Origin of the sequence: Streptomyces sp. NPDC006012, from assembly GCF_042871185.1 — a bacterium.
In the GTDB taxonomy this organism is placed as follows: Bacteria; Actinomycetota; Actinomycetes; order Streptomycetales; family Streptomycetaceae; genus Streptomyces.
On the sequence record NZ_JBIAIE010000009.1, the window covers coordinates 78,079 to 193,421 of the forward strand.

96 protein-coding genes, 1 tRNA gene and 3 pseudogenes (2 of these 100 only partly in view) are annotated in these 115,343 nt (G+C 70.9%); 65 read left to right on the plus strand and 35 right to left on the minus strand.

All coding sequences use genetic code 11. The features are described from left to right. From pgeF to ACFYPJ_RS18465, 5 genes are all read left to right on the plus strand, one after another. Nucleotides 1-559: the 3' portion of a peptidoglycan editing factor PgeF gene (pgeF, locus tag ACFYPJ_RS18445; RefSeq protein WP_389017789.1), read on the plus strand. It extends 170 nt beyond the left edge of the window; the window shows 559 of its 729 coding nt (coding positions 171-729); its start codon lies off the left edge, out of view; its stop codon occupies nucleotides 557-559. Nucleotides 560-565: 6 nt separating this feature from the next. Then, nucleotides 566-1,324 carry a YggS family pyridoxal phosphate enzyme gene (locus ACFYPJ_RS18450; protein ID WP_389017792.1) on the plus strand — a complete coding sequence of 253 codons (759 nt, stop codon included), beginning with the start codon at nucleotides 566-568 and terminating at the stop codon, nucleotides 1,322-1,324. Between the two features lie 128 nt (nucleotides 1,325-1,452). Continuing rightward, nucleotides 1,453-2,094 (plus strand): cell division protein SepF, encoded by a 642-nt coding sequence (locus tag ACFYPJ_RS18455; protein ID WP_389017795.1) that lies wholly within the window; start codon nucleotides 1,453-1,455, stop codon nucleotides 2,092-2,094. A 49-nt stretch (nucleotides 2,095-2,143) separates the two neighbouring features. After that, nucleotides 2,144-2,428: a YggT family protein gene (locus ACFYPJ_RS18460; protein ID WP_376537246.1), complete on the plus strand. Its 285-nt coding sequence runs from the start codon at nucleotides 2,144-2,146 to the stop codon at nucleotides 2,426-2,428. 53 nt (nucleotides 2,429-2,481) lie between these two features. Beyond that, nucleotides 2,482-3,651, plus strand: coding sequence for a DivIVA domain-containing protein (locus ACFYPJ_RS18465; protein ID WP_389017799.1), 1,170 nt, complete (start codon nucleotides 2,482-2,484; stop codon nucleotides 3,649-3,651). Between the two features lie 433 nt (nucleotides 3,652-4,084). On the opposite strand, the gene ileS is transcribed toward ACFYPJ_RS18465, so the two are convergent. Next, nucleotides 4,085-7,231 carry an isoleucine--tRNA ligase gene (gene ileS, locus ACFYPJ_RS18470; RefSeq protein WP_389017801.1) on the minus strand — a complete coding sequence of 1,049 codons (3,147 nt, stop codon included), beginning with the start codon at nucleotides 7,229-7,231 and terminating at the stop codon, nucleotides 4,085-4,087. A 615-nt stretch (nucleotides 7,232-7,846) separates the two neighbouring features. Here ileS and ACFYPJ_RS18475 point away from each other — a divergent pair. The 6 genes from ACFYPJ_RS18475 to ACFYPJ_RS18500 all read left to right on the plus strand — a co-directional run bounded on the left by ACFYPJ_RS18475 (nucleotide 7,847) and on the right by ACFYPJ_RS18500 (nucleotide 13,933). Then, the gene (locus tag ACFYPJ_RS18475; RefSeq protein ID WP_389017804.1) at nucleotides 7,847-9,160 is read left to right on the plus strand and encodes a TraR/DksA family transcriptional regulator; all 1,314 of its coding nucleotides are present in this window, start codon (nucleotides 7,847-7,849) and stop codon (nucleotides 9,158-9,160) included. A 66-nt stretch (nucleotides 9,161-9,226) separates the two neighbouring features. Then, nucleotides 9,227-9,817 (plus strand): signal peptidase II, encoded by a 591-nt coding sequence (gene lspA, locus ACFYPJ_RS18480; protein WP_389017807.1) that lies wholly within the window; start codon nucleotides 9,227-9,229, stop codon nucleotides 9,815-9,817. Between the two features lie 94 nt (nucleotides 9,818-9,911). Continuing rightward, the gene (locus ACFYPJ_RS18485; RefSeq protein WP_389017810.1) at nucleotides 9,912-10,856 is read left to right on the plus strand and encodes an RluA family pseudouridine synthase; all 945 of its coding nucleotides are present in this window, start codon (nucleotides 9,912-9,914) and stop codon (nucleotides 10,854-10,856) included. After that, complete coding sequence (locus ACFYPJ_RS18490; RefSeq protein WP_389017813.1) at nucleotides 10,853-11,320, plus strand: GNAT family N-acetyltransferase; 468 nt, start codon at nucleotides 10,853-10,855, stop codon at nucleotides 11,318-11,320. Before ACFYPJ_RS18485 ends, ACFYPJ_RS18490 begins: the two co-directional genes overlap by 4 nt. Before the next feature lie 84 nt (nucleotides 11,321-11,404). Beyond that, the gene (locus ACFYPJ_RS18495) at nucleotides 11,405-12,991 is read left to right on the plus strand and encodes a Na+/H+ antiporter (RefSeq protein ID WP_389017816.1); all 1,587 of its coding nucleotides are present in this window, start codon (nucleotides 11,405-11,407) and stop codon (nucleotides 12,989-12,991) included. A gap of 201 nt (nucleotides 12,992-13,192) precedes the next feature. Next, the gene (locus tag ACFYPJ_RS18500; protein ID WP_389017819.1) at nucleotides 13,193-13,933 is read left to right on the plus strand and encodes an SDR family NAD(P)-dependent oxidoreductase; all 741 of its coding nucleotides are present in this window, start codon (nucleotides 13,193-13,195) and stop codon (nucleotides 13,931-13,933) included. Nucleotides 13,934-13,999: 66 nt separating this feature from the next. Here the strand turns inward: ACFYPJ_RS18500 and ACFYPJ_RS18505 are convergent, their stop codons facing one another. Then, complete coding sequence (locus ACFYPJ_RS18505; protein WP_389017822.1) at nucleotides 14,000-15,070, minus strand: mechanosensitive ion channel family protein; 1,071 nt, start codon at nucleotides 15,068-15,070, stop codon at nucleotides 14,000-14,002. A gap of 103 nt (nucleotides 15,071-15,173) precedes the next feature. Here ACFYPJ_RS18505 and ACFYPJ_RS18510 point away from each other — a divergent pair, with 103 nt between their 5' ends. Beyond that, a complete protein-coding gene (locus ACFYPJ_RS18510; protein WP_389017825.1) occupies nucleotides 15,174-15,743 on the plus strand; it encodes a dienelactone hydrolase family protein in 570 nt (189 codons plus the stop codon). A gap of 7 nt (nucleotides 15,744-15,750) precedes the next feature. Here the strand turns inward: ACFYPJ_RS18510 and ACFYPJ_RS18515 are convergent, their stop codons facing one another. The 4 genes from ACFYPJ_RS18515 to ACFYPJ_RS18530 form a co-directional block, all read right to left on the minus strand. Beyond that, on the minus strand, nucleotides 15,751-17,421 hold the full coding sequence (locus ACFYPJ_RS18515) for an alkaline phosphatase D family protein (RefSeq protein ID WP_389017828.1): 1,671 nt from the start codon (nucleotides 17,419-17,421) through the stop codon (nucleotides 15,751-15,753). 92 nt (nucleotides 17,422-17,513) lie between these two features. Beyond that, nucleotides 17,514-18,356 (minus strand): thioredoxin domain-containing protein, encoded by an 843-nt coding sequence (locus tag ACFYPJ_RS18520; protein WP_389017831.1) that lies wholly within the window; start codon nucleotides 18,354-18,356, stop codon nucleotides 17,514-17,516. Between the two features lie 101 nt (nucleotides 18,357-18,457). Continuing rightward, nucleotides 18,458-19,180: a hypothetical protein gene (locus tag ACFYPJ_RS18525; protein WP_389017834.1), complete on the minus strand. Its 723-nt coding sequence runs from the start codon at nucleotides 19,178-19,180 to the stop codon at nucleotides 18,458-18,460. A gap of 66 nt (nucleotides 19,181-19,246) precedes the next feature. Beyond that, on the minus strand, nucleotides 19,247-20,614 hold the full coding sequence (locus tag ACFYPJ_RS18530; protein WP_389017837.1) for a DUF2252 domain-containing protein: 1,368 nt from the start codon (nucleotides 20,612-20,614) through the stop codon (nucleotides 19,247-19,249). 280 nt (nucleotides 20,615-20,894) lie between these two features. Between ACFYPJ_RS18530 and dnaE the strand changes: the two genes are divergently transcribed. After that, a complete protein-coding gene (gene dnaE / locus ACFYPJ_RS18535; RefSeq protein ID WP_389017840.1) occupies nucleotides 20,895-24,434 on the plus strand; it encodes a DNA polymerase III subunit alpha in 3,540 nt (1,179 codons plus the stop codon). 150 nt (nucleotides 24,435-24,584) lie between these two features. Here the strand turns inward: dnaE and ACFYPJ_RS18540 are convergent, their stop codons facing one another. Continuing rightward, nucleotides 24,585-24,764, minus strand: a complete 180-nt coding sequence (locus ACFYPJ_RS18540; protein ID WP_389017843.1) for a hypothetical protein — start codon at nucleotides 24,762-24,764, stop codon at nucleotides 24,585-24,587. A 225-nt stretch (nucleotides 24,765-24,989) separates the two neighbouring features. Between ACFYPJ_RS18540 and ACFYPJ_RS18545 the strand changes: the two genes are divergently transcribed. The 4 genes from ACFYPJ_RS18545 to ACFYPJ_RS18560 all read left to right on the plus strand — a co-directional run bounded on the left by ACFYPJ_RS18545 (nucleotide 24,990) and on the right by ACFYPJ_RS18560 (nucleotide 29,028). Next, the gene (locus ACFYPJ_RS18545) at nucleotides 24,990-26,258 is read left to right on the plus strand and encodes an NYN domain-containing protein (protein ID WP_389017846.1); all 1,269 of its coding nucleotides are present in this window, start codon (nucleotides 24,990-24,992) and stop codon (nucleotides 26,256-26,258) included. 56 nt (nucleotides 26,259-26,314) lie between these two features. After that, on the plus strand, nucleotides 26,315-27,289 hold the full coding sequence (locus ACFYPJ_RS18550) for an ABC transporter ATP-binding protein (RefSeq protein WP_389018175.1): 975 nt from the start codon (nucleotides 26,315-26,317) through the stop codon (nucleotides 27,287-27,289). 187 nt (nucleotides 27,290-27,476) lie between these two features. Next, nucleotides 27,477-28,298: an ABC transporter permease gene (locus ACFYPJ_RS18555; RefSeq protein WP_389017849.1), complete on the plus strand. Its 822-nt coding sequence runs from the start codon at nucleotides 27,477-27,479 to the stop codon at nucleotides 28,296-28,298. A gap of 34 nt (nucleotides 28,299-28,332) precedes the next feature. Then, nucleotides 28,333-29,028, plus strand: coding sequence for an AAA family ATPase (locus ACFYPJ_RS18560; RefSeq protein WP_389017852.1), 696 nt, complete (start codon nucleotides 28,333-28,335; stop codon nucleotides 29,026-29,028). Between the two features lie 163 nt (nucleotides 29,029-29,191). Here the strand turns inward: ACFYPJ_RS18560 and ybaK are convergent, their stop codons facing one another. From ybaK to ACFYPJ_RS18580, 4 genes are all read right to left on the minus strand, one after another. Continuing rightward, a complete protein-coding gene (gene ybaK, locus ACFYPJ_RS18565) occupies nucleotides 29,192-29,734 on the minus strand; it encodes a Cys-tRNA(Pro) deacylase (RefSeq protein ID WP_389017855.1) in 543 nt (180 codons plus the stop codon). Between the two features lie 13 nt (nucleotides 29,735-29,747). Beyond that, entirely contained in the window at nucleotides 29,748-30,488 is a 741-nt protein-coding gene (locus ACFYPJ_RS18570; RefSeq protein WP_389017858.1) for an LON peptidase substrate-binding domain-containing protein, read from the minus strand. An 11-nt stretch (nucleotides 30,489-30,499) separates the two neighbouring features. Continuing rightward, nucleotides 30,500-31,534 carry a hypothetical protein gene (locus ACFYPJ_RS18575; RefSeq protein ID WP_389017861.1) on the minus strand — a complete coding sequence of 345 codons (1,035 nt, stop codon included), beginning with the start codon at nucleotides 31,532-31,534 and terminating at the stop codon, nucleotides 30,500-30,502. A 424-nt stretch (nucleotides 31,535-31,958) separates the two neighbouring features. Further along, the gene (locus ACFYPJ_RS18580) at nucleotides 31,959-33,536 is read right to left on the minus strand and encodes an oxidoreductase (RefSeq protein ID WP_389017864.1); all 1,578 of its coding nucleotides are present in this window, start codon (nucleotides 33,534-33,536) and stop codon (nucleotides 31,959-31,961) included. Nucleotides 33,537-33,754: 218 nt separating this feature from the next. On the opposite strand from ACFYPJ_RS18580, the gene hisD reads away from it, so the two are divergent. From hisD to ACFYPJ_RS18630, 10 genes are all read left to right on the plus strand, one after another. Continuing rightward, a complete protein-coding gene (gene hisD / locus ACFYPJ_RS18585; protein ID WP_389017867.1) occupies nucleotides 33,755-35,080 on the plus strand; it encodes a histidinol dehydrogenase in 1,326 nt (441 codons plus the stop codon). After that, the gene (locus ACFYPJ_RS18590) at nucleotides 35,077-36,186 is read left to right on the plus strand and encodes a histidinol-phosphate transaminase (protein WP_389017870.1); all 1,110 of its coding nucleotides are present in this window, start codon (nucleotides 35,077-35,079) and stop codon (nucleotides 36,184-36,186) included. The genes hisD and ACFYPJ_RS18590 overlap by 4 nt, the downstream gene beginning before the upstream one ends. After that, nucleotides 36,183-36,785 carry an imidazoleglycerol-phosphate dehydratase HisB gene (gene hisB, locus ACFYPJ_RS18595; protein WP_389017872.1) on the plus strand — a complete coding sequence of 201 codons (603 nt, stop codon included), beginning with the start codon at nucleotides 36,183-36,185 and terminating at the stop codon, nucleotides 36,783-36,785. The genes ACFYPJ_RS18590 and hisB overlap by 4 nt, the downstream gene beginning before the upstream one ends. Before the next feature lie 3 nt (nucleotides 36,786-36,788). Next, nucleotides 36,789-36,953 carry a hypothetical protein gene (locus tag ACFYPJ_RS18600; RefSeq protein WP_389017875.1) on the plus strand — a complete coding sequence of 55 codons (165 nt, stop codon included), beginning with the start codon at nucleotides 36,789-36,791 and terminating at the stop codon, nucleotides 36,951-36,953. Next, nucleotides 36,944-37,591 carry an imidazole glycerol phosphate synthase subunit HisH gene (hisH, locus tag ACFYPJ_RS18605; protein ID WP_389017877.1) on the plus strand — a complete coding sequence of 216 codons (648 nt, stop codon included), beginning with the start codon at nucleotides 36,944-36,946 and terminating at the stop codon, nucleotides 37,589-37,591. The genes ACFYPJ_RS18600 and hisH overlap by 10 nt, the downstream gene beginning before the upstream one ends. After that, nucleotides 37,588-38,313 carry a bifunctional 1-(5-phosphoribosyl)-5-((5-phosphoribosylamino)methylideneamino)imidazole-4-carboxamide isomerase/phosphoribosylanthranilate isomerase PriA gene (priA, locus tag ACFYPJ_RS18610; RefSeq protein ID WP_389017881.1) on the plus strand — a complete coding sequence of 242 codons (726 nt, stop codon included), beginning with the start codon at nucleotides 37,588-37,590 and terminating at the stop codon, nucleotides 38,311-38,313. The genes hisH and priA overlap by 4 nt, the downstream gene beginning before the upstream one ends. Further along, a complete protein-coding gene (locus ACFYPJ_RS18615) occupies nucleotides 38,310-38,702 on the plus strand; it encodes a RidA family protein (RefSeq protein ID WP_389017883.1) in 393 nt (130 codons plus the stop codon). The genes priA and ACFYPJ_RS18615 overlap by 4 nt, the downstream gene beginning before the upstream one ends. A gap of 79 nt (nucleotides 38,703-38,781) precedes the next feature. Then, on the plus strand, nucleotides 38,782-39,537 hold the full coding sequence (hisF, locus tag ACFYPJ_RS18620) for an imidazole glycerol phosphate synthase subunit HisF (RefSeq protein WP_389017886.1): 756 nt from the start codon (nucleotides 38,782-38,784) through the stop codon (nucleotides 39,535-39,537). A gap of 105 nt (nucleotides 39,538-39,642) precedes the next feature. Further along, nucleotides 39,643-40,230, plus strand: coding sequence for an ArsR/SmtB family transcription factor (locus ACFYPJ_RS18625; RefSeq protein ID WP_389017889.1), 588 nt, complete (start codon nucleotides 39,643-39,645; stop codon nucleotides 40,228-40,230). Nucleotides 40,231-40,498: 268 nt separating this feature from the next. Continuing rightward, nucleotides 40,499-41,998 (plus strand): MFS transporter, encoded by a 1,500-nt coding sequence (locus tag ACFYPJ_RS18630; RefSeq protein ID WP_389017892.1) that lies wholly within the window; start codon nucleotides 40,499-40,501, stop codon nucleotides 41,996-41,998. A 16-nt stretch (nucleotides 41,999-42,014) separates the two neighbouring features. Here the strand turns inward: ACFYPJ_RS18630 and ACFYPJ_RS18635 are convergent, their stop codons facing one another. Continuing rightward, a complete protein-coding gene (locus tag ACFYPJ_RS18635) occupies nucleotides 42,015-42,650 on the minus strand; it encodes a TIGR03085 family metal-binding protein (protein ID WP_389017895.1) in 636 nt (211 codons plus the stop codon). A gap of 110 nt (nucleotides 42,651-42,760) precedes the next feature. On the opposite strand from ACFYPJ_RS18635, the gene hisI reads away from it, so the two are divergent. The 11 genes from hisI (at nucleotide 42,761) to lgt (ending at nucleotide 51,955) form a co-directional block, all read left to right on the plus strand. After that, nucleotides 42,761-43,162 (plus strand): phosphoribosyl-AMP cyclohydrolase, encoded by a 402-nt coding sequence (gene hisI / locus ACFYPJ_RS18640; RefSeq protein WP_389017898.1) that lies wholly within the window; start codon nucleotides 42,761-42,763, stop codon nucleotides 43,160-43,162. 11 nt (nucleotides 43,163-43,173) lie between these two features. Further along, entirely contained in the window at nucleotides 43,174-44,706 is a 1,533-nt protein-coding gene (locus tag ACFYPJ_RS18645; protein WP_389017901.1) for an anthranilate synthase component I, read from the plus strand. 25 nt (nucleotides 44,707-44,731) lie between these two features. Further along, the gene (locus ACFYPJ_RS18650; protein ID WP_389017904.1) at nucleotides 44,732-45,370 is read left to right on the plus strand and encodes a TIGR02234 family membrane protein; all 639 of its coding nucleotides are present in this window, start codon (nucleotides 44,732-44,734) and stop codon (nucleotides 45,368-45,370) included. A gap of 167 nt (nucleotides 45,371-45,537) precedes the next feature. Further along, a complete protein-coding gene (locus ACFYPJ_RS18655; RefSeq protein WP_389017906.1) occupies nucleotides 45,538-45,801 on the plus strand; it encodes an HGxxPAAW family protein in 264 nt (87 codons plus the stop codon). Nucleotides 45,802-45,969: 168 nt separating this feature from the next. Then, a complete protein-coding gene (locus tag ACFYPJ_RS18660; RefSeq protein ID WP_389018178.1) occupies nucleotides 45,970-46,419 on the plus strand; it encodes a DUF2752 domain-containing protein in 450 nt (149 codons plus the stop codon). Between the two features lie 139 nt (nucleotides 46,420-46,558). Further along, nucleotides 46,559-47,368, plus strand: coding sequence for an indole-3-glycerol phosphate synthase TrpC (gene trpC, locus ACFYPJ_RS18665; RefSeq protein WP_389017909.1), 810 nt, complete (start codon nucleotides 46,559-46,561; stop codon nucleotides 47,366-47,368). A gap of 21 nt (nucleotides 47,369-47,389) precedes the next feature. Beyond that, nucleotides 47,390-47,650 (plus strand): tryptophan biosynthesis modulator TrpM, encoded by a 261-nt coding sequence (gene trpM, locus ACFYPJ_RS18670; protein WP_389017912.1) that lies wholly within the window; start codon nucleotides 47,390-47,392, stop codon nucleotides 47,648-47,650. Between the two features lie 58 nt (nucleotides 47,651-47,708). Beyond that, nucleotides 47,709-49,010, plus strand: coding sequence for a tryptophan synthase subunit beta (trpB, locus tag ACFYPJ_RS18675; protein ID WP_389017915.1), 1,302 nt, complete (start codon nucleotides 47,709-47,711; stop codon nucleotides 49,008-49,010). Continuing rightward, the gene (trpA, locus tag ACFYPJ_RS18680; protein ID WP_389017918.1) at nucleotides 49,007-49,825 is read left to right on the plus strand and encodes a tryptophan synthase subunit alpha; all 819 of its coding nucleotides are present in this window, start codon (nucleotides 49,007-49,009) and stop codon (nucleotides 49,823-49,825) included. Before trpB ends, trpA begins: the two co-directional genes overlap by 4 nt. Before the next feature lie 158 nt (nucleotides 49,826-49,983). Next, nucleotides 49,984-50,760 carry a DsbA family protein gene (locus ACFYPJ_RS18685; protein ID WP_389017921.1) on the plus strand — a complete coding sequence of 259 codons (777 nt, stop codon included), beginning with the start codon at nucleotides 49,984-49,986 and terminating at the stop codon, nucleotides 50,758-50,760. 82 nt (nucleotides 50,761-50,842) lie between these two features. Continuing rightward, nucleotides 50,843-51,955, plus strand: coding sequence for a prolipoprotein diacylglyceryl transferase (gene lgt, locus ACFYPJ_RS18690; protein ID WP_389017924.1), 1,113 nt, complete (start codon nucleotides 50,843-50,845; stop codon nucleotides 51,953-51,955). Between the two features lie 184 nt (nucleotides 51,956-52,139). Here the strand turns inward: lgt and ACFYPJ_RS18695 are convergent, their stop codons facing one another. The 6 genes and pseudogenes from ACFYPJ_RS18695 to ACFYPJ_RS18720 all read right to left on the minus strand — a co-directional run. Continuing rightward, nucleotides 52,140-52,958, minus strand: a complete 819-nt coding sequence (locus ACFYPJ_RS18695) for an HpcH/HpaI aldolase/citrate lyase family protein (protein WP_389017927.1) — start codon at nucleotides 52,956-52,958, stop codon at nucleotides 52,140-52,142. Next, nucleotides 52,955-54,148: a CaiB/BaiF CoA transferase family protein gene (locus ACFYPJ_RS18700; protein ID WP_389017929.1), complete on the minus strand. Its 1,194-nt coding sequence runs from the start codon at nucleotides 54,146-54,148 to the stop codon at nucleotides 52,955-52,957. Before ACFYPJ_RS18700 ends, ACFYPJ_RS18695 begins: the two co-directional genes overlap by 4 nt. A 61-nt stretch (nucleotides 54,149-54,209) precedes the next feature. Then, nucleotides 54,210-55,856, minus strand: coding sequence for an ADP-ribosylglycohydrolase family protein (locus tag ACFYPJ_RS18705; RefSeq protein WP_389017931.1), 1,647 nt, complete (start codon nucleotides 55,854-55,856; stop codon nucleotides 54,210-54,212). Beyond that, nucleotides 55,844-57,019 carry an ADP-ribosylglycohydrolase family protein gene (locus ACFYPJ_RS18710; protein ID WP_389017934.1) on the minus strand — a complete coding sequence of 392 codons (1,176 nt, stop codon included), beginning with the start codon at nucleotides 57,017-57,019 and terminating at the stop codon, nucleotides 55,844-55,846. Before ACFYPJ_RS18710 ends, ACFYPJ_RS18705 begins: the two co-directional genes overlap by 13 nt. A gap of 13 nt (nucleotides 57,020-57,032) precedes the next feature. Beyond that, nucleotides 57,033-58,142: an ADP-ribosylglycohydrolase family protein gene (locus tag ACFYPJ_RS18715; RefSeq protein ID WP_389017937.1), complete on the minus strand. Its 1,110-nt coding sequence runs from the start codon at nucleotides 58,140-58,142 to the stop codon at nucleotides 57,033-57,035. Nucleotides 58,143-58,507: 365 nt separating this feature from the next. Then, nucleotides 58,508-59,524, minus strand: a pseudogene (locus ACFYPJ_RS18720) (ADP-ribosylglycohydrolase family protein); the annotation flags it as partial. Nucleotides 59,525-59,765: 241 nt separating this feature from the next. Here ACFYPJ_RS18720 and ACFYPJ_RS18725 point away from each other — a divergent pair. From ACFYPJ_RS18725 to ACFYPJ_RS18735, 3 genes are all read left to right on the plus strand, one after another. Then, nucleotides 59,766-60,497 carry a VIT1/CCC1 transporter family protein gene (locus ACFYPJ_RS18725; RefSeq protein WP_389017940.1) on the plus strand — a complete coding sequence of 244 codons (732 nt, stop codon included), beginning with the start codon at nucleotides 59,766-59,768 and terminating at the stop codon, nucleotides 60,495-60,497. A 373-nt stretch (nucleotides 60,498-60,870) separates the two neighbouring features. Continuing rightward, the gene (gene gltB, locus ACFYPJ_RS18730; RefSeq protein ID WP_389017942.1) at nucleotides 60,871-65,490 is read left to right on the plus strand and encodes a glutamate synthase large subunit; all 4,620 of its coding nucleotides are present in this window, start codon (nucleotides 60,871-60,873) and stop codon (nucleotides 65,488-65,490) included. Next, complete coding sequence (locus ACFYPJ_RS18735) at nucleotides 65,483-66,943, plus strand: glutamate synthase subunit beta (RefSeq protein ID WP_389017945.1); 1,461 nt, start codon at nucleotides 65,483-65,485, stop codon at nucleotides 66,941-66,943. The genes gltB and ACFYPJ_RS18735 overlap by 8 nt, the downstream gene beginning before the upstream one ends. Before the next feature lie 97 nt (nucleotides 66,944-67,040). Here ACFYPJ_RS18735 and ACFYPJ_RS18740 read toward each other — a convergent pair whose 3' ends face one another. Next, nucleotides 67,041-67,922, minus strand: coding sequence for a hypothetical protein (locus ACFYPJ_RS18740; RefSeq protein WP_389017947.1), 882 nt, complete (start codon nucleotides 67,920-67,922; stop codon nucleotides 67,041-67,043). Between the two features lie 155 nt (nucleotides 67,923-68,077). Between ACFYPJ_RS18740 and ACFYPJ_RS18745 the strand changes: the two genes are divergently transcribed. From ACFYPJ_RS18745 to pyk, 6 genes are all read left to right on the plus strand, one after another. Continuing rightward, entirely contained in the window at nucleotides 68,078-68,428 is a 351-nt protein-coding gene (locus tag ACFYPJ_RS18745; protein WP_389017950.1) for a chorismate mutase, read from the plus strand. Nucleotides 68,429-68,681: 253 nt separating this feature from the next. Beyond that, nucleotides 68,682-71,186, plus strand: a complete 2,505-nt coding sequence (gene pepN / locus ACFYPJ_RS18750) for an aminopeptidase N (protein ID WP_389017952.1) — start codon at nucleotides 68,682-68,684, stop codon at nucleotides 71,184-71,186. 793 nt (nucleotides 71,187-71,979) lie between these two features. Further along, nucleotides 71,980-73,338: a pyridoxal phosphate-dependent decarboxylase family protein gene (locus ACFYPJ_RS18755; protein WP_389017955.1), complete on the plus strand. Its 1,359-nt coding sequence runs from the start codon at nucleotides 71,980-71,982 to the stop codon at nucleotides 73,336-73,338. Next, nucleotides 73,335-74,960 (plus strand): lysine N(6)-hydroxylase/L-ornithine N(5)-oxygenase family protein, encoded by a 1,626-nt coding sequence (locus tag ACFYPJ_RS18760; RefSeq protein WP_389017958.1) that lies wholly within the window; start codon nucleotides 73,335-73,337, stop codon nucleotides 74,958-74,960. Before ACFYPJ_RS18755 ends, ACFYPJ_RS18760 begins: the two co-directional genes overlap by 4 nt. After that, a complete protein-coding gene (locus ACFYPJ_RS18765) occupies nucleotides 74,957-75,640 on the plus strand; it encodes an SIMPL domain-containing protein (protein ID WP_389017961.1) in 684 nt (227 codons plus the stop codon). Before ACFYPJ_RS18760 ends, ACFYPJ_RS18765 begins: the two co-directional genes overlap by 4 nt. A 230-nt stretch (nucleotides 75,641-75,870) precedes the next feature. After that, nucleotides 75,871-77,307 carry a pyruvate kinase gene (gene pyk / locus ACFYPJ_RS18770; RefSeq protein ID WP_389017964.1) on the plus strand — a complete coding sequence of 479 codons (1,437 nt, stop codon included), beginning with the start codon at nucleotides 75,871-75,873 and terminating at the stop codon, nucleotides 77,305-77,307. Between the two features lie 15 nt (nucleotides 77,308-77,322). Here the strand turns inward: pyk and ACFYPJ_RS18775 are convergent, their stop codons facing one another. Continuing rightward, nucleotides 77,323-78,102 (minus strand): helix-turn-helix domain-containing protein, encoded by a 780-nt coding sequence (locus ACFYPJ_RS18775; protein ID WP_389017967.1) that lies wholly within the window; start codon nucleotides 78,100-78,102, stop codon nucleotides 77,323-77,325. Nucleotides 78,103-78,205: 103 nt separating this feature from the next. Continuing rightward, nucleotides 78,206-78,278 (minus strand) — tRNA-Leu (locus ACFYPJ_RS18780). A 101-nt stretch (nucleotides 78,279-78,379) separates the two neighbouring features. Between ACFYPJ_RS18780 and ACFYPJ_RS18785 the strand changes: the two genes are divergently transcribed. Beyond that, the gene (locus ACFYPJ_RS18785) at nucleotides 78,380-79,042 is read left to right on the plus strand and encodes an ANTAR domain-containing response regulator (protein WP_389017970.1); all 663 of its coding nucleotides are present in this window, start codon (nucleotides 78,380-78,382) and stop codon (nucleotides 79,040-79,042) included. Between the two features lie 76 nt (nucleotides 79,043-79,118). On the opposite strand, the gene ACFYPJ_RS18790 is transcribed toward ACFYPJ_RS18785, so the two are convergent. The 7 genes from ACFYPJ_RS18790 to ACFYPJ_RS18820 form a co-directional block, all read right to left on the minus strand. Further along, a complete protein-coding gene (locus tag ACFYPJ_RS18790; protein ID WP_389017973.1) occupies nucleotides 79,119-79,835 on the minus strand; it encodes an ABC transporter ATP-binding protein in 717 nt (238 codons plus the stop codon). Further along, complete coding sequence (locus ACFYPJ_RS18795; protein ID WP_389018181.1) at nucleotides 79,832-80,680, minus strand: ABC transporter ATP-binding protein; 849 nt, start codon at nucleotides 80,678-80,680, stop codon at nucleotides 79,832-79,834. Before ACFYPJ_RS18795 ends, ACFYPJ_RS18790 begins: the two co-directional genes overlap by 4 nt. Nucleotides 80,681-80,688: 8 nt before the next feature. Then, the gene (locus ACFYPJ_RS18800) at nucleotides 80,689-82,452 is read right to left on the minus strand and encodes a branched-chain amino acid ABC transporter permease (protein ID WP_389017976.1); all 1,764 of its coding nucleotides are present in this window, start codon (nucleotides 82,450-82,452) and stop codon (nucleotides 80,689-80,691) included. Nucleotides 82,453-82,457: 5 nt separating this feature from the next. Beyond that, nucleotides 82,458-83,387 (minus strand): branched-chain amino acid ABC transporter permease, encoded by a 930-nt coding sequence (locus tag ACFYPJ_RS18805; RefSeq protein WP_389017978.1) that lies wholly within the window; start codon nucleotides 83,385-83,387, stop codon nucleotides 82,458-82,460. Nucleotides 83,388-83,492: 105 nt separating this feature from the next. Further along, nucleotides 83,493-84,731, minus strand: a complete 1,239-nt coding sequence (locus ACFYPJ_RS18810) for a branched-chain amino acid ABC transporter substrate-binding protein (RefSeq protein ID WP_389018184.1) — start codon at nucleotides 84,729-84,731, stop codon at nucleotides 83,493-83,495. A 1,200-nt stretch (nucleotides 84,732-85,931) separates the two neighbouring features. Next, entirely contained in the window at nucleotides 85,932-86,423 is a 492-nt protein-coding gene (locus tag ACFYPJ_RS18815) for a PaaI family thioesterase (protein WP_389017981.1), read from the minus strand. Between the two features lie 55 nt (nucleotides 86,424-86,478). After that, nucleotides 86,479-88,758, minus strand: coding sequence for an FdhF/YdeP family oxidoreductase (locus tag ACFYPJ_RS18820; RefSeq protein WP_389017984.1), 2,280 nt, complete (start codon nucleotides 88,756-88,758; stop codon nucleotides 86,479-86,481). A gap of 203 nt (nucleotides 88,759-88,961) precedes the next feature. Here ACFYPJ_RS18820 and polA point away from each other — a divergent pair, with 203 nt between their 5' ends. Together polA and ACFYPJ_RS18830 are read left to right on the plus strand one after the other, a co-directional pair. Continuing rightward, nucleotides 88,962-91,688: a DNA polymerase I gene (gene polA, locus ACFYPJ_RS18825; protein WP_389017987.1), complete on the plus strand. Its 2,727-nt coding sequence runs from the start codon at nucleotides 88,962-88,964 to the stop codon at nucleotides 91,686-91,688. A gap of 380 nt (nucleotides 91,689-92,068) precedes the next feature. Further along, nucleotides 92,069-92,482, plus strand: coding sequence for a hypothetical protein (locus ACFYPJ_RS18830; protein ID WP_389017990.1), 414 nt, complete (start codon nucleotides 92,069-92,071; stop codon nucleotides 92,480-92,482). Here ACFYPJ_RS18830 and ACFYPJ_RS18835 read toward each other — a convergent pair. Continuing rightward, nucleotides 92,403-93,257, minus strand: coding sequence for a DUF4184 family protein (locus ACFYPJ_RS18835; protein WP_389017992.1), 855 nt, complete (start codon nucleotides 93,255-93,257; stop codon nucleotides 92,403-92,405). The two genes, ACFYPJ_RS18830 and ACFYPJ_RS18835, sit on opposite strands and share 80 nt — an antisense overlap. Nucleotides 93,258-93,565: 308 nt before the next feature. Between ACFYPJ_RS18835 and ACFYPJ_RS18840 the strand changes: the two genes are divergently transcribed. The 3 genes from ACFYPJ_RS18840 (at nucleotide 93,566) to ACFYPJ_RS18850 (ending at nucleotide 96,655) form a co-directional block, all read left to right on the plus strand. Further along, nucleotides 93,566-95,305, plus strand: a complete 1,740-nt coding sequence (locus ACFYPJ_RS18840) for a lytic murein transglycosylase (protein WP_389017995.1) — start codon at nucleotides 93,566-93,568, stop codon at nucleotides 95,303-95,305. A 197-nt stretch (nucleotides 95,306-95,502) separates the two neighbouring features. Beyond that, entirely contained in the window at nucleotides 95,503-95,637 is a 135-nt protein-coding gene (locus tag ACFYPJ_RS18845) for an SPW_0924 family protein (RefSeq protein ID WP_376532484.1), read from the plus strand. A 25-nt stretch (nucleotides 95,638-95,662) separates the two neighbouring features. After that, complete coding sequence (locus ACFYPJ_RS18850; protein ID WP_389017998.1) at nucleotides 95,663-96,655, plus strand: DUF3068 domain-containing protein; 993 nt, start codon at nucleotides 95,663-95,665, stop codon at nucleotides 96,653-96,655. A gap of 34 nt (nucleotides 96,656-96,689) precedes the next feature. Here ACFYPJ_RS18850 and hrpB read toward each other — a convergent pair whose 3' ends face one another. Continuing rightward, nucleotides 96,690-99,248, minus strand: coding sequence for an ATP-dependent helicase HrpB (hrpB, locus tag ACFYPJ_RS18855; RefSeq protein ID WP_389018000.1), 2,559 nt, complete (start codon nucleotides 99,246-99,248; stop codon nucleotides 96,690-96,692). Nucleotides 99,249-99,339: 91 nt separating this feature from the next. Then, nucleotides 99,340-100,152: a class I SAM-dependent methyltransferase gene (locus ACFYPJ_RS18860; protein ID WP_389018187.1), complete on the minus strand. Its 813-nt coding sequence runs from the start codon at nucleotides 100,150-100,152 to the stop codon at nucleotides 99,340-99,342. A gap of 393 nt (nucleotides 100,153-100,545) precedes the next feature. On the opposite strand from ACFYPJ_RS18860, the gene rpsA reads away from it, so the two are divergent. The 4 genes from rpsA to ACFYPJ_RS18880 all read left to right on the plus strand — a co-directional run bounded on the left by rpsA (nucleotide 100,546) and on the right by ACFYPJ_RS18880 (nucleotide 104,927). Beyond that, nucleotides 100,546-102,039, plus strand: a complete 1,494-nt coding sequence (gene rpsA, locus ACFYPJ_RS18865) for a 30S ribosomal protein S1 (RefSeq protein ID WP_376532476.1) — start codon at nucleotides 100,546-100,548, stop codon at nucleotides 102,037-102,039. Nucleotides 102,040-102,695: 656 nt separating this feature from the next. After that, nucleotides 102,696-103,631: a PAC2 family protein gene (locus tag ACFYPJ_RS18870; protein WP_389018003.1), complete on the plus strand. Its 936-nt coding sequence runs from the start codon at nucleotides 102,696-102,698 to the stop codon at nucleotides 103,629-103,631. Between the two features lie 232 nt (nucleotides 103,632-103,863). Beyond that, nucleotides 103,864-104,496: a dephospho-CoA kinase gene (gene coaE, locus ACFYPJ_RS18875; protein ID WP_389018006.1), complete on the plus strand. Its 633-nt coding sequence runs from the start codon at nucleotides 103,864-103,866 to the stop codon at nucleotides 104,494-104,496. Nucleotides 104,497-104,546: 50 nt separating this feature from the next. After that, nucleotides 104,547-104,927 (plus strand): tetratricopeptide repeat protein, encoded by a 381-nt coding sequence (locus ACFYPJ_RS18880; RefSeq protein ID WP_389018009.1) that lies wholly within the window; start codon nucleotides 104,547-104,549, stop codon nucleotides 104,925-104,927. A 38-nt stretch (nucleotides 104,928-104,965) separates the two neighbouring features. Here the strand turns inward: ACFYPJ_RS18880 and ACFYPJ_RS18885 are convergent, their stop codons facing one another. Beyond that, nucleotides 104,966-105,292, minus strand: coding sequence for a DUF6343 family protein (locus ACFYPJ_RS18885; protein WP_389018013.1), 327 nt, complete (start codon nucleotides 105,290-105,292; stop codon nucleotides 104,966-104,968). Between the two features lie 217 nt (nucleotides 105,293-105,509). On the opposite strand from ACFYPJ_RS18885, the gene ACFYPJ_RS18890 reads away from it, so the two are divergent. Both ACFYPJ_RS18890 and ACFYPJ_RS18895 read left to right on the plus strand, forming a co-directional pair. Then, nucleotides 105,510-106,433 carry an acyltransferase domain-containing protein gene (locus ACFYPJ_RS18890; protein WP_389018189.1) on the plus strand — a complete coding sequence of 308 codons (924 nt, stop codon included), beginning with the start codon at nucleotides 105,510-105,512 and terminating at the stop codon, nucleotides 106,431-106,433. A gap of 116 nt (nucleotides 106,434-106,549) precedes the next feature. Further along, the gene (locus ACFYPJ_RS18895) at nucleotides 106,550-107,233 is read left to right on the plus strand and encodes a class I SAM-dependent methyltransferase (protein WP_389018016.1); all 684 of its coding nucleotides are present in this window, start codon (nucleotides 106,550-106,552) and stop codon (nucleotides 107,231-107,233) included. Between the two features lie 322 nt (nucleotides 107,234-107,555). On the opposite strand, the gene ACFYPJ_RS18900 is transcribed toward ACFYPJ_RS18895, so the two are convergent. Further along, nucleotides 107,556-108,008, minus strand: a complete 453-nt coding sequence (locus ACFYPJ_RS18900) for an RNA-binding S4 domain-containing protein (RefSeq protein WP_389018191.1) — start codon at nucleotides 108,006-108,008, stop codon at nucleotides 107,556-107,558. Nucleotides 108,009-108,428: 420 nt separating this feature from the next. On the opposite strand from ACFYPJ_RS18900, the gene ACFYPJ_RS18905 reads away from it, so the two are divergent. Beyond that, nucleotides 108,429-109,184, plus strand: coding sequence for a uracil-DNA glycosylase (locus tag ACFYPJ_RS18905; protein ID WP_389018019.1), 756 nt, complete (start codon nucleotides 108,429-108,431; stop codon nucleotides 109,182-109,184). A 37-nt stretch (nucleotides 109,185-109,221) separates the two neighbouring features. Further along, nucleotides 109,222-110,184 carry a prolyl aminopeptidase gene (pip, locus tag ACFYPJ_RS18910; RefSeq protein WP_389018022.1) on the plus strand — a complete coding sequence of 321 codons (963 nt, stop codon included), beginning with the start codon at nucleotides 109,222-109,224 and terminating at the stop codon, nucleotides 110,182-110,184. A 199-nt stretch (nucleotides 110,185-110,383) separates the two neighbouring features. Here pip and ACFYPJ_RS18915 read toward each other — a convergent pair whose 3' ends face one another. Continuing rightward, entirely contained in the window at nucleotides 110,384-110,857 is a 474-nt protein-coding gene (locus tag ACFYPJ_RS18915; RefSeq protein WP_389018024.1) for a GNAT family N-acetyltransferase, read from the minus strand. A 528-nt stretch (nucleotides 110,858-111,385) separates the two neighbouring features. Between ACFYPJ_RS18915 and ACFYPJ_RS18920 the strand changes: the two are divergent. The 4 genes and pseudogenes from ACFYPJ_RS18920 to ACFYPJ_RS18935 form a co-directional block, all read left to right on the plus strand. Beyond that, nucleotides 111,386-111,742 (plus strand): annotated as a pseudogene (locus ACFYPJ_RS18920) (nucleotidyltransferase domain-containing protein); the annotation flags it as partial. After that, a pseudogene (locus tag ACFYPJ_RS18925) lies at nucleotides 111,741-112,115 on the plus strand (amidohydrolase family protein); the annotation flags it as partial. The pseudogenes ACFYPJ_RS18920 and ACFYPJ_RS18925, both read left to right, overlap by 2 nt. 158 nt (nucleotides 112,116-112,273) lie before the next feature. Next, on the plus strand, nucleotides 112,274-113,440 hold the full coding sequence (locus ACFYPJ_RS18930; RefSeq protein WP_389018027.1) for a cytochrome P450: 1,167 nt from the start codon (nucleotides 112,274-112,276) through the stop codon (nucleotides 113,438-113,440). A 111-nt stretch (nucleotides 113,441-113,551) separates the two neighbouring features. Beyond that, nucleotides 113,552-114,196 (plus strand): DUF899 domain-containing protein, encoded by a 645-nt coding sequence (locus tag ACFYPJ_RS18935; protein WP_389018029.1) that lies wholly within the window; start codon nucleotides 113,552-113,554, stop codon nucleotides 114,194-114,196. A gap of 107 nt (nucleotides 114,197-114,303) precedes the next feature. On the opposite strand, the gene ACFYPJ_RS18940 is transcribed toward ACFYPJ_RS18935, so the two are convergent. Next, on the minus strand, nucleotides 114,304-115,343 hold the 3' portion of the coding sequence (locus ACFYPJ_RS18940; RefSeq protein ID WP_389018194.1) for an ABC transporter ATP-binding protein. Its footprint extends 829 nt past the window's final position; only the last 1,040 of its 1,869 coding nucleotides appear in the window; the start codon falls outside the window, past its right edge; its stop codon occupies nucleotides 114,304-114,306.

Genomic DNA, 115,343 nt, shown 5'->3' on the forward strand with positions numbered 1-115,343 from the left:
CCCGACGCAGGTGGTCTGGATGAACCAGGTGCACGGCGCCGCGGTCGCGGTGGTCGACGGTCCCTGGGCGGACAAGCCGGTGCCGGAGGTCGACGCGATCGTCACGGCACGGCCCGGGCTCCCGCTCGCCGTGCTCACCGCGGACTGCACACCGGTCCTGCTCGCCGACCCCGTCGCCCGCGTCGCCGCCGTGGCCCATGCGGGCCGGCCCGGCCTGGTCGCCGGAGTGGTGCCCGCCGCGGTCCGGGCGATGACCGAGCTGGGCGCGGATCCGGCCCGGATCGTCGCCCGCACCGGACCCGCGGTCTGCGGCCGGTGCTACGAGGTACCGGATGCGATGCGCGCCGACGTCTGTGCCACCGAACCGGCGGCGCACTCCGAGACGAGCTGGGGCACGCCGGCGGTCGACGTGAGCGCCGGCGTGCACGCACAGCTCGAACGGCTCGGGGTACGCGACCGGGCGCAGTCGCCGGTGTGCACGCTGGAGTCGGACGATCACTTCTCGTACCGCCGCGACCGCACCACCGGGCGGCTCGCGAGCTATGTGTGGCTGGACTGATAGGGCATGACGGACCGTAAGGCTGAACTCGCCGCAAATCTGGCGAAGGTGGAGGAACGGATCTCCGCGGCATGCGCGGCGGCCGGGCGCGAGCGGGACGAGGTGACCCTGATCGTGGTCACCAAGACCTACCCGGCGAGCGATGTGCGGATCCTCTCGCAGCTCGGTGTGCGGCACGTGGCCGAGAACCGCGACCAGGACGCCGCGCCCAAGGCCGCCGTCTGTTCGGATCTGCCTCTCGCCTGGCACTTCGTCGGTCAGCTGCAGACCAACAAGGTGCGTTCCGTGGTCGGTTACGCGGATGTCGTGCAGTCCGTCGACCGTTCCCGGCTCGTCGCGGCGCTCTCGAAGGAGGCCGTGCGCACCGGCCGCGAGGTGGGCTGCCTCATCCAGGTCGCGCTGGACGCGGCGGACCCGTCGGTACCGGCGACATCGACGTCGACCGCCGGGGGAACGTCCGTCGGTGAGCGGGGCGGTGTGGCACCGGGCGGAATCGAAGAGTTGGCCGATCTCGTCGCCGGTGCTCCGGGGCTGCGGCTCGACGGGCTGATGACCGTCGCTCCGCTCGCCGGGGAGTACGCGGGGCGTCAACGAGCGGCGTTCGATCGGTTGATGGATTTGTCGACCGACCTGCGCCGAGCCCATCCGGCTGCGAACATGGTGTCAGCGGGGATGAGCGCGGACCTCGAACAGGCCGTGGCAGCCGGGGCGACACATGTGCGCGTCGGCACCGCGGTACTCGGAGTCCGCCCCAGGCTCGGGTAACGTCGCCAAGAAGTCGGACCACAGCAGAAAATATGGTCAATGTCGCTGAAAGGCGGCGCAACGACCTCGTGGATCGCAGGCACTTGGCAGTCGTCAGTCGATCCACCACAGAGCGGAGGACTCAGAGCATGGCCGGCGCGATGCGCAAGATGGCGGTCTACCTCGGCCTCGTGGAGGACGATGGGTACGACGGCCGGGGATTCGACCCCGACGACGACTTCGAGCCCGAACTGGACCCGGAGCCGGAGCGGGACCACAGACGGCACGAACCGTCCCACCAGTCGCACGGGGCACATCAGTCCCAAAGGGACGAATCGGCACGCGTGCTGCAGCCACCGGCACCACGCGAACCGGTGTCCCATTCCGCTTCGCTGTCCGCGGAATCCGGGCGTCCTGCGCGCATCGCGCCCGTGGCGTCCATCACACAAGAACGTCAGTCCCTGGAGAAGAACGCACCGGTGATCATGCCCAAGGTCGTGTCGGAACGAGAGCCTTACCGGATCACCACGCTGCACCCCCGGACCTACAACGAGGCCCGTACCATCGGGGAACACTTCCGTGAGGGCACTCCGGTGATCATGAATCTGACCGAGATGGACGACACGGACGCGAAGCGACTTGTCGACTTTGCCGCGGGATTGGTGTTTGGTCTTCACGGCAGCATCGAGCGGGTGACGCAGAAGGTGTTCCTGTTGTCGCCTGCTAACGTCGATGTCACGGCGGAGGACAAGGCCCGAATCGCAGAGGGCGGGTTCTTCAACCAGAGCTGAGACACAACACCGGACAGCGCGCGGAACAGGGGAGAGGGAAGCACGGATCATGAGTGTGTTCCTGGACGTGATCTACATCGCGTTGATGTGCTTCCTCATCGTGCTCATCTTCCGGTTGGTCATGGACTACGTCTTCCAGTTCGCCCGCTCGTGGCAACCCGGCAAGGCGATGGTGGTCATTCTGGAGGCCACCTACACTGTCACCGATCCACCGCTCAAGCTTCTGCGGCGGTTCATCCCGCCGCTGCGTCTCGGGGGCGTGGCGCTCGACCTGTCCTTCTTCGTACTGATGATCATCGTCTACATCCTGATCGCGATCGTGAGTCGGCTGTGAGCGATGTGAACTACCGTCTTGCCGAATGCCGACGACTACGTTGAGGTGAAGAGATGCCGTTGACCCCCGAGGACGTGCGGAACAAGCAGTTCACGACCGTCCGCCTCCGAGAAGGCTATGACGAGGACGAGGTCGATGCCTTCCTCGACGAGGTCGAAGCCGAGTTGACCCGTCTGCTCCGTGAGAACGAGGACCTGCGCGCCAAGCTGGCGGCCGCCACGCGTGCCGCCGCCCAGAACCAGCAGAACATGCGCAAGCCTCCGGAACCGGACCAGCAGCAGGGAATGCGAGGTCCCGGCGCTCCGGTGCCCGCCGGCATATCGGGCCCGCCGCAGCAGCAGATGGGCGGCCCCATGGGCGGCCCGCCCCAGCTGCCGAGCGGTGCTCCGCAACTGCCCGCCGGCCCAGGCGGTCAGGGTCCTGGTCCGCAGGGACCGGGTCCGCAGGGTCCCGGCCCGATGGGTCAGGGTCCGATGGGTCAGGGTCCGATGGGTCAGGGCCCGATGGGTGGTCAGCCCCCCATGCAGCAGCAGATGGGTGGCCCGATGGGCGGGCCCATGGGCGGTCCGATGGGTGGCCCCGGTCAGGGTGGCGGCCCCATGGGCGGCCCGGGTCAGGGCCCCGGCGGCGACAGCGCCGCCCGTGTCCTCTCGCTGGCCCAGCAGACCGCCGACCAGGCGATCGCCGAGGCCCGCTCCGAGGCGAACAAGATCGTCGGCGAGGCCCGCAGCCGTGCCGAGGGTCTGGAGCGCGACGCCCGTGCCAAGGCCGACGCCCTGGAGCGGGATGCGCAGGAGAAGCACCGCGTCGCCATGGGCTCCCTGGAGTCCGCCCGCGCCACGCTGGAGCGCAAGGTCGAGGATCTGCGCGGCTTCGAGCGGGAGTACCGGACGCGCCTGAAGTCGTACCTGGAGTCGCAGCTGCGTCAGCTGGAGACCCAGGCCGACGACTCGCTGGCACCGCCGCGCACCCCGGCCGCCGCGTCGCTGCCGCCGTCTCCGGCGCCGTCCATGGCTCCGGCCGGTGCCGGTGCCCCGTCCTACGGCGGCAACCAGACGATGGGCGGCCCGCCCGCGCCGCCCGCACCGTCCTACGGCGGTCAGCAGCAGATGTCCCCGGCGATGACTCAGCCGATGGCCCCCGTCCGTCCGCAGGGTCCCGGTCCGATGGGCCAGGCTCCCTCGCCGATGCGCGGGTTCCTCATCGACGAGGACGACAACTGAAGGCCGCCGCACGGTAGGTAATACGCCGTAGACGTCGGAAGCGTTCACAAGGGCGGGGCTCCGGATACTGATCCGGAGCCCCGCCCTTGTGCGCTGTGCGTGCCTGGTTCTGGGCGTGTGTGTTCGGGGGTGGGGCACCTGCCCGGCGGACGCAACGCCGAAGCAACGGCCCGGAGGGGGCCTTGTTCAGGGGGACATCGGTTCGATCCGGCCCGCTCCGCGGGTTCGCGGCCCGGTCCCGGACGGTGCAGGCCCGCCCGGACGGCGCAGGCCGTCCGGGAAGATGCAGGCCCGGCTTCCGTCGGGCCGTCGGGGAACCGGGCCTGCGCCATGTCCGGACGTCCCGGAACCGAACCCGGTGACCGGGAGCGGGACGACCGGGACGCGGGACCGGGACGCGGGACCGGGACGCGGGACCGATACGTCCTACGCCCTACGCCTTGCGCAGCCGGAACGCCAGCGACAGCCCTTCGTCGGTGAACGGCTCACCGTAGGAGTCGTCCGCTTCGCCCTGACCGAAGTCCGTGGCCAGGACCTCGTCGGCGATCAGGCCGGTGTGCTCGGACAGGGCCGCGATGACGGCGGGGTCGGTCGAGGTCCAGCGCAGCGCGATCCGGTCGGCCACGTCGAGGCCGCTGTTCTTGCGGGCCTCCTGGATCAGCCGGATCGCGTCCCGGGCGAGACCCGCCTGACGCAGCTCCTCCGTGATCTCCAGGTCGAGCGCCACGGTCGCGCCCGAGTCCGAGGCCACCGACCAGCCTTCGCGCGGGGTCTCCGTGATGATCACCTCGTCCGGGGCGAGGGCGACGGTCTCGCCGTCGACCTCCACGGACGCCGTACCCTCGCGCAGGGCCAGGGACAGCGCCGCCGCGTCGGCGTTCGCGATGGCCTTGGCCACGTCCTGGACGCGCTTGCCGAACCGCTTGCCGAGCGCCCGGAAGTTCGCCTTGGCCGTCGTGTCGACGAGGGAGCCGCCGACCTCCGAGAGCGAGGCAAGGGAGCTGACGTTCAGCTCGTCGGTGATCTGTGCGTGCAGCTCGGGGTCGAGCGAGTCAAAACCCGCGACCGCGACCAGCGCCCGGGACAACGGCTGCCGGGTCTTGACGCCCGACTCCGCGCGCGTGGCGCGGCCCAGCTCCACCAGCCGGCGGACCAGGACCATCTGCTTCGACAGCTCCGGGTCGATCGCGGACAGCTCCGCCTCGGGCCAGGACGCCAGGTGCACCGACTCGGGTGCGTCCGGGGTGACCGGCACGATCAGGTCCTGCCAGACCCGCTCGGTGATGAACGGGGTCAGCGGGGCCATCAGCTTCGTCACCGTCTCGACGACCTCGTGCAGGGTGCGCAGCGCGGCCTTGTCGCCCTGCCAGAAGCGGCGGCGCGAGCGGCGGACGTACCAGTTCGAGAGGTCGTCGACGAACGCGGACAGCAGCTTGCCGGCCCGCTGGGTGTCGTACGCCTCCAGGGACTGCGTCACCTGGTCGGTGAGCGCGTGCAGTTCGGAGAGCAGCCAGCGGTCCAGCACCGGACGGTCGGCCGGGGCGGGGTCGGCGGCGGACGGCGCCCAGTCGGACGTGCGCGCGTACAGGGCCTGGAAGGCGACCGTGTTCCAGTAGGTGAGGAGCGTCTTGCGGACGACCTCCTGGATGGTGCCGTGGCCCACCCGGCGGGCCGCCCACGGCGAACCGCCGGCCGCCATGAACCAGCGCACCGCGTCGGCGCCGTGCCGGTCCATGAGCGGGATCGGCTGCAGGATGTTGCCCAGGTGCTTGGACATCTTGCGGCCGTCCTCGGCGAGGATGTGGCCGAGACAGACCACGTTCTCGTACGACGACTTGTCGAAGACCAGCGTGCCGATCGCCATCAGCGTGTAGAACCAGCCACGGGTCTGGTCGATCGCCTCGGAGATGAACTGCGCCGGGTACCGGCTCCCGAACAGCTCCTTGTTCTTGTACGGGTAGCCCCACTGCGCGAACGGCATCGAGCCCGAGTCGTACCAGGCGTCGATGACCTCGGGCACGCGCGTGGCCCGCTCGCCGCACTCGGGGCAGGCGAAGGTGACCTCGTCGATGAACGGGCGGTGCGGGTCGAGTCCCGACAGGTCGGTGCCGGTCAGCTCGGTGAGTTCGGCCCGGGAGCCGACGCAGGTGAGGTGGTCGTCCGCGCAGCGCCAGATGGGCAGCGGGGTGCCCCAGTAGCGGTTGCGGGACAGCGCCCAGTCGATGTTGTTGTTCAGCCAGTCGCCGTACCGGCCGTGCTTGACCGTGTCCGGGAACCAGTTGGTCTTCTCGTTCTCCTCCAGGAGCCGGTCCTTGACCGCCGTGGTGCGGATGTACCAGGACGGCTGCGCGTAGTAGAGCAACGCGGTGTGGCAGCGCCAGCAGTGCGGATAGCTGTGCTCGTAGGGCAGGTGGCGGAAGAGGAGACCACGCGCGCGCAGGTCCTCGGTGAGCGTTTCGTCGGCCTTCTTGAAGAAGACGCCGCCGACCAGCGGGATGTCCTCCTCGAAGGTGCCGTCCGGGCGGACCGGGTTCACCACCGGCAGGCCGTAGGCACGGCTCACCCTCAGGTCGTCCTCACCGAAGGCGGGGGCCTGGTGCACCAGGCCCGTACCGTCGTCGGTCGTCACGTACTCGGCGTTCACGACGTAGTGGGCGGGCTGCGGGAACCCGGAGAACTCCACCAGCTCGAACGGGCGGCGGTACGTCCAGCGCTCCATTTCGGCGCCGGTGAAGGTCCGGCCCGTGGCCTGCCAGCCCTCGCCGAGGGCCTGGGCGAGCAGCGGCTCGGCGACGACCAGCTGCTCCTCGCCGTCGGTCGCGACGACGTAGGTGACCTCGGGGTGCGCGGCGACCGCCGTGTTGGACACCAGGGTCCAGGGGGTGGTCGTCCACACCAGGAGTGCGGCCTCGCCCGCGAGCGGGCCGGAGGTGAGGGGGAATCGGACGTAGACGGACGGGTCGACGACCGTCTCGTAGCCCTGCGCCAGCTCGTGGTCCGACAGGCCCGTGCCGCACCGCGGGCACCAGGGGGCGACGCGGTGGTCCTGGACCAGCAGCCCCTTGCTGAAGATCTCCTTCAGCGACCACCAGACCGATTCGATGTACTCGGGGTCCATCGTGACGTAGGCGTCGTCCAGGTCGACCCAGTAGCCCATGCGGGTCGTCAGCTCGGAGAAAGCGTCGGTGTGCCGCAGCACGGACTCGCGGCACCTGGCGTTGAACTCGGCGATGCCGTACGCCTCGATGTCCTGCTTGCCGGAGAAGCCCAGCTCCTTCTCGACCGCCAGCTCCACCGGGAGGCCGTGGCAGTCCCAGCCCGCCTTGCGGCCCACGTGGTAGCCGCGCATGGTGCGGAAGCGGGGGAAGACGTCCTTGAAGACGCGGGCCTCGATGTGGTGCGCGCCGGGCATGCCGTTGGCGGTGGGTGGGCCTTCGTAGAACACCCACTCGGGGCGGCCCTCGGACTGCTCCAGGGTCTTGGCGAAGATCTTCTGCTCACGCCAGAAGTCGAGCACCCCGTGTTCCAGCACGGGCAGGTCGACCTGGGCGGGTACCTGGCGGTAGGTCGGCGCTGTCATCTGCGAGCTTCCTCCAACGGAACTTGCTGCCTTCCGTCGGAGGGACGAGAGCCTTCTGGCCTGTCGACGCCGTGTGCGGCGCGCTCCCGCGGTACCACCCTCCTTGGCCCCCGGTGCGACGGACACGCCGGTGAGCCCCCTCATTGGGTCGCGATGCCGGTTCTACTCCCCGCGGCGGGTCCTCCGCGGCGTTCTTCCGACGGCTCCGGGGTGATCTTCACGTCGCGCTCGCCCCCGGGCTTCCACCGTCCCCGGGTCGCTCTGGGCTGCGTACGCCGCTACTCGTCCCCATCCATGCTTTTCGCTCCGCCCAGTGTACGGCGCTCCGGGGACAGCGGCCGACCGATTTCCGGCCCGGCCCCCGCCACCGGTGGCGGAGGGCCCCGGCTAGTGGTGAGATGACCCGAATGGAGAGGTACGGGTGTTCGTATCCTGGGATGCCCGGCTCGGCGGATTACCCGGCGGAGAGCTGGGCACAACGCATGAAGGCTCGCTGCGCAGGGGTCGCGGGGCGGGCGGATCGGGCGGCGTGCCCCGTTGCCGCGGGACTCAAGTCGATTTATCGTCCCAGCACGATTCGCGAGCAAGGTCACAATATGTGAAGGGGCCGCGGCCATGGTGGCGAAAAAGAGCGCCGTACGGCAGTCGACATCGGGCAGGGCCCGGGCCGCCGCCGGGGCTGCGTCCGGCGGCCCGGCGAAGGGCACGCGGAGCAAGAAGGGCGCACAGGGGCGGGCCGCGAAGAAGACGTCGGCGCCTGGTCGGGCGTCCGTGAAGAAGAAGCCGGCCGACGTGCTGGCCGTGACGGGTCCGGCCGAGGAGACCGTGGAGGCTACGGCACCTTCGCGGAAGGCCCCCGCGCGGCAGCGGCCGGCCGGGAAGGCCCTCTCCAAGAAGACGACAGCCCCGAAGACGACAGCCCCGAAGACGGCCGCTCCGAAGACCGCCGCCAAGAAGGCTGCTGCCGCGCACCCGGCCGCCGCGCACGCGCAGGCCCCCACCGAGAACGCCACCGCCGAGAAGGCCGTCCTTGGGGAGGCGGCCGGGAAGAAGGCCGCCGTGAAGGAGACGGCCGCCAAGAAGGCGGCCGGCAAGAGAGCGGCGGCCGGCCGGAAGGCGGTCGCCGAGGAGCCGTCGGCTGCCGGGTCGGCGGCCGCCCCCGAGGAGGAATCCGTGAAGGACACGGCCCCCGGGAAGACTGCCAGGAAGACCGCGGTCGGCAAGAAAGCGGCATCGAAGAGAACGCCCCAGAAGGACGCGGTCACCCAGAAGGACGCGGTCGCTCAGAAGGAGGCCGGCCGGAAGGCGGCGGCCAAGGGCGCGGCCGCCGGGCGGACGGCGGCCGGGGAGGGCGGCACCGCGAAGGCCACCGCCAAGGGCACGGGCAAGAAGAGCATGGCCAAGAAAGCGGGCGCGGCGCAGGCCGCGAAGCAGACGGGAGCCACGACGGTGGTTGCGAAGAAGACTCCTGGCACGGCCACGGCGGCCAAGACCGCCGTCCCCAAGGCGCGGGTGGCCGCGGTGGCGGAACCCGGCGAGCTCGCGGTCCGCCCGGGCGAGGCCCCCTGGACGCCCGAGGAGGTCGAGGCGGCCCGCGCGGAACTGCTGTCCGAGGACGAGCGGCTGCGCAACGAGATCAGCTCCTCGGAGGCATCTCTCGTGGGCCTGATGCGCGACTCCGGGGACGGCGCGGGCGACGACCAGGCGGACACCGGGACCAAGAACATCACGCGCGAGCACGAGATGGCGCTGGCCGCCAACGCGCGCGAGATGCTCATCCAGACCGAACGCGCCCTGCAACGGCTCGACGCGGGCACCTACGGACTGTGCGAGAACTGCGGCGATCCCATCGGAAAGGCCCGGATGCAGGCCTTCCCGCGGGCCACTCTGTGCGTCGAGTGCAAACAGAAACAAGAACGCCGCTACTGAGAGCACGGCGCGTCGGCGGTGTGCCGTAGTCTCGTCCCCGTCAGGTACCTAGGCTGAGGGACTCACGTGGCAGAGGCGGAGCGCATCATCGGTATGCCGGACACCCCGGACGACAGCGGCGAGCTGAAGGCCGGAGCGGACGAACAGGAGATCCCCGCCGAGCCGCCCCGCAGCCGCCGCAGGCTCGCCGTGCTTTTCGCGGTGGCCGTCCTCGCGTATGCCCTCGACCTGGTCAGCAAGATGATCGTGGTCGCGAAGCTGGAGCACCACCCGCCGATCGAGGTCATCGGGGACTGGCTGGAGTTCAACGCGATCCGCAACGCCGGCGCCGCCTTCGGCATCGGGCAGGCATTCACGATCATCTTCACCGTGATCGCGGCGAGCGTCGTCGTGGTGATCGTCCGCCTGGCCCGCAAGCTCTACAGCCTGCCGTGGGCGATCGCGCTCGGCCTGCTGCTCGGCGGCGCGTTCGGCAACCTCACCGACCGGATCTTCCGCTCTCCGGGGGTCTTCAAGGGCGAGGTCGTCGACTTCATCGCGCCCAAGGGCTTCGCGGTGTTCAACCTGGCGGACTCGGCGATCGTCTGCGGCGGCATCCTGATCGTGCTGCTGTCCTTCCGCGGCCTCGACCCCGACGGCACCGTCCACCGGGACTGACCGCACCGGCCCGGGCGGCGGACTCCGGGTCCCCGGCCGCACGGGTCCGCGGATCTCGTACGAGGCTGTCGGACCCGTCCGGCATACTCGACGCGTGAGCACGATTCCCGAGATCCGTACCCTGCCCGTGCCCGACGGCCTGGAGGGCGAGCGCGTCGACGCCGCCATCTCCCGCATGTTCGGCTTCTCCCGCACCAAGGCGGCCGAGCTGGCCGCGGCGGGCAAGGTACAGGTCGACGGCGCGGTGGTCGGCAAGTCCGAGCGGGTGCGCGGCGGGGCCTGGCTGGAGGTCGAGATGCCGCAGGCGCCCGCCCCGGTGCAGGTGGCCGCCGAGCCGGTCGAGGGCATGGAGATCGTGCACGACGACGAGGACGTCGTCGTGATCGTCAAGCCCGTCGGTGTCGCCGCCCACCCGTCGCCGGGCTGGAGCGGGCCGACGGTCATCGGCGGTCTCGCCGCCGCCGGCTACCGGATCTCCACCTCGGGCGCGGCCGAGCGCCAGGGCATCGTGCACCGCCTCGACGTCGGCACCTCGGGCCTGATGGTGGTCGCCAAGTCCGAGTACGCGTACACGTCGCTCAAGCGCCAGTTCAAGGAGCGCACGGTCGACAAGCGGTACCACACACTGGTCCAGGGCCACCCGGACCCGACGAGCGGCACCATCGACGCCCCCATCGGCCGCCACCCCAGCCACGACTACAAGTGGGCGGTCACCGCCGAGGGAAAGCCCTCCGTCACGCACTACGACCTCATCGAGGCGTTCCGCGCGGCCTCCCTGCTCGACGTGAAGCTGGAGACCGGCCGCACCCACCAGATCCGCGTCCACATGGCGGCCCATCGCCATCCCTGCGTCGGTGACCTGACCTACGGCGCCGACCCCACGCTCGCCAAGCGGCTGGGCCTCGGCCGCCAGTGGCTGCACGCCGTGCGTCTCGGCTTCGAGCACCCCGGGGACGGCAACTGGGCCGAGTTCGCCAGCGACTACCCCGACGACCTGCAACAAGCGCTGGACCGGGTCCGCGAGGATACGTACGCGTGAGTGCGGACCACGAGGTGCGCACGGCCGAGGACGCCGCGGACCTGGAAGCCTGTTTCGCGGTGCGCAAGGAGGTCTTCGTCGCCGAACAGGGCGTCCCGCAGGACATCGAGTACGACGCGTACGACGCCGTCGCCGTGCACGTGCTGGCGGTCCGCGCGGACGGGGTGCCGCTCGGTACCGGCCGGCTGCTTTACGGCGCTCAGGCAGCCGGGAAGACCGGCGGGGACCTCTCCCTCGGTTCGCTGGGGCGGCTCGCCGTCCGGCGGGAGGCGCGCGGGCTCGGCATCGGCGTCGCCCTGCTGCGGGCCATCGAGGAAGCCGCACGCGCGCGTGGCCTGGCGGCGGTGGACCTGCACGCCCAGACGCACGCCCTGGGTTTCTACGAGCGGCTGGGCTATGTGCCGTACGGGCCGGAGTACCAGGAGGCGGGCATCGCGCACCAGGGGATGCGGCGCGTCCTGTAGCCGGGGCGTCCAGCGGACGGGTGCGAGGGGGGACGTGGCAGGCTGAGCACCGTCGTGTGATCGTCGACTCCCGGAGCGCCGGCCTTGGATCAGTTGGCCCTGTTGTTCGTTCTGCTGCTCGGGGCTCTGGTCAGTGTCCCCCTCGGGGACCGGCTCGGGTTGCCCGCGCCGATCCTGGTGACCCTGCTCGGGGTCGTCCTCGCGCTGCTCGACTTCGTCCCGAACGTGAGCATCCCGCCCGAGCTGATCCTGCCCGCCCTGCTGCCACCGCTGCTGTACGCGGCGGTGCGGCGGACGTCCTGGCGGCAGTTCGCGGCCAACAAGCGGCCGATCTTCCTGCTGGCCGTGGCCCTGGTGTTCGTCACCACCGTCTCCGTGGCGTTCGTCGCCAACGCGATCGTGCCCGGCCTGCCGATCGCCGCCGCGGTGGCGCTGGGCGCGCTGGTCGCCCCGCCCGACCCGGTCGCCGCCACCGCCGTCGCCGGACAACTGGGGCTGCCGCGCCGACTGGTGTCGATCCTGGAGGGCGAGGGGCTGTTCAACGACGTCACCGCCATCGTCCTGTACCACGTGGCGATCGCCGCAGTGGTCAGCGGCACCTTCTCGCCCTGGCGGGCCGGGCTCGACCTCGTGCTGTCGGCCGTCGTCGCCGTCGTCGTGGGTCTCGCCCTGGGCTGGGGCGCGAACAAGCTGATGGACGTCCTCGGGGACGCGACCCTGCAGATCGGACTGACCCTGCTCGTGCCGTACGTGTCGTACGTACTCGCGGAGAAGCTGCACGGCTCCGGCGTGCTGGCCGTGCTCACCACCGCGCTGTTCATCTCCGAGTACGCCGCCGATGCCGACGACGTGATGACCCGGCTCACCGGGCACGCCTTCTGGGACATCGTCGACACGCTCGTCACCGGGGTGGCGTTCGGACTGATCGGGCTCGAACTGCACAACGCGATCCGTACCGCGTCCGGTCGCTGGCCCGAACTGCTCGGCTGGGCCGCCGCCGTGGTCGGCGTCGTGGTGGTCGTGCGGCTGTTGTGGCTGGTGCCCGCCACCTGGCTCACCCAGCGGATGCATGCGAAACGGAACTACGATGAGGAGATCCCGACCTCTCTGCGGGAGACCGTCGTCATGTGGTGGTCGGGGATGCGCGGGGTGGCCTCGGTGGCGCTGGCCCTGGCCATTCCGCTGACCACAGCGGACGGCTCGCCGTTCCCCGACCGGAACGAGATCGTGTTCGTCGCGTTCGGGGTGATCCTGGCGACGCTGGTGCTCCAGGGGCTGACCCTGCCGTGGCTGGTGAAGCGGCTCGGGGTGCGGTCCGACACCCAGGGGGAGAAGGAGTTCGAGAAGCGCCTGGCGGTGCGGGCGGCCCGGGCAGCGAAGCGGAGGCTGCAGGAGATCGAAGAGGTCGAGGAACTGCCGGACGAGCAGGCCGAGCAGTTGCTGCGGCGGGCCTTCGAGATCGGTGTGCGGATCAGTCCGGACATCGGCGAGGGAGAGCGCCGGGAGGCGCACGAGAAGCGGGTGCGGCGGGTGCGGCGGCTGCGGCGGATCTACGCGGAGATGCTCAGCGCGGCACGGCACGAGGTGCTGGCGGCGCGGAGCGAGCCGGGGGCGGATCCGGAGATCGTGGACCGGGTGCTCCGCAACCTGGACGTGCGCAGCCTGCGCTGACGGGGGCCGGGCGGTGCTCTGACGAGGGCCGGGCGGTGCTCTGATGGGGTCGCGCCCGCCTTGAGCCACCCGGTAGAACCATGGCGGCCTGGTCAGCTTGCGTCGACCGGGTCGAGTGCCCAGGGCGGTCCGGTCATATGAACACACGGTGGCTGTGGATGTCCGGAGGCCCGGGCGGCGTCCCGCTCGTACGCTCGGATCATGACTCGCAACATTGTGATCAGTGGCGGTGGTACGGGGATCGGGCTCGCGGCGGCCCGGGTCTTCGCGGCGGACGGTGACCGGGTGCTGCTGCTCGGGCGACGCGCCGGGGTGCTGGAGGAGGCGGGCGTACCGGGGGCGCTGACGTACGCCGTCGACCTCGCCGACCCGGCGGGCGTACGCAGTGTGGCGCGGTTCGTCGCCGAGGAGTTCGGCACCGTGGACGTGCTCGTGCACAGTGCGGGCGGCAACGGCCTGCGCGAACCGGAGGAACCGGCCGGCGATCCCCTTCACGCCGTCGCACACCTCTGGTCCGTCAACTTCCGGATCAACACCCTGAGCGCCGTGCTCCTCACCGAGGCGCTCGCAGAACGGCTCGCCGAACCGGGCGGGCGGGTGCTGTTCCTCAGCTCCATAGCCGCCTACCGCGGGTCGGGCACGGGGGCGTACGCCGCGGCCAAGGCCGCCCTGCACCCCTACGCCCACGACCTGGCCCGGCGGTTGGGCCCGCGCGGCATCACCGTGAACGTGGTCGCGCCCGGCTATGTGGAGGACACCGAGTTCTTCGGGGACGCGATCGGGGAGGAACGGCGGGAACAGCTGATCGCCGAGACGTCCACCGGCCGCTCCGGCACACCGGGGGACATCGCCGCCACCCTGCACTGGCTGGCCTCGCCCGGTGCCGGGCACATCACGTCGCAGATCATCCAGGTCAACGGAGGTGCGGAACGCGGCCACTGAACGAGCGGGGGCGGCCACCGGCCGGCGCCGTCACCCGCGGCCGGTCCTCGGGGGTTCGTGCGCGCGTCATGCGGCCGGGCCGTCCTGGGCGGGGATGCCGCCCGGCGGCGGCACGGCGTCCGCCGTGTTCACCCGGGGCAGCGCGTACGGGTGTTCCGCGCACAGCCACCGGATCATCTGCTCGCGCACGGTGACCCGGACCGTCCAGATGTCATCCGCGTCCTTGGCGGTCACCAGGGCACGGACCTCGATGGTGTTCGGCGTCGCGTCGGTGACCGCGATGCCGCCGGAGCGGCCGTCCCAGGCCGGGCACTCGCTCAGGATGTCGCGCAGCTTCTCCCGCATCGCCTCCAGGGGCGCCGAGGGGTCGAGGTGCCAGAAGACGGTGCCGCTCATCTGCGGAGTGCCGCGCGACCAGTTCTCGAACGGTTTGGAGGTGAAGTACGACACGGGCATGGTGATCCGGCGTTCGTCCCAGGTCCGTACGGTGAGGAAAGTCAGCGTGATCTCCTCGACGGTGCCCCACTCGCCGTCCACGACCACCACGTCGCCCAGCCGCACCATGTCCCCGAAGGCGATCTGCAGCCCCGCGAACAGATTGGCCAGCGTGGACTGGGCGGCGACACCGGCGACGATGCCGAGGATGCCGGCCGAGGCCAGCAGCGAGGCGCCGGCCGCGCGCATCGCCGGGAACGTCAGCAGCATCGCCGCCACGGCCATCACGCCGACCACGGCCGCCACCACCCGCATGATCAGCGACACCTGCGTACGGACCCGGCGGACCCGGGCCGGATCGCGGTGGACGCGGGCGTAACGGGAGTAGGAGGTCTCGACGATCGCCGCCGCGATCCGCACCACCAGCCAGGCCGCCGATCCGATCAGCACCAGGGTCAGCGTGCGGCCGACCGCGACCCGGTACTCCGGCAGCAGCCGCGCCTGCTCGTAGGAGCCTCTGAGCAGGGCGGCGCACAGCACCAGTTGGTACGGGATCCGGCCGCGCCGCAGCAGGCCCCACAGCGGCGTGTCGCTGTGCTGCTCGTCGGCCTTGCGCAGCAGGAGATCAGTGACCCAGCCGATGAGCAGGGTCAGAACGACACATCCACCGACCACGATCAGGGGACGGAGCACGTTTTCCATGTCTGAGAAGGTAACCGGCACCGGCCGCCGTGAACCCGCGGGATCGACGCCGGAACGGATCCGGTCGCACGGCACTGCCGTATCCGGCTGGCACGATGGCGCCATGAACATCATGCTCTTTCACTCGGCCTACGGCCTCAGACCCGCGGTGCGCGCCGCGGCCGACCGGTTGCGGGACGCCGGGCACGAGGTGTGGACACCGGACCTGTTCGGCGGGAGCACCTTCGAGACGGTCGAGGAGGGCATGGCCCGCAAGGAGGAGATCGGCAAGGACGAGCTGCTGAAACGGGCCGTGCTGGCGGCGGCGCCCTACTCGGAGCGCGGGCTGGTGTACGCCGGGTTCTCGCTCGGGGCCTCCGTCGCGCAGACCCTGGCGCTCGGCGACGAGAAGGCGCGCGGGCTGCTGCTCCTGCACGGCACGTCGGACATCGCGCCGGGCGTCTCGGTGGACGGCCTGCCGGTCCAGTTGCACGTCGCCGAACCGGACCCGTTCGAGACGGACGACTGGCTGAGCGCCTGGTACCTGCAGATGGGCAGAGCGGGAGCGGACATCGAGGTGTACCGGTATGCCGGGGCCGGCCATCTCTACACCGACCCCGGTCTGCCGGACTACGACGAGGAGGCCGCCGAGGCCACCTGGCGGGTGGCGCTCGGCTTCCTCGACACCCTGTAGTGCGCGGCTACACCGGGTCGTAGGTGCGTTCGACCTTCTGGGTGCCGCTGCGGGTGCGATAGGAACGCGCCCAGGACGTGGTCGCGTCCGGGCTGGTGCGGTCGGACAGCACGTAGTAGTCCATCTGCGCGCGGTCGGCGGTGATGTCCAGCACGCCGTAGCCGTGGGAGTCGGTGTCGACCCAGTGGACGTGCCGGTTGGCTGCGCGGATGACCGGCGAGGCGAGTGCGGAGACGGTGCCCTCGGGGACCTTCACGAAGTCGTCGAGGTTGTCGGAGGTGACCGAGGTGACCACGAACTCGGTGGCGGCCGACGGCGACAGCGGGTAGGTGCCGGCGTCCACCGGCACGTCGTTGGCCCACGCCATGTGGATGTCGCCGGTGAGGAAGACCGTGTTGCGGATCGCGTGCGAGCGCAGATGGGTGAGGAGTTCGCGGCGGTCGTCGGTGTAGCCGTCCCACTGGTCGGTGTTGAGGGCGAGCCCCTCCTGGGGCAGCCCGAGCAGCTTGGCCAGCGGCTTCAGCAGGTCGGCGGTGAGGGAGCCGATGGCGAACGGCGAGATCATCACCGAGTTGCCGATCAGCCGCCAGGTGGTGTCGGAGGCCGCCAGCCCGGTCTTCAGCCAGTCGAGCTGGGCTCGGCCGGTGATGGTCCGGTCCGGATCGTCCACGGAACCGCTGCCCGTGGACACCTGCTGCGAACGGAAGGAGCGCAGATCCAGCAGGGACAGGTCGGCGAGCCGGCCGAAGCGCAGCCGCCGGTAGGTGGTGCCGGAGACGGCCGTACGCACCGGCATCCACTCGAAGTACGCCTGCCGCGCGGCCGCCTGGCGGGCGCTCCAGGTGCCCTCGGCGCCCTCGGTGTGGTTCTCGGCGCCGCCCGACCAGGTGTCGTTGGCGAACTCGTGGTCGTCCCAGATCGCGATGACCGGCGCGCTTTGGTGCAGGGCCCGCAGATCGGGGTCGGTCTTGTAGGCGCCGTGCCGGGCGCGGTAGTCGGCGAGGGTGAGGATCTCGTGCGTGGGCGTGTGCGGGCGGACGATGCTGTCGCGGGTCCCGTACGCGCCCGACCCGTACTCGTAGATGTAGTCGCCGAGGTGCAGCCAGGCGTCCAGGTCGCCGCGGGCGGCCAGGTGCCGGTACGCGGCGAAGTGACCGGCCTCCCAGTTGGCGCAGGAGACCACGCCGAAGCGCAGGCCTGGCACGGCCGCGTCCGCCGCGGGGGCGGTGCGGGCGCGGCCCACCGGGGAGTCGGTGCCGCCGGCCGAGAAGCGGAACCAGTAGTCGGTGGCCGGCCGCAGGCCGCGGATGTCGGCCTTGACGGTGTGGTCGGAGGCGGTGGACGCGGTGGTCGTGCCCGTGGCGACCACGTCCGTCAGCGCCTTGTCCCGGGCGACGACCCAGCGGACCTCGGCGTCCGGGCCAGTGCCCGAGCCGGGAGTGGCGGCGGCGGTCGGGGTCACCCGGGTCCACAGCAGGATGCCGTCGGGCAGCGGGTCGCCGGAGGCGACGCCGTGCAGGAAGGCGGGGAGTTGCTCGGCGGCGCGGGCGGGCAGCGCGGCGGCGAGCGGAGCGGCGGCCATGGCGGCACCTGCGGTGACCGCGGCAGCCTTGACGACCGTACGGCGGCGTGGTGAGGGGGAGTTGGGATCCTCGCTTGCTCTGTGGGGTGTGGTCACGACCCATCAGGTTACTAATGGGTACGGGTGAGGGCGGGCGAACGTGGAAATTTCGCCCGCCCTTCATCCGGGGGCCGGCTCCGTCCGGTTCGTCAGCCCTTGAGGGCCTCGTCCACCACACGGTTGAAGTCGGCCACCGTCATCGGCGGGTTGCCCTGGCCGTCGGAGGTGAGCATCTTGCCGTCCATGACGAAGCTCGGGGTGCCGGTCACGCCGTCCTTGTTGGTGTCGAAGCCCTTCGACATCGCCACCGCCCAGGCGTCGTAGGTGCCGTTCTTCACCGCGTTCTGGAACTTGGCGTTGCCCTTCAGGGCGGGGACGGTGTCGGCGACCTCGATCAGATAGCTGTCCTTCTTGAACTTGTCGTCCGTCTCCTGCGGGTGCCACTTCTTCGAGTACAGGGCGGTCTTGTAGTCGCTGAACGCCTCCGGGCTGACGTTCAGCGCGGCGCCCAGGGCGCTCAGTGCCTTCTTGGAGCCCTCGCCGTTGCTGCCGATCTTGCCCTTGCCCAGCGAGTCGCCGTCGATGAAGGTGCCACCGATGTACTGGATCTTGTACTTGCCTTCGTCGACGTCCTTCTTCACGGTCGAGCCGACGGTCTGCTCGAACTGCGCGCAGACCGGGCAGCGCGGGTCCTCGTAGACCTTGAGGGTCTTCGTCGCGTTGCTCTTGCCGATGGTCACGGTGGTGCCGTCGGGGCCGGAGGCGTTGGCCGGCGTGACGACCTTGGCGTCCTTCTCGGACTCCCAGTAGCTGGGCTTGCCTGCCTGGACGACGGCGTAGCCTATGCCGCCGGCGGCGGCCAGCACGGCCACCACCGAGCAGGCCACGATGACCTGCCGCCTGACCTTGGCGCGCTTGGCCTGCCGCTCGCGCTCCTCGCGCAGCCGCTCCCGGGCCGCCGTCTTCGCCGCCTGGGCGTTCCGCTTGCTCATGCTGGTGATCTCCTGTGGGACGCGCACCTGGGGTGCGCGGAATACGTATGGGGGACTTGTGGTGCTCGGCCGTGCCCGCCTCACCGGGCCGGTGCCCTCGCTCAGGCGAAGGCCAGGGACCCCGGGGAAGCCGGAGCGGCCGGGGAGTGCGAGCACGGTGGTCCACGCCGTCCCAGGGAGTGCACGAGGAGCCGGTCACGGGCGGCGGCCGTGCGCGGCGCGGGGCGCGGCAGCCGGCGTGCCGGGGCGAGCCGCACGGCCACCGCCCCCACTGCCACCGCCAGCAGCAGCGGCCGGAACGTGGTGGCGGCGACCGCACACAGCAGCTGGACGAGCGCCCGCTCGCCGCGCCGCAGCCAGACGGCCGCCAGCAGCCCGACGCCGACGTGCGCGGCGAGCAGCAGCCAGGCGGCGGCCGGGTCGGCGTGCGCGAGGAGTGCGGAGGCGCTGCCGGGGCCGCCGGTCACCTGGGCCAGCGGGGCGCCCACGGCGCCGCCCTGGCACAGCACGTCGAGGCCGACCGCGCGCAGCGGGCCGGCGACCGGGCCGCCCGCCCGGCCGTAGCAGGCGTGCTGACCGGTGGTGAACACCGTGTCGGCGGTCAGCTCCAGCGGGATCAGCAGGGCCGCGATACGGCCGAAACCGCGCTCGCGGCCCGCCAGCGTGTACGCGGTGACGAAGATGCCCGCGGCGACCGCGGCCACGGTCCCCATCGGCAGCGGGGCCCGGGACAGCAGCACGTGCGACGCGGTGCTGAGCGTCACGACGAAGGCCGTGAACAGCGCCGCGCGCACGGCTCTGAGCTGGGTCCCGGATATGTCCATAGCGGAGGAGAGTCTGTCACGTCCCCAGGTAAAGGACCCCTAAAGGGTGACTGTGAGTCCTGCTGGTTACAGCCCCGGGATCCGTCCGTTGCGGAACAGGTCGACGAAGATCTGGTGGTCCGCACGCGCGCGTGCGCCGTAACGGTGGGCGAAATCCGTCAGCAGGGCCGCGAAGCCCTCCTCGTCGGCCGCGATGGCCGCGTCGATGGCCCGCTCCGTGGAGAACGGCACCAGGGACTCGCCCGAGGTGTCGTCCGCCGCGGCGTGCATCGTCGCGGTGGCCCGGCCCAGGTCGGCGACGACGGCCGCGATCTCGTCCAGGTCGTCGATGTCGCCCCAGTCCAGGTCCACGGCGTACGGCGAGATCTCGGCGACCAGCTGGCCCGCGCCGTCCAGTTCGGTCCAGCCCAGCCACGGGTCGGCGTGCGCCTGCAGGGCGCGCTGGGAGATGACCGTGCGGTGGCCCTCGTGCTGGAAGTAGTCACGGATCGCCGGGTCGGTGACATGCCGGGAGACGGCCGGGGTCTGGGCCTGCTTGACGTAGATCACCACGTCGTTCTCCAAGGCGTCGCTGTTGCCCTCCAGGAGGATGTTGTACGACGGCAGACCGGCCGAGCCGATGCCGATGCCGCGCCGCCCGACGACGTCCTTCACCCGGTAGGAGTCCGGGCGCTCCAGCGACGACTCCGGCAGCGTCTCCAGGTAGCCGTCGAACGCGGCGAGCACCTTGTAGCGGGTGGCCGCGTCCAGCTCGATGGAGCCGCCGCCAGGCGCGAAGCGGCGCTCGAAGTCACGGATCTCGCTCATGGAGTCCAGCAGCCCGAAGCGGGTCAGCGAGCGGGCGTCACGCAGCGCGTCGAGCAGCGGGCCCCGCGCGGTGTCCAGCGTGAACGGCGGCACCTCGTCGCGCTTGGCGCCGGTGGCCAGGGCGTGGATGCGCTCCCGGTAGGCGGCCGCGTAGACGGTGACCAGATCGGTGATCTGGGCGTCGCTGAGCGCCTTCGCGTACCCGACGAGCGCGACGGAGGCGGAGAAGCGCTGCAGGTCCCAGGTGAAGGGGCCGACGTACGCCTCGTCGAAGTCGTTGACGTTGAAGACCAGCCGGCCGTTGGAGTCCATGTAGGTGCCGAAGTTCTCCGCGTGCAGGTCGCCGTGGATCCACACGCGCGCGGTGCGCTCGTCCAGGTAGGGGCCGCTCAGTATCCGCCCGTCACCCCTTGCGGCCTGGCCGGCGTGACCGGCGTGACCGGCGTCGAGGTCGTGGTAGAAGAGGCACGCCGTGCCCCGGTAGAACGCGAACGCCGAGGCCGCCATCTTGCGGAACTTCACGCGGAACGCGGCTGGGTCGGCGGCCAGCAGCTCGCCGAAGGCGGTGTCGAAAACGGCGAGGATCTCCTCGCCGCGCTGCTCGTCGTTGAGCTGGGGGACCGACATCGCTGGGTGCCTCCTGGTGCGGATGGTGCGTGACATTGGGGGCGGATCCTCCCCTGCCGGCCAACGTGCGGCGGGGTGGCAGAGTGCCCGTGCTCACTGCACGAAGGTACGCGGGGCAGCCCGCCGGGTGTCAGTGCCCCGGCATAGAATTCGACCCTGTCCCCCCCGGACCGTCCGCTGCCGGTCGGAAGATCGTCGACACCCTGCCCACCCGTCACCCGACCACCACCCCGCAACGAGGCGCTTCGCCCCGCACCCCTCGATCTCGGAGGCTCGAACCGTGTCAAAGCCGCCCTTCACGCACCTGCACGTCCACACCCAGTACTCGATGCTGGACGGTGCCGCGCGGCTCAAGGACATGTTCAACGCCTGCAACGAGATGGGCATGACGCACATCGCCATGTCCGACCACGGCAACCTGCACGGGGCGTACGACTTCTTCCACTCCGCGAAGAAGGCCGGGGTGACCCCGATCATCGGGATCGAGGCGTACGTCGCCCCGGAGTCCCGGCGCAACAAGCGCAAGGTCCAGTGGGGCCAGCCGCACCAGAAGAAGGACGACGTCTCCGCGAGCGGTTCGTACACCCACCTGACGATGTGGTCGACGAACAGGACGGGTCTGCACAACCTCTTCCGGCTCTCCTCGGACGCGTACGCCGAGGGCTGGCTGACGAAGTGGCCCCGGATGGACAAGGAGTCCATCGCCCAGTGGTCCGACGGCATCGTCGCCTCCACCGGCTGCCCGTCCGGCGAGGTGCAGACCCGGCTGCGGCTGGGCCAGTTCGACGAGGCGCTGAAGGCCGCCGCGGACTACCAGGACATCTTCGGCAAGGACCGCTTCTTCCTGGAGTTGATGGAGCACGACCTCGACCTTGAGCACCGGGTCCGCGACGACCTGCTGGAGGTCGGCCGGAAGCTGGGCATCCCCCCGCTGGTCACCAACGACTCGCACTACACGTACGCGCACGAGGCGACCGCGCACGACGCCCTGCTGTGCATCCAGACCGGCAAGAACCTCTCCGACCCGAACCGCTTCAAGCTGGACGGCGGCGGCTACTACCTGAAGTCGACCGAGGAGATGTACGGCCTGGTGTCCTCGGACATCTGGCGTCAGGGCTGCGACAACACCCGGCTGGTGGCCGAGATGGTCGACACCACGGGCATGTTCGAGAAGCGCGACCTGATGCCCAAGTTCGACATCCCCGACGGCTACAGCGAGGTCACCTGGTTCAAGGAGGAAGTGCGGCGCGGCATGCACCGCCGCTTCCCGGGCGGCATCCCCGACGACCGCCAGAAGCAGGCCGACTACGAGATGGACGTCATCATCTCGATGGGCTTCCCCGGATACTTCCTGGTGGTCGCCGACTTCATCATGTGGGCCAAGAACAACGGCATCGCGGTCGGCCCCGGCCGCGGCTCGGCGGCCGGCTCCATCGTGGCCTACGCCATGGGCATCACCGACCTCGACCCGATCCCGCACGGTCTGATCTTCGAACGGTTCCTCAACCCCGAGCGCATCTCGATGCCCGACGTCGACATCGACTTCGACGAGCGTCGGCGCGTCGAGGTGATCAGGTACGTGACGGAGAAATACGGCGCCGACAAGGTCGCCATGATCGGCACCTACGGCACCATCAAGGCCAAGAACGCGATCAAGGACTCCGCGCGCGTGCTCGGCTATCCGTACGCGATGGGCGACCGCATCACCAAGGCCATGCCCGCCGACGTCCTCGGCAAGGGCATCCCGCTGTCCGGCATCACCGACTCCGCCCACCCCCGCTACTCGGAGGCGGGCGAGGTCCGCGGGATGTACGAGAACGAACCGGACGTGAAGAAGGTCATCGACACCGCGCGCGGTGTGGAGGGCCTGGTCCGGCAGATGGGCGTGCACGCCGCCGGCGTGATCATGTCCAGCGAGACCATCACCGAGCACGTCCCGGTGTGGGTGCGGCACTCGGACAACGTGACCATCACGCAGTGGGACTATCCGAGCTGCGAGTCGCTCGGCCTGCTGAAGATGGACTTCCTCGGCCTGCGCAACCTCACGATCATGGACGACGCCGTCAAGATGGTGAAGTCCAACAAGGGCGTCGACATCGACCTCCTCGGTCTCCCGCTCGACGACCCGACCACCTTCGACCTGCTCCAGCGCGGCGACACCCTCGGCGTCTTCCAGTTCGACGGCGGCCCGATGCGCTCCCTGCTGCGGCTGATGAAGCCGGACAACTTCGAGGACATCTCCGCCGTGTCGGCCCTGTACCGGCCGGGCCCGATGGGCATGAACTCGCACACCAACTACGCGCTGCGCAAGAACGGCCAGCAGGAGATCACGCCGATCCACCCGGAGCTGGAGGCGCCGCTCAAGGAGGTCCTGGACGTCACCTACGGCCTGATCGTCTACCAGGAGCAGGTGCAGAAGGCCGCCCAGATCATCGCGGGCTACTCGCTCGGCGAGGCCGACATCCTCCGCCGCGTCATGGGCAAGAAGAAGCCCGAGGAACTGGCGAAGAACTTCACCATCTTCCAGTCCGGCGCCCGCAAGAACAACTACAGCGACGAGGCCGTCCAGGCCCTGTGGGACGTGCTGGTCCCGTTCGCCGGCTACGCCTTCAACAAGGCGCACTCGGCCGCGTACGGACTGGTCTCCTACTGGACCGCGTACCTCAAGGCGAACTACCCCGCCGAGTACATGGCCGCGCTGCTGACGTCCGTCAAGGACGACAAGGACAAGTCCGCGGTCTACCTCAACGAGTGCCGCCGCATGGGCATCAAGGTGCTCCCGCCGAACGTGAACGAGTCCGTGCACAATTTCGCCGCCCAGGGCGACGACGTGATCCTCTTCGGCCTCGAAGCCGTGCGCAACGTCGGCGGCAACGTGGTCGAGTCGATCATCAGGAGCCGCAAGGCGAAGGGCAAGTACGCCTCCTTCCCCGACTACCTCGACAAGGTCGAGGCGGTCGCGTGCAACAAGCGCACCACGGAGTCGCTGATCAAGGCGGGCGCCTTCGACACCCTGGGGCACACCCGCAAGGGGCTGACGGCGCAGTACGAGCCGATGATCGACAACGTGGTCGCGGTCAAGCGCAAGGAGGCCGAGGGCCAGTTCGACCTCTTCGGCGGGATGGGCGAGGAGACCAGCAGCGAGCCCGGCTTCGGACTCGACGTGCAGTTCACCACCGACGAGTGGGAGAAGACCTATCTGCTCGCCCAGGAACGGGAGATGCTGGGTCTGTACGTCTCCGACCACCCCCTCTTCGGCCTGGAGCACGTGCTGTCCGACAAGGCCGACGCGGGCATCGCCCAGCTCACCGGTGGCGAGCACGCGGACGGCGCCGTCGTCACCATCGGCGGCATCATCTCGGGCCTGCAACGCAAGATGACCAAGCAGGGCAACGCCTGGGCCATCGCCACCGTGGAGGATCTGGCGGGCTCCATCGAGTGCATGTTCTTCCCGGCGACGTACCAGCTCATCTCGACCCAACTCGTCGAGGACGCCGTCGTGTTCGTCAAGGGCCGCCTCGACAAGCGCGAGGACGTGCCGCGGCTCGTCGCGATGGAGCTGATGGTCCCGGACCTGTCCAACGCGGGCGCCAACGCGCCCGTGATCCTCACCATCCCCGCCCTGAAGGTGACCCCGCCGATGGTCAGCCGCCTCGGCGAGATCCTCAGCCACCACCGGGGCGACAGCGAGGTCCGGATCAAGCTCCAGGGCCCGCGCAAGACGACGGTGCTGCGCCTGGACCGGCACCGGGTGAAGCCCGACCCGGCGCTGTTCGGCGACCTGAAGGTGCTGCTCGGCCCGTCCTGCCTGGCCGGCTGAGTCTCCTGCCCCCGGCGGCCGGCCGGGCTGAGCCTCCTGGCGCCGGCCGAAGTCCCGAGCGCGACGAGGGGCGCACCGAGCAGGGTGCGCCCCTCTTCTGCCTGGGCCTCAACGGCCGCGTCGGACCGGGCGAGTCCGAGCCGGCGAGCCTCAGTTGTGGCCGAAGCTCTTTTTCTGCTTACGGGCAACATCCGCGGGGCCGCCCTGGCCGTGCGCCATCGAGGACTCGTGGGACTCCGCAGGCGTCCGCTGTGCCTGCTGCTGGGTCTGCTCGGACTGCGGGGCGCGGTGCTGCGGACCGGCCTGCTTGCGGTTCTTGTTCTTGGCCATGGTGATCTGCCTCCTGCGGGGGATCTAGGGGCCAGGGCCGCCATCAGATTCACATAGCCCGACCGCAGGCGCATTTCGGATAATTACCCTGTGTGACAGGCCGGGTAAGGGTGAAATGGGCGGATACGCCACGCCGAAGATCGAGTTCGGGCCGTTAACCTCCGCGCGGTCGGGCAGACTCGAAGCACAGCCTGAAGCAAACCTCCCGGGAAGAGGGTGAGTCGCGTGGACCGCTGCATCGTCCTGGTGGACGCCGGGTATCTGCTGGGGGCCGCCGCCAGCCTCCTCGCCGGCGAGCCCTCCCGCTCCCGCATCACCGTCGACCACACGGCGCTCATCCAGGCGCTGCGTGAACGCGCCGAGGCCGAGACGGAACGGCCGTTGCTGCGCATCTACTGGTTCGACGGCGCCCCCGACCGGGTCCCGCAGCCGGAACACCGCCGGCTGCGCGTGATGCCCCGGGTCACCGTCCGGCTGGGCGCCCTCACCCGCAGTGACGGACGGTGGGCACAGAAGGGCGTGGACGCCGCCATGCATGCCGAGCTGACCGAACTGGCCCGCAACCGCGCCTGCTCCGACGTCGTCCTGGTCACCGGCGACGGCGATCTGCTGCCGGGCATGATGGCCGCCAAGGAGCACGGCGTCGCCGTCCACCTGTGGGCCGTCCAGGCCGCCGACGGCGACTACAACCAGTCCGAGGACCTGGTCGCCGAGGCCGACGAGCGGCGCGTCCTGGACCGTACGTGGATCACCAAGGCCGTACGCGCCAAGGAACTCACCGGCATCTGCGCGCCGCCGCCCGCGCCCCGGCCCGAGATCGCCGCGATCCTCTCCGCGCCGCTGCCCGAGTCCGCGCCGGCCACCCCCGAGCCGGCCGCCGCTGAGGACGGCGAGGGCGCCCCGGCACCCGAAGCGACGCAGCACGGCAGGCAGGACCGGGTGCCCGCGCCCAAGGGCGTACCCACCCCCAAGGACCTGGCCGCGCTGCGCGCACCCGGCACCCAGGCCGTCCAGCCGCCCACGACCGCGACCCTGCGCTGGTCCTCCGACAAGGGCTGGGTGGACCGGCCGGGCGCCCCGGCGGAGTCCGCCGAGGCCGTCTCCATGCCGACGCTGGCCCAGCTGACCACGGCCGAGCAGCGGTGGGCCGACCGGGAGGAGGACATCACCACGGTCGGCGGCGACCCGTACGAGGTGGGACAGGTCTTCGCCCGGCGCTGGATGTCCCGGCTCGGCGACCAGAACCAGTTGCAGAAGCTGTCCGCCATGTACCCGCGGGTCCCGCACCGCATCGACGGCGAGCTGCTCAGATACGCGGCCCGCTTCGGACTCCTGGCCCACAAGGACGACCAGATCGACGAGAACGACCGTTACGCCATCCGGGCGGGGTTCTGGCGCGAGGTCGACGTGCGGACCGCCGCCGAGAACCCTCCCGCAGGGGAACGGACCGAATCGGCGGCCCCCAACGGCGATCGGGGGCCGCGCACCCCTTAGGCTCGTCCCTTGTGATGACGCGCACGACCCAGGCACTTCCACGGCGGGACGACGTCGTGTGCGCGGTGCGCGGACTGACGAAGACCTATCCGGCGGTGCGCGGGCGGCGCGGTGCGCCGGGCGCCCCCGAGGTACGGGCCACCGACGGGGTGGAACTGGACGTCCGGCGCGGCGAGATCTTCGGGCTGCTCGGGCCGAACGGGGCCGGCAAGTCCACCCTGGTACGGCAGCTCACCGGGCTGCTCAGGCCGGACGGCGGCAGCGTGGAGATCCTCGGCCACGACATCGTGCGCCACCCCGAGCGGGCCGCGCGCATTCTCGCCTACCTCGGCCAGGAGTCCACCGCCCTCGACGAGCTGACCGTGTCCCTCGCCGCCGAGACCACCGGGCGGCTGCGCGGCCTCGACGTACGGCAGGCCCGTGCCGAGCGGGACGCCGTCCTCGACGAACTGGGGCTCGCGCCGATCGCCGGGCGGGCCCTGAAGAAACTGTCCGGCGGGCAGCGGCGGCTCGCCTGCCTGGCCGCCGCGCTGGTGGGCGAGCGCCCGCTGCTCGTCCTCGACGAGCCGACCACCGGCATGGACCCGGTGGCCCGGCGCGCGGTGTGGGCGGCCGTCGACCGGCGGCGCGCGGAGCGCGGCACGACCGTGCTGCTGGTCACCCACAACGTCATCGAGGCGGAGACCGTCCTCGACCGGGTCGCCGTCCTCGACCGGGGCCGGGTCATCGCCTGCGACACCCCCGCCGGGCTCAAGGAGCGGGTGGCCGGTGCGGTGCGGGTCGACCTCGTCTGGCGGGAGCGGGCGCCGCTGGAGGTGCCCGAGGTGGCCGTGCTGCGCGAGCAGGCCGTGGAGTCCGGCCGGCGCTGGACGCTGCGGCTCGCGCCCGAGGAGGCCCGGGCAGTCGTCGCCACGCTGACCGGCGGGGCCGCGTTCGCCGCCCTGGACGACTTCACGCTCGCCACGCCCAGCCTGGAGGACGTGTACCTGGAACTGGGCGGCGCGGCGCGGCAGGGGCTGGTGAAGGCATGACAGGGGCCGCACAGCGGAAAAAGCGCGCCGTGACCGCGGTGAGTGCTGGGCCCGTCGCGTCCGTCGCGTCCGTCGCGTACGCCGAGTGCGCCGCGCACGTCGAGTCCGTCGCGTCCGTACGGTCTCGCAGAGGCGGACCGGCCGTCGTGGAACCGGCTGCCGCCGGAGGGAAGAGGAGCAGCGCGACGTGAGCGTCGTACCCGTGAAGGCGCCGGTGGGCAGCGCCCCGGCCCTGGACGAACCGGCGGGGGCGGCGGCCCGGCTCGGGCCGCGCGCACGGCTGCGGCCGTCGCTGGCGGCCGTCTACCGGGCACAGCTGTCCCGGGCCCGGGTGGCACGGATCCCGCTGCTGTGCGTCGCGACCTTCCAGTCGGTCGGCATCATGATCATGATGCGTGGGGTGGTGGACACGCAGAGCGAGGCCCAGTCCGTGGTGGCCGGGTCGTCGATCGTGGTGGTCGCCTACGTCGCGCTGAATCTGCTCGCCCAGTACTTCGGCCAGCTGCGGGCCAGCGGCGGCCTCGACCACTACGCCACGCTGCCGGTGCCGCCCGCGTCGGTGGTGCTGGGCGCGGCGGCCGCGTACGCCTCCTTCACCGTGCCGGGGACCCTGGTCACGGCCGTGTTCGGGTGCGTGCTGTTCGGGCTGCCGCTGACCAACCTGTGGATCCTGCTCGCGGTGATCCCGCTCGCGGGTGCCGCGCTCGCCGGTCTCGGCGCGGCCTGCGGACTGCTCGCATCCCGTCCCGAACTGGCCACCCTGCTCGGGCAGTTGGGCATGTCGGCGGCGCTGCTGCTGGGCGTGCTGCCACCCGACCGGATGCCGGAGATCGTCCGGCTGGCCCGTGATCTGCTGCCGTCCACCTACGGCGTCGAGGCGTATGCGCGGACCTTCGGGGACCGGCCCGACTGGGCCCTGGTCCTCACTGACCTGGGGGTGTGCGCGGGGGTCGGGGTGATCTCGCTGGCCGTGGCCACCTGGGCGTACCGCCGGGCCGCGGTCCGATGACGCGCCGTACGACCCGGCCTGGCACGATGTCAGGGTGACCGCACCGCTGACACCGCCTCCGCCACCACACGACCAGTCCCCGCCGCAGACCTGGCAGGCGCCGCCCGCCACAGCGGCCGGGGGCGCCCACGAACAGGACGGGCCCGGTATGAAGACCGAAGTCCGGCAGGCCGCCCTGGTGACCGTGGTGATGGTGCTCGGCGGTGTGCTGCTCGGCCTGCTGTGGTGGTGGCTGGCCCCGCATGTGCCGCTGGTCGGGGACGTGGTGGACAAGAAGTGGGTCGTCTACCTCAAGGACAGCGAGGGGGAGCAGGCGATCGGCGTGGACGGCACGTTCACGTTGCTGGCCGCGGCCTTCGGCGTGGTCAGCGCGGTCGTCCTCTTCGCGGTGCGGCGGCGCGGCGGGGTGCCGCTGGTGGTCGGGCTGGCCGTCGGCGCGCTGGTCGGGTCGCTGCTGGCGTGGCGGCTCGGGGTGTGGCTCGGGCCCACGGAGGACGTAGTCACCCATGCCCAGGAGGTCGGCAAGGGCGTGACCTTCTCGGCTCCGCTGAAGCTGGGCGCCAAGGGCGCGGTGCTGGTGTGGCCCATCGCGGCGCTGGTGGTCCATCTCGGCCTGTCGGCACTGTTCGGGCCACGGGACCCCGATCCGTATCCGCAGGGACCCTACCCGCCGGGGCCGCACGAGCAGGGACCGCACCAGCCGGGCGGGTACGAGGCACCCCGGGACTAGGGTCCCGGGGTGCCTGCGCGCCGTTCCTACGCCGTTCCTGAGCCGTGCCTACGCCGGGCGGTGTCCGTGGTTGGCGTGGCCCCGCTTGGTGCGCCACTTGCGTTTGCGGGTTCTCTTCGACATGTCTTCCAGCATTGCCCCGGAAGCGGTGTCCGTCGAGTTGTCACGCACGTCCGATGGGCGCACGGACGGCGTCGGTGAGTGCGGCCAGGTCGTCGGGCGACAGTTCGACCTCCAGGCCGCGGCGGCCCGCGGAGACGCAGATCGTCGCGTGGGCCGACGCCGAGTCGTCGAGGACCGTACGGAGCCTCTTGCGCTGGCCCAGCGGGGAGATGCCGCCGCGTACGTAGCCGGTGGTGCGCTCGGCCAGGGCAGGGTCGGCCATCGCCGCGCGCTTGCCGCCCACCGCCGACGCCAGGGCCTTGAGGTCGAGGGAGCCGGCCACCGGGACCACCGCCACGGTCAGCGCGCCGTCCACGTCCGCCACCAGCGTCTTGAAGACGCGGTCGGGGGAGACACCCAACGCCTCGGCGGCCTCCTCGCCGTAGGAGGGATGGGCCGGGTCGTGCTCGTAGGAGTGCACGGTGTGGGAGACGCCCGCGGCGGTCAGCGCGACCGTGGCCGGTGTGCCGCCCGAGCGGCGCCCGCCACCGGCCCTGTCCGCCCGCGCGTCGCTGCCGAGCTGCTTCTTCTGCTTCTTCGCCATCGGAATCCCGGTGTCAGTTCATGCTGGTCGGGCCGCGGGTCAGCTCCGCCGCCGGCAACGACGGCAGATGACGGATGATGGCCGTCTCCGAGCGCAGGAGCCTCAGCTCGTCCCGCAGCCGTGAGGCCGTGTCCGGGGCCTGGAGCAGACGCTGCTTCGTCGGGATGTCCAGCATCATCGCCGCCGCCACGAGGTAGGAGACCACCGACGGCTCGTCGGGGAGGTCGGTGCCCGGCGACAGAGTCCGTTCCCGGGCACCCGCCAGCCGCTTCTGGTACTGCCGGAACGCCCGCAGCACCCCCTCCGAGAGCGCGCCCGACCCGTCGCCCGGCTCCTCCGGCAGCAACTCCAGCTCGGCGGTCAGGAAGGGACCCGTGGCGTCCACCGACAGCAGCCGCACCCGCCGGGTTCCGGTCGCCAGCACCTCGAAGGCGCCGCCCGAGCGCTCTCTGATCGTCGCGGCGTCCGCCACGCAGCCCACGCCGTGGAAGGCCCGGGCCGGGTCGGCACCGAACCCGGCCGTCGGGCCGAGTTCCGGCACGGCCGTGGGGTCCGGCATGCCCGGTGCGGTCGACGCCACCTCGTGGCCGTCGCGGATCGCCACGACGGCGAACCGGCGCGGCTCGCCCTCGGGCGTCTTCAACAGCTCGCGCATCATGGCGCGATAGCGCTCCTCGAAGACGTTCAGGGGGAGCACCAGCCCCGGGAACAGCACCGAGTTCAGTGGGAAAAGCGGCAGACGGACGGTGGTCACGGCGTCACAGCCTAATGGGCACCGGCGCCGGTGTGTCCGCCGTCCTCCCCCCGCGGCCTTCGGGGAGAGGGGATCAGCCCGTCGGGGGTGGGCCGCTCTGCCCCCGCCGGCAGTTCCTCGCGCAGCCGCAGAAAGAGCCCCAGCGGGTCGTCCGACGCGTGGTCCCAGGGGATGGACGTGGCGTACGGGCCGATCAGGTGCAGTTGGTCCAGGGCGTCCTGCCGGCGGTCCAGGCACACCAGGAGGTACGCCAGAAGGTTGCGCGTCTCGGCCGGCCACGGGTCGGCCGCCGGGAACCGGGCGGAGAGCGCGATGGCCCGGTCGGCGGCGGCGTCCAGCCGGTCCCGGGGCACCTCGGCGCCCCGGTTGAGGCAGCTGAGGGCCGCGTGTGCCGGGAGGGCCTGGACGAGTGCCCCGGGCGGCGCGTCCTGGGCGGCGGACTCGGCGAAGTCGAAGCACTCGCCGTGGGAGCCGTGCCAGGTCTCGGCGAGGTAGCCGAGGGCGGCCACATGGCACCCGTAGTGGTGCGGGGAGCGGCGCACCGCCTCCGTCCACAGGCGCTCGAACTCGGTGTGGCCGGCCCGGGTGCCGCACGCGTGGTCCAGCGCGATCCGCCAGGGCACCGGGTCGTGCGGTTCGGCCTGGGTGGCGGCGGCGACCAGCGGGCCGACCTCGGCCAGCAGCTCGGCCCGCGCGGGGGAGCCCCAGCACCGGTCCACGGCGAGCTGGGCGAGCAGCAGCAGGGCGTCCGGGTCGTCGGGGGTGCTCGCGTGCCACTCCTCGGCCCACTCGGGGCGGGAACGGGCGAAGGCGGCCAGCCGCCGCGCGTACCGGTCGCGGTCCTCCCAGCCCGCGTCCTCGCGGGTGGCAGCCAGCAACTGCGCGGCGGGCCCGTACTCGCCCCGGCCGGCCGCGAGCAGGGCAGGCGCCAGCCGCTCGTCGGGTGCGTCGAGCAGTACCTCGTCGCCGGTCGGCGGTCCGTCGCCGTGGCGCGGGGCGAATCGTGTTCTCCGTGCGGAACGGAGGAGCGCACGCAGCAGAGACATGGTGTCGACCATTGAAAGTCCGCAGGTCGGGGCGGCGCCAGGGGGTTCACGCAACCTACGGAAAGTTGTACGTGCGATGGTCAAGTGAGGGTAAAAGGTGACGGTTGTACCACTGTCGGGTTCCTGTGCGGGTTTCCTGTGCCCTGCGCCATCCCTCCGCCTGCACGACACCGCCCGGCACAACGCCCCGGAAGGGGCGCGGGGAAACTGCGCGACCAGCCCCGACGCACCCGCAGCCGTCCCCCCGACGCCGATCGCCCCACCCCGGGCGCCCACGCACGACACACCCACAACACGCCCGCAGCCGTCCCCCGACGCCGATCGCCCCGACGCACCCGCAGCCGCCCCCGACGTCAATCACGCCCACCCCGGGCGCCCGACGCCGCCAAACCCCCGCCAGAAACCGCCCCGCCGCGCGGAGCGCCTAGCCGCGCCGCAACAGCCGCGTAGCCCCCGCGGCCACCGTGGTCGCCAGGATCCAGCCCAGCAGGATCATCGCCGCGGCCAGCCACTGCCAGCCGCCGCGCAGCTGCCACTCGCCCGCCTGCCCCAGGTCGATGACCGGCAGCAGCAGGTCCAGGGCGAACAGGGCCGGGCTCCAGCCGGGATGCCGGTCCGGGTTCATCGGCACGAGGCTGCTGTGCGCGAAGGCCAGGGAACCCGCCGCCCACAGCACCGCCATCCACACGGCCGCCCGGCCCGGCCGGTACCCGTAGGCGACCGTCAGGTCCTGGACGTACCCCCACAGCTTCCCGGCCAGCGGCAGGGTCTCGCGGCGCCGGCGCTGCTTGGCGAGCAGCACCTCGCGCGCGTCCTCGTCCTCGCCGGCGCCGCGCAGCACCGTCGCCAGCCGCTCGTACGGCTCCGGGTTGTACTCGGCGGTCGCCGCCGCGACCCAGTCGAGGCGCCGGGCCAGCGGGAACGGGCCCCGCGGGACGAGGGTCTCGTACCCGAAGCCGCCCATGTGCAGATTGCCCGGTCCGGGCCAACTGCCCGCCCGGTCCACCAGGGTGACCACCCGCGCCCCCGACAGCACCACCTTGCCGCGCTCGGGCCGCTCCCCGAGGAAACGCAGCTCGGGCGTCTGCACCCGGCGCAGCGACAGCTCCTGCTCGTCGGTGAAGGCGAACCGGGCCCGCTCCAGGTCGACCGCGTCCCCGAACCGCCCGTCGTCGAGCCGCACCCCGCCCTGGCACTCGAACCGCTGGACCCGGGTGCCGCGCGCGGGCGTGGTGCCGCTCAGCAGCGGGTTGCCCACCCCGGCCGGGGTCAGGTACAGGGTCCGCCCAACGGACAGCTGGGGCGCGTTCAGGGCGAGCCGGGTGTACGGGTTGACCAGCTTCGCGCCGCGCAGACTCAGCGACACGCCGATCGTGGCGCTGCGCAGGCTCAGCTCGCCGTGCGACTCCAGCAGCTCCGCCTGGAGGTCCTGGCCCACGCTCAGGCCGTCCGCGGCGATCGAGCGGCCCGTCCGGTCCCGGTAGACGATGGCCTGGTTGAGCAGCAGGTCGGTGCCGATGTGCGCGTCGGTCAGCCGGATCCCGTTCTGGAACCGGCAGCGCGGCAGATGCAGATCGCCCTCGCTGTGCACGCGGGCCGCCTCCAGCCGCGGCACCGAGCAGTCCACCAGCCGCAGGGTGGAGAACCGGGCCTCCGGCAGCAGGATCTCCCGCTCGAAGCGGCAGCCCCGCAGCTCCACGTACGGCGTGACCGAGCCGCCCGCCAGGTCCAGGACGCCGGTGATCCGCACACCGGCCAGCTTCAGCGACGACACCCGTCCGGCCAGCGCGGGCGGCCCGTCGAGCAGCAGCCAGGCGATGATGCGGGCCCGCACGGTGCGCTCGGGCCCCCACGGGTGCCCGCCGTGTGGATCGTCCACGATGGGGTCGCCACTGCTCAGGTCGTAGGTGCTGCCATTCCGGAAGGACTGCCACATCCCTGCCTCGGCGGCGCTCAGGTCGTCCGGCAGGTCCCCGGTGCGCAGCCCGGTTCCCTCGGTCACCGTTGTTCCCTCCTCCCCACCGTCACGCGCGGGTCCATTCCGTTTCGTATTCCGGTCATGCCCGCTGAGTGACGTCCCGAACGCTAGACGTGAAGGGGATCTTGCGGGTTCCCGGTCCGGATTCCGGTCCGGTTCCGCATCCGCCATTGCGGCAGGTTCTGTATCAGCCATTGATACGCGCGCACGGCCGGCGACCCCGGTCTGCGAGAATTGGCCCTGTGATCTCCCGAATCGATCTGCGCGGCGACACCCTTCCCGAGGGCGCCGCACTGCGTGACCTGCTGCCCCGAGCCGACTTCGACGTTCAGGCCGCCCTGGAGAAGGTGCGTCCGATCTGCGAGGCCGTGCATCATCGGGGCGACGCGGCGCTGATCGACTTCGCGGAGCGGTTCGACGGAGTGCGGCTGGAATCCGTCCGGGTGCCGGCGAAGGCCCTCTCGGACGCGCTCGCGGCCCTCGACCCGGCGGTCCGCGCGGCCCTTCAGGAGTCGATCCACCGCGCCCGGCTCGTCCACCGCGAGCAGCGCCGTACGACCCGCACGACCCAGGTCGCGCCCGGCGGTTCGGTGACCGAGAAGTGGGTGCCCGTCGAGCGGGTCGGGCTGTACGCGCCGGGCGGCCGTTCGGTCTACCCGTCCTCCGTGATCATGAACGCGGTGCCCGCGCAGGAGGCGGGCGTCGCCTCGATCGCCCTCGCCTCCCCGGCCCAGGCCGAGTTCGACGGCCTGCCGCACCCGACGATCCTGGCCGCCTGCGCGCTGCTCGGCGTCGACGAGGTGTACGCGGCGGGCGGCGCCACCGCGGTCGCCATGTTCGCCTACGGCACCGAGTCCTGCGCCCCCGCGAACATGGTCACCGGCCCCGGCAACATCTGGGTCGCCGCCGCCAAGCGCTTCTTCACCGGCCGGATCGGCATCGACACCGAGGCCGGGCCCACCGAGATCGCGATCCTCGCCGACGACACCGCCGACCCGGTGCACGTGGCCTCCGACCTGATCAGCCAGGCCGAGCACGACCCGCTGGCCGCGGCCGTCCTGGTCACCGACTCCGTCGAGCTGGCCGACGCGGTGGAGAAGGAGCTGGTGCCGCAGGTCGCGGCCAGCAAGCACGTCGACGACCGGATCGCCCCCGCCCTCGGCGGCAAGCAGTCCGCGATCGTGCTGGTCGACGGCGTCGAGGCGGGCCTGAGGGTGGTCGACGCGTACGGCGCCGAGCACCTGGAGATCCAGACCGCCGACGCCGCCGCGGTCGCCGACCGGGTCAAGAACGCCGGCGCGATCTTCATCGGCCCCTGGGCACCGGTGTCCCTGGGCGACTACGCGGCCGGATCCAACCACGTCCTGCCCACCGGGGGCTGCGCCTGCCACTCCTCCGGCCTGTCCGTACAGTCCTTCCTGCGCGGCATCCACATCGTCGACTACACGAGGGACGCGCTGGCCGAGGTCGCGCACCACGTGGTCACGCTGGCCGAGGCGGAGGACCTGCCCGCACACGGCGCGGCCGTCAAGGCGAGGTTCGGCTGGAAGGTACCGACGAGCAAGTGAACTCCGGAATCGACGATCTCCCCGTACGGGACGAGCTGCGCGGCAAGTCCCCCTACGGTGCGCCCCAGTTGGACGTGCCCGTACGGCTGAACACGAACGAGAACCCGTACCCGCTGCCCGAACCGCTCGTCGAGCGGATCACCGAGCGGGTCCGGACCGCCGCCCGCGACCTGAACCGCTACCCCGACCGGGACGCGGTCCAGCTGCGCACCGAACTCGCCGCGTACCTGACGAAGACCGGCAAGTACCCGCTCGGCATGGCGAACGTGTGGGCCGCCAACGGCTCCAACGAGGTCATCCAGCAACTGCTGCAGACCTTCGGCGGACCCGGCCGCAGCGCGATCGGCTTCGAGCCGTCGTACTCGATGCACTCGCTCATCTCGCGCGGCACCGGGACGGGATGGCTCTCCGGCCCGCGCCAGGAGGACTTCACGATCGACCTCGCCGCCGCCGAGCGGGTCATCGCCGAGCACCGCCCGGACGTCGTCTTCATCACCACCCCCAACAACCCCACGGGCAACGCGGTTCCGCCCGAGACGGTGCGCGCGCTCTACGACGCCGCGCAGGCGGCCAAGCCGTCCATGGTGATCGTGGACGAGGCGTACATCGAGTTCAGCCACGGTGACTCGCTGCTGCCGCTGCTCGAAGGACGGCCCCGCCTGGTCATCTCGCGGACCATGTCCAAGGCGTTCGGCGCGGCGGGCCTGCGGCTCGGCTACCTCGCCGCACACCCGGCGGTGGTGGACGCCGTCCAGCTCGTCCGGCTGCCGTACCACCTGTCGGCGATCACCCAGGCGACCGCGCTGGCCGCCCTGGAACACACCGACACGCTGCTGAAGTACGTCGAGCGGCTGAAGGCGGAGCGGGACCGGCTGATGCGCGAACTGCGCGCGATCGGCTACGACGTCACGGCGTCCGACGCGAACTTCGTCCAGTTCGGCCGGTTCGCCAACGCGCACGACGCCTGGCAGAAGATCCTCGACCGGGGCGTCCTGGTCCGGGACAACGGCGTACCGGGGTGGCTGCGGGTGTCCGCCGGGACCCCCGAGGAGAACGACGCGTTCCTCGACGCGGTACGCGCACTGAAGAAGGAGCAGAGTTCATGAACCGCGAAGGGCGCGTCGGACGCGTCGAGCGCACCACCAAGGAGACCTCGGTCCTGGTCGAGATCGATCTCGACGGCACCGGGCGGACCGACATCGCCACCGGCGTCGGTTTCTACGACCACATGCTCGACCAGCTCGGCCGGCACGGCCTGTTCGACCTCACCGTGAAGACCGACGGCGACCTGCACATCGACTCCCACCACACCATCGAGGACACCGCCCTCGCGCTCGGCGCCGCCTTCAAGCAGGCGCTCGGCGACAAGGTGGGCATCTACCGCTTCGGCAACTGCACGGTCCCGCTGGACGAATCCCTCGCCCAGGTCACCGTCGACCTCTCCGGCCGCCCCTACCTCGTGCACGAGGAGCCCGCGGGCATGGCGCCGATGATCGGCGAGTACGACACCACGATGACCCGGCACATCCTGGAGTCCTTCGTCGCCCAGGCACAGGTCGCGCTGCATGTGCACGTGCCCTACGGACGCAACGCCCACCACATCGTGGAGTGCCAGTTCAAGGCGCTGGCCCGGGCCCTGCGCTACGCGAGCGAGCGCGACCCGCGCGCCGTCGGCATCCTCCCGTCCACGAAGGGCGCGCTGTAGACCATGACCGGACTGTCCACCCTGCTGATCGTCGTCGGCCTCTTCCTCGTCGGCGGCATCGTCTCCTTCGTCAAGCAGAAGATGCCCGCCAGCATGATCGTGCTGGTGTCCGTCGGCGCCGCGATGTGCCTGGTCGCAGGCGTCCTGCGGCTGGAGGTATGGAATTGAGTCCAGCCCGCAAGGTCGTCGTCCTCGACTACGGCTTCGGCAACGTCCGCTCCGCCGAACGCGCCCTCGCCCGCGCGGGCGCCGAGGTCGAGATCACCCGTGACTTCGACCGGGCGATGAACGCGGACGGGCTGCTGGTGCCGGGCGTCGGCGCCTTCGCCGCCTGTATGCGGGGCCTGCGCGCGGCCCGCGGCGACTGGGTGATCGACCGCCGGCTGGCCGGCGGGCGCCCGGTGCTGGGCATCTGCGTCGGCATGCAGATCCTGTTCGCCCGCGGCATCGAGCACGGCGTGGAGAGCGAAGGTCTCGACGAGTGGCCCGGTTCGGTCGAGCCGCTCCAGGCCGAGGTGGTGCCGCACATGGGCTGGAACACCGTGACCGCGCCGCCCGGCTCGGAACTGTTCGCCGGCCTGGACGCGGACGCCCGCTTCTACTTCGTGCACTCCTACGCCGTCCACGACTGGACCCTCCCCGCCGCCGACGCGACGCTGCGCGCCCCCCGGGTGACCTGGTCGACGCACGGCAGGCCGTTCGTGGCGGCCGTGGAGAACGGCGCCCTGTGGGCGACCCAGTTCCACCCCGAGAAGTCCGGCGACGCCGGCGCCCAGCTCCTCACCAACTGGATCGGAACTCTGTGAGCAAGCTCGAACTCCTGCCCGCCGTCGACGTCCGGGACGGCCAGGCGGTACGCCTCGTGCACGGCGAGTCCGGGACCGAGACCTCGTACGGCTCCCCGCTCCAGGCCGCCCTGGCCTGGCAGCGCTCGGGCGCCGAGTGGCTGCACCTGGTCGACCTGGACGCCGCGTTCGGCACCGGCGACAACCGCGCGCTGATCGCCGAGGTCACCAGTGCGATGGACATCAAGGTGGAGCTGTCCGGCGGCATCCGGGACGACGACACCCTCGCCGCCGCGCTCGCCACCGGCTGCACCCGGGTGAACCTCGGCACGGCCGCCCTGGAGACCCCCGAGTGGGTCGCCGGGGTGATCGCCGAGCACGGCGACCGGATCGCGGTGGGCCTGGACGTCCGCGGCACCACGCTCCGCGGGCGCGGCTGGACCCGGGACGGCGGTGACCTCTACGAGACGCTGGAACGCCTCGACAAGGAGGGCTGCGCCCGCTACGTCGTCACCGACATCGCCAAGGACGGCACGCTCCAGGGCCCCAACCTGGACCTGCTGAAGAACGTCTGCGCGGCCACCGATCGCCCGGTCGTGGCCTCCGGTGGCGTGTCGTCGCTGGAGGACCTGCGGGCCATCGCCTCTCTGGTACCCCTCGGTGTCGAGGGCGCCATCGTCGGGAAGGCCCTGTACGCGAAGGCGTTCACCCTGGAAGAGGCCCTGGAGGCAGTGTCGTCATGACGTCCGAAGCCGTGCGGCGGGTGCAGAGCGGAAGTCCCTGGGAGGAGAGCTTCGGCTACGCGCGCGCCGTCGCGGCGGGCGACCGCGTGCTGGTGGCGGGCACCACGGCCTTCCGTGGCCCGGCGTTGTACGCGGAGGGCGACCCGTACGAGCAGACGAAGGCGGCCTTCGCCGGCGCGCTGGAGGCGATCGCCGAGTTCGGGCTCGGGCCCGAGTCGGTGATCAGGACCCGGATGTACCTGACCCATCAACGGGACGTCGACGAGGCGGGCCGGGCCCACAAGGAACTGTTCGACTCCGTGCGCCCGGCCTCGACCCTGCTGGTCGTGGCGGGCTTCGTCGACCCGCGCATCCTGGTCGAAGTGGAACTGGAAGCCTTCCGAGGCTAGAAGCAGTACAAGCAGCAAAAGCAGTACGAGCAGCAAAAGCAGTACTAGCAGCACACGCAGCAAGAGGAGCCGTGGATTCATGACCCTGGCGGTCCGAGTCATCCCCTGCCTGGACGTGGACGGCGGCCGGGTCGTCAAGGGCGTCAACTTCCAGAACCTGCGGGACGCGGGCGACCCCGTCGAGATGGCCAAGGTCTACGACGCCGAGGGCGCCGACGAGCTGACGTTCCTGGACATCACCGCGTCCTCGGGCAACCGCGAGACGACGTACGACGTGGTGCGCCGCACCGCCGAGCAGGTGTTCATCCCGCTGACGGTCGGCGGCGGCGTCCGCACCGCCGAGGACGTGGACAAGCTGCTGCGGGCCGGTGCCGACAAGGTGGGCGTGAACACGGCCGCGATCGCCCGCCCCGAGCTGATCCGCGAGATCGCCGAGCGGTTCGGGCGGCAGGTGCTGGTCCTCTCGGTCGACGCGCGCCGCTCTGCGGCGGGCGGCTTCGAGGTCACCACCCACGGCGGGCGGCGCGGCACCGGCATCGACGCCGTCGAGTGGGCGCACGAGGCCGCCGAGCTGGGCGCGGGGGAGATCCTGCTGAACTCCATGGACGCGGACGGCACCAAGGACGGCTACGACCTGGAGATGATCGCGGCCGTGCGCAAGCACGTCACCGTGCCGGTGATCGCCTCCGGCGGCGCGGGCAGGCTGGCGGACTTCCCGCCGGCCGTCGCCGCGGGCGCCGACGCGGTCCTGGCGGCCTCCGTCTTCCACTTCGGCGACCTGCGGATCGCCCAGGTAAAGCAGGCGCTGCGGGAGGCCGGCCACCCCGTGCGGTGACCCCCGGCCGCATCCCCGCCGGCCCTCGCCACCACACCCGAGATACGAAAGAAAAGTTGCGCAAGACATATTGTGCAACTTTTCTTTCGTATCTACGGTGAGGGCATGGCATCCGAGGAGTACCTCCCCATCACCGACCTGGGCACGCTGAAGGCACTGGCCCACCCGCTGCGCATGCAGGTGTACCGCCTGCTGTGCGTCGCCCGGACCGCCACCGCCTCACAGCTGGCCGACCAGGTCGACGAGGCGGTCTCCCTGGTCAGCTACCACCTGCGCAAGCTGGCCGGGCACGGGCTGATCGAGGAGGCCGAGCGGCAGAGCGGGGACGGCCGCGAGCGCTGGTGGCAGCCCTCCTCGCGGGGCGTGAGCATCCGGGACGCGGACTTCCGCGATGCCCCCGAGCAGGTGGCGGCACATCTGGCGGCCACTCGGCTCCTCCACGAACAGCACGCCGGCATGTACCGGCGCCATCTCGACGAGCGGGCCGCCTGGAGCGCCGAGTGGAACGCCGCCGCCGGGGACAGCGAGTCCCTGCTCCGGCTCACCGCCGCCGAACTGGCCGAGCTGCGCGAGAAGTTGCTCGACCTGCTGCGCACGTACGACGAGAAGGGCCGGTCCGCCGAAGCCGCCGGCGAGACGGAGGGGCGCGAACACGTCGCGCTGCACGTGTACGGATTCCCGTTCCGCGTCTGACCCCGTTTCCGCACCGGACCCGGCTGCGCACCGGACCCGGCTGCGCACCGGACCCGGCTGCGCACCGGACCCGGCTGCGCACCGGACCCGGTTCCGCCTGCGACGCCGTTCCGCGCCGGATCCGGTTCCGCGTCTGATTCCGTTCCGTGTCCGACCCCGATCCGCGGTCCGCCCCTGTCCCGCGTCCGGCTCTGTTCGGCGCCCGGCTCGGTTCCGCGTCCGTGTCCGCGTCCGGTTCCTGTCCGCTCCGTTCCGAGAGGCCGCCGTCTTGTCCGCCGTCACCGGCCCGCCCGCCACGCTCGGCACCGCCGCCGCACGCCCCGCCCACCGTGACCCCAACGTCCTGCGCTGGCTGGGCGCCTACTCCTGCTCCATGCTCGGCGACAGCGTCTACTACATCGCGCTGTCCTGGGCCGCCGTCCAGAGCGGAACGCCCGCCCAGGCCGGTCTGGTCATGTCGGCCAGCGCCCTGCCGCGCGCCGTGCTGATGCTCGGCGGCGGTGTCGTCGCCGACCGGCTCGGGCCGCGCCGGGTCGTCATCGGCAGCGACGCGGTGCGCTGCGCGGCCGTCGCCGCGGTGGCCGCGCTGCTGTTCCTCACCAGCCCCGGCCTGTGGCCGCTGGCCCTGCTCGCCCTCGTCTTCGGCACCGTCGACGCCGTGTTCCTGCCCGCGGTCGGCGCGCTTCCGGCCCGGATCACCGGCAAGGACCAGCTCGCCCGGGTCCAGGGCATGCGCGGGCTCTGCGTCCGCCTGGCGAGCGTGGTCGGCGCCCCGCTCGGCGGCCTGGGCGTGGCGCTCGGCGGCGCACCGGCCGCGTTCGCCCTCGCGGGTCTGCTCATAGCGGGGTCGGTGCCGCTGCTGATCTCGGTACGGATCCGCGCCCTGCCGGCCGACGACACGGCGCCCGCGCGGGACGCCGAGCCGATACCCGGGCCGCGCCGCGGCGCACGCCCGGGGACCGCCTCCGCGTCATCCCCGGCGGAAAACCCGCAGGCCGACCCGCACCCCGCCGCAGCCCCGGCGGCTTCGACACCGACCGTTTCCGCACCGACCGTTTCCGCACCGCCCGTTTCCGAGCCGCCCGTTTCCGAGCGCCTCGACACCTCCGAACCCCTCGACATCCCCGCGCCCCTCGAAACCCCCGAGCCCCGGTCAGCCAGTGCCTGGGACGACCTGCTGGCCGGGCTGCGCTACATCCGGGGGCACCGGGTGCTGGCCCCGCTGATGGTGGCCATCGCGCTCGGCGACTTCGGGTTCGTCGGGCCGCTCAACATCGGTCTGACCCTGCTGGCCGACCGGCGCGGCTGGGGCGCCTCCGGGATGGGCTGGGTGCTCGCCGGATTCGGCGTCGGCGCCGGTGCCGTCTCCCTGCTGCTGGCCGTCCGGGGCCGACTGCCGCGGGCGGGCCTGGTCACCGGCGGTGCCTGCCTCGCGGGCTCCGCCGCCATCGGCGCCCTCGGCCTCGTCCTGCACCTCGCGGCCGCCGTCGGCGTGGCCCTGCTCGTCGGACTGCTGGCCGGACTCAGCGGCGCCCTGTGCGGCGCCCTGCTCCAGACCCAGTCCGACCCCGCCTACCTGGGCCGCGTCACCGCCGTCGCCTCTCTGGTCAGTCTCGGCCTCGCCCCGCTGAGCATGCCGTTCACGGCCGCCGCGATCGGCGCCTGGGGCCTCGGCCCGGTGTTCGTGGCCAGCGCCGCTGTGTGCGGGCTCGGCGGCGTCGTCTGCCTGGCCGCGCCGGGACTGCGCCGCGCCGAACTGCCCCGTTGACGACGCCCGGCAGGGCTCAGATGCCCAGCTGCTTGGACTCCCGCAGCTTGGCGATGGCGTTCTCGTCGCCCGCCAGCTCCACGTCGGCCGCGCGCTGCCGGCCGAACGCGAACATCAGCAGCTCCGAAGGCTCACCCGTGGCCGTCACCACCGGCGCCCCCCGGTGGGCGACCGCCGTCTGACCGTCCGGCCGGCGCAGCACCAGGCCGGTCGGCACGCCCCGGCCGAGCAGCCGGGCGGTCCGCTCCAGCCGGGACCACAGGGCCTCCTGGAAGACGGGGTCGAGTTCGCGCGGCGTCCAGTCCGGCTGGGCACGGCGGACGTCCTCCGTGTGGACGTAGAACTCGACCGTGTTGGCCACCTCGTCGATCTGCTTGAGCTGAAAGGGTGAAAAGCGCGGCGGGCCGGTGCGGATCAGCTGGATCAGTTCCTCGTACGGCTTCGCGGCGTACTCGTCCATCACCTTCTGCAGCCGCGGCGCGAGCTGCTTGACCAGCGCGCCCCCCGCGGCGTCCGGGCGGCGCTCGCGCACCACCACGTGTGCGGCCAGTTCACGGGTCTGCCAGCCCTCGCAGAGGGTCGGCGCCTCGGGGCCGGTGGTTTCCAAGAGGTCGGCGAGCAGAAGCCGTTCACGCTTTGCGAAGGTCGACATACTGTCAGCGTACGACCAGGCTTGCGCTCCGCCCACCCGTCGCGACCTCGCCGGCCGCCGTGCGCCCACCCACCGGACAGGTCCGGGCACCGTCGGTGCCGCGCGGCACAATGGCACCCATGAGCAGCACGCACCGGACCAGCAGCCTCGCCCCGGAGATCGCCGCGCGCCTCAAGCGCAGCGCCGACGGACTCGTCCCCGCCATCGCCCAGCAGTACGACACCGGGGAGGTGCTGATGCTGGGCTGGATGGACGACGAGGCACTGCACCGCACGCTGACCACCGGCCGCTGCACCTACTGGTCCCGCAGCCGCCGGGAGTACTGGGTCAAGGGCGACACCTCCGGACACGTCCAGCGGGTCAAGTCGGTCGCCCTGGACTGCGACGCCGACACCCTGCTGGTCAAGGTCGACCAGGTGGGCGCCGCCTGCCACACCGGCGCCCGCACCTGCTTCGACGCCGACGTCCTCCTTGAGGACGCCGGTTCGGGTGCACAGGCCCGCGCTGAGTAGGGTCTGCCGGCATGGATCTTGAGACGTTCCGCAGACTGGCGGCCGACCGCCGGGTCATCCCGGTCACCCGCAAGCTGCTCGCCGACGGCGACACCCCCGTCGCGCTCTACCGCAAGCTCGCCGCCGAGCGCCCCGGCACCTTCCTGCTGGAATCCGCGGAGAACGGCCGCGCCGCGTTTCAGTGGTCCCGCTACTCCTTCGTCGGCGTCCGCTCCGCCGCCACCCTGACCGAGCGGAACGGCAAGGTCCACTGGCTCGGCACCCCGCCCGTCGGCGTCCCCGCCGAGGGCGACCCGCTGACCGCCCTGCGCGCCACCGTCGAGGCCCTGCACACCCCCCGCGACCTCGCCGACGACCTCGGCCTGCCGCCGTTCACCGGAGGCATGGTCGGCTACCTCGGCTACGACATCGTCCGCCGCCTGGAGCGCATCGGACCCGGCGAGCGGGACGACCTGCGGCTGCCCGAGCTGACCATGCTGCTCACCAGCGACCTGGCCGTCATGGACCACTGGGAGGGCTCGGTCCTGCTGATCGCCAACGCGATCAACCACAACGACCGCGCCACCGGCGTCGACGAGGCCCACGCAGACGCCGTCGCCCGCCTCGACGCCATGGAGGCCGACCTCTCCCGCCCGGTCGCCCAGCCCCCCGCGGTGCTGCCGCCCTCCGAACCGCCCCCGTACACCGCGCGCTGGGGCGGCCCGGACTTCCAGAAGGCCGTCGAGGACGTCAAGGAGCGCATCCGGGCCGGCGAGGCGTTCCAGGTCGTCCCCTCACAGCGCTTCGAGACGCCCTGCACCGCGAGCGCCCTGGACGTCTACCGGGTCCTCAGGGCCACCAACCCCTCCCCGTACATGTACCTGCTCCGGCTGCCCGACGGGTCCGGCGGCGCCTTCGACGTCGTCGGCTCCTCCCCGGAAGCGCTGGTCAAGGTCGAGGACGGGCAGGCCATGGTGCACCCGATCGCCGGCACCCGGCCGCGCGGCGCCACCCCGCAGGAGGACCAGGCCCTCGCCGACGAACTGCTCGCCGACCCCAAGGAACGCGCCGAGCACCTCATGCTCGTCGACCTCGGCCGCAACGACCTCGGCCGGGTCTGCGAGCCCGGCTCGGTCGAGGTCGTCGACTTCATGTCCGTCGAGCGGTACTCGCACGTCATGCACATCGTCTCCACCGTCACCGGCAAGGTCGCCGCCGGCCGCACCGCCTTCGACGTCCTGACGGCGTGCTTCCCCGCGGGCACCCTCTCCGGCGCGCCCAAGCCCCGCGCCATGCAGATCATCGACGAACTCGAACCGTCCCGGCGCGGCCTGTACGGCGGCTGTGTCGGCTACCTGGACTTCGCGGGCGACTCCGATACGGCCATCGCCATCCGCACCGCCCTGCTGCGGGACGGCACCGCCTACGTCCAGGCCGGCGCGGGCATCGTCGCCGACTCCGATCCGGCCGCCGAGGACCAGGAGTGCCGCAACAAGGCGGCGGCGGTGCTGCGAGCCGTGCACACCGCGAACCGTCTCGGCGGGCGCCGAGCGAACCCCGGGTGACGTATCGCACGGGGCGCAGGCGATAGTGGAGTACGTGACAGCCCTACCTCACCCCCGTTCCGAAGCCGCGGAACCCGCACGGGCCGGCCGCCGGAGCCTCGCCGTGGCGCTGCTGTGCGGCGCGCTCGGCGCCGGCGTGGCGCTGCTCGCCACGCGCCAGCGCTGGGCGGAGGGCACCGCGTCGGTGGCCGGCGGCGCCTTCCCGCTGACCGCCAGGGGCAGCGACGTGACGGGCGTCCCCGCGGCCCTCGCCATAGTGGGCCTCGCCGCGCTCGTCGCCGTCTTCGCCGTCCGCAAGGCGGGCCGCCTGCTGGTCGCCGCCGTCCTCGCGCTCTCCGGCGCCGGTACGGTCGTCGCCGCCCTGACCGGCGCCTCCGACGGCTCCGTGCTCGACGACAAGGCCGCCGAGGCCACCGGCGACACCTCCGCCGCGGTCGCCGCCCTCAGCCACACCGCCTGGCCCTACGCGGCGGCCGTCGGCGGCCTGCTGATCCTGCTCGCCGGACTGCTCGCACTGCGCTACGGCCGGCTGTGGCCCGCCATGTCCGGCCGCTACGAGCGCGGTCAGGCACGCCCACGGCGCACCGCGGCCACCGTCGACCCCGACCGGCCCGAGGACCTCTGGAAGGCCCTGGACCGCGGCGAGGACCCCACCGGGGCCTGAACACGCCCCGGCCCACCGGCCCCGCCCGCCCCGGAGAACCGGTCCCGGTGTGGCCAATCAGACGCACACCGGCAGCCACCCCCGCGCACACCGGGCCCACCCGTACGGGACAATGGTCGATGATGAGCGTCCGGCTCACACACGCACACAGCAACGAGGAGCAAGCAATGGCGGGCAGCAGCCACGGTCACACCCCGGCCGCCTGGACCGGTGTCATGATCGCCATCATCGGGTTCTGCGTCGCAGGCGCCTTCATGGTGATGGCCCAGCCGCTCGGTTTCTGGGCGGGCATGGTGATCGTGGTCCTCGGCGGTGTCGTCGGGCTCATCATGCGCTCCATGGGCCTCGGCCAGCCGAAAAGCGCGCACCCGGCTTCCCTGCCGCAGCCGCAGGCCACGGTGACGCCCGAACCGGCCGGCGCCAAGAGCTGACTCCGCCGTACGGTCCGCTCGCGGACCGCGGGCCCCACGACCGGCCGCGTACGCCCCGTACGGACCTCGCACGTCCCGTACGAACGCCGGCCGACCTCATGGAGGGGCGCCCCGGCAGCGCACCGGCTGCCGGAGCGCCCCTCGCGCATGCCCGGCCGGGCGGGGAGAATACGAGCCGTGAACGCCGACAGTGAGCACCTGGTGCCGCCCGAGGCCCCCACCGGCGCCCTCGGCCGGCTGGCGGCCCCAGCAGGCGTCCTCGCGGCCGTCGCGGGCGCCTTCGCCTACGTCGCGACGGTGAACCCCTACCGGCCCGGCCACTACCCGGTGTGCCCGCTGTACGCGGTGACCGGCCTCTACTGCCCCGGCTGCGGCGGACTGCGCAGCGCGCACGCCTTCATCCACGGGGACCTCACGGCCGCGCTGCAGGCCAACGCGCCGGCCGTGGCCGCCTACCTGGGCTTCGCCGTCCTGTGGACCCTCTGGACGGTCCGCGCGGCGCGCGGACGGCCGATCCGGCTCAGCCCGGGACCGGTGCAGCTGTGGGGCCTGGGCGCCGTGCTGCTGGTGTTCACCGTCGTCCGCAACCTGCCGTTCGGCGGCTGGCTGCACCCCTGACCGAACGTCCCAACCGTGCAGGTCCAGGTGACGAGACCGCCGGCAGCCGGATGCGGGCCCCACGCCGTCCTGCGGATACCATCGCAGTGACCCCGGGTTTCCACCCGCAGGAACAACCGTCCGGAAGGGGACCGCTCGCGTGAGTGTGCTCGACGAGATCATCGACGGAGTCCGTGCCGACCTGGCGGATCGGCAGGCGCGCGTCAGCCTCGACGAGCTCAAGGAACGCGCGGCGAAGGCCCCGGCCGCCAAGGACGGCCTGGCGGCACTGCGCGGCGAGGGCGTCAAGGTCATCTGCGAGGTCAAGCGCTCCAGCCCGTCCAAGGGCGCGCTGGCCGCCATCGCCGACCCGGCCGGGCTCGCCGCCGACTACGAGGCGGGCGGCGCGGCCGTCATCTCCGTCCTGACCGAGCAGCGCCGGTTCGGCGGTTCGCTGGCCGACCTGGAAGCCGTCCGCGCCCGCGTGGACATCCCGGTGCTGCGCAAGGACTTCATCGTCACCTCCTACCAGCTGTGGGAGGCCCGGGCGTACGGCGCCGACCTCGCGCTGCTCATCGTCGGCGCCCTCGACCAGCCGGCCCTGGAGTCGCTGATCGAGCGGGCCGTCTCCATCGGCCTCACCCCCCTCGTCGAGGTGCACGACGAGGACGAGGTGGAGCGCGCGGTGGACGCCGGCGCCACGGTGATCGGCGTCAACGCGCGCAACCTGAAGACGCTGGAGGTCGACCGGAGCACCTTCGACCGGGTCGCTCCGGAGATCCCGGCCGGCACGGTCAAGGTCGCCGAGTCCGGCGTCCGCGGCCCGCACGACCTGATCGCCTACGCCAACGCGGGCGCCGACGCGGTCCTGGTCGGTGAGTCCCTGGTGACCGGGCGCGACCCCAGGACCGCGGTCGCCGACCTGGTGGCGGCCGGCGAGCACCCCGCACTGCGGCACGGCCGCGGCTGACCCCCCACTAGGCTGACCCCGATGACGCCCACCACCGCACCGGCCCCCAGGGACCCGTACGCCCGCCTCGCGCGCGGCTGCCGGCCCCGAGGCTGTCGCGCGCCCGCCCGCCGGGTGCACGGCCGCCGGGTCCGGTACGTCATCGGCGACGAGCCCGGCCAGGTGAACGGCATGCGATGGCAGCGCCCCGAAAGGGGCGCGGGGAACTGGGGGTCCCCCCTGTTCGAGCGCAGCCGAGAACTTGGGGGAGCGACCAGCCACGACGCTCCCGCAGCCGACTGACGACGCCCGCCCCCACGGCACCGAGTTTCCTTCCACAGACTCACCGTGAGGTTTCCGCATGCCCAGCGAGTTCTTCCTGCCCGACCCGGAGGGCAAAACCCCCAGCGCCGAGGGCTACTTCGGCGCGTTCGGCGGCAAGTTCATCCCGGAGGCGCTGGTCGCCGCCGTGGACGAGGTCGCCGTCGAGTACGACAAGGCCAAGCACGACCCCGAGTTCGCCCGCGAACTGGACGGCCTGCTCGCCGACTACACCGGACGGCCCAGCGCCCTCACCGAGGTACCGAGGTTCGCCGAGCACGCCGGCGGCGCCCGGGTCTTCCTGAAACGGGAGGACCTCAACCACACCGGCTCCCACAAGATCAACAACGTACTGGGCCAGGCCCTGCTCACCCGGCGGATGGGCAAGACCCGCGTCATCGCCGAGACCGGCGCGGGCCAGCACGGTGTGGCGACCGCCACCGCCTGCGCGCTGTTCGGTCTCGACTGCACCATCTACATGGGCGAGATCGACACCAGGCGGCAGGCCCTGAACGTGGCCCGCATGCGCATGCTGGGCGCCGAGGTCATCGCCGTGAAGTCCGGCAGCCGCACCCTGAAGGACGCCATCAACGAGGCGTTCCGGGACTGGGTCGCCAACGTCGACCACACCCACTACCTGTTCGGGACCGTGGCGGGACCGCACCCGTTCCCCGCCATGGTGCGCGACTTCCACCGGGTGATCGGCGTGGAGGCACGCCGCCAGCTCCTTCAGCGGGCGGGCCGGCTGCCCGACGCCGCGGTCGCCTGTGTCGGCGGCGGCTCCAACGCCATCGGCCTGTTCCACGCCTTCATTCCCGACACCTGCGTCCGCCTCGTCGGCTGCGAACCCGCCGGACACGGCGTCGAGACCGGCGAGCACGCGGCCACCCTCACCGCCGGCGAGCCCGGCATCCTGCACGGCTCCCGCTCCTTCGTGCTCCAGGACGACGAGGGCCAGATCACCGAGCCGTACTCGATCTCGGCCGGTCTGGACTACCCGGGCGTCGGCCCCGAGCACTCCTACCTGAAGGCGAGCGGCCGCGGCGAGTACCGCGCCGTCACCGACGACGCGGCCATGCAGGCGCTGCGCCTGCTGTCGCGCACCGAGGGCATCATCCCGGCGATCGAGAGCGCGCACGCGCTCGCCGGCGCCCTCGACGTCGGCAGGGAACTGGGGCCGGACGGACTGATCGTGGTCAACCTCTCCGGCCGCGGCGACAAGGACATGGACACGGCCGCCCGCTACTTCGGCCTGTACGACACCGACACGGACAGCGGGGCCACCGGGGCCGCCGCGGGCACGCACGGCGCGCACGCCGGGACCGAGGGGGACGCCAAGTGAGCGGGAACATCCAGCTGTTGACCGACACCCTCGCCGCCGCGAAGGCGGACGGGCGGTCCGCCCTCATCGCCTACCTGCCGGCCGGGTTCCCGACCGTGGACGGCGGCATCGAGGCGATCAAGGCCGTCTTCGACGGCGGCGCGGACGTCGTCGAGGTCGGGCTGCCGCACAGCGACCCGGTCCTGGACGGCCCGGTCATCCAGACCGCCGACGACATCGCGCTGCGCGGCGGCGTGCGGATCGCCGACGTCATGCGCACGGTCTGCGAGGCGCACCGGGCGACCGGCAAACCCGTCCTCGTCATGACCTACTGGAATCCCATCGACCGCTACGGCGTGGAACGCTTCACGGCCGAACTCGCCGAGGCGGGCGGCGCCGGCTGCATCCTGCCCGACCTGCCGGTCCAGGAGTCCGCGCTGTGGCGCGAGCACGCCGCCAAGCACGGCCTCGCCACGGTCTTCGTGGTCGCCCCCAGCAGCAGGGACGCCCGCCTCGCGGAGATCACCGCGGCGGGCAGCGGCTTCGTCTACGCCGCCTCGCTGATGGGCGTCACGGGCACCCGCGAGTCGGTCGGCGCGCAGGCCCAGGACCTGGTGGAACGCACCCGCGCCACCGGCACCGGCCTGCCCGTCTGCGTCGGTCTCGGGGTCTCCGGCGGCGCCCAGGCCGCCGAGGTCGCCGGATTCGCCGACGGAGTGATCGTCGGCTCGGCCTTCGTCAAGCGGATGCTGGACGCACCGGACCACGCCACCGGGATCGCGGCCGTCCACGAGCTGGCCGCGGAACTGGCGAAGGGCGTCCGCGGACAGGCGTAGCCGCACCCCGCCGAGCGGACCGGCCCGACCGCGGACCGGACACGGCGGACGGGACAGACCGAAAAACCAGACAACCGCATACGGAAAATTCGGTCACTCGAACGGGTGGACCTGGGACCGGGGAGGCGCGCTGTGCCTCCCCGGTTCGTTCTGGGGGTGTGAGCGAGAAGAATCGTGACGGAAAGCGCACCGCCCGTGAGCGGCTGGCGGTCGAGCGTGAGAAGCAGAAGTCCGCGGAGAGGCGGCGGCGTGCGCTGATCGTGGGCGTGAGCGTCGTCTGCGTCCTCGGCGTCGCGGCGGCGATCGGCGTGCTCGCCGCGAACGCGGGCAAGAAGAAGAACAGCGCGAGCACGGGCCCGGTCGTCGCGCCCTCCGGCGCCCAGGGCAAGGACAGCCTCGCGATCCCGGTCGGCAAGGACAGCGCCAAGTCCACGCTCACGATCTGGGAGGACTTCCGCTGCCCGGCCTGCCAGGCGTTCGAGGCGACGTACCGCCCGACGCTGCACGAGCTGACCGACGCGGGCAAGCTCAGAATCGACTACCACCTCGTCACGCTCATCGACGGCAACCTCGGCGGCAGCGGCTCCCTGCGCGCAGCCAACGCGGCGGCCTGCGCACAGGACGCCGGAAAGTTCCGCGACTACCACGACGCGCTCTACGAGAACCAGCCCAAGGAGACCGACGACGCCTTCGCCAACAATGCCAAGCTGATCGAACTGGCGGGCAAGGTGAACGGCCTGGACACGCCGGCGTTCCGCAAGTGCGTCGACGACGGCACCCACAACAGCTGGGTCGCGAAGTCCAACCAAGCCTTCCAGGCGGGCGGTTACAGCGGCACGCCGACGGTCCTGCTGAACGGCAAGAACATCTACCAGGACCAGACGATGACCCCGGCGAAGCTCAAGCAACTCGTGGAGGCCGCCGACAAGGGGTAAGCGATTCTCACGCCCCTGTTATGGACCCGTAGCCGGGCTGATTGCCGTGTGCGCGGCCCGGCACGGTAGCGTCGACCCTGCCATGGATTTCCTTGCCTACATCCCCAGCCCTTCGCGCGGTGTGCTGCATCTCGGCCCGATCCCGCTGCGCGGCTATGCGTTCTGCATCATCATCGGCGTGTTCGTCGCCGTCTGGCTCGGCAACAGGCGCTGGGTCGCCCGCGGCGGCCGGTCCGGCACGGTGGCGGACATCTCCGTCTGGGCCGTGCCGTTCGGACTCGTCGGCGGCCGGCTCTACCACGTGATCACGGACTACGAGCTGTATTTCAGTTCGGGCCGTGACTGGGTGGACGCCTTCAAGGTGTGGGAGGGCGGCCTCGGCATCTGGGGCGCGATCGCGCTGGGTGCGCTGGGCGCGTGGATCGGCGCCCGGCGACGGGGCATCCCGATGCCCGCGTACGTCGACGCCGTCGCCCCCGGTATCGCCCTGGCCCAGGCGATCGGCCGCTGGGGCAACTGGTTCAACCAGGAGCTGTACGGGCGCGAGACGCACGTTCCCTGGGCCCTGCACATCACGTCCTCCGAGGGCGGCCGGGTGCCGGGCTACTACCACCCGACGTTCCTGTACGAGTCCCTGTGGTGCATCGGCGTGGCCATCCTGGTCATCTGGGCCGACCGGCGCTTCAAGATGGGCCACGGCCGGGCGTTCGCCCTGTACGTCGCCGCGTACTGCGTGGGGCGTGCCTGGATCGAGTACATGCGCGTCGACGACGCCCACCACATCCTGGGGCTGCGTCTGAACGACTGGACCGCGCTGGTCGTGTTCCTGCTGGCGGTGGCGTACATCATCGTGTCGGCGAAGAAGCGGCCCGGCCGGGAGGCCGTCGTGGAACCGGCCGCCGTGGCCGCCGGTGCCGCGAGTGGGGACGGCGGCACGGAGACCGCGTCCGCCGCCGGGGCCGACGCCGCCGCGAAGGGTCCGGCACTGGAGAAGACCGGGGACGGTCCCGCAGCCGACGCGACGGACGTGCCGCCACACCAGCCGGAGGGCGACGAGGCGGACGCGGCCCGGGACACGCCGGACGAGGGGGCCGAGGGCAAGGCGGACGCCGAGACCGGGACCGCCGATGCCGCCGAGGGCGCGACCGGGACCGCGCAGGCGAAGGACGAGGAACCGGCCACGAAGAACAGCTGAGCCGCGACCGCGGTACGACGACGAGGGCGCCCCCTGCCGTGCAGGGGGCGCCCTCGTCGTCGTACCGCGGTCCACGAGCGGGGCGGGCGGCGTGCGCTGTCCGGCCCGCCGTGTGTCCTGCCCGGCCTGGCTGTCCCTGCCTGCCCGGTACCCGGCCGAGTCGCCCGGTCCGGCCGTCTCGGGCTCACGGTTTGCGGGCCGCCAGGGACAGCGTCCGCCGGGCCGCCGCCACCGCCGCCGCGTCGATGAACCGGCCGTCCGGCAGTGCCTGGGCGCCGCGCTCCGCCGTCGCCGCCTTCACGATCGTCTCGGCCTGTTCCAGCTCCGCCTCCGTGGGCAGATAGGCGCGTTCGATGGTCGGCAGCTGGCGGGGGTGGATGGCGGCCCGGCCGAGGAAGCCGAGAGCACGGCCGTGCGCGCAGGAGGCCGCGAGGCCCTCCAGGTCCCGGATGTCCGGGTGGACCGACTGGGGCGGCGGGGCGAGACCGGCCGCCCGCGCGGCGACCACGACCCGGGACCGGCACCAGTCGAGCCCCGCGTCGGCCTGCACGCCCAGGTCGGCCCGTAGATCCGCCTCGCCCAGGGAGATGCCCCGCAGGGCCGGGTGGGCGGTGGCGATGGCGTGGGCGTGCTCGATGCCGAGGGCCGTTTCGAGCAGGGCGTACAGCCGGTCGTGCCCGGTCTCGCGGGCGGCGCGGATCACCTCGGCGGCGGACGTCACCTTCGGCAGCCGCACCCCGGACACGCCCGGCAGCCCGGCCACCGCCCGCAGGTCCGCCGCCGCCCACGGCCCCTCCGCGCCGTTCACCCGGACGTCGACCCGCGCCGGCTGCGGCTCGGACAGCAGGTCGGCGGTGGCCGCGCGGGCGTACTCCTTGCGGTCCGGGGCGACCGCGTCCTCCAGATCGATCACCACCACGTCCGCGCCGCAGGCCAGCGCTTTCGCCACCACATGCGGGCGGTCGCCGGGGACGTACAGCCAGGTGAGCGGGAACGGGATCACAGGGCGCCCTCCGCGCGCAGCGCGTCGAGTTCCGCCGTGGTCAGACCCAGTTCGGTCAGGACGGCCACGGTGTCCGCGCCGTGCGGGCGGCCCGCCCAGCGGATCCCGCCGGGTGTGGCGGAGAGCCGGAACAGGACGTTCTGCATGCGCAGCGGACCCAGCTCCGGGTCGTCGACGGTGGTGATGGTGTCCAGGGCCGCGTACTGCGGGTCGGTCATCACGTCCCGCACGTCCTGGACCGGCGCCACCGCGGCCTCCGCCTTCTCGAAGGCCGCCACCACCTCGTCGCGGGTACGGGCGGCGATCCAGCGGCCGACCACCTCGTCCAGGACGTCGGCGTGCGCCGCCCGTCCGGCGCCGGTCGCGAACCACGGCTCCCTGCTCAGATCCGGGCGGCCGACCAGGTCCAGCACGCGTTCGGCGACCGACTGGGCCGAGGTGGACACGGCCACCCAGGACCCGTCCGCCGTACGGTAGGTGTTGCGCGGGGCGTTGTTCTGCGAGCGGTTCCCGGTGCGCGGCTGGACATGACCCAGCTGGTCGTACCAGATCGGCTGCGGGCCGAGGACGGTCAGGATCGGCTCGATGATCGCCATGTCCACGACCTGGCCCTCGCCGGTCCGCTCCCGGGCGGCCAGCGCCGTCATCACCGCGTACGCCGTGGCCAGGGCGGCGATGGAGTCGGCGAGTCCGAAGGGCGGGAGCGTCGGGGGCGCGTCCGGCTCGCCGGTGATCGCCGCGAAGCCGCTCATCGCCTCCGCGAGGGTGCCGAAGCCCGGGCGGCGGGCGTACGGCCCGAACTGGCCGAAGGCGGTGACCCGGGTGAGCACCAGCCGCGGGTTGGCGGCGGACAGCTCCGGCCAGCCCAGGTCCCATTTCTCCAGCGTGCCCGGACGGAAGTTCTCGACGACCACGTCGGCGGTGGCGGCGAGCCGCAGCAGGGTGGCGCGGCCGCCGGGCTTGGACAGGTCCAGGGTGAGGGTGCGCTTGTTACGGCCGAGCAGCTTCCACCACAGGCCGACGCCGTCCTTCGCGGGGCCGTGTCCCCGGGACGGGTCGGGCTTCTTCGGGTGCTCGATCTTGATGACCTCGGCGCCGAAGTCACCGAGCAGGGTGGCGGCGAGCGGACCCGCGAAGAGGGTGGCCAGGTCGAGGACGCGCAGGCCGTGCAGGGGCTGGGCGGCGTTCATGCGGTGCACTGCGGGGCGCGCGCGGCGGGGCCGGTGCTCGGGGCGGCGGGTGGGGCGGGGGTCATGGGCGGGTCGCCTCCAGATGGGTGAGGTGGGCGAGGGTGTCGAAGCCGATGCCGTCGAAACCGGTGACGGAGGTGGCGAGCCGGTTCTTGAGGGGAGCCGTCCAGCGGTCGGGCAGGGCGGCGGGCGTCCCGGCGAGGAGGCCGGCGATGCTGCCGGCGGTGGCGCCGTCCGAGTCGGTGTCCCAGCCGCCGGACACGGCACGGCAGATGGAGCCGGTGAAGTCGCCGTCCGCGTGGGTGAGGGCGGCGGCGACCAGGGCGGTGTTGGGAATGGCGTGGACCCAGTGGTAGGCGGCGGAGTACCGGGCGTGCAGCGCGTCCACGACCTCGTCGAAGTCCGCGTGCGCGGCGGCCGTCCCGACGGCGTGGTCCAGGGCGTCGGCCAGCCGGGAGCCGGACGGCACCACCGAGCGGCCGACGCGCAGACAGGCGTGCACGTCGAGGGATCCGGTGGCCGCGGCGGCGATGGTGGCCGCGGTGAACATGGCCGCGTAGACGCCGTTGGCGGTGTGGCTGAGGACGGCGTCGCGATGGGCCTGTTCCGCGGCGGCGGCCGGGTCGCCGGGGTTGGTCCAGCCGTGCACGTCGGCGCGGATCAGGGCGCCGATCCACTCGCGGAAGGGGTTGCGGTGGCGGGCCGTGTGCGGGGGTTCGATCCCGGCGAGGAGGTTGCGGTAGGCGATGCGCTCGGCGGTGAAGGCGCGGCCGGCGGGCAGTTCGTCGAGCCAGAGCCGGGCCAGGTCGGCGGTGCGGAACGCCTTGCCGTGCCGGCCGAGCAGCAGGAGGTTGAGCAAGGGGTGGTCGAGGTCGTCGTCCTCGGGCATGCCGTCGATGTTCTCGGCGAGCGAGGTGGCGGCCGAGCGCCGGTTCCAGGGGTGGGCCGCCAGGAGGTCCGCGGGGACCCCGCGGGCCGTGAAGTAGGCGGCGAGCGGCCAGTTGCCGGTGGACCGCGCCAGTTGCCGGATGCCGTCGAGGGGAAGCTTCTCCACCGGCTTCCCCAGCAGACAGCCGACGGCCCGGCCCAGCCAGGCGGCTTCGAGGGCGAGCGGCCCGGGGGCCGCCGCGCCGCCAGGTGCCGACCTGCCAGGTGCCGACCTGTCACTTGCCGGTCCATGACCTGCCGGTGTGGCACATGTCGAACCATCACCTGTCGTCTCGTCACATACCGTTGCAGCGAAGGCTGGTGGCGCATCGGCCGGAGGAGTGCCCAGCGAAGGCGTACCCACCGGAGTCGTACCTGTCGGTGTCTCAGATGCCGCCCTGCCGTGTACCGGTCCGTGCTCCGGCGATCTCCGGTCCGGCTGCCTCTGCGCCGTACGGTCGTGGTGCGCCGGCCCGACGCCCGGCAGCAGCAAACCGGTGGGCCAGTCGGGGCACAGGGCCTTGATCCGGGGCAGTTCGGTCGGCTCCCGTTCGGCCGCCGGGCCCGGGAGATCCGCCAACTCGTCCAGCAGGTCCTCCGCCAGCAACCGCAGATACCGCGACGCCGGCTGCGCCGAGGCACCCGCACGGACCGGCGCGGCACCGCCGCCCGCCGCCTTCCACCGGGCCTCGATCGCCGACGGCTCGCGTCCGTCCTGCCGTGCCTGGCGGAGTTCGTGGGCCACCAGGTCCTCCGGCTGGACCCAGGTCAGCCGGAGCATTCCGCACCCCCGAGTGCGCTGAACGCCCGCTCATGGGCCCGGCGGCGCCGGACGTCCCGTTCGAAGACCTCCCGGGAAACCTCGGTGAGCGTCCGGGCCGGCGCCCACAGGTCCAGCCGGCTCGCCTCCGCCACCGTCTTCGACCACTCCTGCGGGACCGGCGAGCCCAGGGCGCCGGCCAGCGCGCCCGCCATCGTCGCGATGGAGTCGCAGTCGCGGCCGTAGTTGACCGAACCCAGGACCGCCTGCCGGTAGTCCCCGCCGGCCACCAGCAGCATGCCGAGCGCGACGGGAAGTTCCTCGATCGAGTGCAGCCGGGAGGGGCGCCGGGCGTCGAGGGACGGGGCGCGGTAGTCGGGGCCCACCGTGTCGTAGGGGGCCACCGCCGCCCGCAGCGGGACCAGCGCCGACTCGATGTCGTGGTGCCGGGCGGCCACCGCGCACACCTCCTCGATCGCCGTCCGGGTGCCGTCCTTAGCCAGGGACAGGCACGCCGCCACCACCGAATCGGGGGTGGCGCCGGGGGCGGTCGCCGCCGCCACCGCCGCCGCGAAGACCCCGGCCGCCTCACGGCCGTACGACGACTGGTGCGCGCCCGCGACGTCCAGCGCCTCGGCGTACGCGCCCGCCGGGTTGGCCGCGTTGACCAGGCCGACGGGGGCCATGTACATCGCCGCCCCGCAGTTGACGATGTTGCCCGCGCCCGCCTCCCGCGGGTCCGCATGACCGTATGCGAGCCGGGCCACCAGCCACTTCTCCGCCAGGAAGATCCGGTGCAGGGGCAGCGCCTCCGCCTCCAGTTCGGGGATCCAGCGGGGGGCCGTCATCAGGTCCGGGACGAGGTGGTCGGCGACGGCGTAGGCGTCGAGGTGGTCCCGGACCCGCGCGTACACCCGGATCAGCGCATGGGTCATCAACGTGTCGTCGGTGACGTGCCCGTCGCCCTTGTGGTACGGCGCGAGGGGGCGGGCGGTGCGCCAGGCGTCGCCGTGCCAGGGGCCGACGACACCGTGGACGCGACCGCCGTGGCGTTCGACGATCTGGTCGGGGGAGTAGCCCTCGACGGGGCCGCCGAGGGCGTCGCCGACAGCGGCGCCGACGAGCGCTCCGGTGATCCGCTCCGCCAGATCCGGACCGCCGCTTTCACATTCTTTGGGTGTCATGCCCGAATCATCCTTACGGTTCGGCCGGTTGTGCGGTTTCCAGGAGTTCGGCGAGTTCGACCAGGTCGGTGCCGGTGAGGCGGGGGAGTGCGCAGCCGGAGAGGGTGCGGCAGGCGTCCCGCCACGCGTCCGGTACGGCCGCGCCGCCGCCCAGCGCCCCGGTCAGCGCGCCCGCCAGCGCGGGCGCCGAGTCGGCGACCCGGGACAGGCAGGCCGCGGCGGGCACGGCCTCGGCGATCCGGCCCCGCGCGGCGCAGGCCAGGGCGAGCGCGACCGGGACCGTCTCGGCGGCGGCGATGCCGTAGCTGTAGACGTGGTCGACGATCTGGTGCTCAAGGAGCGGGATCAGCGCGAACGCGGAACCGGTGTCGCGGGCGAGGGCCAGCGCCTGGCGGGCGTTGCGGCCGATCTCCGTGGTCGCGGGCAGCTCGTCGAGGGCCGCCGTCGCGCAGGCGTCCACGTCCGCGCCCGCGAGGGCCAGCGCGAGGGCCGCCGCCATCGCCCGGGCGCCGTGCACCCCGTCGCCGTCCTGGGTGTAGCGGGCATCGAACTCGGCCAGTTCGGCGGCGCTGCGCGGGTCACCGCGGTGGGCGACGGCGAGCACACAGGCGCGTACGCAGGCCGCGTCGTCGAAGTAGTGCGGGTTGTCGTGCCCGCTGGCGGGCGGGCGCAGCCCGTTGGCGAGGTTGCCGAGACCGGCCCGGACCGAGATCCGGGCGCGCAGCGGCAGCACCGCGGACTCCACCTCCGGGGCGCGTTCGGCCGCCGCGGCGACCTCGGAGGCGACGGCGCTCCAGGTCAGGTCGATCGCGGCACGGGTACGGCGGTCCCGGCTCAGGTCCCCGACCACGCTGTCGTCGCCGGCCCGCAGCACCGCCTCGGCCGCGAACGCCGCCCATTCGGCGTCGTCGGAGGGGCCGAGGCGCAGCGGTTCCGGGGGCTGGTTGAGCGCGATCGGCACGGGCAGGGTGGTCGTCGCGTTCTGCTCGGCGAAGGTGTCCAGCTCGCGGGTGAGCCGCCGGGTCCACTCGGGCATCCGGGCGGCCCGGTGCCGCGCCGCGGGCCATCCGGCGGCGTCGCCCGCGGCCAGCCCCAGCAGCAGCCCCTCGACACGGCGGCTCACGGCAGCACCTCGCCGCCCTGCTCGACGGGCGCACAGGCGGCGGGTACGCAGGCCGCGGGGTCCGCAGGGGCGGAGGGCAGGGGTGGGGTGGGTGCCGGCTGTGCGGAGGCGGTGAGCGCGGGTGCGGTGGGTGCCGGATCTGCGGGGGCGGAGGGCACGAACGCGGTGGGCTCCGACTGCGTGGGGGCGATGAGCGCGGGCGCGATGGGTACCGGCTCCGCGGGGGCGGTGAGCGTGAACGCGGTGAGCGACGGCTCCGCGGCCGGGTGGACCGAGGCGGGCCTGTGCGGCACCACAGCGGGTCTGTCCCGTACCGCGGCGGGCTTGTCCGGGACCGGGGCAGGTCTGTCCGGTACTGGGGCGGGCCCGTCCGGGGCCGCGCCCGGCCGGTTCCGGACCAGGAGGTCCGCCACGTCGAGCACGTGGTGGCCCGCCATGGAGGGCAGGCAACTGCCGCGGGCCGGTCCGATCGCCGCCGCCCAGTCGGCCGGGACGGCGCACACGCCCTCGGTCGCGCCGGCCAGCGCGCCCGTGACGGCGGCCGTGGTGTCGGCGTCGCGGCCCATGTTGACCGCGGTCAGGACGGCCCGCCGGAAGTCGCCGTCGCCACACGCGTACGCGCCGAAGGCGAGCGCCACCGCCTCGGGGGCCAGGTCGGTCCAGGGGTAGCCGCCGATGACGACCGCGGAGCGGACCGCGCGTTCGCCGCGGTGGGCGACGGCGACGGCCCGCCGCAGCGAGCGGGCCGTCCAGGAGTCGTCGGGAACGACGGCCAGCGCGGCGGCGACCACCACGCTGACCGGTGCGCCCGCCATCGCCGCCGCCACTCCGGCGGCCACCGCCTGGCCGCCGTAGATGCCCTCGCCGTCGTGGCTGACCGAGCCGTCGATGGCCACCAGCCGGGCCGCCTCGGCGGGGCGGCCCGCCGCGAACACCCCGAAGGGGGCCGCCCGCATCGCGAGGCCGTCGCTCCAGGCGTGCCGGTGCTGGGCGGAGATGGGCGCGGCCAGTCCTCTGCGGAGGTTCTCCAGCGTGCCCCGCTCGCTGAAGCCCGCACCCCGGAAGGGCCCCTCGTGCCGGTTCGCGATCCACTCGTGCCAGGCCGCCTCCGCATCGGCCGGGGTGAGTGCCGAGCCGTGCCGGGCGAGCAGCAGCCCGGAGAAGATCGCGTACTCGGTGTCGTCCGTGCCGCACGGCCGTTCGGCGACGTATCCGGTGATCCGGCCCCAGCGGGCGCGGATCTCCGAGGGCTTCAGGTTCTCCGCCGGGGCACCGAGCGCGTCTCCCACCGCCAGGCCGAGCAGCGCGCCGCGTGCCCGTTCGCGGAGTTCGGTGCCGTCACCGGGGGACGGGACCGAAGGGATGCGGGCGATCGATGCCATGGGCGGCTCTCTCCGTCGGGGGGCCTTTGCGGATGTCTGCCACCGGAGCCGTCGCCGCGAGCACCGCGAGCCTCAGCATCACCCGGTCGACATGTGGGCAACTACATGCACGTATGAGCGGAGAGGGTAAAACCGCAGGTTAGCCCAGCCTTTCCTTGCTGGCGGCGGAGAAATCAATGACGTAGTTTCGTTGTTGTCGAAAAGTAGAACCCGTCCAATCAAGCCTTCTGGGGGGACCGTCGTGGCCATCATCGACACCGAAGCGGCGCTGCACGAGGCACACCGGGACAACCACACGCACCGGGATGTCAACGGCGGCTGGCTGCGCCCCGCGGTCTTCGGCGCGATGGACGGCCTGGTCTCCAACCTCGCCCTGATCACCGGCGTGACCGGCGGCGCGGTCAGCCACCAGACCGTCGTGATCACCGGGCTGGCCGGCCTCGCCGCCGGCGCCTTCTCCATGGCGGCCGGCGAGTACACCTCCGTCGCCTCCCAGCGCGAACTGGTCGAGGCCGAGCTGGACGTCGAGCGCCGCGAACTGCGCCGGCACCCCGAGGACGAGGAGAAGGAACTGGCGGCACTCTACGAGACGCGGGGCGTCGAACCCGAGCTGGCCCGCGAGGTCGCCCGGCAACTGTCCCGGGACCCCGAGCTGGCCCTGGAGATACACGCCCGCGAGGAACTCGGCGTCGACCCGGGCGATCTGCCGTCACCGCTGGTCGCGGCCGTCTCCTCGTTCGGGTCCTTCGCGCTCGGCGCGCTGCTGCCGGTCCTGCCCTTCCTGCTGGGCGCCACCGCCCTGTGGCCGGCCCTGGTGCTGGCCCTCGTCGGACTGTTCGGCTGCGGTGCCGTGGTGGCCAAGGTGACCGCGCGGACCTGGTGGTTCAGCGGTCTGCGGCAGCTCGCCCTGGGTGGCGCGGCGGCGGGTGTGACGTACGCCCTGGGCAGTCTGTTCGGAACGGCCGTAAGCTAGACCGGCTGGTACCTATGCATCGGGCCGTATAAGTAGCTGTTACCGACTGGTTTCGGATGCTTGACCGCTGGGCATGAGCCGTACGCGCTGCGAGCAACGACGCCTGCCGCGCACCCGCGGGATGCGCGTTGCCGTTCCTCCCGCCTCCCCCTCGGATCGATGGGCATGGATCTGTCCGCTTCGGTCCTCATACGCTTCCGCCGCCGTACGCGGCGTTCAGGTCGCGCACCCCGGCGACGTCTGCATGCTGGAATGGAGCATCCGGTTCCCGAGAACCGAGCCATCATGTAACCTGCACGAAATTTTCTCTCACGCAGAGGGCCAGCGTCGTCCCTCGGCACCGCACATGCCACCGACGACGACGGGAGAGCCGATGCGCACACCGCGCCAGCCGTCCCAGCCTTCCACGAATGGCCGAAACTGGTCATTCATGGATGCGCGCCCTGCTGCACAGGGAATGTACGACCCCCGCACCGAGCACGACGCCTGCGGCGTCGGCTTCGTGGCCACCCTCACCGGCGAGGCGAGCCATGTGCTGGTCGAGCAGGCGCTCACCGTTCTGCGCAACCTGGAGCACCGCGGTGCCACCGGCTCCGAACCCGACTCGGGCGACGGCGCGGGACTGCTCTCCCAGGTGCCCGACGCGTTCTTCCGCGAGGTGGCCGGATTCGAATTGCCCGCGGCCGGTGCGTACGCCGTCGGCATCGCCTTCCTGCCCCCACATGAGACCGCCGAGGCCGTCTCACAGATCGATACGATCGCCGAGGACGAGGGACTCACCGTCCTCGGCTGGCGCGAGGTCCCGGTCGCCCCGGAACTGCTGGGCGCCACCGCCCGCTCCACCATGCCCGCCTTCCGGCAGATCTTCATCGCCGAGAACACCCCCAGGACGGACTCCACGGGACACGCCAGCGAGGGCATCGCGCTGGACCGCAAGGCGTTCGCGCTGCGCAAGCGCGCCGAACGCGAGGCAGGCGTCTACTTCCCGTCACTGTCCGCGCGGACCATCGTCTACAAGGGCATGCTGACCACCGGCCAGCTCGAACCGTTCTTCCCCGACCTGTCCGACCGCCGCTTCGCCAGCGCGATCGCCCTGGTCCACTCCCGGTTCTCCACCAACACCTTCCCGTCCTGGCCGCTCGCCCACCCCTACCGGTTCGTCGCCCACAACGGCGAGATCAACACCGTCCAGGGCAACCGCAACTGGATGCGCGCCCGCGAGTCCCGGCTCGCCTCCGACCTCTTCGGCGACCAGCGCCTGGACCGCATCTTCCCGGTCTGCACCCCGGACGCCTCCGACTCGGCCTCCTTCGACGAGGTACTGGAACTCCTCCACCTCGGCGGCCGCTCACTGCCCCACGCCGTGCTCATGATGATCCCCGAGGCGTGGGAGAACCACGACTCCATGGACTCCGCCCGGCGTGCCTTCTACCAGTTCCACGCCACGATGATGGAGCCCTGGGACGGCCCGGCCTGCGTCACCTTCACCGACGGCACCCAGGTCGGCGCCGTACTCGACCGCAACGGCCTGCGCCCCGGACGCTACTGGGTCACCGACGACGGCCTCGTCGTCCTCGGCTCCGAGGTCGGCGTCCTCGACATCGACCCCGCGAAGGTCGTCCGCAAGGGCCGCCTCCAGCCCGGCCGCATGTTCCTCGTCGACACCGCCGAGCACCGCATCATCGAGGACGACGAGATCAAGGCGACCCTCGCCGCCGAGCAGCCCTACGCCGAGTGGCTGGAAGCCGGCGAGATCGAACTCGGCGACCTGCCCGAGCGCGAGCACATCGTGCACACCCACGCCTCCGTCACCCGCCGCCAGCAGACCTTCGGCTACACCGAAGAGGAACTGCGCGTCCTGCTCGCCCCGATGGCCAAGACCGGCGCCGAACCGATCGGCTCCATGGGCACCGACTCGCCCATCGCCGCCCTCTCCGAGCGCCCCCGCCTCCTCTTCGACTACTTCACCCAGCTGTTCGCGCAGGTCACCAACCCGCCGCTGGACGCGATCCGCGAAGAACTGGTCACCTCGCTGCGCTCCGCCCTCGGCCCCCAGGGCAACCTGCTCGACCCGAGCGCCGCCTCCTGCCGCAGCGTCGTACTGCCCTTCCCGGTCATCGACAACGACGAGCTGGCCAAACTCATCCACATCAACGCCGACGGCGACCTGCCCGGCTTCAAGGCGGCCACCCTCTCCGGCCTGTACCGGGTCGGCGGCGGCGGCGACGCACTGGCCGCCCGCATCGCCGAGATCTGCGCCGAAGCCGACGCCGCCATCGACAACGGCGCCCGGCTGATCGTCCTGTCCGACCGCCACTCCGACGCCGAACACGCGCCGATCCCCTCACTGCTGCTCACCGCGGCCGTCCACCACCACCTCATCCGCACCAAGCAGCGCACCCACGTGGGCCTGCTGGTCGAGGCCGGCGACGTCCGCGAGGTCCACCACGTTGCCCTGCTCATCGGCTACGGCGCCGCCGGCATCAACCCCTACCTGGCGATGGAGTCCGTCGAGGACCTCGTGAGGGCCGGCACCTTCCTGCCCGGCATGGACGCCGACACCGCCATCCGCAACCTCATCCACGCCCTCGGCAAGGGCGTCCTCAAGGTCATGTCCAAGATGGGCATCTCCACCGTCGCCTCCTACCGAGGCGCCCAGGTCTTCGAAGCCGTCGGCCTCGACGACACCTTCGTCGACAAGTACTTCAACGGCACCACCAGCAAGATCAGCGGCGTCGGCATCGACGTCATCGCCGAAGAAGTCGCCGCCCGGCACGCCAAGGGCTACCCGGCCTCCGGCATCGCCCCCGCACACCGCGCCCTGGAGATCGGCGGCGAGTACCAGTGGCGCCGCGAAGGCGAACCGCACCTGTTCGACCCCGAGACGGTCTTCCGCCTCCAGCACTCCACCCGCACCGGCCGCTACGACGTCTTCAAGCAGTACACCGGCCGCGTCAACGAACAGTCCGAGCGGCTGATGACACTGCGCGGCCTGTTCGGCTTCGCCTCCGGCCGGCAGCCGATCCCCGTCGACGAGGTCGAGCCGATCAGCGACATCGTCAAGCGGTTCTCCACCGGCGCCATGTCCTACGGCTCCATCTCCCGCGAGGCGCACGAGACCCTCGCCATGGCCATGAACCAGCTCGGCGGCAAGTCCAACACCGGCGAGGGCGGCGAAGACCCGGAACGCCTGTACGACCCCGCACGCCGCTCCGCGATCAAACAGGTCGCCTCCGGCCGCTTCGGCGTGACCTCCGAATACCTGGTCAACGCCGACGACATCCAGATCAAGATGGCCCAGGGCGCCAAACCCGGCGAAGGCGGCCAACTCCCCGGCCACAAGGTCTACCCCTGGGTCGCGAAGACCCGGCACTCCACCCCCGGCGTCGGCCTGATCTCCCCGCCGCCGCACCACGACATCTACTCCATCGAAGACCTCGCCCAGCTCATCCACGACCTGAAGAACGCCAACCCGGCCGCCCGCATCCACGTGAAGCTGGTCTCCGAGGTCGGCGTCGGCACGGTCGCCGCGGGCGTCTCCAAAGCCCACGCGGACGTCGTCCTGATCTCCGGACACGACGGCGGCACCGGCGCCTCCCCGCTGACCTCCCTCAAGCACGCCGGCGGCCCCTGGGAACTCGGCCTCGCCGAAACCCAGCAGACCCTGCTGCTCAACGGCCTGCGGGACCGGATCGTCGTCCAGACCGACGGCCAGCTCAAGACCGGCCGCGACGTCGTCATCGCCGCGCTCCTCGGCGCCGAGGAGTTCGGCTTCGCGACCGCACCGCTCGTCGTCTCCGGCTGCGTCATGATGCGCGTCTGCCACCTCGACACCTGCCCGGTCGGCATCGCCACCCAGAACCCCACCCTGCGCGACCGCTTCGCCGGCAAGGCCGAGCACGTCGTGAACTTCTTCGAGTTCATCGCCCAGGAAGTCCGCGAGATCCTCGCCGAACTCGGCTTCCGCTCCATCCAGGAAGCCGTCGGCCACGCCGAGGCCCTCGACGTCACCCGCGCCATAAACCACTGGAAGGCACAGGGCCTCGACCTGGAACCGCTGTTCCACGTACCCGAACTGCCCGCCGGCGCCGTCCGCCACCAAGCCGTCGAACAGGACCACGCCCTCGCCAAGGCCCTCGACAACGAGCTGATCAGGCTCGCCGCCGACGCCCTCGCAGCCACCAGCGCCACCGACGCCCAGCCGGTCCGCGCCCAGGTACCCATCCGCAACATCAACCGCACCGTCGGCACCATGCTCGGCCACGAGGTGACGAAGAAGTTCGGCGGCGCCGGACTGCCCGACGACACCATCGACATCACCTTCACCGGCTCCGCCGGCCAGTCCTTCGGCGCCTTCCTGCCCCGCGGCATCACCCTCCGCCTGGAGGGCGACGCCAACGACTACGTCGCCAAGGGCCTCTCCGGCGGCCGGGTCGTCGTCCGCCCCGACCGCGCCGCCGACCACCTCGCCGAGTACTCGACGATCGCCGGCAACACCATCGCCTACGGCGCGACCGGCGGCGAACTGTTCCTGCGCGGCCGCACCGGCGAACGGTTCTGCGTCCGCAACTCCGGCGCACTCGTCGTCTCCGAAGGCGCCGGCGACCACGGCTGCGAATACATGACCGGCGGCCACGCCGTGGTCCTCGGCCCGACCGGCCGCAACTTCGCAGCCGGCATGTCCGGCGGCATCGCCTACGTCATCGACCTCGACCGCGACAACGTCAACGCCGGCAACGTCGACGCCGTCCAACCACTCGACGACACCGACAAACAGCGGCTGCACGACGTCGTCCGCCGCCACCAGGAAGAAACCGGCTCCACCGTCGCCGCGAAGCTCCTGGCCGAATGGGACACCGCCGCCGACCGCTTCAGCAAGATCATCCCCAGCACCTACCAGGCCGTACTCGCCGCCAAGGACGCCGCCGAGCGAGCCGGTCTCTCCGAGACCGAGACCCACGAGAAGATGATGGAGGCGGCGATCAATGGCTGACCCGAAGGGCTTCCTCAACCACGGCCGTCAGATCGCCGAGACCCGCCCCGTCAGCGAACGCGTCAAAGACTGGCAAGAGGTCTACGTCCCCGGCTCCCTGCTGCCCATCATCAGCAAGCAGGCCAGCCGATGCATGGACTGCGGCATCCCTTTCTGCCACAACGGCTGCCCACTCGGAAACCTCATCCCCGAGTGGAACGACTACGCCTACCGCGAGGACTGGGCCGCCGCCACCGAACGCCTGCACGCGACGAACAACTTCCCCGAGTTCACCGGACGACTCTGCCCCGCCCCCTGCGAATCGGCCTGCGTACTCGGCATCAACCAGCAGCCGGTCACCATCAAGAACGTCGAGGTCTCCATCATCGACCAAGCCTGGGACAACGGCGACGTCCGCCCCCAGGCCCCCGAACGCCTCTCCGGCAAGACCGTCGCCGTCATCGGCTCCGGACCCTCCGGCCTGGCCGCCGCCCAGCAACTCACCCGGGCCGGCCACACCGTCGCCGTCTACGAACGCGCCGACCGCGTCGGCGGCCTCCTGCGCTACGGCATCCCCGAGTTCAAGATGGAGAAGCGGCACATCAACCGCCGCATCGAGCAGATGCGCGCCGAAGGCACCCGGTTCCGCACCGGCGTCGAGGTCGGCCGCGACCTCACAGCGACCAACCTGCGCAAACGCTACGACGCCGTCGTCATCGCCGCAGGCGCCACCACCGCCCGCGACCTGCCCGTCCCCGGCTGCGAACTGAGCGGCATCCACCAGGCGATGGAATACCTCCCGCTCGCCAACAAGGTCCAGGAAGGCGACTACGTCACCCCACCGATCACCGCCGAGGGCAAGCACGTCGTGGTGATCGGCGGCGGCGACACCGGTGCCGACTGCGTGGGCACCGCCCACCGCCAGGGCGCCGCCTCCGTCACCCAACTGGAGATCATGCCCCGCCCCAACGACGAACGGAACGCCACCAGCCAGCCCTGGCCGACCTTCCCCATCCTCTACAAGGTCACCTCCGCCCACGAAGAAGGCGGCGAACGCATCTACTCCGCCTCCACCACCCACTTCGAGGGCGACGAAGACGGCAACGTCCAGTGGCTGCACATCGCCGAAGTCGAATTCACCGACGGCAAGCTCACCCAGAAACCCGGCACCGAACGCCGCATCCCCGCCCAACTCGTCACCCTCGCCATGGGCTTCACCGGCACCGACCGCGAAAACGGCCTGGTCGAACAGTTCGGCCTGGAACTCGACGCCCGCGGCAACATCGCCCGCGACGCCGACTTCCAGACCAACGTGCCCGGCGTCTTCGTCGCCGGCGACGCCGGCCGCGGCCAGTCCCTCATCGTCTGGGCCATCGCCGAAGGCCGCTCCGCCGCCAAGGGCGTCGACCGCTACCTGACCGGCACCAGCGACCTGCCCGCCCCGATCCACCCGACGGACCGAGCGCTCGTCTGACGGATCACCACCACACGTCCCGTACAAAGGCGTACGGAACACCGACGGCGCCTGCCCATCGTCCCCGACCGGACCCGGGCAGGCGCCGCCGCGTATCTCAGGTGTCGCACTCCAGCACCGTGCGGCACAGACCGCAACGCGCCCGCACCCGGCCCCGCACCGGCACCCGGATACGCTGCTGGCACGTCGGACACGGAAACGACACCCGCAGCCGGCCACCACCATCCGCAGCGAAGGCATACGGCACACCCGGCTGCGGCCCGTGCACCTGACGACGATCCCGGGCATACCGGCGCCGGCCCGCCCAGCCCGCAGCCGTCAGCGGCGGCTGCTGCTCATCGTGCCGCGCCCGGGCCAGACCCTTGGTGTACGCCGTGTACGCCTGCGGACTGGTGAACCACACCGACGGATCCTCACCGAACACCAAGGCACGCTTGGCCAGCACATAGCCGAACTCCTCCGGCGTCAGATAACCCAGCTTCTGCGACGACACCGTGTCCTCCCGAAAGGCGTCCAGCAGCAGCCAGCCCGCACCCAGATACGTCGTCGCCGTGTCCGTCAGGATCTCGTTCTCCGGCGTACTCGGGAACGACAGGTCCAGACGGTGCAGATAGACATGCATCACCTCATGCGCCAGAGCCGCACCGATGTCCCGCCGATGAGAACGGAACCGGTCGTTCAACTCCACGAAGTACTCCGGACCCGCCGCCAGCTCCACATCCGCCGCATGCGTCATCTCCCGGAAACTGACGACCAGCCGCGCATCCGGCAGCCGAAAATGCCGGACGATCTCCCCCGCCACCCGCTGCGCACCCAGATGCAGATCATCGACATCGGAGAACGCCACGTCCGCCGGGGCCACACTCGCCCCGAACGTCTGGATCGTGTCGTACGAAAGACGCCGGTACAGCGCCGTGATCGCGGCCCGCACCGTCTCCAGATGCGGAAAACCGTGCTCGACCGGCCCGTCGTTCGCCACGCCCGCACCCCCAAAGACGCCCTGGACACCGCATCCACTCTATGCGGGTGTGAGTGGTTTTCGCCCACCCGGTGCCCAGCCCGGACAAACCCGGCCACCACCCCCGGCCCACCACCCGTGATCACACCCCCGCACGCCCCTTAGGCTGAACGCCCATGACCTCCAGCAACACCGGCAACAGCGGCGTCGAACCCGCCGTCCGCGCGGAACTCGACCGGCTGCGCGACAGCATCGACAACATCGACGCGGCCATCGTCCACATGCTCGCCGAACGCTTCAAATGCACCCAGCAGGTCGGCCACCTCAAGGCCATCCACCAGCTGCCACCTGCCGACCCCGCCCGCGAAGCCCGCCAGATCACCCGGCTGCGCAGCCTCGCCGAGGACGCCAAACTGGACCCGGCCTTCGCCGAGAAATTCCTGACCTTCATCATCGCCGAAGTGATCAGACACCACGAAAGCATCGCCGAGGACACCGCCAACGACCACACCGCCGAACGGGCCTGACCCCACCCCGCTCACCACCCGTCGACACCCCGCAACCCCACGTCAAACCCCCACATCACCGTTGTCGACGCAACCCGCCGGCCACGGCACCCGGCGCCCGACCACGCACCACCGCAGCGCACCACCACACCGCCCCGGCACCCGGCCGCCGGGGCGGCCACACCCCCCACACCCACACCCACCAGAAACGTACACACAGTACATACCACCTCACCGCTGTCCGCTGTCGGCCGAATCAGGCAGCATGGCCTGCATGTCCGTACTGACGCGCGACGAAGCGCAGAGCCGAGCACAACTCCTCGACGTCCACCGCTACACCATCCAGCTCGACCTGACCACCGGCGACGACACCTTCGACTCCCACACCACGATCAGGTTCTCCGTACGCGCCGACGCCACGAACACCGACACGTTCGTCGAGATCAAACCCGCCGAACTGCGCTCCGCGACCCTGGACGGACACCCCCTCGACCCCGACACACTCCACCAGCACCGGCTACCCCTGAAAAACCTTGCCCCCGGCGAACACGAACTCCACGTCGACGCCCGAATGCGCTACTCCCGCACCGGCGAGGGCATGCACCGCTTCACCGACCCCAGCGACGGCGAGACCTACGTCTACACCCAGATGTTCATGGACGACGTCCAACGCGTCTTCGCCGCCTTCGACCAACCCGACCTCAAAGCCGTCTTCGAACTGACCGTCACCGCCCCCCAGAACTGGACCGTCCTCGCCAACGGAATCACCGAACACCTCGGCAACGGCCACTGGAAAGCCGCCCCCACCCCCCTCATCTCCACCTACCTCGTCGCCATCGCCGCCGGACCCTGGCACTCCGTACGCACCGAACACCGCGGCCTGCCCTTCGCCCTCCACTGCCGCCGCTCCCTCGCCCCCCACCTCGACACCGACGCCGACGAAATCCTCGACATCACCCGCGCCTGCTTCGACCGCTACCACGAAAAATTCACCGAGCCCTACCCCTTCGACTCCTACGACCAGGCATTCGTCCCCGAATTCAACGCCGGCGCCATGGAAAACCCCGGCCTCGTCACCTTCCGCGACGAATACGTCTTCCGCTCCGCCGTCACCGACACCGAACGACAGACCCGCGCCGTCGTCATCGCCCACGAAATGGCCCACATGTGGTTCGGCGACCTCGTCACCCTCACCTGGTGGGACGACATCTGGCTCAACGAGTCCTTCGCCGAATACATGGGCTACCAGACCACCGCCGAAGCCACCCGCTTCACCGACACCTGGGTCGACTTCGGCGTCGCCCGCAAAGCCTGGGGCTACGACGCCGACCAACGCCCCTCCACCCACCCCGTCGCCCCCGAAAACGTCCACGACACCGCCTCCGCACTCCTCAACTTCGACGGCATCTCCTACGCCAAGGGCGCCTCCGCACTCCGCCAACTCGTCACCTGGCTGGGCGAAAAAGACTTCCTCGCCGGCATCAACACCCACTTCACCCGCCACAAATTCGCCAACGCCACCCTCGCCGACTTCATCGACTCCCTCGCCTGCGCCACCGAACGCGACGTACCCGCCTGGGCCGACGCCTGGCTGCGCACCACCGGAGTCGACACCCTCACCCCGATCATCGAACCCGGAACCCCGGGAACCCACACCGTCCAGGTCGACCACACCGGCAGCCGCCCCCACCGCATCGCCGTCAGCCTCTACGACCAGGACACCACCGACGAAGCACACCACCTCACCCTGCGCGACCGATACGACCTCGACATCCCACAGACCGAACCCCACCCCCTCGGCAAACGCCCCGCACTGCTCCTCCTCAACGACGGCGACCTCACCTACGCCAAAATCCGGTTCGACACCGACTCCTTCCAAGCCATCCGCACCAACCTGTCCGGCCTCCCCGACCCCCTCACCCGCGCCGTCGTCTGGAACGCCCTGCGAGACGCCGTCCGCGACAGCCAACTCCCACCCACCGCCTACCTCGACACCGCCCGCACCCACCTCCCGCACGAAACCGACCTCGCCATAGTCCAAGGCGTCCTCGCATTCGCCTCCACCCACATCGCCGACCGCTACCTCACCCCCGAACAACGCCCAGCCGCCCTCAGTACCCTGTCCGCCCTCTGCCGCGACCTCATCCGCCGCACCGAAGACGGCGACAACCCCGGCCTGCGACTCGTCGCCGTACGCCACTTCATCGACGCCGCCGCCCACCCCGACACCATCACCGCCTGGCTCACCGACGACACCGTGCCCGGCGGACCCGAACTCGACCCCGAACTACGCTGGCGCATCCTCGCCCGGCTCGCCGTCCTCGGCGCCACCGACGAGAGGGCCATCGCCGCCGAACTGGACCGCGACCCGAGCGCCACCGGCCAAGAAGGCGCCGCCCACTGCCGCGCCGCCCTGCCCGACCCCGAAGCCAAACGCACGGCCTGGGCCGCGATGTTCACCACCGACGAAACCACCGACCTGTCCAACTACCTCTTCACCGCCACCGCCAAAGGCTTCTGGCAACCCGAACAAGCCGACCTGCTACGGCAATACGTGCCCCGCTACTACCCCGACGCCGTCGCCCTCGCCGCCCGCCGCGGCCCCGCGATCGCCGCCGCCGCAGGCCGCTGGGCCTTCCCGGCACACGCCGTCGACGCCGAGAACCTCGCCCTCGGCGAGACCTGCCTGCGCGACGCCGAACCCGTCGCCGCCCTGCGCCGCAGGCTCACCGACGAACTCGACGACCTGGCCCGCGCCCTGCGAGCACGCCAGGCATAACCCCACAGCCCCCGGGGCCGGGAACCCCCTCCCGGCCCCCGCAACAAGCCCCGGCCGCCTCCTGGACCCTGGCCGCCTCTTGGACCTCGGCTGCTCCTGGACCCCGGCCGCTTCCCGGAGCCCCGACTGAATTCCGGAGCCCTGACTGAATTCCGGGGCGTGACCACCCCGGCCCCGGGCCACCGCCGCTACCCGTGCTATCGCGCCCGGCTTCTGGCCTCCGCGCCCGGCTTCTGGCCTCCGCGCTCTCCCTCGGCCCTTCGAGTCCTGCCGCGGGTTATCGCCGTTTCCCGGGCTATCGCGACCGGCTCCAAGCCTTCGCACCCGGCCTCGGGCTATTGCCGTTTACCAGGCCCCCGCGCTCCGCCCCAGGCCGCGACGCCCAGCCCCCGGCCTCCGTGCCCCGTGCCCCGCATCGAGCCTTGCCGCTCCCCAAGCCCCCGGCCGCTTCCCAAGCCACTGGCCGTTCCCCGGGCCCTGACCACCCCCGCCCACACGCCCGCAGGACCCGCTCAACTCACCTGAATCCGACGGCGACCCACCGAAAACCACGCCCCCCACAGATCCGGCTCGGAAGCACAGCCGCCCACCACACACCACAACCCACAACGCGTCAACCAGCCGCCCACCGCCACACCCCCACCACCCCGGTACCCAACACGTTTTCCCCGTACGCAAGTACCCACTTTCGGGTCCGATCACCGTTCATCCCGGGCGCGTCGACCCCATCACGTACAAGCTGGAACCGCCCCCACCGATCTTCCCCTTCCCCCCACCCCGGAGGAGCGCGCGCATGACCACGCCCCCCTTCGCCTCATCACCCGACGGCCCCGACGCCCTGCAGCCCCTGCTGAACACCGTGCTCGACGCCCTGCGCAACGGCGGACGCGCACGCGGCGGACCACTGCCCGCCGGCGGACCCGACGCCGTCACCGCCCGGATCACCGCCGCCATCGGCGACGTACTGCCCGACAAAGGCGATCCCAACGCCCTGCACACCCTCGTACACGCCCTCGCCAAAGACTCCACCGACCCCGCCCACCCACTGTGCGCAGCCCACCTGCACTGCCCACCACTCACCGTCGCCACCGCCGCCGACCTCGCCGCCAGCGCCCTCAACCCCTCCCTCGACTCCTGGGACCAAGCCCCCGCCGCCTCCACCCTGGAAACCATCGTCAGCCGCAAACTCGCCCACGAAATCGGCCTCACCGACGCCCTCGTCACCACCGGCGGCACCGAATCCAACCAACTCGCCGTACTCCTCGCCCGCGAAACCCAAGGCAAAAACGTACGACTCATCTGCGGAACCAACGCCCACCACTCACTGCCCCGCGCCGCCTGGCTCCTCGGCCTCCCCGACCCCGTCATCATCCCCACCCCCAACGGCACCCTCGACCCCACCGCCCTCCACCACGCCCTCACCCACCACCCACACCCCCTCCTGGTCGCCGCCACCGCAGGCACCACCGACGCCGGCCTCATCGACCCACTCCCCGAAATCGCCCGCCTCTGCACCACCCACGGCACCCGCCTGCACATCGACGCCGCCTACGGCGGCCCCCTCGTCTTCAGCGAACACCACCGCCACAAACTCACCGGCCTCGAAACCGCCCACACCGTCACCCTCGACCTGCACAAACTCGGCTGGCAACCAGTCGCCGCCGGCCTCCTCGCCCTCGCCCACCCCCACGACCTCACCACACTCCACCACCACACCGACTACCTCAACGCCGACGACGACACCGAAGCCGGCCTCCCCGACCTCCTCCACCGCTCCCTGCGCACCACCCGCCGACCCGACATCCTCAAGATCGCCGTCACCCTCAAAACCCTCGGCCGCACCGGACTCGCCACCCTGATCGACCAGGTCTGCGCCCACGCCCGCGCCCTCGCCGCCCTCCTCCACGACCACCCCGGCTTCGAACTCCACGACCACCCCACCATCAGCACCGTCCTCTTCCGCCCCACCAACACCACCGACACCACCGTCGCCCACATCCGACGCCACCTCCTCCACCAAGGACGCGCCGTCCTCGGCCGAGCCCACCTCGACAACCGCCTCTGGCTCAAAGCCACCCTCCTCAACCCCCACACCCACCCCGACGAACTCGCCCACCTCCTCACACTCGTGGAAGGAACCACCCCCGGATGACCAGCCCCCCGCACGACACCACCGAAGCCCCCCGCGACCTCGTCGGCATCGGCATCGGCCCCTTCAACCTCTCCCTCGCCGCCCTCGCCCACCCACTACCCGAACTCGACACCGTCTTCTACGAACAACGCCCCCACTTCGACTGGCACCCCGGACTCCTCATCGACGGCGCCACCATCCAAGTCCCCTTCCTCGCCGACCTCGTCACCCTCGCCGACCCCACCAGCCACTGGAGCTTCCTCAACTACCTCAGAAACCGGGACCGACTCTTCCCCTTCTACTTCGCCGAACGCTTCCACTCCCACCGCACCGAATACGACGCCTACTGCCGCTGGGTCGCCGACAACCTCCCCGGACTCCACTTCTCCCACCACGTCGACGCCATCCGCTGGAACCCCACCCGCGACACCTTCGAAGTCGACTACACCCGCCTCGACACCGACGGCGGAGCCGAATCCCTCGGCCGCACCCACACCAAGAACATCGTCCTCGCCGTCGGCACCGCCCCCCACGTACCCGACCCACTCAAACCCCTCGTCGACGCACCCGGCGTCCCCGTCCTGCACGCCGCCGACTACCTCCACCACCGCGACACCCTCCTCACCGCCAAACACGTCACCGTCGTCGGCTCCGGACAATCCGGCGCCGAAATCTTCCTCGACCTGCTCCGCCACCGCCCCACCGGCCGCGAACGACTCCACTGGCTCGGCCGCACCGAAGCCTTCGCCCCCATGGAATACAGCAAACTCGGCCTCGAACACTTCACACCCGACTACAGCCGCTACTTCCACCACCTGCCCGAACCCGTCCGCGACCGACTCGTCGCCACCCAATGGCAACTCCACAAAGGCATCGACACCGACACCATCGCCGCCATCCACGACGAGCTGTACCGCCGCACCCTCCACGGCAACTGGCCCGACGCCATCCTCACCCCCGGAGTCCGCGTCCGCACCGCCGGCCGCCTCGCCACCACCCAAGTCGAACTCCACCTCGAACACATCCAACAAAACACCCGCACCCGACTCACCACCGACGCCGTCGTCCTCGCCACCGGCTACCGCGAACGCCCACTGGACCGCATCCTCGCCGGACTCGCCCCCTACATCCGCCGCGACAGCGCCGGCCGCCCCCGCATCGACGAAGCCTTCCGACTCGTCCTCGACCCATCCGTCACCGGAACGGCATACGTCCAGAACGCAGAACGCCACACCCACGGCGTCGGCACACCCGACCTCGGCCTGGCCGCCTGGCGCAGCGCCACCATCCTCAACTCACTGACCCGCAAAAACACCTACCAACTGCCCACCCGGACAGCCTTCACCACCTTCGGCCTCGAACCACCCCAGCACCCACCCGCCACCCGACAGACAAAAATCCCCCCCTCATCGACAACCGGACCTGACCGACCCCACCCAGCCACCCGGACCCGAACGACAGACCCAGAACACCCGCACACCCACCCCGGCCAACCCCCAGCCCACCGAAACAAAGTCCTTCGGGGTCAGCACGCCCCCGCACCCACTCCACGAACCGCGCCCCGACCGCCGACAACACCCACGACCCCGCGACCGAAACCGACATCCCGACCCACCAAGGACATGCCAGAGTGGGACGTATGACCAGCCCCTCACCCGAACAACCCCGCATCACCGTCCGCGGCGAAGCACACCTCGAAGCCAACCCCGAGATCGCCCGCATCTCCGTCACCGTCACCAGCCGCGGACGCGACCGACGCACCACCCTCGACGACCTCACCCACCGCAACACCACCACCCTCGACCTCATCAAAAGCTACGGCGACACCGTCGAACACCTCGAAACCGGCTTCCTCACCATCACCCCCGAACCCTCCCCCCACAGCCGCGGCGAACGCGTACGCACCTACCACGGCACCGTCCATATCACCGCCGAACTCACCGACTTCCCCACACTCGGCGAACTCATCACCCGCCTCGCCGACTTGGAACACACCCGCGTCGACGGCCCCTGGTGGGCCCTGCGTCCCAACTCCCCAGTACACCGACAAGCCCGCCAACAAGCCGTGCACGAAGCCGTCCAACGAGCCCGCGAATACGCCGAAGCACTCGGCACCACACTCACCGCACTCATCGACCTCGCCGACACCGGCACCGAGACAACCGAACCCCACCCCCGCACCGGCGGCCTCCGCAGCCGTACCATCGCCTTCGCAGCCGCGGCACCCGACACCCCACCCCCACCACTCGACCTCGAACCCCAGCGCCAACACGTCTACGCACAGATCGACGCACGCTTCACCATGGCACCCCCACAGCTCTGACCCCCACCCCGAGCAGCACGCACCCGCCCCTCCATGGTGACAGTCAGTAACCGTTCGTGCAACCCCCACGGCCCTCGGTAACCGGCCCGCCACCCCGCCGGACACCCCGTACGCTCATCGGAGCACCCAGTCGCACAATTCAACACTTGTCAACAAACCTTTACCCAAAGGTTGTTGAGTAGACACATACGGCCAATTCCCTACCCGCCGGTAAGCCCTACGCTCGATGCATGCGCCGAGCAAAGATCGTCTGCACACTGGGCCCCGCCACCGACACATACGACCAGATCAAAGCCCTGGTCGACGCCGGAATGGACGTCGCCCGCCTCAACCTCAGCCACGGCGACCACGCCGAGCACGAGCAGCGATACCAGCACGTACGAAAAGCCGCAGACGAAACCGGCCGCAACATCGGCCTCCTCGCCGACCTTCAAGGCCCGAAGATCCGCCTCGGCCACTTCACCGAAGGACCCGTACTCCTCGAACGCGGAGACACCTTCACCATCACCGTCGAACCCGACGCCAAAGGCGACCGCAACCAGTGCGGAACCACCCACACCAGCCTCACCACCGACGTCACACCCGGTGAACGCATCCTCATCGACGACGGCAAAGTCTGCCTCCAAGTCACCACCGTCGACGGCCCCCGCGTCCACACCACCGTGGTCGAAGGCGGCATGATCTCCGACCACAAAGGCATCAACCTCCCCGGCGTCGCCGTCTCCGTCCCCGCCCTCTCCGACAAAGACGAAGCCGACCTCCGCTGGGCCCTCCGCACCGGCTTCGACGCCATCGCCCTCTCCTTCGTCCGCAGCGGCAAAGACATCGAAGACGTCCACCGCATCATGAACGAAGAAGGCCGCCACCTCCCCGTCATCGCCAAAATCGAAAAACCACAAGCCGTCGACAACATCGACGACATCGTCGCCGCCTTCGACGGCATCATGGTTGCCCGCGGCGACCTCGGCGTCGAAATGCCCCTCGAACAAGTACCACTCGTCCAAAAACGCGCCATCAAACTCGCCAAACGCAACGCCAAACCGGTCATCGTCGCCACCCAAATGCTCGACTCCATGATCGAAAACTCCCGACCCACCCGCGCCGAAGCCAGCGACGTCGCCAACGCCATCATCGACGGCACCGACGCCGTCATGCTCTCCGGCGAAACCAGCGTCGGCAAACACCCCACCCAAACCGTCCGCACCATGGCCCGCATCGTCGAAGCCGCCGAAGAAAACCTCCTCGCCAAAGGCCTCCCCCCACTCACCGACCACAACAAACCCCGCACCCAAGGCGGCGCCATCGCCCGCGCCGCCGCCGAAATGGGCGACTTCCTCGGCGCCACACACCTCGTCGCCTTCACCCAATCCGGAGACACCGCCCGCCGGCTCTCCCGCTACCGCTCCCCGATCCCCCTCCTCGCCTTCACCCCCGACCCCGCCACCCGCTCCCAGCTCAGCCTCACCTGGGGCGCAGAAACATTCCTCGTCCCCCACGTGGACTCCACCGACGCCATGGTCGACCAGGTGGACGAACTGCTCCTCCAATACGGCCGCTGCCAACCGGGCGACGTCGTAGTGATCACCGCAGGCTCACCGCCCGGAGTCTCCGGCACCACGAACATGGTCCGCGTACACCGCATCGGCGAGGACGACAGCCCCCGATAACAGCGGACGACACCATCAGTACTTCGGCCCGACATGAACGTCCATCAAGGCCACGGAGGCCCTCCGGGCGACGGAGATGTTGAACGGGTCGCTGCCACGAGCGAGGGTGGTCCATCCGACCCCGACCGCGTCGAGCGTGTCAGTGAAGAGTTTCCGGATGTCATCCGACTTGTTGGTGAAGAAGTATCGCGGGTATTCGTAGCGCTTGCGCTCGCCGCCGACCGTACGGGTGGTCCAGTTGGTGATACGGCAGCCGTCCGAATGAATCAGGCCGCGGACGAACGCCCAGGGGTGGGTGTCGACGATCTCCTGCTGCCAGGGCTCCAGCGCGATCCGGCGCTCGTGTTTCTTGCCGGGGCCGTGTTGGGGGAACATGCAGATCCAGTGCTCTGTATAGGACTTCACCTCAACGCAGCCTTGTGTGTGGCGCTGACTGACGCTGGGTAGTGGCATCACCCGGTGCATTGCCTGTTCAGCGGCGGAGATCAGCCCTGTCTGCGTCGCATTGCAGAAGATGGACAGGTGGTGCTGCTTGCGCTTCGAGATGATGTGACCGTCGCCGAGGTAGAGGCCCAGCAGGTAGGCGTAGGCGGCCTCGTCGAAGTCGTGGGTCGTGCAGCGGGGGCAGTCGGTCGGCCTCACGTATTTTTCACCGCGGGTCCGCCGATCCTCGCTCCGCCACCAGCCGATGGTGCCGCGTGGGATGTTGAGCTGCTCGGCGACTGTACGGTTCGGGACCCCTTGGCGAAGGAGAGCGACCGCGTGAGCCCGAATCGAAGGGCTGTGCTGTTCCATGCAGCCACTCTGGGGTCCTGATCGTGGCGACACGCAACAAAAAACGGATGTTCACGAGAACGTGGACATCCGCTTATAGTGTGACCTTGGAATCGAAGGAAAGTGCCCCGGGTGGGATTCGAACCCACGCTGGCGGTGGTTTGAGCACCGGGCCTCTACCGCTGGGCTACCGGGGCCTCCTGCAAAACAAAGGTCGGCGGTCACCCGCCGTGCCCCTACCTTACCGCAGCTAGGTAGGCTCTTGTCAGCAGTACCCTGCCCTGAACGAGGAGCCCCCGTGACCGCCGCCGAGTCGCCCCAGCCCGTAGACGTGCCCGACGAGGACAAGTCGCACGTGCCGCCGCTGACGACCCGTGTCGTCATCGCCGAGGACGAGGCCCTGATCCGGCTCGATCTGAAAGAGATGCTGGAGGAGGAGGGGTACAGCGTCGTCGGTGAGGCCGGCGACGGGGAGCAGGCCGTGGAGCTGGCTCGTGAGCACCGGCCTGATCTGGTGATCCTGGATGTGAAGATGCCGAAGCTCGATGGCATCTCGGCGGCGGAGCGGATTGCCGAGGAGTCGATCGCTCCGGTGTTGATGCTGACTGCGTTCTCGCAGCGGGATCTGGTGGAGCGTGCTCGTGATGCGGGTGCGATGGCGTATCTGGTGAAGCCGTTCAGCAAGAGTGATGTGGTGCCGGCGATCGAGATGGCGGTGTCTCGTTTCACTGAGTTGCGTCAGTTGGAGCGGGAGGTTGCGGATCTTACTCAGCGGTTGGAGACGCGGAAGCTTGTGGATCGGGCGAAGTCGATTCTTCAGACGGAGTACGGGTTGACGGAGCCGGCTGCTTTTCGGTGGATTCAGAAGACGTCGATGGATCGGCGTTTGTCGATGCAGCAGGTTGCTGAGGCTGTTATTGCGGATAGCGCCGAGAAGAAGTCGAAGCCGGGTCGGGATTGATTTTTGCTGATTGTGGTGAGGCCCGCGCCCTGGGTTTGGGGCGCGGGCCTTTTTTGTTTTGGTGTGTGTGAGGGTTTTAGTCTTCGCCGAGGTATGCCTTGCGGACGGATTCGTCGTGGAGGAGGTCCTGGCCGGTTCCGGAGAGGGCGATGGTGCCGACTTCCATGACGTAGCCTTGGTCGGCGAGGGAGAGTGCTGCTTGTGCGTTTTGTTCGACGAGCAGGATGGTGGTGCCTTGGGTTTTGAGTTCGGCGATGGTGGCCATGATTTTTTGCATCATGATCGGTGAGAGGCCCATGGAGGGTTCGTCGAGCATGAGGAGTTTGGGTCGTGACATGAGTGCGCGGCCCATGGCGAGCATTTGTTGTTCGCCGCCTGAGAGGGTGCCTGCGGGTTGTTTGCGGCGTTCGCCGAGGATGGGGAAGAGGTCGTAGGCGCGTTGGATGTCTTTTTCGATGCCTTCTTTGTCTTTGCGGAGGAAGGCGCCGAGTTGGAGGTTTTCGGTGATGGTGAGGCGGGGGAAGATGTGTCGGCCTTCGGGGGAGTGGGCGAGGCCGAGTGCGACGATTTTGTGGGCGGGGGTGCCGGTGAGTGGTTGGCCGTCGAAGTGGATTTTTCCGGAGGTGGGTTTGAGGAGTCCGGAGAGGGTGCGTAGGGTGGTTGTTTTTCCGGCGCCGTTGGTGCCGATGAGGGTGACGACTTGGCCGGCTTCGACGGTGAATGAGATGCCCTTGACGGCTTCGATTTTGCCGTAGGCGACCCTGAGGTCTTGGACCTCTAGTAGTGCGGTCACTGGGCTTCTCCCTTGGTGGTGCCGGTGTTGCTGTCTGCGGCGGTGTTGTTGTCCGCGGCTTCGGCTTGTCCGGGTTCGCCTTCGAAGGGTTCGCCGAGGTAGGCGGCGATGACGCGTTCGTCTGCCTGGACGACGTCGGAGGTGCCTTCGATGAGTTTTTGGCCTTGTACGAGGACGGCTACGCGGTCGCAGAGGTTGAAGATGAAGCGCATGTCGTGCTCGATGACGAGGACGGCGATGCCTTGGTCGCGGATGGCGAAGACGAGTTCCTCGGTGGTGCGGGTTTCTTGGGGGTTCATGCCCGCGGTGGGTTCGTCGAGGAGTAGTAGTCCGGGTTCGGAGGCGAGTGCTCGTGCGATTTCGAGTTTGCGTTGTTCGCCGTAGGGGAGGTTGCGGGCGAGGTGGTCTCGTTTGTGGGCGAGGCCGATGAATTCGAGGAGTTCGGTGGCGCGTTCTTCGCTTGCTTTTTCGGCTTTTTTGAAGCCGGGGCCGCGTAGGAGTGCTGACCAGAGTCCTTCTTTGGTGCGTGTGTGGCGTCCGACGAGGACGTTTTCGAGGACGGTCATGTTGGCGAAGAGGCGGATGTTTTGGAAGGTGCGGGCGATGCCTGCTTGGGTGACGAGGTGGGGTTTGGGTGGGAGGACGGTGCCTTTGTAGGTGACGGTGCCTTCGGTGGGGATGTAGAGGCCGGTGAGGCAGTTGAAGAAGGTGGTTTTGCCGGCGCCGTTGGGTCCGATGAGGCCGACGATTTCGCCGCTGTTGACGGTGAAGTCCACGGAGCGTACGGCGGTGAGGCCGCCGAAGCGCATGGTGACGTCGTGGGCTTGGAGGACTGGTGTGGTCATGGTGGTGGTCATGCCCCCGCCTTGTTGACGGCCGGTTCGTCGGCGAGTGTGGTTTGTGCTGGTACGTCGAGTTGGCCGGTCTCGTGGAATTCCAGTTGGCGGCGGCGGTTGGCGATGATGCCTTCGGGGCGGAATCGCATGAGGAGGATGAGTGCGATGCCGAAGGCGAGGAGTTCGTAGTTCTGGAGGAATTGGAGTTTTTCGGGGACGAGGTAGAGGACGCTGGCGCCGAGGAGTGGGCCGCTGACGGTGCCCATGCCGCCGAGGACGACGGCGGCGAGGAGGAAGGCGGAGTTGGGCGGGGCGGCGCCGGCGAATTGGTAGGGCTGTGGGTTGACGCTGTAGTTGACGTGGGCCATGACGGTGCCGGCGAGTCCTGCGAGGGAGGCGCCGAGGGCGAAGGCGATGAGTTTGACGCGGAATCCGTTGATGCCCATGGCGGTGGCGGCGGTTTCGTCTTCGCGGATGGCGATCCAGGAGCGGCCGATGCGGGAGTCGGCGGCGCGGGTGAAGACGATGACGACGATGGCCGTGACGACGAGCATGAGGAAGAGGTAGTTGGCGAATCGGCCGAGGGTGAATCCGCCGAGGTCGTGGGGTTCGCCGAGGTTGAATCCGAAGATGTTGAGGTCGGGGATCTGGGTGATGCCGTTGGGGCCGCGGGTGATGTCGGGTCCGGAGTCTCCGTCGAGGTTGTTGACGGCGATGCGGAAGATTTCTCCGAAGCCGAGGGTGACGATGGCGAGGTAGTCGCCGCGGAGTCGGAGGGTGGGTGCTCCGATGAGGACGCCGAAGACGAGGGAGGCGGCCATGCCGGTGAGGGCGGCGGCCCAGAAGGGGAAGTGGACGCCGGAGAATCGGGAGTATTCGGAGCCGGAGACGAGGGCGGCTGCGTAGGCGCCGACGCCGAGGAAGGCGACGTAGCCGAGGTCGAGGAGGCCGGTGAGGCCGACGACGATGTTCAGGCCGAGGGCGACGGTGGCGAAGATGAGGATGTTGACGCCGATGTTGGCGTTGTGGTCGTCGTTCTGGGTGAAGGGGAAGATGGCGGCGGCGATGAAGGCGAGGGTTGCTGCGAAGCCTTTGTGGTGGGCGGAGAGGGTGGCGTAGCGGTCGAGGAGGCCGGCGTGTACGAGTCCCCAGGCGGCGAAGACGACGGCGAGGAGGTAGCCGATGAAGGTTTCGCTGGCGTCGTTGTCGATGCCGATGCCGTAGGTGAAGACGGTGAGGGCTAGTGCGGTGGCGGCGGTGATGATGGCGCGTTCGGTGAGGGGGTTGGTGGTTTTGGGGCGGGGGTGGTCGGGTTTGGTGAGGTAGGCGCGGATGCCGGTTCCGGGGGCGGGGAGGGCGAGGGCGCCGATGATGGGGAGGGCGGAGGTGATGAGGGCGGTGTAGGCGCCGGGTTCGAGGTTGACGAGGCCGCCGAGGTCGACTGCGATGGCGATGGCGGTGAACCAGCAGACGGTGAAGGCGGAGAGGGCGGTGAGGAGGAGAGGGGTGGTGTTTTTGCCGGGGTTGAGCCAGTGGAGTCCTGGGGTGTTCCAGAGGGTGAGGGCGTGGAGGAGGGTGAGTGCGCCGGCGGTGAGGGCGATGATCTGGAGTCCGGCTGGGTAGCCGTAGACGGTGAGGTCGCCGGGGAATTGGGAGGTCCAGGTCCAGCTGAGGAAGGTGCTGGCGATGGTGCCGAGGGCGCCGATGGTGATGAGGAGGCGGGCGGCGGCCTGGGGGAGTGGGATGGGGCCGCGGGTGGTGGTGTGTGTGGTGTTGGTCATGGTGGTCACGCCCTGTCCGTGACGCGTTCGCCGAGTAGGCCTTGTGGTCTGAACAGGAGGACGAGGATGAGGAGGACGAAGGCCCATACGGCGGCCCAGCCTTGTCCGCCGAGTTGTTGCATGCCGGGGATGTCGGCGATGTAGGCGGTGGCCATGGCTTCGGCGAGGCCGAGGACGAGGCCGCCGAGCATGGCGCCGTAGATGTTGCCGATGCCGCCGAGGACGGCGGCGGTGAAGGCTTTGAGTCCGGCGATGAAGCCCATGTCGTAGGCGACGGAGCCGTATTTGAGGCCGTAGGAGAGGCCGGCGACGGCTGCGAAGAGGCCGCCGATGGCGAAGGCGACGACGATGATGCGGTTGGTGTCGATGCCCATGAGTTGGGCGGTGTCAGGGTCTTGGGCGGTGGCTTGCATGGCGCGTCCGGTGCGGGAGAGGCGGACGAAGAAGGCGAGGATGGCCATGCAGAGGGGGGCGGCGATGATGAGGAAGATGTCGCCGCTTTGGATGGTCATGGAGCCGAGGTGGTAGGGCCCGAAGGGGAGTTGGGGGAAGACTCGGGCGGTTTTGGCGTCGGGGTAGAGGTTGAAGACGAGTTGTTGGAGGGCGAGTGAGAGGCCGATGGCGGTGATGAGGGGTGCGAGGCGTGGTGCGCCTCGGAGGGGTCGGTAGGCGAAGCGTTCGGCACCGACGGCGATGAGGACGGCGATGAGTGCGCCGCCGAGGAGCATTGCGGGTAGGGCAATCCACATGGATATGCCGTCCGGAAGGGCGAGGTAGACCGTGAGTGCGCCGAAGCCTCCGGTCATGAAGATCTCGCCGTGGGCGAAGTTGATGAGCTGGACGATCCCGTACACCATTGTGTAGCCGATGGCGATCAGGCCGTACATCGAGCCGAGGAACAGCCCGTTGGCCAGCTGCTGCGGCAGTGTGTTCACCGCATGGCCTCCATGTGGTGGGAGTGTTTGTGGGTAGACAGGGGGGCCGCGCGGTGACGGTGGTCTGTGCCGCGCGGCCCTGGGTGGTGCGGTGTGGTGCTCAGGTCAGTTCTTGGGTTCGAAGGTGCCGCTCTTGACGGACTTCCACTCGCCGTTGGTGACCTGGTAGACGGTCAGCTGCTTGTTGGTGGTGTCGCCGTATTCGTCGAAGGAGATTTTTCCGGAGAGGCCGTCGAAGCTGGTTTTCTGGACGGCGTCGACGACCTGGGTGCGGGCGTCGGAGGGGACTTTGCCGTCCTTCACGACTTGGCCGACGGCTTTGATGATGGCGGTGGCGGCGTCGTAGGAGTAGGCGCCGTAGGTGCCGTAGTCGCCGGGGTACTTCTTGGCCTTGTAGGTGTCGACGAATGTCTTGGCGGCGGGCAGGGTGTCGACGGGGACGCCGATGGAGGTGACGAGGTCGCCTTCGGCGGCTTTGCCTGCGGTTTTGATGTAGGTGGGGGTGAACATTCCGTCGCCGCCGAACAGCGGGATGTTGGCGCCGGCGTCCTTGAGTTGCTTGGTGAGGATCTGGGACTCGTCGTATTGGCCGCCGTAGTAGAGGATGTCGGCGCCCGAGTTCTTGATCTTGGTGACGAGGGTGGAGAAGTCGCGGTCGCCGACGTTGACGTGGTCGGTGCCGATGACCTTGCCGCCCTGCTTGGCGAACTGTTCCTTGAAGATCTTGGCGAGGCCGGCGCCGTAGGTCTGCTTGTCGTCGACGACGTAGGCCTTCTTCTTCTTGAGGCCGTTGGCGGCGTAGTCGGCGGCGAATCCGCCCTGGAGTTCGTCGGTGGTGGCGGTGCGGAAGTAGGTCTTGTAGGGGCGGGTCTTCTTGGTCTGCCAGTTCTTGCCCTGGGTGAGTTCGGGGGCGGTGTTGGCGGGGGAGATCTGGACCAGGTTGGCGGTGGCGAAGACCTGCTGCATCTGCGTCGCGACACCGGAGTTGAGGGGGCCGACGACGCCGAGGACGGTGTCGTCTGCGACGAGTTGGGTGGCGTTCTGCTGGCCGGTGGCGGGCAGTGCCTTGTCGTCCAGGGCCTTGACCTTGAAGGTGACGCCGGGGACGGTCTTGTTCTTGTTGGCGTCGTCGGCGGCGATCTGGGCGCCGTACTGGAGGCCGAGGCCGGTGGCGGAGTTCTGGCCGGTCAGCGGGGCGTCGACGCCGATCACAACGGTGGTGCCGCCGCTGCTGGAGTCCGAGCCGTTGTCGCCGCTGTCGCGCGAGCCGCAGGCGGTGAGTGTGAGTGCTCCCGCTGCCAGGGCGGCGGTGATGGCGATGAGCGAACGTTGACGCACGATCATTCCTTTCGCTGTCACGACCGCATCCCCCTGGAAACGGTCGGTGTCGCGCGCTGGGCCAAAAAGCGATCTGACGGCGCGGTGACTGGCCGTGACTCTAGGCCGGGTGTGTGGAATGGGGAGAGGGTATGGCCAATGCTGTGACGCTCTTGTTATGACACGAGGTAATGCAGAGCGGTACTCGGTGGGGGGAACGCATGAATTAAGGCCGATTCGCCCCGTCCGCATCGCGAGAACCTGCAGGACCGGCCGTGATCGGTTCAGGTGTCTCGGGCTTTTTGGTCATTACATGGTGTGCTTGTTCTGGGGGGCTGGAGCGGTTTCTGTGGGGTGTTGTGTGTATTGCGGCCCCCGGGGAAACCGTCTGCTCGTATTGCGCGCTTATTACGCAGAGTTACTTCTGTGAAAGCTGATCGGACGTCTTTCGGAATTTTTCCGTATTCCCTTACATGCCGTCACATGCATGGTTGTCTGGATCTTACGGTGAGGGCCCGCTTTTGTCCGGAAAGGCGACTGGGGTGATATGGGCGGTGAAAGTCCGGCATATGACTTGACGGTCGCGATGGGAGTCGGTGCCGGCGGGGTGGCGGCGGGCGGGTCGTGTCCCGCGCCGTGTGGACGGGTGCCGCTCGCTGTCGCCACTCGTCCATGATCGCGAATCGGTACGTACTACCGGGCGACGCGGGGCGGAAGTTCACGCTCCGTCAACTCGTCTGCCACGGCCGTTGGTTGAGGTCAATATCAGTGACGGACCATCAGTTGACCTGTGAAGAAAGCTTGTTGGCGGGCTGGGGGAGTGCTGTGGGCATGCCGTCCGATGGGCGGGTGACCGGGGCGGCGGCTGCGGCGGTGTGCTGCGGTCGCGCCGCCGCCGTACGGGCCGCCCCGGTGCCGTGTGGATCATGGGCCCTCGCCGTTCGCGCCCGATGGTCCGGTGGTCGGCTTCCCGTCGTCGTCGAGTGCGGCGTGGGCCTGTTGGGTGGTGCGGGGGCGGGCCCGGCGGCCGGCGTATGGCGCTGGTCCGGCGGCCGGAGTGTGGCAGCGCCATTCCGGCCGACGGCGATGCGGTCGGCGGTGATGCCGCCGGCTCGGGTGCCTCCGCCCCGCCCGGGGATCTCCCGCTGCCCCGGATGCCGAAGCCGAGGCGGACGGGGCGGGAGGCCGTAGGGACGGTGGGCGGCCGGGGTGAGTCGTGGGCGGGTGTCAGCCTTGGGCGGTGCGGGTCTGGGTCGCGTCGTTCGTGTTGCCGTCGCGCAGCAGGCAGGTCAGCCGGGCGCTGCAGACCCGCCGTCCGGCCTCGTCGCTGATCACGATGTCGTACGTCGCGGTGCTGCGCCCCCGGTGCACGGGTGTCGCCACCCCGGTGACCAGCCCGGACCGTACTCCGCGGTGGTGTGTGCAGTTCAGGTCGACGCCCACGGCGATCTTCGAGCTGCCGCCGTGCAGCATGGCGCCGACGGAGCCGAGGGTCTCCGCGAGCACGGCGGACGCGCCTCCGTGCAGCAGGCCGTAGGGCTGGGTGTTTCCCTCCACCGGCATGGTCCCGACGACCCGTTCCGCCGAGGCCTCGGTGAGCCGGACGCCCATCCGCGTCCCGAGGTGGCCCGCGGAGAACAGGGCGTGCAGGTCGATGCCGAGCGCGGCGTACTCGTCGATGATCTCCTGCGGGAACTTCAGGTCCTGCTGCTCGCCCATCGGAACAGGCTCCGTTCGTCGTGGTCAGCTCACTGGGACTGTCCTGAGCAAACGCTCAGGCGGTCGCCGATTGTTCCAGACGCACCACGACGGACTTGCTGGCTGGGGTGTTGCTGGTGTCCGCGGTGGCGTCGAGCGGCACCAGGACGTTGGTCTCGGGGTAGTAGGCCGCCGCGCAGCCGCGCGCCGTCGGGTAGTGCACCACCCGGAATCCGGTGGCCCGCCGCTCGATGCCGTCCTGCCACTCGCTCACCAGGTCGACGTAGGATCCGTCGGCGAGCCGCAGTTCTCGTGCGTCCTCGGGGTTGACGAGTACCACCCGGCGTCCGTTTCTGATGCCGCGGTAGCGGTCGTCGAGGCCGTAGATGGTGGTGTTGTACTGGTCGTGCGAGCGGAGGGTCTGCAGCAGCAGCCGGCCCTGCGGGAGTTTCGGGTACTCGATGGGCGCGGCCGTGAAGTTCGCCTTCCCGGTGGTGGTCGGGAAGCGGCGTTCGTCGCGTGGGGCGTGCGGCAGTGCGAAGCCGCCGGGGCGGGCCACGCGCGCGTTGAAGTCGTCGAATCCGGGGATGACCCGCTCGATGCGGTCCCGGATCGTCGCGTAGTCCTTCTCGAACTCTTCCCAGGGGGTCTGGCTGTCCGGGCCGAGTACTCGGCGTGCCAGCCGGCACACGATCGCCGGTTCGGAGAGCAGGTGCCGGCCGGCCGGTTCCAGCCGGCCCCGGGAGGCGTGCACCATGCCCATGGAGTCCTCGACGGTCACGAACTGCTCGCCGGAGCCCTGAAGGTCCCGCTCGGTGCGGCCCAGGGTGGGCAGGATCAGTGCCCGGGCGCCGGTGACCACGTGCGAACGGTTGAGTTTCGTCGACACGTGCACGGTCAGCCGTGCGCGCCGCACGGCCGCCTCGGTCACCCGGGTGTCGGGGGTGGCGGAGACGAAGTTGCCGCCCATGGCGAAGAAGACCTTGGCGTCGCCGTCGCGCAGGGCGCGGATGGCGCGTACGACGTCGTAGCCGTGCTCGCGTGGCGGGGCGAATCCGAATTCCTTCTCCAGGGCGTCGAGGAAGGTGGCGGCGGGTCGTTCGAAGATGCCCATCGTGCGGTCGCCCTGCACGTTCGAGTGGCCGCGCACCGGGCACACGCCCGCGCCGGGACGTCCGATGCTGCCGCGCAGCAGCAGGAGGTTGACCACCTCGCGGATGGTCGGTACGGAGTGCTTGTGCTGGGTGAGGCCCATGGCCCAGCAGACGATGGTGCGTTCGGAGGCGAGCACCATCGCCAGGGCCCGGTCGATTTCCGCGCGGGTGAGGCCGGTAGCCGTGAGCGTCTCGTCCCAGTCGGCGGCGCGGGCGGCCTCGGTGAACTCCTCGAAGCCATGGGTGTGCTCGCGGACGAACGTGTCGTCGACGGCGCCCTCGGTTTCCAGGATCAGCTTGTTGAGGAGCCGGAACAGGGCCTGGTCGCCGCCGATACGGATCTGGAGGAACAGGTCGGTCAGCGCGGCGCCCTTGAGCATGCCCTGCGCGGTCTGCGGGTTCTTGAACCGCTCCAGGCCCGCTTCGGGCAGCGGGTTGACGCTGATGATCTTCGCGCCGTTGGCCTTGGCCTTCTCCAGGGCCGAGAGCATCCGCGGGTGGTTGGTGCCGGGGTTCTGGCCGGCGACGATGATCAGGTCGGCCTTGTAGAGGTCTTCGAGCAGGACGCTGCCCTTGCCGACGCCGATGGTCTCGGTCAGGGCCGACCCGGACGACTCGTGGCACATGTTCGAGCAGTCGGGCAGGTTGTTCGTGCCCAGTTCGCGGGCGAAGAGCTGGTAGAGGAAGGCGGCTTCGTTGCTGGTGCGGCCCGAGGTGTAGAAGACGGCTTCGTCGGGGGAGGAGAGGGCGGCGATCTCGTCGGCGATGATGTCGAAGGCGCGTTCCCAGGAGACGGGCTCGTAGTGCTCGCCGTCCTCCGGCAGGTACATGGGGTGGGTGAGGCGTCCCTGCTGTCCCAGCCAGTAGCCGCTGCGGTTGGCCAGGTCGGCCACCGGGTGCGCGGTGAAGAACTCCGGGGTGACCCGGCGCAGGGTGGCCTCCTCGGCGACCGCTTTGGCGCCGTTCTCGCAGAATTCCGCCGTGTGCCGGTGGTCCGGTTCCGGCCAGGCGCAGCCCGGGCAGTCGAAGCCGTCCTTCTGGTTGACCCGCAGCAGGGTCAGCGCGGTGCGCTTGACGCCCATCTGCTGCTGGGCGATGCGCAGTGTGTGGCGGATGGCCGGCAGTCCCGCGGCCGCGTGCTGGGGTCCGTCGACCTGCGGGGCGTCCTGTACCGGATCAGACTGCGGCGGCTTCGTCGCCATCGCGCGCTCCCTTCGCCATGCGTCCATGTGCTGTGCATTCGATCCTCGCATGCGGCGGTGACAGTCCTTGGGGCCGGGCGGTCGGACGGCGGTAGGGCTGGGCGGGTGCCGGGGGCGTTTCCGGCAGGCCGTCACCGCTGCCCGGCCGCGGCGGGGCGCGGGGCCGGGCCCGGCTGTCAGTGCGGCGTGGCAGGATCGGGTGCGTGGCAGAGACAGCATCGAAGAAGACCGACAAGACCTCCGGTGGCGGCCGTCCCCGGCTCATGCTCATGGACGGGCACTCGCTGGCCTATCGCGCGTTCTTCGCGCTGCCCGCGGAGAACTTCACGACCGCGGCCGGCCAGCCGACGAACGCGATCTACGGCTTTGCGTCGATGCTGGCCAACACGCTCCGTGACGAGGCGCCCACGCACTTCGCGGTGGCCTTCGACGTGTCCCGCAAGACCTGGCGTTCCCAGGAGTTCACGGAGTACAAGGCGAACCGTTCCAAGACCCCGGACGAGTTCAAGGGCCAGGTCGAGCTGATCGGTGAACTGCTCGACGCGATGCACGCGCCGCGCTTCGCCGTCGAGGGGTACGAGGCGGACGACATCATCGCCACGCTCGCCACCGAGGCCGAGGCCGAGGGCTTCGAGGTGCTGATCGTCACCGGTGACCGTGACTCCTTCCAACTGGTCACCGAGCACACGACGGTGCTGTACCCGACCAAGGGCGTGTCGGAGCTGACCCGATTCACTCCGGAGAAGGTCGTCGAGAAGTACGGGTTGACGCCCGCCCAGTACCCGGACTTCGCCGCGCTGCGCGGCGACCCGTCCGACAACCTGCCGGGGATCCCGGGTGTCGGTGAGAAGACGGCCGCCAAGTGGATCAACCAGTTCGGTTCCTTCGCGGAGCTGGTCGAGCGTGCGGACGAGGTCAAGGGCAAGGCCGGGCAGAACCTCCGCGATCACCTGGAGTCGGTCAAGCTCAACCGCCGGCTCACCGAGCTGGAGCGCCGGGTGGAGCTGCCGGGGACCGTCGCGGGCCTGGAGCGCGCACCGTACGACCGCAAGGGCGTCTCGCTGCTCCTGGACACCTTGGAGATCCGTAATCCGTCCCTGCGTGAGCGGCTGTTCGCCGTTGACCCGGGTGCCGAGGAGGCCGAGACGACCGTGGCCGTGGCGGACGGTGTGGAGCTGGACGGCACCGTGCTCGGCACCGGTGAGCTGGCTGCCTGGCTTGCCGAGCACGACGGCCGCGACCTGGGTGTCTTCACGGTCGACAGCTGGGCACTCGGCGCCGGCTCGGTCGCCGAGGTGGCGCTCGCCGCGGCCGACGGCAGCGCCGCCTGGTTCGACCCGGCCGAGCTGGACGAGGCCGACGAGAAGGCGTTCGCGGCGTGGCTGGCGGACGGTGAACGGACCAAGGTCCTGCACAACGCGAAAAGCGCCATGCGGGTCTTCGCCGAGCACGGCTGGAGCATCGACGGCGTCAGCATGGACACGGCACTCGCCGCGTACCTGGTCAAGCCGGGCCGCCGCTCCTTCGACCTGGACGCGCTGTCCCTGGAGTATCTGGGCCGTGAGCTGGCGCCCGCCGCAGCGGCCGACGGTCAGCTCGCCTTCGGTGTGGACGACGGCGCCGAGGCCGAGGCGCTCATGATCCAGGCCCGGGCGGTCCTCGACCTCGGCGAGGTCTTCGAGGGCCGGCTGCGCGAGGTCGGTGCGGCGGACCTGCTGCGGGACGTCGAGTTGCCGACCTCGGTGCTGCTGGCCCGCATGGAGCGGCACGGCATCGCCGCGGACCGGGCGCACCTGGAGGCCATGGAGCAGACCTTCGCGAGCGCGGTGCAGCAGGCGGTGAAGGAGGCCCACGCGGCTGCCGGGCACGAGTTCAACCTGGGCTCGCCCAAGCAGCTTCAGGAGGTCCTCTTCGGTGAGCTGGCGCTGCCCAGGACGAAGAAGACCAAGACGGGTTACACCACCGACGCCGACGCCCTGGCCTGGCTCGCCACCCAGACCGAGAACGAACTCCCGGTGATCATGCTCCGCCATCGTGAGCAGGCGAAGCTGCGCGTCACCGTCGAGGGTCTGATCAAGACGATCGCGGGCGACGGGCGGATCCACACCACCTACAACCAGACCGTGGCGGCCACCGGCCGGCTCTCCTCCACCGACCCGAACCTGCAGAACATCCCGGTGCGTACGGACGAGGGCCGGGCGATCCGCCGTGGGTTCGTCGTCGGAGAGGGCTTCGAATCCCTGCTGACCGCCGACTACAGCCAGATCGAGCTGCGGGTGATGGCCCACCTGTCCGAGGACGCGGGCCTGATCGAGGCGTTCACCTCGGGTGAGGACCTGCACAGCACGGTCGCCTCGCAGGTGTTCTCGGTCGACCGGACCGGGGTGGACGCGGAGATGCGCCGCAAGATCAAGGCGATGTCGTACGGCCTGGCGTACGGGCTGTCGGCCTTCGGTCTCTCCCAGCAGCTGAACATCGACGCGGCCGAGGCGCGTGCCCTGATGGACACGTACTTCGAGCGTTTCGGCGGTGTGCGGGACTATCTGCGCCGGGTGGTGGACGAGGCACGCGCGACGGGCTACACGGAGACCTTGTTCGGCCGCCGCCGCTATCTGCCGGACCTCAACAGTGACAACCGGCAGCGCCGTGAGATGGCGGAGCGCATGGCCCTGAACGCGCCGATCCAGGGCACGGCCGCCGACATCGTCAAGATCGCCATGCTCCATGTCGACCGGGCGCTGCGTGAGGCGGGCCTCGCGTCCCGCATGCTGCTCCAGGTCCACGACGAAATCGTCCTGGAAGTCGCTCCTGGTGAGCGTGAGGCCACGGAGGAGATCGTCCGCCGTGAGATGGCGGCGGCGGTCCATCTGAGGGCTCCGCTGGACGTCTCGATCGGGGCGGGCCCGGACTGGGAATCTGCGGCCCACTGAGCACCGCGCCGGCGGAGCGGGCGCCCCCCACCCCGCCCGCTCCGCCGGCACCCGTCCCAGCGGCCCCCTGCCGGACAATGGGCCGCTCCACCCCCACCGGCCCGCCTTTGTCCCACCGTGACGGCGCTCAGCCCCGCGCCGCACTCCGGCACTCCGGCGGTTGCCGGACCCACCTCACCCCCGCCGGACCGCCGGCCCCGCCCATGCCCCGTCGCGACGGCGGGCCCCGAAAACCCGCCCGGACGGCGCCGAACCCGTCTCCACCCCACCTCTCCACACCGGCCACCCCGCACGATCCCCGCCCGGGCCCCGCGGGGAACCGTCACTCACGTGGCCCCCGCCAAAACGCCCCCGCCCCGCCCGCCAGCAAGGATGCGGGCATGGGTATACGCATGCTCCACCGCCGGACGGCACAGGCGCGGATCATGGCCAGGGCGGACGCCGCCATGGCCCCGTCCCCGCAGTCCCCGCTGGTCCCGGCCCTCGCGGCTGACGCAAGCACCGCCCGCATTCCCACCGCCCCGGCGACGACGGTGCGCAACGCCGTGACGGACCTCGGGCGTCGGCTCGCCGGGCACGCCCTGCGCCCCGATCCGGGCCGCCGCTGGCGCCACTGCAACGAGCTGGCCCGCAGCTATCTCGCGCTGCTCCTCACCCTGCTGCCACGCCCGCGGCCACGGCCGTCCCGCACCATCACCGTGTTCGTAGCGACCGTCACGGAGCGGCCGTCCGGGTCCGCTGCGCATCGTGCCCACCGGGAGCGGCGGGAACCAGGGCCGGACGCCACACCCTGACACCCACCGCGTACGCCACCAGCCCGGGAACCAGCCCCGCGCCCGCCCCGAAGCACACCGCGGGCAGCAGGTCCCAGGGGTGCGCCGTGGCGCCCCAGGACGTCCACCAGCGGGCCGCCCGTTCGACGGCTCCGATCGCCGCGCAGCCGCCGAGCACCGCACCGGCCCGCCACCGGTCCCGTACGGACAGGACCGGCACGCCCACCGGTTCGCGCGCCGTGGCATGTCGCAGCGCGCGCACCGTGAACGCGGTGATCACGAGCGCGGCGAGGGCGGAACCGGCGTACTGCAGGTACCAGTACAGCGGTGCGCCCGCCAGGTCCCGGTCCAGTACCGGGAGCAGCCGTGTGCCCCAGCGGCCGTGGTGGGTGAAGGCGTCCCACACGACGTGCGTCAGCGCGCCGAGGACCGCGCAGACGTACCACCACGCCACGGTGGCGGGCCGTACGCGCGCGTGGGGTGCCCCGCACCGCAGCAGGGCCGCGGGCCGCCCCTGGCGGGCCCGTGGCAACAGCGCCACCAACGGTTCGCGGACCAGGAGCCACAGCGCGACCAGAGCGAAGGCGGTCAGCACGTCGATGCCGAGGACGCCGCCGGGCGAGTGGGTGACGGTGCCGTACTCCATCGCGCCGGGCAGGACGCTCGCCGCGTAGAACGTCATGTCGGGGGCGAAGGAGCCCGCGACGAGCACCGCGGGTACCAGCCGGCCTCGCCCGGTCCCGTCCGGGCGCATCGCGGGCAGGACGGCGGCGGCGTGGCTGAGAGTGAACGGCAACGAAAGCTCCCCTGAAGCGGTCGTCGGCCGCTGCGCCGACCCGGTGAACGCTTTCGTCAAGTATGAGGGACCTCTTCCAGCACAACGGCATATGGCCAACCGGTAAAAACCGGGCGGCAACGGGTGCCCGCGCAAAGAAAGTTGCCGTAGGGTCACCTGGGTTGCCGCCTGGGACATGCGGCCGAACGGGTCACCGTGCGTACTCGGCCGGCGTAACGGGGCAACCACTGCACCGGATCAATCGTCGAAACAGAGCGAGCAGGCAGTCGGAAGACGGGCGCTGGACGTCCACGGGAGGGGTTCACCTTATGGCGGCGCATTTCGGCAGGAGGCTGCGCAAGGGGGCGGCGACGACCGCGGTGGCCGCGGCGGCGGTCGCGGCTCTCTCCGCGTCCCAGGCGCCGGGCCTGACGGCAGCCGGCCAGGACGACCGGGCCGCCGCCGGCAGCAGCAGCGCTCCTGGACCGGAGGAGGGTTCCCAAGAGAACGCCACCGGTAACTCGCCGTACTACACGGACCTGCCGCCCCTCAACAGTCCCAACCCCAGCCCCAGCCCCAGCCCGTCGTCTCCCGTCGGCACCCCGGTCGGCCAGGGCGAAGCGGAGGCCGGCATACCGGCCACTGTCCTGGACGCGTACAAGAGGGCCGAGGCGGATCTGCGCACCGCCAAGCCGGGCTGCAACCTGCCCTGGGAACTCCTCGCGGCCATCGGCAAGGTCGAATCCGGTCAGGCCCGCGGCGGCCGGGTCGACGCGGACGGCAACACCCTGGGCAAGATCCTCGGCCCGCAGCTCGACGGCAACGGCTTCGCGCTGATCCAGGACACGGACAACGGCCAGTACGACGGCAACAGCCAGTACGACCAGGCCGTCGGTCCCATGCAGTTCATCCCGTCCACCTGGGCCTGGGCGGGCCGTGACGGCAACGGCGACGGCGTCAAGGACCCGAACAACGTCTACGACGCCGCACTCGCGGCCGGCTACTACCTGTGCCGCTACGACTGGGACCTGTCGACGCAGGCCGAACTCGACCGGGCGATCCTCAGTTACAACAACTCGCAGGACTACCTCGACACCGTCCTGTCGTGGCTGGAGTACTACCGCAAGGGCACCCACTCGGTCCCCGACGGCACCGGTCACGTGCCTTCGCACCGCAGCGACGAACCGGCCGGCCCGAAGCCGTCGTCGACGCCCGGGAAGCCGGCCGGGTCGAAGCCGAAGCCGGGCAAGCCGTCCGGCACCCCGCAGCCCACCCCGCCCGCGTCGGGTACGCCGTCGCCGCCGGCGACCCCGCCGGCCACGTCGCCGACGCCCACCGACACGGTGGACCATCTGGCGAACGCGGGCACCGGCACGCTCTCGACGATGGCGGGCGACGCCTTCAGCGGGAAGATCAGTGCGCGGGCCGAGACCAAGACGGGCAAGTCCGTCGGGAAGGTGCGCGTCCGGTTCACCCTGGTCGGGGACACCGACGCCACGTTCGCCGGCGGGGAGAGCGTCGCCACGGTCACCACCGGCACCGGCGGCGTCGCCGTCGCGCCGGCGCTCACGGCGGGCGAGAAGACCGGCGACTTCACGGTCCGGGCCACCGTGGTGGGCCGGACGGCGGTCAAGGCCCTCGACTACTCCGCGACGGTCACTGAGCGCGCCGCCGACGCCCTCGCCGACGCCAGCACCGACGCGGCGCTGACCTGCACGGCGGGCGGCGAGTTCGCCGACCCGGTCACGGTGAAGGCCACGTACAAGGGCGCGGCGGCGGACGGCGTCGCGGCCACCGCCACCGTGGTCAAGTCGCTGCTCGACGACAGCGCGAATGACAAGGGCCCGTACTTCAAGAACGACGACGGCGACCCCGTACGCACCCTGACCGGCCTGGTCACCGACGAGAAGGGGCAGCTGAAACTGCCCAAGCTGTACGCGGACGACACCACGGGCACGTTCCTGCTCAAGATCACCACCACCGGCGGTGCGACGCTGACCGTCAGGCTGACGGTGACCGAGGCCGACCCGTCGGGCTCGCCGTCGCCGAGTCCCTCCGCGTCGTCGTAACGGCCGCGGGCAGCACGCTCCCTGACGAGGGCGCCCCTCCGCTTCTGCGGACGGGCGCCCTCGTCCGTGTGCGACCTGTTCTCATCTCGGCCTCCCGTTGCTACCGTGCCGGAGCTGACGAACCATCAGTTCGCTGTCGGTTCGCGACCGCCGCGGACAGATGCCCGGCTGTTCCCGACCGTTTGGGGAGGCTTCGTATGCGCGCCCTGATCGCCGCCGTGGCGGGTCTCGCCGTCGCGGTCGCCCTGGTCCTCGCCATCACGGCCGTCGGCCTGCCGGACGGCAGGACATCCCCGAAGCCGCTGCTGACGACCGTGCCCGCACACCCGTGACCGCCCGCCCGGGAGGGAGGCCGAGATGCGCCGCAAGGCCGGCCTGATCCTGCTCGCCCTCGCCGTGTTCTTCGCGGCGCTGTCCCCGCTGCTGCGCTGGTATGCCTTCCCGCGCCTGGCCAAGATCCCCCCGAACCAGTACCAGGACATGGTCCTGGAGGCGAAGGACGCCACCCTCCTCGACTACGGCACGATGCAGGCGCGCAAGGTCCCCAAGGTCACCATCGTGCAGACCCTCAAGGGCAACGTGGAGGCCGCGAACAAGGTCGAGCGGACGGCGGGCCGGGACGTGGTCGTCTGGGACGGCATGTCCTACGTCCAGGGACCCGACGGCAAAATGGTCTCCCGGATCCCCGAGCGCTACATCTTCGACGCGCACTCCCAGGAACCCGTGCACGCCACCGGTGAGATGGTCGACGGCGACCCGGTCCGGCGCGACGGCATCGAGTACAAGTGGCCCTTCCTCACCGAGAAGCGGGACTACGAGTACTTCGACGCACAGAGCCGTACCACCAGCCCCATCCACTACAAGGGCACCCAGAAGTTCCGCGGTGTGACGGTCTACTACTTCGAGCAGACCGTCCCCTGGACCAAGGTCCCCTTCCCCAAGGCCATGCCCGTCGAGGGCATCACCCCCGAGTCCGTCGCCAAGACCGGTACGACCCGCTGGTACAGCACGGTCCGCAAGTTCTGGGTGGAGCCCGTCACCGGTGCGCCCGTGTACGGCGAGGAGCTGCACAAGGAGGAACTGCGCGGCGGCACCCTGCTCGGCGGGCGGGACAAGGTGACCGCGTTCGCCGGCGATGTGAAGATGCGCGAGGACTATATCGAGAGCACCGTGTCCATGGTCGAGAAGAACCGGACCGTCGTCCTGCTGCTGACGTCCTATCTGCCCTGGGGCTGCCTGACCCTCGGCGCCGTGCTGCTGGTCCTCGCCCTCTGGCTGGAGGCACGCGGCCGACGACCGGGGGAACCCGCGCCGGCGGACGTGGCCGAACCCGCACCGGTCGGCGCGTGAACCCGGCCGCCTGGCCCGGCGGTTCGCGAGCCGGTCAGCGCCCGAGCCGGGCGTTGGTGTGCCGGGTGGGTTCGGCCGCGGCCGGGTCCTCGGGCCACGGATGCTTCGGGTACCGGCCGCGCAACTCCGCCCGCACACCCCGGTAGCCGTCCTTCCAGAAGGAGGCGAGGTCGGCGGTGACCGCGGCGGGCCGGCCGGCGGGGGAGAGCAGGTGCACGAGCAGCGGCACGCCCGCGACGGCCGGTGACTCGTGCAGCCCGAACATCTCCTGCAGCTTCACCGCGAGAACGGGCTGTTCGGGATTGCCGTAGTCGATCCGGATCCGGGAGCCGCTCGGCACGGTGATCCGTTCCGGGGCCAGTTCGTCGAGACGCGCGGCCGTTCCGTCCGCCCACGGCAGCAGCCGCCCGAGCGCCTGCCCGGCGCCGATCCGCGCGAGGTCCGCCCGGCGCCGGGCCCGTCCCAGCTCCGGCTCCAGCCAGTCGTCCACGCGCGCGTACAGCGCATCGTCCGACACGTCCGGCCAGGGCGCACCGAGATGCAGCCGCAGGAAGGCCAGCCGCTGCCGCAGCACGCCCGCCTCCGCCGACCACCGCAGCAGCCCCAGCCCCTCCTGCCGCAGCCCGTCGAGCAGTGCCTCGCGTACGAGACCGGGCGCCGCGTCCGGCAGTGCCCGTACCGCCAGTTCGACGGACCCCAGCCGCTCCACCCTGCGGGCTGTGACGTCGCCCTCGCCCCAGCGCACCTCGTCCCCTTCGGAGAGCAGTGCCCCGGCTGCGAGCCGGGCCACGTCCTCGTCCACGACGGCCCCGAGCCGCACGCGCGCGTGGCCCCTGCCCACGGGCCGGTCGGCGGCGGCGACGGCGAGCCACTCGCAGCCGCGCAGCACCGACCCCTCCGCGGCCTCGGCCCGTGTCCCCGACACCATCAGCCAGGACCCGCCGCCCCATTTCCCCAGCCGTTCGGGGAACGCGAGCGCCGCGACGACACCGGCCGCCCGGTCCGCCGCTCCGACAACCACCGGGCCACCCGGACCGGCCGGCGCCGGCACCCGCGCGGGGACACCGGCGTCGGCGCCGACGGACTCGGCGGCGGCCCGCAGCCGCCGTACCTCCGCCCGCCACCGTCCCGCGTACCCGTCACCACCGCGCCCGGCCGTGCGCACCGCGCCCGCGAGATCGTCGCCGTACGCCCGCGGCGCCTCCTCGCTCAGCAGCGCCACCACCTCCGCCGCCCGCTCCACACCCACCAGGGGCGCCGCGTCGAGCAGCGCCCGCCCCAGCCGGGGGTGCAGCCCCAGCCGGGCCAGCCGCAGCCCTCGGGGTGTCGCCCGGCCCGCGCGGTCCACCGCGCCGATCGCCGCAAGCACCTCGCGCGCCGCCGCCATCGCCCCGCCCGGAGGCGGATCCAGCAGCGCGAGACCGGATGTGTCCGGATCGCCCCAGCAGGCCGACTGAAGGGCGAACGCCGTCAGATCGGCCACCTTGATCTCCGGCGCGGGGAACCGCGGCAGACGTCCGTCCTCGGCCTCCGTCCAGCACCGGTACACCACACCCGGCCCCTCACGTCCGGCCCGGCCCGCCCGCTGCCGTCCGGCCGCCTGCGACGCCCGTACCGTCGTCAGCGCGCTCAGCCCGCGCGCGTGGTCCACCCGCGGCTCCCGCGCGAGCCCCGAGTCGACCACCACCCGTACTCCGGGAACCGTCAGCGAGGACTCCGCCACCGACGTGGCCAGCACCACCCGGCGCCGCGCCCCGGGTGCCAGCACCGCGTCCTGTACCGCCGCCGGAGCCCGCCCGTGCACCTGGAGCACGTCGACGTCACCGAACGCGCCCGAATCCCCCAACTGCCCGGCCACCCGCGCGATCTCGCCGACCCCCGGCACAAAGCACAGCACGTCCCCGGACCGCTCGGCCAACGCCCGCCGCACCACCGACGCCACGTGTGCCGTCAGCGCCGGATCCACCCACAGCCCGTGCGGCGGCCGCACGGGACGGGCCGGCGGCGCCCACACCACCTCGACCTCGTACGCCGCGCCCCGCGCCGTCACCACCGGCGCCCCGCCCAGCAGCCGCGCCCACCCCAGCGCGTCCGTGGTCGCCGACGCCGCCACCAGCCGCAACTCCGGACGCAGCGTCTCGCGCACGTCCCACAGGAACGCCGCCGCCGTGTCCGCGTCCAGCTGCCGCTCATGGCACTCGTCGAGCACCACGACATCGACCCCGGACAGTTCCTGGTCCCGCTGGAGCCGCTGGAGCAGCACGCCGGTCGTGACCACCTCCACGCGCGCGTGGCGCCCCACCACCCGCTCGCCGCGCACGGTGTAGCCGACGCTGCGCCCGACTTCTTCGCCCAGCAGCCACGCCATCCGGCGGGCCGCGGCGCGCACCGCGATCCGCCGCGGCTCGGCCACCACCACCCGCTGCTGCGGTCCCTCGCCCAGCAGCCCGGCCAGCGCGAGCGGCACCAGCGTCGTCTTGCCGGTGCCGGGCGGCGCCACCAGGACGGCGGTACCGTGCCCCGCCAGGGCGTCGTCCAGCGCGGGCAGGGCACCGCGTACGGGCAGGGCGTCCAGTGCGTCGTAACGGATCACGCCCCCAGTGTCGTACGCCCAAGGGACCGCCCCGCACGCGCGCGTGCGGGGCGGTCCGGCCGGCGTCGGTCCGCTTCGCGGACCCTCCGCCTCAGTCCCGTTCGCAGACGAAGATCGCCGTCCCCGGGAGCAGGCCGCCGCGCAGCGGGGACCAGCCGCCCCACTCCGACGTGTTCCACTCCGGCCACTCCGGCTCGGCCAGGTCCACCAGCCGGAAACCCGAGGAGGCGATGTCCCGGACGCGGTCACCGAGCGTCCTGTGGTGCTCGACGTACACCGCCCGGCCCTGCTCGTCCTGCTCGACGTACGGGGTGCGGTCGAAGTACGACGCCGAGACGGTCAGCCCCTCCGGCCCCGCCTCGTCCGGGAACGCCCAGCGGACCGGGTGCGTGACGGAGAAGACGAACCGGCCGCCCGGCCGCAGCACCCGGCGCACCTCCCGCAGCACCAGCCGCGGATCCGCCACGAACGGCAGCGCCCCGTACGCCGAGCACGCCAGGTCGAACGAGGCGTCCGCGAACGGCAGCGCGGCGGCGTCGGCACACACCAAAGGAAACGATCCGCCGATGCGCAGCGCGTGCTGCAACTGGCGGTGCGAGAGGTCCAGCGCCACCGGACGCGCCCCCTGCGCGGCCAGCCAGCGCGCGCACTGGGCAGCGCCCGCGCCGATCTCCAGGACGTCCTTGCCCTTCAGCTCGTCCGGCGGGCCGAGCAACTCCGCCTCCACCTCGTCGAGGCCCTCGGGACCCCATACGAAACGGTCGTCCCCGAGGAACGTGCCGTGCTCGGTCTGGTACTCGTCCGCATTCCGGTCCCACCAGCCGCGATTGGCGCGGGCGCTCTCCGCGGCACCGGCCGCACGCCGGGTGGCCTCCGGTTCGGACGCTTCGGACTCTTGGATGATCGGCTCCCTCGTCGTGCTCTTCCACGTTCGTGCAGCCCTCTGGGCGGGTCACGGAAGGCGTACCGAGGCGGACCAAGACAGACCCTGCGGACCGGCGTGGCCTGGCGGGACGTATTTTGTGCCGGGTATGCGGCAATTCGCCCCGGCTGTGCACCTTCGTACGTTGACCCTGTCCGGCTGCCCCCGTATGCTACAAGTTGCGCTGCGGGCCTGCGCTCCTCAGACGTAGCAGGCTGCGCTCGCATCTGTTGTATGTCCCTCGGTTGTCGAGGCGCCGTCGCCGGATTTCCCGGTGGGGCGCTTCCTTGGCTGTCCGGCTTCTGCAGAGCGAAACGGGCTCCCGGCGTAAGCAGTACCTACGACTTCAATGTCCGTACCGGAGCCCTTTCCCACATGACGAGCAGCACCGAGACCACCGCCACCACCCCGCAGGTAGCGGTCAACGACATCGGTAACGAGGAAGCCTTCCTCGCCGCGATCGACGAGACGATCAAGTACTTCAACGACGGCGACATCGTCGACGGCGTCATCGTGAAGGTCGACCGGGACGAGGTCCTGCTCGACATCGGTTACAAGACCGAAGGTGTCATCCCGAGCCGCGAGCTCTCGATCAAGCACGACGTCGACCCCAACGAGGTCGTCGCCGTCGGTGACGAGATCGAGGCCCTCGTCCTCCAGAAGGAGGACAAGGAAGGCCGCCTGATCCTCTCGAAGAAGCGCGCCCAGTACGAGCGTGCCTGGGGCACCATCGAGAAGATCAAGGAAGAGGACGGCATCGTCACCGGTACCGTCATCGAGGTCGTCAAGGGTGGTCTCATCCTCGACATCGGCCTCCGCGGCTTCCTCCCGGCCTCCCTGGTCGAGATGCGCCGCGTGCGCGACCTCCAGCCGTACGTCGGCAAGGAGCTCGAAGCCAAGATCATCGAGCTGGACAAGAACCGCAACAACGTGGTCCTGTCCCGCCGTGCTTGGTTGGAGCAGACCCAGTCCGAGGTCCGCCAGACGTTCCTCACGACCCTGCAGAAGGGTCAGGTCCGCTCCGGTGTGGTCTCCTCGATCGTCAACTTCGGTGCCTTCGTGGACCTGGGTGGCGTCGACGGTCTGGTCCACGTCTCCGAGCTGTCCTGGAAGCACATCGACCACCCGTCCGAGGTCGTCGAGGTCGGCCAGGAAGTCACCGTCGAGGTACTCGACGTCGACATGGACCGCGAGCGTGTCTCCCTGTCGCTGAAGGCGACCCAGGAAGACCCGTGGCAGCAGTTCGCCCGCACCCACCAGATCGGTCAGGTCGTCCCGGGCAAGGTCACCAAGCTGGTTCCGTTCGGTGCGTTCGTCCGCGTCGACGAGGGCATCGAGGGCCTGGTCCACATCTCCGAGCTGGCCGAGCGCCACGTGGAGATCCCGGAGCAGGTCGTCCAGGTCAACGACGAGATCTTCGTCAAGGTCATCGACATCGACCTGGAGCGTCGCCGGATCTCGCTGTCCCTCAAGCAGGCCAACGAGTCCTTCGGTGCCGACCCGGCCTCGGTCGAGTTCGACCCGACGCTGTACGGCATGGCCGCGTCCTACGACGACCAGGGCAACTACATCTACCCCGAGGGCTTCGACCCCGAGACCAACGACTGGCTCGAGGGGTACGAGAAGCAGCGTGAGGAGTGGGAGCGCCAGTACGCCGAGGCGCAGACCCGCTTCGAGCAGCACCAGCAGCAGGTCATCAAGTCCCGCGAGGCCGACGCCGCCGCTGCCGCCGAGGGCGGCGAGGCCGCCGCTCCGGCCGCGTCCGGTGGCGGTTCGTACTCCTCCGAGGGCCCGGACAACTCCGGTGCACTGGCCTCGGACGAGGCGCTGGCCGCGCTGCGCGAGAAGCTCGCCGGCGGCCAGAGCTGAACGGTCCCCGAGGGGACTGATTCCAGTCGGCTGCTGAAGCCAGGCAAGTGACCGAGGGGTCGCATCCTTACGGGTGCGGCCCCTCAGTCGTGCCGGCGTGCGGCCGGCTTTCCCGGCCGCAGGCGGCTTCACCGGAGGCGGCTTTCGCCAGGGACGGCCTTCGCCGGAGGCGGCTTCTCCGACCGGAGACGCGCTCACGTCTGAGAGCGCCTCACGTCTGAGACTGCCTCATGCTGTGAGGCTTTCTATCGGAGGCCAGTCCTCCGCGGGACCGGTCATCTGCGGGACTTGTCGTCCATGGGGCCGGTCGTCTGCTGGACCGGTCCTCTGTGGTTCTTTTGCCAGCCCTCTGCGCGCCGCCCAGGGCCAGGAGGCCGGCTGGTCATCAGCGGATCGCGGCGCGGCGGCGGGCCCTGCGCGTGTCCGCTCGCGGCTGGTCGCGGGCCGCAGCGCAGGCCCCCCCATGGTTCTCCTCGACATCCGCGACATCCGCGACATGCGCAGCACATGAGGCACTTGAGGGCGCGCTCGTACGGGAGTTGGCGCTTGCCCGAGTACTGCGGGGAAGGACCGCAGGGCAGGACCGAGGGGTGAGGCGGGAATGCCCGCGTCCCCCGGGGCGTTGACGCCTGGGGAACAGAGGAGGAGCGGTCACAGTGCTTGATCCGCAGGGTTTGTACGCATGGGAGCCGAAGGGGCTGGCCGTGGTCGACATGGCGCTCGCCCAGGAGTCGGCCGGTCTTGTCATGCTCTACCACTTCGACGGATACATCGACGCGGGCGAGACCGGCGACCAGATCGTCGACCGGCTTCTCGACTCGCTGCCCCACCAGGTCGTGGCCCGCTTCGACCACGACCGGCTCGTCGACTACCGGGCCCGCCGCCCGCTGCTGACGTTCAAGCGGGACCGCTGGATCGACTACGAGGAGCCGGCCATCGAGGTCCGCATGGTCCAGGACGCCACCGGAGCGCCCTTCCTGCTGCTGTCCGGACCGGAACCGGACGTCGAGTGGGAGCGCTTCGCCATGGCCGTACGGCAGGTCGTCGAACGGCTCGGCGTCCGCCTCTCCGTGAACTTCCACGGCATCCCCATGGGCGTCCCGCACACCCGTCCCGTGGGCGTCACCCCGCACGGCAACCGCACCGACCTCGTCCCGGGCCGCAGCCCCTTCGACGAGGCCCAGGTGCCCGGCAGCGCCGAGGCGTTGCTGGAGTACCGCCTCATGGAGGCCGGACACGACGTCCTGGGCGTCGCCGCGCACGTCCCGCACTACATCGCGCGCTCTCCGTACCCGGACGCGGCCCTGACCGTCCTTGAGGCCATCACGGCGGCCACCGGTCTCGTGCTGCCCGGCATCGCACACTCGCTGCGCACGGACGCGCACCGCACGCAGACCGAGATCGACCGGCAGGTCCAGGAGGGCGACGAGGAGCTGACGGCCCTCGTCCAGGGCCTTGAGCACCAGTACGACGCCGCCGCGGGCGCCGAGACCCGGGGCAACATGCTCGCCGAACCGGTCGAGATCCCGTCCGCCGACGAGATCGGACAGGAGTTCGAGCGATTTCTCGCGGAGCGGGAGGGTGAGGCCTGACCGGGCGCGACAGCGACACCGACACCGATAGCGCCACCGACAGCGACACTGACGCGGAGCGCGTGCGATGCGCGGAAGGCGCCTGATACGCGGAATGCGTGCGAAGCATGGACGCATCTGATGGACGCACGGCACGCAATATGTGGAGCGCACGGAGTGCAGGGGGCCGACCTCCGCGGTCGGCCCGCACCGCCCCCTCCGCCCGCCGAGCGGAGCGTCTACGCTTTCGCCCATGCTGAAAGTTGGCCTGACCGGAGGGATCGGCGCCGGCAAGAGCGAGGTGTCGCGGCTGCTCGTCGACCATGGAGCCGTACTGATCGACGCGGACCGCATCGCGCGGGAGGTCGTCGCGCCCGGTACGCCGGGGCTCGCTGCGGTGGTCCGAGCCTTCGGCGAGCAGATCCTCACCGCCGACGGCAGCCTGGACCGGCCCGGACTCGGCGCGATCGTCTTCGGCAACCCCGACAAGCTGGCCGTCCTGAACTCGATCGTGCACCCCCTGGTGGGCGCCCGCTCGCAAGAACTGGAGACCACGGCCGCCCCCGATGCCGTCGTCGTCCACGACGTCCCGCTCCTCGCCGAGAACAGCCTCGCACCGCTCTACGACATCGTGGTCGTCGTCGACACGAGCCCCGAGACCCAGCTCGACCGGCTCGTACGACAGCGCGGCATGACCGAGGAGGACGCACGCGCGCGTATGGCCGCGCAGGCGACCCGCGAAAAGCGCCTGGAGATCGCGGACGTCGTCATCGACAACGACGTATCCCTGGAGGCTCTGCGACGCCGTGTCGCCGAGGTCTGGACCGACCTGGTCCGCAGGGAGCAGGCCCGTCGCGCCGGCTCCCAGCGGGCGTCGGAGGAATAGCCCGCACGCGCGCGGGCGTTGAATTTCGTCTGTGAGGGAAGGACTGTGCCGTGCCTGAGACCAGCGGAACGCCCGGACGTACCCCGGAAACGCACGTCATCGACTTCCGTGCCGCCGAGCAACTGCTCAACGCGCGGGATCCGCGAGGCGCGGTGAAGCTGCTCGACCCAGTCATCGCCGCGCACCCCGAGAACACGGCCGCCCGTCTGCTACGCGCGCGTGCCTTCTTCGCCTCCGCACAACTGAGGCCCGCCGAGCTGGAGTTCACCATCGTCCTGGAACGCGAACCGGACAACGCGTTCGCACACTTCGCGCTCGCCCGTACCTATGAGCGCCAGGGCCGCCGTGACCAGGCAAAACGCCACTTCCGGCTGGCCGCCGCACTCGACCCGAACCCGCAGTACCTGAAGGCGGCGCAATTCGATTCCTGACCCGGCGTGCGCCAGGCGCGCGGACGGGCAGGTACGCCCTAGGGGTGGCGGTGCTGTGGCGGACGACCGTAGGGCGGACGGCCCTGCGGCAGCCGACGGTACGGGGGCGGGTTGTCCGGCGGTGAGTACGGCGGCACGTCACGGCCCGGCTGATAGTGCGGGCCCTGCCGGATGTGCCGGAGGATCACGGCCATGTCGACGGTGGCCACCAGCCACAGCACCCCGCAGGCGGCGGCCCAGCCCGGCCGCCCGACCACGGCGAACGCCGCCGTGCCGAAGATGGCCCAGGCCAGCCCCCATACGCTCAGCCAGAACCGTGCCCGCAGCGCACTGCGCGCGGTCGTCGGTTCACTGCCCGTACGCATCGGATCACCACTCCTGATTGCAACGTACTCTTCGACCCGGACATCGACCAAGGCGCACCCGTCCACTGAGATCTCCCGGCGAGACGTAGACGTGTGCTGGGACATCGACGTCCGCTGAGACGTAGACGTAGATATCGACCAAGACGTACACATTGACCGAGCCGTACACATCGATCAGGACGAGACGCGAACGTCGTCCGAGAAGGGGAACCGCGTGGTGCTGCCCGCCGCCGAGGATCTGCCCGAGCTGCTGCTCGACCTGAGCGTGCCCCACGAGGACATCAACGAACTGGTACGTCTGCACCGCACCGTCACCGGTGACGCCGGCGTGCTGCGGCTTCTGGAGGAGTGCGTCGAGGATCTGGTCCGGGACATCGGTCTCCCCGGCCGTCCGGTGCGGCCTGCGGAGCGACTTGCCGAGGCGCCGGCCCACGCGGGCGCCTACTTCCTGGCCTACGTCTTCCTCGGAGCCGTCCCGCACGTGCGCGCGTACCACCGCGACCGCGGCATCCCGGCCGACGTCTCCCGGCACACCCTCGCCGACCTCGGCCGGGCCATGGCCGTCTACCGCAGGCAGCACGGCCACGGCGGGGTACAGGCGTCCGACTGGCTCGTCCGTCACTTCCGCGGCACGCTGTACCAGCTGGGCCGGCTCCAGTTCGAGCGGACGGCGCTCGGGGACCAGGCGGCATGCTGGATCACGGAGAGCGGCCACCCCGTCTCGCCCGGCGACCCCGTCCTCGCCCTCCACGTCCCCGACTTCTCGGGACCGCTGACCCCGGCCGCGTGCGACCGCTCCCTGGCGCGGGCACGGGAGTTCTTCGCCCGGTACTTCGCCGAGGAACGGCACCGGATCGCGGTCTGCCACTCCTGGCTGCTCGACCCGCAGCTGAGGCGGTATCTTCCCGCCGACTCCAACATCGTCCGCTTCCAGCAGCGGTTCCGCCCCACCCACGAGGACACGGAACCGTCGGACGCAGACCCCGTCCGGTTCGTGTTCGGCGACCCTGACCTGCCGGTCGACGACCTCCCCCGACGCACATCCGTCGAGCGGGCCGTGGTCGACCATCTGCGGGCGGGCGGCCACTGGTACCTCGGGCACGGATGGTGCGCGCTGAACGCGGGACCGCCCCTCGCGTAGTTCCAGACGCCTCCGCTGTAGTTCCTGACCGGGCCGGAACTACTCGAACGAGTGAACTAGCGCACCGCGGGAACGGCTGTGCGATGCCAGCCCGTTGTTCGGGCATGACGGTTGAAATGCGAGACGGATATCAGGGAACAGGGCCCGGTGCGATCACTCCGGACGGCTGCGCGGTGGAGCTGTATTCACGCCTGCCGGTGCAGAACGAGCCCGACGTCATCACCGCGGCTGTGCCCACCGGAGCGCACATCCTGGAGCTGGGCAGCGGCGTGGGACGCGTGACTCACGCCCTGCTGGAGCGCGGGTTCACGGTCACCGCGGTGGACGAGTCCGCCGAGATGCTCGAACGCGTTCAAGGGGCGCGCACGATATGCAGCCCGATCGAGGACCTCGACCTGGGCGAGACGTTCGACGTGGTGATGCTCGCGTCGTTCCTGGTGCACGCCGGGGACATCGGAGTGCGGCGGGGCCTGTTGCGTACCTGCGCCCGGCACGTGGCGGAGGGTGGCAGCGTGCTCATCCAGCGGGAGGGCGAGGACTACCACACGAATCTGCCCCGGGAGCGGGTCGACCCCAGCGGCTTCACCGTCCGCATGGTCTCGGCCCAGCCGGTCGGTGACGGGGTGAACTCGGTGCTCGCGGAGTATGTGTTCCCGGACGCGGTCTGGACACAGACGTTCCTGGCGCGGCCGCTGACGAAGGAGCAGTTCGAGGCCGCGCTGGCGGAGGCCGGACTGGCGGTGGCCGAGTATCTGACGCCGGACCGGGTGTGGGTGCGGGCGGTCCGGACGGCACAGTGAGCTGACCACATGGCTTCAACGGCTCACCCGGGACTTTTGCGGAACGCCCCGGCGTGCATGCCGGGGGGAATGCATCTCAGGTTTGCTTTGACATGCACGTCAGAGCGGATGTCTTTGCTGCTCGACGTACCGGCGGACGATCGACGGTGGTACTCCGCGACATGATGCGGAGAAGTGCAAGCGCGACCACAGGTGCCCGTCGATGATGGCGCGGTTGATCCGGCAGGTGAACCCTCCCTCAGCCTTCAGCTGGGAGGTGTCTTCAGCCTTCGGCCGAGAGAGGGGTCTCCAGATGTATCCAGCGAGCGGCCCACAGGGGAGGTCAGCGCGTCCCCGGGGGTCGGTTCCCCAGTCCCCGCAGGGCCCGTAGCCGTTCCAGCTCGCGGCGGTCCCGTTTGGTGGGGCGGCCGGTTCCGGGATCGCGCAGGCCCGCGGGGGCGACGGCCTCGCGGGGCGGGGGAGGGGGTGAATTGTCGACATAGCACTGAATTGCCACGGGTGCGCCGACCCGCTTGCGGATCAGACGCTTGACGATGACGATCCGCTCCCGGCCGTCCTGCCGCAGCCGCACCTCGTCGCCGACGCGCACCGAGTACGCGGGCTTCACGCGCTCACCGTTGACGTGGACGTGCCCACCACGGCAGGCGGCGGCGCCCGAGGAACGGGTCTTGATCAGGCGCACCGCCCAGATCCAGCTGTCGATGCGGACGGTTTCGCCCCTGCCGGGACCAGCCGCGTCGGCGGCTGCGACCGCGGCGGCCAGCTTGGGATCCAGAGTGTCGCCGGAGCCGGGCGCCTCAGCAGCGTCATCGGGATCGGCGTCGGCACTCGGACCGGGACCCTCGGCGGAGTGGTCAGCAGCGTCGTAGTCCGGGGCGCTCGCGCGCGTGTACTGTCCGGCGTCCGTGGGGTTGACGGGCTGGTGTCCGCCGACGCGGGCTCCGTCGGGCGCCCGGTCCCGATGGGCACCGGATCGCCCGCTCGCCGCCGGAGCGCCGGTCCTGCCTGCCCCGTGGTTCCTGTTCTCGTCCGCGTCCTCGGAAACCATGCCCCGACCTTAGCTCCCGGGACCGGGGGACACCGCGGCGTTTTCCGCGCCCGCCGCCCGCCGGTCGGTCCTCTCGGCCGCGCACCCCTCTGATCTGTGTGTTCGTGGTGCTGGGGGGTGATTCCTCGGCAGGCATACCGTAGGAGGATGGACAGCAGCGGTCCCGACAACCTCGACAACTACGGCGATCCCGGTGGTCCCGACAGGATCGACGATCTCGGTGGTCTCGACCGCCGTATCGCCGATTGCCGGGCCTGCCCGCGGCTGGTCGCCTGGCGGGAGGAGGTGGCCCGTACCAAGCGCGCCGCCTTCAACGACTGGACGTACTGGGGGCGCCCGGTGCCAGGGTACGGACCGCCCGACGCCCGGCTGCTGATCGTAGGACTGGCTCCCGCCGCGCACGGTGGCAACCGGACCGGTCGCATGTTCACCGGCGACCGTTCGGGAGACGTGTTGTACCAGGCGCTGTACGACATCGGGCTGACCTCCCAGCCCACCTCGGTGAGCGCGGGCGACGGTCTGGAACTGTACGGCGTACGCGTTACCTCACCCGTGCACTGCGCCCCGCCCGCCAACAAGCCGACCCCTGCGGAACGCGACACCTGCCGCCCCTGGCTGGTCCGGGAGCTGACGCTGCTGCGGCCGACGGTGCGGGCCGCGGTCGTGCTGGGGGCGTTCGGCTGGCAGGCCGCGTTGCCCGCGTTCGCCGAGGCGGGCTGGACCGTCCCCCGCCCCCGGCCGGCTTTCGCGCACGGCACTCGGGTGTCGCTCGGCGGTCTGGACCTCTTCGGCTGCTATCACGTGAGCCAGCAGAACACGTTCACCGGCCGGCTCACCCCCGACATGCTGCGGGAGGTACTGCGCGCGGCGGCCGACGCGGCCGGGCTGCCCGGCAGGAAATGAGGGGACGCATCCGTCGAGGGACGGTTACGGTGCCCGGATGGCTCTCTATCCGGAGATCGAACCGTACGACCACGGCATGCTCGACGTCGGCGACGGCAACCTCGTCTACTGGGAGACCTGCGGAAACCCGCACGGCAAGCCCGCGCTCATGCTGCACGGCGGGCCGGGCTCCGGCTGCACGCCCGCCTTCCGCCGCTACTGCGACCCGGCCGCCTATCGCATCGTGCTGGTCGACCAGCGTGGCAGCGGGCGTTCGACACCTCGCGCGAGTACGTACGGCACCGACATGAGCCTCAACACGACGGCCCATCTGATCGCCGACCTGGAACTGCTGCGTCGGCATCTCGGGATCGACCGGTGGCTGGTGTGGGGCATGTCGTGGGGGTCGGCGCTGGGACTGCGGTATGCGCAGACGCATCCGGAAGCCGTGTCGGAACTGGTGCTGGTCGGCGTGGCGACGGGCTCCGACGCCGAAGTGGCGCTGCTGACCAGGGGATTGGGAAAGATCTTCCCCGAGGCGTTCGAGCAGTTCCTGGCCGTGCTGCCCGAGGGGGAACGGGACGGGAATCTCGCCGCCGCGTACAACAGACTGCTGGAGTCCGCCGACCGGGCCGTGCGGGAGCGGGCCGCCCGCGCCTGGACCGACTGGGAGACGGCGATCGCCCCCGCGCCGCCGCGGTCGATCGAGCGGTACGAAGATCCGGAGTTCCGGATGGGTTTCGCCCGCACGGTGACCCACTACTGGGGAAACGACCACTTTTTCGGCGAGGGCAACGACGAGGGCGTCGTCCTGCGTGACGTGCATCTGCTGGAGAAGATCCCCGGGACCCTCGTCCAGGGCAGCCTCGACTTCGGCAACCTCCTCGGCATCGTATGGCGGCTCCATCACGCGTGGCCCGGCAGCGAGTTGGTGGTGGTGGACGAGGCCGGCCACACCATGGGTGCGCTGGGTGTGGTGGACGCGCTGGTCGCGGCCACGGACAAGTACGCGGCTCACTAGAGCGTGCGGCGGATCCGGGACGGGCGCCGGGCCCTCCGGGGGCAGCGCCGGGCCCTCCGGGGGAAAGCATCGGGGGCGCCGAGCTGTCTGGGGCAGAGGCGTCGGGTCGCCGGGAGTCAGGAGTGACGGTGCGGGCGGTGGTGCGCGGCCGTCGCCGGAGCCCAGCGCACAGGGGCGGTCCAGGCGCTGATCAGGCTGCTCACGGCTGCCACACATAGCGAACGTCCGGTTCCCGCTCCTCGTTCCCGCTGCCGTCCGTGAACTCGACGGCGGCGAAGCCGTGCCGCTCGTAGAAGCGGTGGGCGGGCTTGTTGACCTGGAAGGCCCACAGAGTGAGGCCCCCGGGGCTGCGTTCCTTGGCCAGGCCGACGAACCGGTCGCCGATGCCGCGGCCCCGCCAGCCGGGGTCCAGATAGAGCTGGGAGAGCAACCCGCCGTTGAGCACCATCACCCCCACGATCCCGCCCCCGGCGGCCACCTCGGCGACCCAGGCCTCCCTGAGCGGCACGACGACGTTCCGGAAGTAGTTCCGGACATCGTCGTCGGAGCGTGGACGCACGACCGTCGGCAACGCGGCGTCGTAGGAACGCAGCCAGACGTCCGCGGCGGCGAGCGCGTCCGATGCCACGGCCCGCCGCAGGACGACGCCGGTCGCGTCGGCCCCGGCGCTCACGCCGGCATTCCCCTTCGATCGTGCTTCGTGCCGGTTTCGCCGACGACGGAGGCACGGCCGTGCCCGGGCGGCGGGAAGGGAGCGGGGACGGTGACGCGCTGGATCACGGCGGCTCCTGGCACGGGCGTCGGTGGAAGACGTTCCGCCGATCATCCAGGACGTATCCCGCTTCCGCATCCGAATTATCCGGCTCGCACGGCATTATCCGGCTCGCACGTCCGATTCACCGTACATAGGCTTCCTGCGATCCCCATCGCCCCGCCCGGATCTGGCCGTACCGCATCTCACCGCGACACAGGCCAGCACCTTCGCACCGAACCACCCGCCACGCTCCACCCGGCCTCACCTCGTCGCAGACCACACGGAACCGCGGCGTACGTCACCTTCGCCCCAACCGCCGGAGCCGCCTCCATGCCGTCCCAGCCCGAGCAGCCTGATCTGGCTCAGTAGTCCGGCCAGCCTGATAGGTCCGGACGGTCGGACCAGCCGGCCCGGACCGATCAACCCGACCATCCCGATAGGACCTTCCTGGACACCACCGCCGGCCGTCTCGCCGCGCTCGCCGGTGTGCGGGCCGTGGCCCTCGGTGGCTCACGGGTCCAGGGAACCCACCGTCGCGACAGCGACCGGGACCTCGCCATTTACTACTGAGGTCACTTGGAGCCGCTGCTCTTTCACCTCGCCGGGATCCCCAGCTACCTGGTCGCCGCCGAACTGGCGGTCGACACGGTGCTGCGAGGTGAACTGCCGCGCCTCGGGGCCTACCCGCCGAAACTGCGTCGTACGGCTTCCGAACACTGGTACGGCACCGCCCGCGCCGTCCTCGGCTGTGCCAAGGCCAACCACGCACCGCACGGCCGCCTCACCGAGGTCACAGGCGCGCTCCGACGGCGCCGCCTCCAACAACTCCCTCGACGTCTGGGAGGCGATGGCCCTGACCTCGCTGATCCAGAAGTCCAGTACGGGCGATCCGCGATGGCTGACCTCGCGTCAGGCGCTGCATCACGCCACATTGCAGAGTGCCCGGGCCGTCGGCCTCGGGGAGCACGTGGGCAGCCTCGCGCCCGGCCGCCGGGCCGACCTCGTCCTCGTCGGCCTCACCGGCCCGCACACCCAGCCCGTCCACGACCTCCCCGCCACGCTCGTGCACAGCGCACGCTCCTCCGACGTCGCCGCGGTGGCGGACGAGCTGACGGCCCGGCTGTCCGCGCTCGTCGACCGGAGCCACGGCCGCCGTATCCAGGAGTACGACACCTGAGCACGTAGGCACGCGAACGCGGACCCGCGCGCACATCAAGCAACCGCACATCCATACACACCCCCACCCCTGTACCGCTGTACCACCGCACCTCTGCGTCAGCGCATCCGGGTACTCGGATGCATGACCACCGGGTTCCACTGCCTAGGCTGGACTGCATGGATCTCGCGGACGGCCTGCTCGACCACCCCTACGATGTGTACCGCCGACTGCGCGACAGCGCGCCGGTCCACCGCATCACCGGCCCCGACGGTACCCCCGCCTGGCTCGTCACCCGCTACGACGACGTGCGGAGCGCCCTCGCCGACCCCCGGTTCTCGCTCGACAAACAGCACGCCACAGCGGGCACCTACAAGGGTTTCTCCCTGCCGCCCGCGCTGGATGCCAATCTCCTCAACATGGATCCGCCCGACCACACGCGCGTGCGCCGTCTGGTCGGCCGGGCCTTCACGCCGCGCCGTGTTGAGCAGTTGCGCGTTCCGATCCGGCGCACCGCCGACGGGTTGCTGGACACGCTCGGCCCGCACGGCAGCACCGATCTCGTCGCCGCATACGCCGCGCCCCTGCCGATCACCATCATCTGTGATCTGCTCGGCATCCCCGCCGAGCACCGGTTGGACTTCAGGGCCTGGACCGACGTCCTCGTCGCGCCTGATCCGGGCCGGCCCCAGGCCGGCAAGGAGGCGGTGGTGGCGATGCTGGAGTACTTCACCCGGCTGCTCGGCGACAAACGCGCGGACCCCGGCGACGACCTGCTCTCCGACCTGATCGCCGTGCGTGAGGCGGGCGACCGGCTGAGCGAGGACGAGCTGATGTCCCTCGCCTTCCTCATCCTCTTCGCCGGATACGAGAACACGGTGCAGCTCATCGGCAACTCGGTGCTCGCCCTCCTCACCCACCCCGCCCAACTCGCCGAACTGCGCCGGGATCCCGGCCGGCTGCCGGGTGCCGTCGAGGAGTTCGCCCGCTACGAGGGACCCGCACTGTTCTCGATCCGCCGCTTCCCGGTCGAGGACGTGACGATCGCCGGGGTGACCGTGCCCGCGGGCGAGACGGTGTGGCTGTCGCTGGCCGCCGCCAACCGCGACCCCGCCCGTTTTCCGGACCCCGACCGCCTCGACCTCGGCCGCGACGCCACCGGTCACCTCGCTCTCGGCCAGGGCATCCACTACTGCATCGGCGCGCCGCTGGCCCGCGTGGAGACCGAGATCGCCCTGGCCGCGCTGCTGGAACGGTTCCCGGATCTCGCCCTCGGCGACGGTGAGTTGCGCTGGCGCCGGTCGCTTCGCGCGCGTGGCCTGGTTGCGCTCCCCGTGACCTACTGACCTGCGGGAATACGGGCCGCGAAAAAAATTTCCCGCGCGGCGATGAGTTCCGCCCTGCCCGTCGGTCACCACTGGGAACGCAGTGTCGTGGCCGTCGTACAGGAGGGGTCCATGCGGTTACCGGAGGTCGTCTCGCGCGAGCAGTGGCGCGCGGCGCGGGCGGATCTGCTCGCCAAGGAGGAGGCGGTCACCCGAGCGCGTGACGTGCTCAACGCGGAGCGGCGCGCGCTGCCCGTGGTCGAGATCGACTCGGACTACGTCTTCGAGGGCGGCGACGGCAAGGCGACGCTGCTGGACCTCTTCGAGGGACGGCGCCAGCTCATCGTGTACCACTTCATGTTCGCGCCCGAATGGGACGCGGGCTGCCCCAACTGCTCGGCGTTCCTCGACCAGGTCGGGCACCTGGCGCACCTCCACGCGCGCGGGACGTCGTTCGCGGCCGTGTCCCGGGCGCCGTTCACCCGGATCCTGCCGTTCAAGGCACGGATGGGCTGGACGCTGCCCTGGCTGTCGTCGTACGACAACGACTTCAACCGTGATTTCGAGGTGACCTTCGAGCAGGACGGGCAGCTCGTCGAACGGCCGGGGGTCAGCTGCTTCCTGCGGGAGTACGACCGGGTCTTCCACACCTACTCGGCGTACGAAGACGGGCTGGACGGACTCGGCTCCGTTCCCAGCCTGCTGGACCTGACGGCGCTCGGCCGCACGCCCGAGGGCAGCGACCGAGTCCGCTACCACGACGAGTACGACCACTGAACCGGGACGTGAGCCGCTGACCCCGGGACGTGAGCCGCCGGCCCCGGGACGTGAGCCACTGAAGGGTGACAGGACAGCGGACTTCTGACCCGGGACAGGACGGTGGGCTACTGGCCCGGGACGGTGGGCGTGGGCAGTTTCGTCGTGAACTGCTCCGCCTGGAGCCCGTACAGCTCGGCGTAGACCCCGCCGAGGGCAAGCAGTTCGTCCGGGGTGCCGGACTCCACGAGCCGGCCGTGTTCGAGGACGTGCACCAGGTCCGCGTGGCGCACCGACGCCAGCCGGTGGGTGATCAGGACGACCGTCTGGCCACTGCCTGCCAGCGCCCGGATCTTCTCGAAGACCTCCAGTTCGGCGCGGGCGTCCAGGGCGGCCGTCGGTTCGTCCACGATCAGGATGCGCCCGCGCCGGTAGGCTGCCCGGGCGATGCCGAGCCGCTGCCACTGGCCACCGGACAGTTCGTGCCCGCCGCTGAAGTTCCGGGCCAGCAGCGTGTCCAGGCCGTGCGGCAGATCGGCGACCACCTCCTCCGCGCCCGCCTCGGCGACCGACGCGGCGAGCCGTTCCTCGGTCAGGGGCGCCGAGGAACGCCCGACGGCCACATTGACCCGGGCCGTGAACGGCCACCGCTTGAAGTCCTGCGCCACCATCGCGATCCGCTCGGCCAGGTCGTGCCGGTCGGCGGTCGCCGCGTCCACCCCGTCCCACAGGATCTGGCCCTCGTCCGGTGTGTACAGGCCCGCGAGCAGCTTGACCAGGGTCGTCTTGCCGGAGCCGTTCTCGCCGACCAGCGCCACGATCCTGCCGAGCGGCAGGGCGAGCGTGACGTCGTCGAGGGCGGGCCGGGCGGCGTCGCCGGGGTAGCTGAACGTGACGTTCTCGAAGCGGACCTCCTTCGGGTCCTCGGGCAGCGGCTGACCGCCGACCGGGATCGCCCGCTCGGCGGCCTCGACGTACAAACGCTGCAGATCGCCGACGAACAGGGCCTCCTCGTGCAGTTGGTTGATCTCCAGGACGAGGGTGTCGAGGCTCGCGGAACCCGTGCGGATCGCGATCACCGCGGTGCCCGCCACGGACAGTGCCATCGCGCCGGTCAGCAGCAGCCCGCCGAGCGTCGCGTACGTCGCCACGGTCGCAAGGCCCGTCC

Excerpts from the sequence above, each read along its gene's own strand:
- ACFYPJ_RS18745 (WP_389017950.1), top strand. The coding sequence starts at position 68,078 with ATGACCTCCAGCAACACCGGCAACAGCGGCGTCGAACCCGCCGTCCGC.
- ACFYPJ_RS18830 (WP_389017990.1), top strand. The coding sequence starts at position 92,069 with ATGGGTATACGCATGCTCCACCGCCGGACGGCACAGGCGCGGATCATG.
- ACFYPJ_RS18810 (WP_389018184.1), bottom strand. The coding sequence starts at position 84,731 with ATGATCGTGCGTCAACGTTCGCTCATCGCCATCACCGCCGCCCTGGCA.
- ybaK (WP_389017855.1), bottom strand. The coding sequence starts at position 29,734 with ATGGCGAAGAAGCAGAAGAAGCAGCTCGGCAGCGACGCGCGGGCGGAC.
- ACFYPJ_RS18765 (WP_389017961.1), top strand. The coding sequence starts at position 74,957 with ATGACCAGCCCCTCACCCGAACAACCCCGCATCACCGTCCGCGGCGAA.
- ACFYPJ_RS18625 (WP_389017889.1), top strand. The coding sequence starts at position 39,643 with ATGGCATCCGAGGAGTACCTCCCCATCACCGACCTGGGCACGCTGAAG.
- ACFYPJ_RS18850 (WP_389017998.1), top strand. The coding sequence starts at position 95,663 with ATGCGCCGCAAGGCCGGCCTGATCCTGCTCGCCCTCGCCGTGTTCTTC.
- ACFYPJ_RS18905 (WP_389018019.1), top strand. The coding sequence starts at position 108,429 with ATGGACAGCAGCGGTCCCGACAACCTCGACAACTACGGCGATCCCGGT.
- ACFYPJ_RS18510 (WP_389017825.1), top strand. The coding sequence starts at position 15,174 with ATGAACATCATGCTCTTTCACTCGGCCTACGGCCTCAGACCCGCGGTG.
- ACFYPJ_RS18530 (WP_389017837.1), bottom strand. The coding sequence starts at position 20,614 with ATGTCGGTCCCCCAGCTCAACGACGAGCAGCGCGGCGAGGAGATCCTC.
- trpB (WP_389017915.1), top strand. The coding sequence starts at position 47,709 with ATGCCCAGCGAGTTCTTCCTGCCCGACCCGGAGGGCAAAACCCCCAGC.
- ACFYPJ_RS18755 (WP_389017955.1), top strand. The coding sequence starts at position 71,980 with ATGACCACGCCCCCCTTCGCCTCATCACCCGACGGCCCCGACGCCCTG.
- ACFYPJ_RS18710 (WP_389017934.1), bottom strand. The coding sequence starts at position 57,019 with ATGACACCCAAAGAATGTGAAAGCGGCGGTCCGGATCTGGCGGAGCGG.
- ACFYPJ_RS18475 (WP_389017804.1), top strand. The coding sequence starts at position 7,847 with ATGGTGGCGAAAAAGAGCGCCGTACGGCAGTCGACATCGGGCAGGGCC.
- ACFYPJ_RS18635 (WP_389017895.1), bottom strand. The coding sequence starts at position 42,650 with ATGTCGACCTTCGCAAAGCGTGAACGGCTTCTGCTCGCCGACCTCTTG.
- ACFYPJ_RS18895 (WP_389018016.1), top strand. The coding sequence starts at position 106,550 with ATGCGAGACGGATATCAGGGAACAGGGCCCGGTGCGATCACTCCGGAC.
- ACFYPJ_RS18520 (WP_389017831.1), bottom strand. The coding sequence starts at position 18,356 with ATGAGCAAGCGGAACGCCCAGGCGGCGAAGACGGCGGCCCGGGAGCGG.
- ACFYPJ_RS18465 (WP_389017799.1), top strand. The coding sequence starts at position 2,482 with ATGCCGTTGACCCCCGAGGACGTGCGGAACAAGCAGTTCACGACCGTC.
- rpsA (WP_376532476.1), top strand. The coding sequence starts at position 100,546 with ATGACGAGCAGCACCGAGACCACCGCCACCACCCCGCAGGTAGCGGTC.
- ACFYPJ_RS18700 (WP_389017929.1), bottom strand. The coding sequence starts at position 54,148 with ATGAACGCCGCCCAGCCCCTGCACGGCCTGCGCGTCCTCGACCTGGCC.
- pepN (WP_389017952.1), top strand. The coding sequence starts at position 68,682 with ATGTCCGTACTGACGCGCGACGAAGCGCAGAGCCGAGCACAACTCCTC.
- ACFYPJ_RS18815 (WP_389017981.1), bottom strand. The coding sequence starts at position 86,423 with ATGGGCGAGCAGCAGGACCTGAAGTTCCCGCAGGAGATCATCGACGAG.
- ACFYPJ_RS18525 (WP_389017834.1), bottom strand. The coding sequence starts at position 19,180 with ATGGACATATCCGGGACCCAGCTCAGAGCCGTGCGCGCGGCGCTGTTC.
- ACFYPJ_RS18615 (WP_389017883.1), top strand. The coding sequence starts at position 38,310 with ATGACGTCCGAAGCCGTGCGGCGGGTGCAGAGCGGAAGTCCCTGGGAG.
- ACFYPJ_RS18600 (WP_389017875.1), top strand. The coding sequence starts at position 36,789 with ATGACCGGACTGTCCACCCTGCTGATCGTCGTCGGCCTCTTCCTCGTC.
- ACFYPJ_RS18840 (WP_389017995.1), top strand. The coding sequence starts at position 93,566 with ATGGCGGCGCATTTCGGCAGGAGGCTGCGCAAGGGGGCGGCGACGACC.
- ACFYPJ_RS18455 (WP_389017795.1), top strand. The coding sequence starts at position 1,453 with ATGGCCGGCGCGATGCGCAAGATGGCGGTCTACCTCGGCCTCGTGGAG.
- hisB (WP_389017872.1), top strand. The coding sequence starts at position 36,183 with ATGAACCGCGAAGGGCGCGTCGGACGCGTCGAGCGCACCACCAAGGAG.
- ACFYPJ_RS18655 (WP_389017906.1), top strand. The coding sequence starts at position 45,538 with ATGGCGGGCAGCAGCCACGGTCACACCCCGGCCGCCTGGACCGGTGTC.
- ACFYPJ_RS18505 (WP_389017822.1), bottom strand. The coding sequence starts at position 15,070 with ATGGAAAACGTGCTCCGTCCCCTGATCGTGGTCGGTGGATGTGTCGTT.
- trpM (WP_389017912.1), top strand. The coding sequence starts at position 47,390 with ATGACGCCCACCACCGCACCGGCCCCCAGGGACCCGTACGCCCGCCTC.
- ACFYPJ_RS18820 (WP_389017984.1), bottom strand. The coding sequence starts at position 88,758 with ATGGCGACGAAGCCGCCGCAGTCTGATCCGGTACAGGACGCCCCGCAG.
- pip (WP_389018022.1), top strand. The coding sequence starts at position 109,222 with ATGGCTCTCTATCCGGAGATCGAACCGTACGACCACGGCATGCTCGAC.
- lgt (WP_389017924.1), top strand. The coding sequence starts at position 50,843 with ATGGATTTCCTTGCCTACATCCCCAGCCCTTCGCGCGGTGTGCTGCAT.
- ACFYPJ_RS18885 (WP_389018013.1), bottom strand. The coding sequence starts at position 105,292 with ATGCGTACGGGCAGTGAACCGACGACCGCGCGCAGTGCGCTGCGGGCA.
- pyk (WP_389017964.1), top strand. The coding sequence starts at position 75,871 with ATGCGCCGAGCAAAGATCGTCTGCACACTGGGCCCCGCCACCGACACA.
- ACFYPJ_RS18795 (WP_389018181.1), bottom strand. The coding sequence starts at position 80,680 with ATGACCACACCAGTCCTCCAAGCCCACGACGTCACCATGCGCTTCGGC.
- hisI (WP_389017898.1), top strand. The coding sequence starts at position 42,761 with ATGGCACCCATGAGCAGCACGCACCGGACCAGCAGCCTCGCCCCGGAG.
- ACFYPJ_RS18460 (WP_376537246.1), top strand. The coding sequence starts at position 2,144 with ATGAGTGTGTTCCTGGACGTGATCTACATCGCGTTGATGTGCTTCCTC.
- ACFYPJ_RS18645 (WP_389017901.1), top strand. The coding sequence starts at position 43,174 with ATGGATCTTGAGACGTTCCGCAGACTGGCGGCCGACCGCCGGGTCATC.
- hisH (WP_389017877.1), top strand. The coding sequence starts at position 36,944 with ATGGAATTGAGTCCAGCCCGCAAGGTCGTCGTCCTCGACTACGGCTTC.
- ACFYPJ_RS18930 (WP_389018027.1), top strand. The coding sequence starts at position 112,274 with ATGGATCTCGCGGACGGCCTGCTCGACCACCCCTACGATGTGTACCGC.
- ACFYPJ_RS18760 (WP_389017958.1), top strand. The coding sequence starts at position 73,335 with ATGACCAGCCCCCCGCACGACACCACCGAAGCCCCCCGCGACCTCGTC.
- ACFYPJ_RS18775 (WP_389017967.1), bottom strand. The coding sequence starts at position 78,102 with ATGGAACAGCACAGCCCTTCGATTCGGGCTCACGCGGTCGCTCTCCTT.
- ACFYPJ_RS18800 (WP_389017976.1), bottom strand. The coding sequence starts at position 82,452 with ATGACCAACACCACACACACCACCACCCGCGGCCCCATCCCACTCCCC.
- ACFYPJ_RS18500 (WP_389017819.1), top strand. The coding sequence starts at position 13,193 with ATGACTCGCAACATTGTGATCAGTGGCGGTGGTACGGGGATCGGGCTC.
- ACFYPJ_RS18735 (WP_389017945.1), top strand. The coding sequence starts at position 65,483 with ATGGCTGACCCGAAGGGCTTCCTCAACCACGGCCGTCAGATCGCCGAG.
- ileS (WP_389017801.1), bottom strand. The coding sequence starts at position 7,231 with ATGACAGCGCCGACCTACCGCCAGGTACCCGCCCAGGTCGACCTGCCC.
- hisF (WP_389017886.1), top strand. The coding sequence starts at position 38,782 with ATGACCCTGGCGGTCCGAGTCATCCCCTGCCTGGACGTGGACGGCGGC.
- ACFYPJ_RS18450 (WP_389017792.1), top strand. The coding sequence starts at position 566 with ATGACGGACCGTAAGGCTGAACTCGCCGCAAATCTGGCGAAGGTGGAG.
- coaE (WP_389018006.1), top strand. The coding sequence starts at position 103,864 with ATGCTGAAAGTTGGCCTGACCGGAGGGATCGGCGCCGGCAAGAGCGAG.
- ACFYPJ_RS18540 (WP_389017843.1), bottom strand. The coding sequence starts at position 24,764 with ATGGCCAAGAACAAGAACCGCAAGCAGGCCGGTCCGCAGCACCGCGCC.
- ACFYPJ_RS18845 (WP_376532484.1), top strand. The coding sequence starts at position 95,503 with ATGCGCGCCCTGATCGCCGCCGTGGCGGGTCTCGCCGTCGCGGTCGCC.
- ACFYPJ_RS18575 (WP_389017861.1), bottom strand. The coding sequence starts at position 31,534 with ATGTCTCTGCTGCGTGCGCTCCTCCGTTCCGCACGGAGAACACGATTC.
- ACFYPJ_RS18935 (WP_389018029.1), top strand. The coding sequence starts at position 113,552 with ATGCGGTTACCGGAGGTCGTCTCGCGCGAGCAGTGGCGCGCGGCGCGG.
- gltB (WP_389017942.1), top strand. The coding sequence starts at position 60,871 with ATGCGCACACCGCGCCAGCCGTCCCAGCCTTCCACGAATGGCCGAAAC.
- ACFYPJ_RS18705 (WP_389017931.1), bottom strand. The coding sequence starts at position 55,856 with ATGCTCCGGCTGACCTGGGTCCAGCCGGAGGACCTGGTGGCCCACGAA.